Here is a 91,392-nt window from a genome sequence, read left to right as displayed (position 1 = left end):
ACGGCAATGGGGGTTCGACCATATCATGACCAAGAGGGGCCTTGAGAGTGCCTCGGCGGATTTTGGCCTGATTGCGCTGGCATACAACCTCAAACGAATGCTAAAGCTGGGGATAACGCTTGCAGGGTGGCCTGTTTTGCTGCTTTTATGGCTTCAAGGGGCGCTTTCCCTTCACAAACATGCCCTGAAAACGGTTTCTGGGGACAAAGGCCGATCTTTCAACTTTTACTCCATTTACTTGCCGAAAATGGAATTAAAAACTATTTTCAACAATTGAAGGGCGGTTTTGAGACAGACTGGCGTTATAAGCAAACACTCAAAGCAGTAAAATCTTCTGAAAATTCAAAGGCTGTCGTAAAAATTTAAAAGAAGTATTTTTAATAAATTATATAAGGTTGACGGGTAATTTTGTTAAATTATTCTGTCGTGGCAATATATTGAACGTTTTTCAGTTTTTGAGGATAACAAACCTCGCGAACAGTTGTATCCCCGTACAAATTGTTTGCATTAAACTCAATATCCCCAATGATTACAAAGCGTAACCTGCTTGCCTTATTTGTATTTGCCAGTTTTTCAACCGTTTCTTTTTCGCAATCAAAATCACACAAAACAGATGTCAATAAAGATATTGACGTAGTTCGTGTGTATGAGCAAGTTGTAGAGGAAGGCTACGGAACCCCCTTCATCTATAAAAAACTGGCCACTGCTTATTATTTCAAAAGTGAATATGATAAAGCCGTTTCTTGGTTTCAAAAACTATTTTCCGAAGAGAAAAATACAGATCCGGAATTGGCCACACAGTACAATCAGGCCTTAAAGGCAGTTGCTGCGGCCAATACTTTAAATTCTGAAAATAATATCTTTTAATAAAATCACACTTCGTGATATCGGAAGCAGCTCTCAATATGGTCATTCACCATTCCGGTGGCCTGCATATGAGCGTAAACCACGGTGCTGCCCACAAATTTAAAACCACGCTTTTTTAAATCTTTGCTCAAAGCATCGCTTTCGGAACTTGTGGCTGGTGCATCTTTGTGTGTCTGCCAAATATTTTTAATGGGTTCGTGGTTTACAAAACTCCAAATATATTCTGTAAAACTTCCAAATTCCTTTTGGATTTCCATAAAAGCCTTTGCGTTGGTAACCGCTGAATGCACTTTTAGTTTATTGCGAATTATCCCTTCATTTTGAAGTAGCAAATCTATTTTGGATTGGTCGTATTTGGCAATTTTTTTATAGTCGAAATCGTCAAACGCTTTTCTAAAATTTTCGCGTTTCCGAAGAATGGTAATCCAGCTCAACCCTGCCTGAAAGGTTTCCAAAAGTAAAAATTCAAACATCGTTTTATCATCCTTCACCGGCACGCCCCATTCCTCATCGTGATATTTTACATAGAGTGGATCGGTTCCGCACCATCCGCAGCGCACTTTTTCTGAATTCATATTTCATATTTTACAAATATTCCTACCCCAGTCCGCCCCGGTGAAAGCCAACCCCTGCACCCCTTTAAGGGTTGGGGGTTAAACTGTCAACTGCAACTGCCAACTGAAAAGTTTTTTCATTGTTGCCCAGGAAAATTAAAGGTAATGGTACCCAACTGTTTCGCCTTGGATGCATCCGTACTGAAACGGGCCTGCTCGGAATATTCCAGCGCAGCATCAATCAAACACTCGTTTGAAGTTGTAGAAGCGGTTTTGTTATATGAATTTTTCACAACTTTTCCCAGATTGTTCACCTCCACGTTTATTACCACTTTTCCCGAGCCATAGCAGGTATAGACGGGATTGGGCAGGTCAATATCTTTTCGGTTTACCAATTGGTAACTTATTGTTGTATTTCTGTTGCCTCCTTTTACAACCGCTTCGGCGTCTTTTGCGCTATTGCTATTGGATAATTTCTTCTTTTTTTCTTTTTCGGTTTTTGTTGTTACTGCAGCTCCGTTCCCGTTATCGCTTTTTGAATTTTCCAAAGCCTCGTTCATTTCTTGAAGTTTGCCCTCGGTGGTTTCGGTTATTTCTTCGTCTTCATTTTCAACCGAGGAAATAAATTTTTCGGCTTCGTTATAGGCGCGATTGGTTTCAATCTTTACTTTTTCAGGGGTGAGTTCTGCAATGGCGAGGTCTTCGGGCAGCAATTCCTCGGGCGCCATCACTACATCATAGGTTTCCTCGGTGCTTTCCTCGCGTTCTTTGGAAAGTTTCACGCTGAATAGGAATAGCACCAAACTGCCCGTGAGCAGGGAAGTGATAAGGAACGCTCTGTATGAATAATTAAAATTCATTATTGCAAGTACCGAAATTTTGTGCAAAATTCCACAAAACTGCTGAAAATTAAGACGGTATTAAAGATATTTTAACTTGGAAGCGAGGCCTCAAAAGTTTCAATGCCGACAGCATTTTCTACAGAAAATTCGCCTATTCTGGTTCTTCGTAATGCAGAAAGATGTGCGCCATTGTTTAAAACCTTTCCAAAATCATTCGCCAAAGAGCGGATGTAGGTGCCTTTACTGCATACCACACGAAAGTCTATTGTGGGAAGTTCGGTATTTGTTATTTCAAATTCTGAAATAGTGACGGTTCTGAATGGAATTTCCACTTCTTCGCCACTCCGGGCAAATTCATAAAGCCGCTTTCCTTCTTTTTTTAAAGCCGAAAATACGGGCGGTTGCTGCTGTATTTCACCCAAAAACTGCTTTGTGGCTTCCTTTATTTTTTCTGAAGTGATTTCTGAAATATCAAAAGTTTGATCAATCTCCGTTTCCAAATCGTAGCTGGGCGTAGTGGCGCCAAGTATAAAAGTACCCGTGTATTCCTTTTCCTGTGCTTGGAACGTGTCAATTTTTTTGGTGAATTTTCCTGTGCAAATAATTAAAAGCCCCGTGGCCAAAGGATCGAGCGTGCCGGCGTGGCCCACTTTAATTTTTTTTATTCCGAAGGATTTCCGGATGAGCCAACGCACTTTGTTTACCGCTTGGAAGGAAGTCCATTCCAAGGGTTTGTCTATTAAAATTACTTGGCCTTCTTTGTAATCCTCTGCAGTCATTACACGTAAAAACTTGAAATGATGGCAATAAGGCCAATGAGTACACAATAGATTGAAAAGTAGCGCAGCTTGCTTTTTTTAACGAGTGAAATCATCCAAGTGCAAGCAATAAGTCCAGAGATAAAGGCAGCCAAAAAACCTACGCCCATAACGCCCAAATGTGTGTTGTGGGTTGAAATTTCGCCACTTAAAAGGTCTTTTGCTATTTTTCCGAAGATTAAGGGAACGACCATTAAGAATGAAAACCGGGCGGCTTTGGTTTTATCATTTCCCAAAAGAACAGAAGTAGAAATTGTGGCGCCACTTCGGGAAATTCCGGGTAACATGGCCACAGCCTGCGCTACGCCTATAATAATCGAATCCTTGATGGTTACTGGCTTTCCAGTGTTTTTGGAACGATCTGCCAACCACAAAAGGACAGCGGTAATTATGAGCATAGCCCCTACGAAAGCAATGCTTCCGCCGAAAAATGATTCCAATTCCTCTTCAAAAAGCAAACCGATTATAACGGCCGGCAGCATGGAAAGAACGATTTTGAAAGCAAATTGCATTTCTTCATTCCATTGAAATTTCAGAATGCCTCCAAAAATCTGAATAATATCTTTTCTAAAAACCACGAGCGTACTGAGCGCCGTAGCAAAGTGGAGAATTACCGTAAAAAGCAAACTTTCCTCGGGCACGGAAGTATCTCCCAAAATTGCTTTTCCTATTTCGAGATGGCCGCTGGAGGAAACGGGCAGAAATTCCGTAAAACCTTGTATAATACCAAGAATAATGGCGTCTATATAATCCACTAATTTTCTTCTTTGCTATCGGGTTTCAACAAAATGGCATATACTTCAATCGCAAAGCCCAAAAGCACCATTGCGGGAGCCAAGCGTATTCTTCTCCAATTGTAAATTTCAGGATTGAAAACGTTGGGGTCGTCGCTTCCACCGCCGGTCATAAGTATAAAACCTAAGGCAATAAAAGCCACGCCAATAAGCATAAATTTGTAGTTTCTTTTATCAAAAACAAACTGCGGCTCGTAATTTTCTTTTCGTTTTTTCTCTCCCATTGTTTAAAAAGTTTCAGTTTTCAAGTTCAAAGTTACAGGTTTCACTGATTTGTAAAGAAACTATCAATAATACAAATCATCGGTTCGCAGGTTCAAAAAGCGTTGCGTAGCTATAAATGTACTTATCCAAGTTATCAAAACGCCCATTAAAAATATAAATATAAACAAAACCGCCAAGAGCAGCGGATCGCCCAATAATTGCAACTGTGGAAAACTTTCATTGAGGTAGTAAAGCACTACGCCCATTCCAATCATTGCTACAATGGCGCCAACTATTCCAAGGCGAACGCTTTTCCAAACGAAAGGTTTGCGAATAAACTTTTTTGTCGCGCCAACCATTTGCATTGTTTTAATTGTAAATCGTTTTGCGTAAATACTCAAGCGAATGCTACTGTTTATAAGTAACACCGCGATAAAAGTAAAAATTCCACTGACTACCAAAACCCAAAAACTGATGCGTTTCACGTTTTCGGTAAGCTGCGCAATCAAAGGTTTGTCGTAAATAACATCGTCCACAAAATCCTTGCTTTTCAGCTCGTTTGTTATTTCCTCCATTTTTGCCGGCGTAACGTAGTCTGCCAAAATGTAAACGTCAATGCTATTTTGAAGTGGATTTTCGCCCAGATATTCAATGAAATTTTCGCCCAAAGTTTCTTGGTGCTCCTTCGCGGCATCTTCCTTTGAAACGAAAGTGGCAGACTTTGTATATTCAGCCAGCGCCAAACTTTGCTTCAATTGGGTGATTTCAACTTCCTTCGCCGTGTCTTTCAAAAAAACGGTGATCGCAATTTGTTCCTTAAAATAATCGGCAACTTTTTTTGAATTCAAAACCAACAAGCCCAACAATCCCAGTAGAAAAAGCACCAGCGAAATACTGATGACCACTGAAAAATAGGAAGAAATCAATCTGCGTTTTTGATATTTTTCAAAAGAAGAACTCATAGGGTTTGCTGAATTTTGGCGTAAAAATACAAGTAATTTTGCATCTTGTGTTAAACAACGCCGAAAGTTTCCAATTTGTTATAATAAGATTATTTTTGGGGTGCCCTAAATTTTGGTATTATCATAAAAAATTTGCTAAAATCCCTAAAAATTTCCCGACCGGGACTCTGGTTTCCAACAATTTGGATTTATTTGGTTCCATTCCAACTAGCTTCAAACTTTTGGGAAAAACCACTTTTTTGGGTGGGACTCTTCTTTGTAACTTTTCCCTTAAATTTTCTGGTTTATGGATTGAATGACTTTACCGATGGAAAAGCAGATTCCTTAAACCCAAGAAAGGGGAACTACCTTTTCGGCGCTAAATTGAGTAAAGAAGAATTAAAAAACGTACCATGGCAAATCTGTTTCGTGATGGTTCCTTTTTTGGCATATTTTTCATACATCGGAGGGGGCGAACTTTTCATTCTTTTATTGTTTATGATTGTTATTAATATCATTTACAACTACAAACCCTTTCGACTAAAAGAACGCCCGCCGTTTGAGATTTTAATACAGGTTGGATATGTTTTCACGGCACTTTTCAGTATTCAGTTGAACAATTTGGAAATGCTTCCATGGCAAACAATGCTTTACCTTACACTCTTTGCTTTTCAAGCCCATATTGCTGGGGAAATTATGGATATTGAACCCGATAAGTTAGTCGGAAAGAAAACCACCGCAGTTTTAATAGGAAGAAAAAAAGCGAAACTTTTAATGCTTTTTCTATTATTATTTGAAGCGTATATCTTGAAATTCTGGTTTGATGATTGGGTGCTGTCGGGCTTTTTGGCGGTTTTTTCGCTTTGGCTGATTTTGGATATTTTCGTTTTCTTCAAAGACAGACCCTATTCGGTAACACAAATGAAAATCTTTGGAATTGCCATTAACGTTTCCGCAATTCTTTCCATGATTTGGGTGCTGTATTCCGGAAATCTGTTACATCCAAATTTTTAAAATATAGGGTTTTACTTCTTCCAATAAACCTTAAATTTGCGGCTCTTTCCACCAATGGAAATAACTTTCAAAAGAAATACAAGAAGATGGGCAAATATCACTTCAACGAGATAGAAGCAAAGTGGCAAAAACATTGGGCCGAAAAACAGACATTTAAGGCCGAGAACAAAAGCGACAAACCGAAATACTATGTTTTGGATATGTTTCCCTATCCGTCCGGCGCGGGCTTGCACGTTGGGCATCCGCTCGGGTACATTGCCAGTGATATTTATGCGCGCTACAAACGCCACCAAGGATATAATGTGTTGCATCCGCAAGGCTATGATTCTTTCGGACTTCCGGCCGAGCAATATGCCATCCAAACAGGGCAGCATCCCGCAAAAACTACTGAAGAAAATATTGCCCGTTACCGCGAACAGCTTGATAAAATAGGGTTTTCCTTCGATTGGAGCCGCGAGGTGCGTACTTCAAACCCAGAATATTACAAATGGACGCAGTGGATTTTCATACAGCTTTTTGAAAGTTGGTATGATAAAGATGCAGACAAAGCCCGATCCATTGAAGAACTGCGCGCTATTTTTTCTTCGGAAGGAAATGTACACGTAAATGCGGTCTGCGATGAGGGGACGGCACATTTCACCGCTTCGGAATGGCTGGATTTTTCTGAAACGAAAAAGCAGGAAATTCTTCTAAAATATAGATTGACATATTTAGCCGAAACTGAAGTAAACTGGTGCCCGCAACTGGGAACCGTTTTGGCGAATGATGAAATAGTAAACGGCGTTTCCGAACGCGGCGGCTATCCGGTGGTGCGAAAAAAGATGAAACAATGGAGTATGCGCATCACGGCCTATGCCCAGCGTTTGCTCGACAGACTCGATAAAATAGATTGGCCGCAACCTTTGAAGGATTCACAGACCAATTGGATTGGAAGAAGCAAAGGAGCGAGCGTAAAGTTTAGAGTTATAAGTTATGAGTTAGGAGTTGGCGAAACCTCATCCCACATCCCTCATCGCTCATCCCTCGAAATTGAAGTTTTCACAACCCGCCCCGACACCATCTTCGGAGTCAGTTTTATGGTTTTGGCGCCGGAGCACGATTTGGTTTCAAAAATCACCACTGCCGAACAGAAAGAAGCAGTTGGAAAGTATGTGGAAGCTACCGCAAAACGCAGTGAGCGCGAACGAATGGCCGATGTAAAATCCATTACCGGTGTGTTCACGGGCGCGTATGCTGAGCATCCATTTACAAAGAAACCCATCCCAATTTGGATTGGCGATTACGTTTTGGCGGGTTACGGCACGGGCGCGGTAATGAGCGTTCCCTGTGGCGACCAGCGCGATTATGATTTTGCGAAACATTTCAATCTGCCCATTCCGAATATTTTTAAGGATGCTGATATTTCTGAGGAAGCCTATTCCGATAAGGAAAATACGATTATTGCCAACAGTGATTTTCTCAACGGCTTAAACTATGCCGAAGCCACTGATAAAATAATCGCTGCCTTGGAGGAAAAAGGGATTGGCAAAGGCAAGATAAATTACCGTTTGCGCGATGCCGTTTTTAGCCGCCAGCGCTATTGGGGCGAGCCGTTCCCGATTTATTACAAAGATGGAATGCCGCAAATTATCCCTACGGAATGTTTGCCGTTGCGCCTCCCCGAGGTTGAAAAATACCTACCAACCGAAGAAGGCGAACCGCCGTTGGGCCGTGCCGATGTTTGGGCGTGGAATACCGAAACCAATGAAGTTGTAAGCAACGATTTGATTGACCACAAAACCGTTTTTCCATTGGAATTGAACACCATGCCGGGTTGGGCGGGAAGCAGTTGGTACTTTTTCCGATATATGGAAGATGCAAAACGCGACGAGGTTTTTGCCTCAAAGGAAGCGTTAAACTATTGGAAAAATGTGGATCTGTACATTGGGGGTAGCGAACACGCTACCGGCCATTTGTTGTACAGCCGTTTTTGGGTGAAATTTATGCACGACCGCGGTTTGGTACCCGTGGACGAACCTTTTAAGAAGCTGATAAATCAAGGGATGATTTTGGGGGAGAGTGCTTTTGTGAATAGAATTACGGCAGGTTATAATAAAGGCGATACTTATTATGTATTTCAAAGCTCAGTTCCGATTCTTATATCTGATTCTTTTATTGATAAAAGTTTAAAACATATTCATAACATTGATAAAGATTCTAATTCGAAAACATACAATATCATATTACAGAAATTTATTGAATTAAATCCTGATTTTAAAAACCAAGAAATTGAATTTAGTTATACTCCATTTCACGTTGATTTAGCTTTGATAAATGAGACAAAAAATGAATTAGACATTGAAACTTTCAAAAATTGGCGAGAAGAATATAAAAACGCAGAATTTATTACTGAAGAAGATGGGAGTTTCAAAGTTTCCCGCGAAGTAGAAAAAATGTCCAAAAGCAAATACAATGTGGTAAACCCCGATGATATTTGCGAGCAATACGGCGCCGACACTTTGAGAATGTACGAGATGTTCCTCGGCCCTCTGGAACAGGCAAAACCGTGGAACACCGCAGGAATTACGGGCGTACACGGGTTTCTTAAAAAACTTTGGAAATTGTATCATTCGGGTGAAAACGAAAGTTTTTATGTTTCTGAAGAAGCCGCTTCAAAAGACAGTTTGAAAACACTTCACAAAACCATTAAAAAAGTACAGGAAGATATTGAGAACTTTAGTTTCAATACTTCGGTTTCCTCTTTTATGATTGCGGTGAACGAGCTTTCGGCACAAAAATGTAATTCACACGAGGTTTTGGAGCCGTTGGCCATTCTTATTTCGCCCTATGCACCGCACATTGCGGAAGAGCTTTGGGAGAAATTGGGCCATTCGGAAAGTATTTCCACAGCGTCTTTCCCAAAATTTGAAGAGAAATATTTGGTGGAAAGCACTAAGGAATACCCAATCTCCTTTAACGGAAAAATGCGTTTTACGTTGGAATTGCCATTGGATATTTCAAAAGAAGAAATAGAATCTGCCGTAATGGCACATGAAAAGACAGCCCAGTATTTAGAGGGGCGCACGCCAAAAAAGGTAATTATCGTGCCCGGAAAAATCGTAAATATCGTGGGTTAAAAATTTGCACACTATTTGCTATATTGTAAAAAAATCTCTGTGACCTCTGTGTCTCTGTGGTTATTAAAATTTTTACCACAAAGACAAAGAACACAGAGAAAAACTATAAACAACAAACTTTAAACAATAAAACCTATGTTTGGATACTATATAATTGCAGGATTAATCTTTTTGGTGAGTTGGTACGTAAGCCACAAATTAAAGAGCAAGTTTAAGGAATACAGCAAAATCCACCTTCAAAATGGAATGAGCGGAAAGGAAATTGCCGAAAAAATGCTGGCCGACAACGGAATTACCGATGTGCAGGTTATTTCGGTTCCGGGTCAATTGACGGACCATTATGATCCTTCAAAGAAAACGGTGAATTTGAGCGAGCCAGTTTATATGCAGCGAAATGCTGCTGCGGCAGCGGTTGCGGCCCACGAATGTGGACACGCGGTGCAACACGCCACAGCTTACAGTTGGTTGAAATTGCGTTCCACTATCGTTCCCGCGGTAAGTGTTTCGAGCAAGCTTTCCAATTTTGTGATTATGGCTGGTCTTATTTTGTTTGCCACAGGTTCGGCAATTGGCAGCTGGGTTTTCGGGATCGGTATTTTACTTTTTGCGGTAACCACGGCTTTTGCCTTCATCACCCTGCCGGTGGAATTTGACGCCAGTAAGCGTGCGCTAGTCTGGTTGGAAACCAATAATATGGTAACCCCACAGGAACACGAAGGCGCAAAGGATGCGTTGAAATGGGCAGCCAGAACTTATGTGGTTGCGGCAATTGGTTCCTTGGCAACACTGCTATATTTTATTTCTATCTTCTTGGGAAGTCGCGATTAAAAAAAAATTAATGCAAAAACAAACCCGCCTATTTTTATGGGCGGGTTTGGTGTTTAAAGAAGATACTTTTAATGAAGGTTGTCTGGATTGTATCCCAAATAATCCACTTCTTTCTCGTGAAAGATAATTCCGTTTTCTTCCAGCTCCTTTAAGATAGGTTCGTAAACCTCTTTGGCAATTGGAAGCTGAACGCCGGGCGTGGTTATTTCTTCATTTAAAATTTTCAGTGCAGCAATGGCTACGGGAAGTCCTACGGTTTTTGCCATTGCCGTATGGGTCTGGTCTTCGCCAATAAGCGTCATGTGACTGTCTATTTGATATTTTTTGCCTTCAAGCTCGTACCCAAATTTGTGGTACATCACGATCATATCCTTATCGTGCGGTGCCAGTGTCCATTTGTCCTCCAATATTTTTTGAAGCCCCATTGCGGGTGTAGCATCTTTAATTTCCAACTTTTTTTCCTTGGTGAAAAGATCGAGCTCTTCCAGTTTTTCCCACATTAAATCGTCCTGGTCTATTTTCAAGGCGTGGCGAAGTTTCAATTCCACCGTATCTGAAGGCGAATAGGGAAGAAATAGGTTTACAAAGTCGCGATAGCTCATGGTTTCGGAATCGGGAATGGTGTAGCTGTCGTCGGTCATTCCCAATTGCACAAACATATTCCAAGCACGGCTGAAACCCACGCGACGAATGGTGCCGCGGTAAAGCGTTAAAATATTATCCAGCCCATAAATTGATTGGTATTGTAAGGAATTTCGGTTGGCATACACTTCAAATTTGCCATACCCTTCAATATTGATAAATTCTGTTCTTCGGAAAAGTCTGTGATATGGGATGTACTTGTATTTTCCTTCCTGTATAAATTCCGCAGCGCCTCCTTGGCCTGCCAAAACTACGTTTCGCGGATTCCAAGTGAATTTGTAATTCCAAAGGTTGTCGTCGCTTTCAGGCGCAATCAACCCGCCGCAAAAGGATTCAAACAACAACATTTTTCCGCCTTTGGCGCGTATTCTATCAATCACTTGCATGGCACTCATATGGTCCACTCCGGGGTCGAGACCGATTTCATTCATAAAAACCAGTCCTTTTGATTCGGCTTTGTGGTTCAGCGCCTGCATTTCTTTGCTCACGTAAGAGGCCGTAACCATATGCTTTCCGAATTCAATACAGTCGCGGGCTACTTCAATATGGTAGCGTGCGGGAAGCATGGAAATTACCAAATCGCTGTTTTCCACCGCTTCCTTTCTTTGCACATCGTTAAAAACGTCGAGCATAATCCCGCGGGCGTTTGGGTGGTTTGAGGTGAACTTCTGCGCAGATTGAATGGATATATCCCCAATGGTTATAAAAAGGTCTTCTTTTTCGCTTTTGTCCAGCAAATAACGGATTAAACTTGTGGCAGATCTTCCTGCGCCGATAATTAATATGTTTCTCATTGGGGGAGTTTTTTGTTAACTTTGGAGATAGATTTTGTAAAGGACGAAATTACTAATTCCAAATTTTAAAAATGACGGTTTTCGATAAAAATATGGTGGTCACGGCTTCATTTCTTGCCGCCGCTACAATAGCAATGGGGGCTTTCGGCGCCCACGGATTAAAGAATATGGTTGACGCTGCCGCACTCACTACCTTTGAAACCGGAATACGGTACCAAATGTACCATTGCCTCGCTATTTTGGCCGTGGGCTTGGCGCCATCCATTCCGGAAAAAATCAAAAAAACCGTATTTTGGTTTTTTATCCTTGGCATACTGCTCTTTTCGGGTTCTATCTATCTGCTTGCGCTGAATGCCATTTTGCCTTTCAATACGGCAAAAATTGGTTTTATAACCCCAATCGGCGGATTGTTATTTATAATTGGCTGGATTTGGTTTGCATTTAAAATGCTTTCGTTAAAGAAGCAATAAATGTTTTTCATATTTTCTTCAATCTCTCTAAGATTTGCTACTTTTGTACTCTACAAAATTTAAAAAAGGTATGGTCGATAAAAACCAAGCTACAAAAACGATTTCAGTTGAAAAATACGGAATCAAGAATGCAAAAGTTAAATATCAACTTTCTTCTGAAGAACTTCACAACGAAACATTGCAAAAAGGTCAAGGAAAAGAAGCTGCGAGCGGCGCCTTGGCGGTAAATACCGGAGAATTTACAGGAAGATCCCCCAAGGACAGATTTATTGTTAAGGACGATGTTACACGCGAAAAGGTGTGGTGGGGAAATATCAACATTCCATTTCCTCCCGATATGTTTGATAGACTTTATGATAAGGTTGTTGATTATCTTTCCGAAAAGGAAATTTATGTGCGCGACAGCTATGCCTGCGCCGACAAGGAATACAAATTGAACATACGTGTTATCAATGAAACGCCGTGGTCCAATATGTTTGCCCACAACATGTTTCTTCGCCCTACGGCAGAGGAATTGGTGTCTTTTGACCCAGAATGGCTTATTGTAAATGCCCCGGGATTTACAGCCGATCCTGAAGTTGACGGAACGCGCCAGCATAACTTCGCTATCCTAAACTTTACCCGAAAAATTGCCTTAATTGGCGGTACCGGTTATACTGGCGAAATTAAAAAAGGTATATTTTCTGCGCTTAATTTCATACTTCCGGTTGAAAAAAATACGATGCCAATGCACTGCTCTGCAAACGTTGGCGACGATGGCGAGACCGCTATTTTCTTCGGTCTTTCCGGAACGGGAAAGACAACGCTATCCGCAGATCCGGACCGTAAATTGATTGGCGATGACGAACACGGCTGGACTGAGGATAATAAAATCTTCAACTTTGAAGGCGGTTGCTACGCAAAGGTTATAAACTTGACCGAAGAACAGGAACCAGACATTTACAATGCAATAAAACCTGGAGCATTGTTGGAAAATGTAGTGATGGACGAAAATGGCGAAGTTGACTTTGCCGATACTTCCATCACGCAAAATACAAGGGTAAGTTATCCTATCTATCACATAAAGAACATCCAAGTGCCTTCCATTGGCTACAATCCGAAGAATATTTTCTTTTTGACGGCAGATGCCTTTGGCGTTTTGCCTCCCATTTCAAAACTTACTCCGGGGCAGGCTGCTTACCATTTCATAAGTGGTTATACGGCTAAAGTTGCGGGTACGGAAGAAGGAATCAACGAGCCGACCCCAAACTTTTCTGCGTGTTTTGGAGCGCCGTTTATGCCGCTTCACCCTACGGAATATGCTGAAATGTTGAGCAAAAAGATGAAAGATTCCGGCGTAAATGTTTGGTTAATCAATACCGGTTGGACCGGAGGGCCATACGGCGTAGGTAGCAGAATGAAACTGAAATACACAAGAGCAATGATTGCTGCTGCGTTGGAAGGAAAGTTGAAGGATGTGGAATTTGAAAAGCACCCTATTTTCAATTTGATGATGCCTAAATCTTGCCCCAACGTTCCTTCGGAAATATTAAACCCAAAGGAAACGTGGAAAAACAAAAAGGCCTACGACATTCAAGCCAAGGAATTGGCGAATTCGTTTAAAGAGAATTTCACCAAGTTTGAGTCCTATGCCAATGAAGAAATCCTTTCAGGGGCTCCCGCTTCGGCTTAGAATCAAAATAGCTTAAAACAAAAAGGCTTGCCAGTGCGGCAAGCCTTTTTTTATTGCAATTAAATCGAGCTTATTTTTTGTTGTTAACCTCTTTAATGTACTTTTCCAAAGCCATCGTCATAGAAGGCGTTTCGGGGGTTGGGGCTTGTATATCTACACGTAGGCCTACCTCGGTGGCGGCTTTTACGGTAGTATTTCCAAAAACCGCGATGCGCGTTTCGTTCTGTTTGAAATCTGGAAAGTTCTCCAAAAGCGACTGTATTCCGCTGGGGCTGAAAAACACCAAGATATCATAATACACATCGCGCAGATCTGAAAGATCGCTGATTACGGTCTTGTAAAAAGTGGCTTCTTTCCAATCCACCTTCAGTTCGTTGAGTACTTCGGGAACTTCAGGCTTCAATTTATCAGAAGAGGGAAGTAGGAATTTCTCGTTTTTATATTTTTTTATGAGTGGCGCAAGTTCAGAAAAAGTTCTTTTTCCCACATAAATCTTGCGCTTTCTGTAAACCACATATTTTTGGAGGTAGTAGGCTACGGCCTCGCTCAAGCAGAAATACTTCATCGTGTCCGGCACCTTAAAGCGTAGCTCTTCTGCGATTCTGAAATAATGGTCCACAGAGTTTCGGCTTGTAAGAATAATAGCAGTATATTTATTGAGATCAACCTTTTGGGCCCGGACATCTTTACCAGACACGCCTTCTACGTGTATGAAAGGCCGAAAATCTATTTTTACCTTTTGCTTTTCGATCAAATCGAAGTAAGGAGAGTTTTCAATTTTAGGCTCGGGCTGGGAAACCAAAATAGTTTTCACTTTCATAGATAGTCCTGATTTTTTTAGAATAATATACCTTATACAAAGCTTTTATAAAGAATAATATAAGGGGAAATTTCAAGTGCGCAAAGATACAAAATAAAATAGAAGAAATTGCCTAATATCAATTTTCCGTTTTTCTTGTAGCTGTAAAGCAGCGCAATAACGTTTAGGGCCAACAAACATCCGCCAAAAATGATCAAGCCTATTGCGGTGGGCGGATATACATAAAGGAAAAAAAGATTGCCCGCAAAGAACAAAATTCCCAAAAAGTTGCGATAACTCAATTTTTGGTACAGATAATTGTTGATAAGGGCATCCATCGAAAAAATATTTGCGACAATTTTTTCCAAAGAAAATTTTATGAGTACAAAAACACTGTAGGCCGTACAAATTTGAAGAAACAACCATTCATTGCCTTCTATTTCCGAAGGGTTAAAAACCTTAAAAAGCAAAAAGACAAAAATGGAAACGCATAGTATCTGTGCCGCGAACAGCATGATGTTAAAAGGATGGTTCAATTCGTCATTTTTGCCGTGAACAAAAAAGTACTGATTGGTAATCGGCAACATGGAAAATTCGTGGAAGCGTTTGGGGTAAAAATATTTGGCCAGGGCATAGAGAATGAAGCATGCTGCCAACAAATAGGTTGCAAAGTCAGTAGGCGCAATAAGTCTTTCGCTGAAATCCACCTTCAATTTTTCCGGTAAAGGTACTGTAAAATAATTTTCCTTTTTTAGGACTCAATTAGAATTTACTTCACATTTATTTCTTCAAAAAACGGTACATTTGCGCTAAAATTGCAGTATGTCCAAGGCGGTAGTGGTGGTGCCAACCTACAATGAAATTGAAAATATAGAGCGGCTGCTGCGTACGGTTTTTTCATTACAGCGTGAATTTCACGTTTTGGTGGTGGACGACAATTCGCCGGACGGCACGGCGACTGTGGTTGAGGAAAATTTCAAAACCTATCCCGAAAAACTTTTTTTGCTGAAAAGAGCCGAAAAAACCGGTCTGGGAACGGCCTATATAGCAGGATTTAAGTGGGCATTGCAGCACGGCTACGACTACATTTTTGAAATGGACGCCGATTTTTCACACAACCCCAACGACCTGATAAGGCTTTTCAACGCCTGCCACAAAGAAGGGAACGATGTAGCCATAGGCTCACGTTATGTAAAGGGCGTAAATGTGGTAAACTGGCCTATGAGCCGCGTGCTGATGTCGTGGTTGGCTTCAAAATATGTGCAGTTTGTGATGGGAATCGATATTTACGATACCACCGCCGGATTTATTTGTTACCGAAGACGCGTGCTGGAGAAAATAAACTTGGACAACATTCGTTTTGTGGGCTACGCATTTCAGATTGAAATGAAATTTAAGGCCTACTTGAGCGAATTCAAGATAAAGGAAGTGCCGGTAATTTTTACCGACCGTACCAAAGGCGAGTCAAAAATGAGTTCGGGTATTATTTCCGAAGCTATTTTTGGAGTAATTGCAATGAAATTTAAAAGTGTATTTAATAAGAAAAGATTTAATAAAACATCTTTTCACTAATTTTTTATAAAGCGGGGAATATTGAATAAAATATTCTGAATTGTCTTTAAAAGAAGTATATAAAAACCAAATGAAAGCAGTTTTAATTAAAAACGCAAATATTGTAAACGAAGGTAAAATCATAAAGGGCGATGTGCTGGTGCAGGATGGTCGTATTGCCGAAATTTCCGAAACCATTAGCGCAAAATCTGCCGATACCAAGGTGATTGATGCCGATGGAAGCTATCTGCTGCCGGGAATGATTGACGACCAAGTACATTTTCGCGAGCCGGGACTGACCCACAAAGCCACCATTGAAACCGAATCGAAAGCTGCCGTGGCGGGGGGGATTACTTCTTTTATCGAGATGCCAAATACCGTGCCGCAGGCCACGACCATTGAACTGCTGGAAGAAAAATTTGATATTGCCGCCAAAACTTCGTGGGCCAATTATTCCTTTATGTTTGGCGGGACCAATGATAATTTGGATGAAATTTTAAAAGTAGATCCCCAAAAAGTAGCCGGATTAAAATTGTTTTTGGGCTCTTCCACAGGAAATATGTTGGTGGACGACCCAAAAATTTTGGAAGAAATTTTCAGCAAAACCAAGTTGCTCATTTCCGCACACTGCGAGGATGAAACAACTATAAAAAATAATCTTGAAAAGTATAAAGCGGAATATGGCGAGGACATTCCAATAGAACTCCACCCAAAAATTCGGAGCGAGGAGGCATGTTATATTTCATCGTCAAATGCAATAAAACTGGCCCAAAAAACAGGGGCGCGACTCCACGTTTTTCACCTTTCCACGGAAAAGGAAACGCATCTTTTCAGCAATAAAAAACCGCTGGCGGAAAAGAAAATTACTGCCGAAGTGTGTATTCACCATTTGTGGTTTACTGAAGAAGATTACAAAACCAAGGGCTCCAAAATAAAATGGAACCCTGCGGTAAAAACCGAAAAAGACAGGGACGGGTTGCTAAAAGCATTGCTGGACGACCGAATAGACGTAATAGCTACCGACCACGCGCCGCATAGCCTGGAAGAGAAGAACAATAAATATCTAAATGCCCCCTCGGGCGGACCGCTGGTGCAACATGCGCTCGTGGCGCTTTTGGAAATGCACCACAGAGGGAAAATTTCATTGGAAAAAATAGTTGAAAAATTTGCACACAATCCTGCAATCCTCTTTCAGATAAAGGACCGTGGATATATTCGCAAAGGGTACAAGGCAGACTTGGTTTTGGTCGATCTCAATTCTCCCTGGACCGTTAAAAAGGAAAACCTGCTTTACAAATGCGGTTGGTCGCCATTTGAGGGAACAATCTTCAAATCGCGGGTTACGCATACCTTGGTGAACGGAGTAGTGGTTTATGAAAATTCAAAGTTCCCAAACAAAAGCAATCCCGAACGCCTTACCTTTAACAGATAATGAAACATTGGATTCTCATCTTTGTATTGATTTTAAGCATTTTAGGCTGCCAAAATGTAGAGCGGCCGGAGAAGCCAAAAAATCTTATTTCCAAAGAAAAGATGGTAGATGTGCTTACCGAGGCCTATCTGGCAAACGCCGCCCGCAGCGTAAACAATCAGGCTATTATTGACAAGGGAATCAAGGTAGATTCGTTGATTTTCAAAAAATTTGAAGTGGACAGCGTACAATTCGCAAAAAGCAATGATTATTATGCTGCAGATATAAATATGTATCTGGATATATTTCAAAAAGTCGAGGCCCGACTGGTTGCAATGGAGAAAAAATTGGATAGCATACGCAATATGGACAGAAAGCGTAAAGATAGCGTAGAATCACAGCAGAATAAAGAAAGGATAATTGCTGAACCTAAAAGGGATAGTTTAATCTAAGGTTTTTTGTTTTCTTTCGCAATGCGTTTCAAGGTTTGTTCCGTTGGGGTAAATTGAAAGCCAATTGCATTTTTTATTTTTTGGGAATCGTATCTGGATTTTATAAACATAGAACGTACCGTAGCCTTTACAAGTCTTCTTTTTGTGCCGAAAAGTTTGTTGGAGAGCCAATCCATACTGCTTAAAAAATACATCAGTTGCTTTGGCAGTTTTTTGGTTGGTGGCTTCTTTCCGAACAAGGGCGCCAATTTGGAAAGCAATTCCTTATAGCTCAAATTTTCTCCCACTAAAACAAATTGTTCGTTTTTTATATTAGAACGCATCAACTGTACCATAGCCTTTGCTACATCCACCACATCCACAATGCCCATGGCTCCCGAAGGATAAAAAGGAATACCGCTTTTGCCCAGTGAAATAATTATTCCACTGCCACCTCCATCCGGGGATGTGCCGAGAATGATGCCTGGATTTACGATTACGGCATCCAGTCCTTCCTGGGTGCCGCGCCAAACCTCCATTTCGGCGCCGTACTTTGTAATGGCGTAAACATTATTTTTTTCGTCGGCATTCCACGGCGTTTCTTCGGAAATTAATTCGCCCTTCAAATTGCTGCCCAAAGTGGCAACAGAACTCACATAACAGATTTTTTTTATGGAATTCGCCAAGCAGAGGTTCACCACATTTGCCGTGCCTTCCACATTGGCCTTTTTGAGTATTTTGTATTTTGAAGGGTCAAAATTTATAAATGCCGCACAGTGGTAAACTTCCGTAATGCCTTTAAAAGCTTCCGTAAGGGCGGGAATATCGGTAATATTTGCTTCTACCCATTCTATCTTGTTATAGAGTGAATCCACTTCCGCAGTATAAAGCGCAAAAACTTTCTTTACGGCAGCTACGTCGCTATCCTTTCTGTGAATAGCGCGCACATTCCCGTTTTCCTTCAACAGAAAATACAATAGGTGCGAACCTACCAAGCCTGTGCCGCCGGTTACTAATATCATACAGCGAAAATAATCTTTTTGAAATCGATTTCTATAGCTATCGTAACGAAATCGAAACTGAAAACGGGTAGAGACCCGATAAATAATATTGAATACTTGATAAACACCTAAAGAAGCCTCAATCCTAAACCTTGAATTTTGAATTTTGAATTCCTCAATCTGAAATGAGAACCCTATCTTTGCAGAAATTTTATAAAAATGAAGCTGAAAAATTTCGTTGAAGAACTACAATGGCGCGGCATGATACACGATGTGATGCCCGATACCGAAGCACACCTTATGGAAACCATGCGGTCGGCCTATGTGGGGTTTGACCCTACGGCAGATTCGCTTCACATCGGCAATTTGGTGCCTATAATGCTTTTGTCGTTCTATCAGCGCTGCGGCCACAAGCCGGTGGCATTGGTTGGCGGGGCCACGGGAATGATCGGCGATCCGTCCATGAAAAATAGTGAAAGAAACCTCCTGGACGAAGTCACCCTGCGCCACAATCAGGAATGTGTAAAAAACCAACTTTCCCAATTTTTGAATTTTTCCTCCGGCGCCGAAAACCAGGCCGTGCTGGTAAACAATTACGATTGGATCAAGGAATTTTCGTTTCTGGATTTTATTCGAAATGTAGGGAAGCACATAACCGTAAATTATATGATGGCCAAGGATTCCGTAAAAACTAGGTTGAGCGGCGAGAGTGCCGACGGGCTCTCATTCACGGAATTTACATACCAATTGATCCAAGGCTACGACTTTGTCCACTTAAACAGAAACCTAAACTGCACCCTCCAAATGGGCGGTAGCGATCAATGGGGAAATATTACTACCGGCACTGAACTTCTACGAAGAATGGACGGCACAAAGGGCTATGCTTTAACGTGCCCACTGATAACAAAAAGTGACGGCAGTAAGTTTGGAAAAAGTGAGGGAGGCAACGTATGGCTGGATGCGAGTAAAACTTCACCCTATAAATTTTACCAATACTGGCTGAACTCAACTGACGAGGATGCCGAAAAATACATCAAGATTTTTACGTTTTTGGATAAAGAAACCATCGACGATTTAATTATTGCGCATAGAGAGGCGCCGCACATGCGCCTGCTTCAAAAACGCTTGGCGCAGGAAGTAACCACCACGGTACACAGTGCCGAAGAATTTGAGAAAGCCGTAAAAGCATCCGAGATATTATTTGGAAATTCTACTTCCGAAGATTTAAAAACGCTGGACGAAAAAACCTTTCTCGATGTTTTTGAAGGCGTACCGCAAGCCGAAATTTCAAAAGAGGAACTTAAAAGTGGAATTGATATTATTGGCGCTTTATCTGAAAAGACTGGATTTTTAAAATCAAACAGTGAGGCCCGTCGTGCTTTGAAGGAAAATTCAATTTCGGTAAATAAGGAAAAAGTACAAGAGAACTTCACGGTTTCTGAAAGTGATTTGATTAACGGACAGTTCGTATTGTTGCAGCGCGGAAAGAAGAATTACTTTATTATAAAGGCCGTTTAGTTGAAAATCCTTTGAATAAAAAAATCCCCGGCAAAGCTTGCACGGGGATTTCTCAATTAACTAACCAACCAAATTATGAAAAATCATCAGTTTTTCACAATGGTTTGGTCGTGAGATTACACAAATACTTACACTGAATTTCAGCCAACTGTGTTAAATATTTGTTTAAAAAACCATGAGATTGCACCCTCTGATGTCGCTGCTGTCAAACCGCCCCAAAACCTCAAAGGAGCCATCGGGAAATGTTTTTCCCAAATCCTGCGTCGCAATGAAGGCGCAGGAATAAAGGTTGGCCAAATCGATAACGTTTATGCCGCCCGTCCTGCCCATCATATAGGCGAGCGCGTCTTCCGTATCGCGGGTCATGATTTTCATCCAGGGCGGGCAATTAAAGATTCCATCCCCATTGGAATAGGCTTGCGAAAGGAGTTCGGTCATTCCATATTCGCTGTGTATTTTGGCTACACCAAAACCTTCTTTTAAAATTCCGTGCAGTTCCTCCTTTATCATCTCCCTTCTTCGACCTTTCATGCCGCCGGTTTCCATCACAATGGTGTTTTTCAGCTGAAATTTTCTTTTTTCAATTAAATCGAGCAGGGCATAAGACACTCCTATAAGTAAGGTTTTTTGCCCGCTTTTTTCCAAAACGTCCAGCTTTTCAATGAGCGCGTTCATTTCATATAAATAAAAGCCACTGTGGGGGTTGTTGCTTTTTTCAATCAGCTTTTCAACCATATAAATAAGTGACGACCCTTCGCGCTCCAAATAAGAAGGGAGCAATGCGAGGATTGCAAAATTTTCGGTTTTGCCGTAGTTGCTTTCAAAAGCTTTCAAAAAACTGGTTTCGTATAACCCGAGGTCGGAAACGTAATGCCTGCTGTTTATACTGCCGGTTGTGCCACTACTGGTAAAGACCGTTTCCTCTACACTATTTTCGGCCAGTATCTTATGGCTTTTAAAAAATTGAATGGGTAAAAAGGGTATGTCCGCAATTGTTTTTACTTTGGAAATTTTCGTATTCAAAAGGTCGCAGAAATTGCGATAAACGCGAACATTTGCATACTGGAAACGGAACACTTCAATAGCAAGTCGCTGAAATTCCGCTTCGGATTTGATGTTAAAAATTTCCTTTTCGAGCATAATTACCAATCAATAAAATCTTTTCAAAAGTAGGTAAATAAAAAAGCTCCTGCCGAAACAGGAGCTCTAAAAAAAATTTTAAAATGGATTACTTAACAACCAATTTCTTGGTAGTTGAAGTTTTTCCTTGCTCAATTTTCACGATATAAACACCACTGTTCAATTTTGAAATGTCTAATCTATCACCAATAAGTGTAGTTTTAACAACCTGCTTACCTAGTACGTCAAAGATAGATACATTCTTAGCGCCGGCAACTTTTGAAGTAATGTTCACATAACCTTTGCTTGCAGGGTTTGGATAAACTGCAAATTGAGACTCAGATTGTGTGTTTGTCCCTAAAGTACCAGAAAAAATGATGTTGTCAAAAAAGAAAGCTTCTGCACTTGCATTTGTTCTAGCTTCTATAACCAACTGCACGGTTGTGTTTGAGGTTAAAACTGCATTTCCAGTAATCCAGGAACCTTCAATGCTTAGATCGTTTATATCGTTTCCTTCAGTATTCAAGATATCAATTTCGGTACTGTTGGTTAAATCCCTAACATAAATTCGTAATCTATCAGAACCTGACTCATTTAAAGTTCCGTCCCCTTCATATCCAGTTTCAGAAATAAAATAATCCAAGCTAATAGCTGGAGTTGCTACTCCTGTAAGGTCAACCGCATCAAAAGTTAAGGTATAGTTACCATCAACATCACTTATTTGATAGCCTTGATCTCCATCGGTATAAGGATCTGATCCAGTAGGAGCAAAATCTGTAACACCCACAAAATCGCCATCAGTAAGTCCAACATCTGGTGTGTCATAAGGAGCGTAAGTAGCATTATAGCCTAATTCGCCACCTGTACTTGTGTAATCTACTAATGGTTCATCTGTATTGTTTATTAAATCATGTGCTGTGTTTGGGTCGCCAGTATCTGTATATTGGCCAGGAAAAAGTGCTGGCTCTTCAAAACTGGTTCCCGCAACTTGGGCAAAAGAAACGGCACCTACAAAAAGAGCCGCAAGTAATGTAATTTTTTTCATTAGAGTTTTTTTAAAATTATTGTGCAAAGATAAATAAATGTTTTAGGTTTAAAAGATTGATTTTAAATGAAATTCTTATTTTAACGAAATGATAACCTCGGAATTATAATCGCATAACCTTTGATGTTACCGTAACGTTATATAATGGTTAACAATAAGCGTGCTAAACTTGAGCTCAGGTTAAATAATGGTATCTTTGAAACGTTAAAAAATGAAATACTCGCCAATCAGTGAAGCATTGTTAAAGATAAAAACAGCCGGTATTTTAATTTGATAAATAGTTTATACAGATGAAAAAAAGGGATATTACAATTTTGTTGGTTGATGATGAACCGGATATTCTTGAAATAATTAGGTACAATCTTACTTCCGAAGGTTATACAGTCGAAACAGCAGAAAATGGACTTGAAGCAATAGAACAAGCAAAAAATGTAAGGCCACAATTGATTATCATGGATGTAATGATGCCCAAAATGGATGGTATTGAAGCGTGTGAAAAAATCAGGAACATCCCCGAACTATCCGAAACAGTGATTACATTTTTAACTGCTAGGGGCGAAGACTACTCACAAATGGCAGGGTTTGAGGCTGGTGCAGATGATTACATCACAAAACCCATTAAGCCAAAAGTATTGGTAAGCAAAGTAAAGGCCCTGTTACGAAGATTCAAAGAAGAAGAGGAGGATGAAAAAATAAAGCTCGGAAACCTGACTATAAACCGTGAGGAATACAAAATTATATTGGGCAAAAAGGAAATGGTCCTGCCAAGAAAAGAATTTGAATTATTGACACTCTTAGCATCCAAACCCGGAAAAGTATTTAAGCGAGAAGATATTCTTGATTCAATCTGGGGCAATGAAGTAATCGTTGGTGGGCGTACCATTGATGTCCACATAAGAAAACTTCGTGAAAAAATAGGCGACGATAAATTTAAAACAGTAAAAGGAGTTGGTTATAAGTTTGTAGTTTAGCGGAAATGAAACATCTAAGTTTAACGTGTCAATAATTTATTTACAGGTGCAAGTAAGATGTTCCATCTGACCTTAAAAAAGTATTAAAGCAGATGAAATTTTCCAAAAAATATAATTTTGCGGCCTCTACATCTTTGTTAATTGCCGTTTTCTCTACCCTGGCAATGGCAATTTTTTTATACGCAGTTTTAGAGATTGTATTCTTTTGGTTGCTACTTTTTTTTCTTTTTTCCTTTATACTTTCGTTTTTCATACTTCAATATCGTGTAGAAAAATTTATTTACACCCGAATAAAGAAAATATACGAAGATGTTAGACTGCTAAATGAAGAAAGTTTACCCAAACCATCTGTCACGACAGATATGGAGGTGCTTACCCGGGAAGTGGAACGATTTGCCCAAGACAAAAAACTTGAGATAGAAACCTTAAATATTCGCGAAAACTACCGAAAGGAATTTATGGGGAATATATCGCACGAACTCAAAACCCCCCTCTTCACCGTTCAAGGATATATACTTACCCTCTTGGACGGTGCAATGAAAGACAAAAAAGTGCGTAAAAAATATCTGCAACGCGCCAATAAAGGTGTAGAAAGACTCATTTATATTATCAAGGATTTGGATATGATAACCAAATTGGAAGTAGGTGGCCTTATTCTTAACAAAGAAAACTTCAATATTCTCACTATGGTGCAGAATGTTTTTGATCTGCTTGAGATGAAAGCGGCAAAGAAGAACATTTCACTTGTTTTTGATAAAGAATATTTAGATGAAATAATTGTAAATGCCGACAAAGAGCGTATAGAACAGGTGCTAACAAACCTTGTTGTAAATTCCCTAAAATACGGCAAACAGGACGGAACTACAGAGGTGGGTGTTGAAAGCCTTGCAAAAAATAAATTTTTAATACGTGTAACAGACAACGGCGAAGGCATTTCAAAAGAAAACCTTCCGCGTATATTTGAACGTTTTTATCGCGTAGATAAAAGTGGTTCTCGAAAAGAAGGTGGGAGTGGGCTCGGCCTTTCCATAGTGAAGCATATTGTGGAAGCCCACAATGAAAAAATTTATGTGGAAAGCCAACTGGCTATTGGCTCCGAGTTTTCATTTACCCTCGAAAAGGGAAAATAATTCAGTGTAATTTACCGATTGTTGGGATAAAGTTTTCAATCCCTTATAAACTGCCACCTTATTTAGTTTTTTCAGTTTAAAATTTTCTTGTTTACATGAAGGGGCAATCCCTAAACTCTTTAGGCGCTTTGCCAGATATTCTTGCTCATATTGACCCGGTGTGGGCACTAAAAATACTTTTTTCTCAAGTAATGCCAAATCCATAATCGTTGTATATCCAGAGCGGGAAACAACTATTTCACTTTTATTAATGGTCTCTTCCAATTCTTTGCTTTGCATAAAATTTACCATGTCAATGTTTTCAAAACTATCCCATACCTGAGTTTTTTCAACCAAACCACGAACTAATAGAATTTTCTTTTCACTTCCTTTAAAAACATTTTTCAATTTTTTCTCAAATAAGGTGCGCTGAGGTTCTGGTCCAGAAAGTAATAACAAAACGTCTATCGCTTTGGGAAGTTCTTTTTTCTCCAGGCGGCTCAAAACCCCAATGTACTGAATGGGGAACGGTTCTTTTTTAAGGTGGCCTAATTTTCCGCTGAGGTTCATAACCACATCATCCACGTCCGGTACCCAGCAAGCATCAAACTTTTTTATAATTTTTTGATGCATTTTGCTAGTGAAAAAAGAAGTGCTTCCGGTTAAAACATTCAATTGATGTGTTATAAAAACCGAGGGAATATCACTACTTCTGACCCCAAATCGGTTATCGCTAATAATGCCTTGAATCTTTCCATCCTTTACAAGTTGATTGACCAATCTATTTTCTGCAGCCATGGTCTTTTTTATCTGCGGAAATTTTAAAAGAATTTTCCATTTAAAAAAGTTCCCCTTTTTGGGATATGTAATATTGTAAGAAGGGAGCACCACGGTTTCCAAATGGGGGAATTCTTTTTGCAACAATAACAACGCAGCCCCGTCTGAAGCCAATAAAACACTAAAGTTATGCTCCAGCAAAAGCCGAATTATGGGTATGCAGCGGGTGGCGTGGCCCAACCCCCAATGCAATGGAGCAACCAGTATTGTCTTTTTTTTCGGCATAAAAACAAAGGTAGCAATAATTGCTGCGGCATTATATTTCCTTAATTTTACCAAAAATTTAAAATTTTGGGAAGTAAAAATAAATTGAAACGCTTTAGGGACAATGAAACTTTTTCAAACGTTGTGCAACCCTCACGCGAGGAAGTATTGGGCAATAGCTTAAAACTGAAGGGAAATTGGCGAAAGGAATTTTTTAAAAACGAAAACCCATTGGTTTTGGAATTGGGATGCGGAAAGGGCGAATATTCAGTAAATCTTGCCAAAACAAATCCCGACGTAAACTTCTTGGGTATAGATATAAAAGGCGCCCGTTTTTGGAAAGGTGCAAAAACTGCATTGGAAAAAAGATTGCACAACGTTGGTTTTTTACGAACACAGATTGAATTGGTAGATCATGTTTTCGACGAAAACGAAGTAGACGAAATCTGGATTACCTTTCCAGACCCACAGATTAAATACAAGCGCACCAAACACCGATTGACCAATCAAGATTTTCTTCGGAAATATAAAAAAATATTGAAGCCCAGTGGCGTAGTCCATCTAAAGACCGATAGCGAATTTATGCACGGCTATACCCTCGGGCTACTTCATGGTTTGGAAGAAGAAATTGAATACGCACATCACGATGTGTATGGAAGCCAAGGAGCCCCAGAAGCTGTAACGAACATTAAAACTTTTTATGAACAGCAATATCTGGAAATAGGCAAAAAGATTACTTACATTCGGTTTAAGTTCCGTTAGTTATAAATTCAGTATATTCACAAAAACAACCGCCCTAAATGACAATATTTTACAACTTGCTTATTGGTTTTTTTGGGTCATTTATAGGCGTGCTTCCACCAGGCTTAATCAATATGTATGCAGCCAAGATAAGTATGAGGGAAGGCAGGAAGAGGGGTCTTCTTTTTTCAGTGGGTGTGTGTATTACGGTAATGTTACAAACGTATATAGCGCTTATTTTTGCTAGATATATTGGCAAACATCCCGAAATTGTAAGTATGCTACAAAAAGTAGCTCTAGGCATTTTTATAAGTCTTACAATCTATTTTATATTTATTGCAAAGGACACCCGCCGCGAAATTCGTAACCACGGTGAAAACTCCAAAAGAAACCGTTTCTTTCTAGGTATATTTATTGCAATGCTAAACCTGTTGCCATTACCTTATTGGATGTATCTCAGCATCACATTTTCGGCATTTGGGGCTTTTTCATTCTCCCAACCGCAACTCTTGTTGGCGGTAATCGCTTCGGGAGTTGGCACTTTTGCAAGTCTTGCGCTATATGTTCAGTTTTTTAGGGCAAAAGAGGATTCGCAAAAGCTGAAATTAAATATGAATTATGTTATAGGGCTGGTTACTGCGGTTATTTCCATAATTACATTCTTCAAAATTTTAAGACAGATTTAAAAATGGCTAATGAAGGTTTTTTTGAAAAAGTCTATCAAGTGGCTAAATTAATCCCTTACGGAAGGGTAACATCCTATGGTGCAATCGCAAACTATCTGGGAGCAGCCGGAAGTGCCAGAATGGTTGGTTGGGCAATGAACGGAAGTGTAAAAAAAGACGTTCCTGCACATCGCGTTGTAAATAGAAATGGACTGCTGACGGGAAAACATCATTTTCAAGGCACAAATTTGATGCAGCAACTTTTGGAAAGTGAAGGAATACAAGTGGTAGACAATAAAATCCAAAATTTTGAAAGACATTTTTGGGATCCTAATAAGGAGCTTTGACTATTTCCTAATTTTTATAAAATTTAAAAATAATAGGAAATAATTTCAATAAAACTTTACTGTAAACTGCCACTGAATACTGCCAACTTATTTTAGTATATTTGCACTTTAGAATGAATCTAAATATTACAAATAAAAAATGAGCATTTCAAAACAAGATATCCTTCAGGCCCTTGAAAATATTACTGTTTCTGGCGAAGGAAAAAATATGGTAGAGAGCGGTGCAGTGCAAAATGTAGTGACCTTTGCAGATGAAATTATCGTGGACCTAAAACTATCCACACCGGCACTTCACATAAAGAAACGTGCCGAGGCAGATATTATTAAGACCATTCACGAAAAAGTGGATGTAAATGCTAAGGTGCAAGTAAACATTAAGGTTGAGGCACCCGCAAAACCACAAAATCCTAACTTAATAAAAGGAAAACCAATTCCAGGAGTGCAAAATATAATTGCTGTGGCTTCGGGTAAAGGAGGCGTTGGCAAATCAACAGTAACGGCAAATTTGGCGGTTACACTTTCCAAAATGGGTTTCAAAGTCGGTATTTTGGACGCAGATATTTATGGGCCTTCCATTCCTATAATGTTCGATGTGGCAATGGAAAAACCACTTTCGGTAAACGTTGGCGGAAAGAGTAAGATGAAACCAGTTGAAAACTACGGAATAAAAGTACTTTCCATTGGCTTTTTCACCCAGCCAGACCAAGCCGTAATTTGGCGTGGACCAATGGCAGCCAAAGCCTTAAACCAACTTATTTTTGATGCCGCCTGGGGTGAGTTGGACTTTATGTTGATTGACCTTCCGCCCGGAACTGGAGATATTCATTTGAGCATTATGCAGTCATTGCCAATCACGGGTGCTGTTGTAGTAAGTACGCCACAAACCGTCGCTCTGGCCGATGCTCGAAAAGGAGTGGCGATGTTCCGTCAAGAAAATATTGACGTCCCTGTTTTGGGTATTATTGAAAACATGTCTTATTTCATTCCTGCCGAACTTCCTGAAAATAAATATTATATATTTGGAAAAGAGGGCGCTAAGCATTTGGCTGAAGATTTGGAAGTACCATTTTTAGGGGAAGTTCCTTTGGTGCAAAGCATCCGAGAAGCAGGTGATGCGGGCAGACCAGCGGCACTGCAAACCGCGACCCCAATTGAGGAAGCATTTGAAGCTATCACCAAAAACGTTGTTGAAGAAACCGTACGAAGAAACGAAAATCTTCCAGCAACCGAAGCAATAAAAATTACAACAATGGCAGGTTGCAGCGCCGTAAAAAAATAATATGACAACGCAAGAACTAACAACAAAAGTAGAAGAAGCACTAAACGAGATTCGTCCGTTTTTACAGAACGACGGCGGCGATATCTCATTGGTTTCTATAGAAGGCGATAAGATAGTAAATGTACAGTTGCAAGGGGCTTGTGTTGGTTGTTCCGTCAACCAAATGACGTTAAAAAGCGGTGTGGAAATGACCATTAAAAAGTATGCTCCACAAATTGAAAAGGTTGTTAGCGTTTCGCAATAATGACAACCGTCATTTTTTTAATCCAATTTCAAAACTATTTTTGAACTCATTAAGAAATAGTCTTTCATGATAAAAACAGATATTCTCATTATCGGTGCAGGACCTACGGGTCTTTTCGCTGTTTTTGAAGCAGGATTACTTAAACTTAAATGTCATTTAATTGATGCACTTCCACAAGCCGGTGGGCAGTGCACTGAAATATATCCTAAGAAACCTATTTATGATATTCCTGGTTTCCCGGAAGTACTTGCTGGTGATTTGGTAAAAAATCTGATGAAGCAGATTGAACCATTTCAGCCTGGTTTTACCCTCGGTGAACGTGCAGATACAATTGAAAAAATGGAAGATGGCACTTTCATAGTTACTACAGATAAAGGTACAAAACATCATGCCCCTATTGTTGCGATTGCAGGTGGATTGGGAAGTTTTGAGCCACGAAAACCTCCAATTACCAATCTTTCAGACTTTGAAGATAAAGGAGTGGAATACATCATCCGCGATCCTGAATTATATCGAAATAAAAATGTAGTTATTTCCGGAGGGGGTGATTCGGCCTTGGATTGGAGCATTTTCTTGACTGATGTTGCTAAAAGTGTAACGCTTGTTCACCGAAGAAATGAATTCCGCGGCGCTTTGGACAGTGTTGAAAAGGTACAGGAATTAAAAAACCTTGGAAAAATTGAACTCATAACTCCTGCTGAAGTTATCGGTTTGGTGGGAAATAATCGTTTGGAAGAAGTAGTTATTAAGCAAGGTGCTGAGGTTTTCAACCGTGAGTGCGACCATTTTGTTCCGTTGTTCGGCTTGTCGCCAAAACTCGGCCCAATAGCCGATTGGGGCCTTGAGATTGAAAAAAACGCAATTAAAGTAGATAACACTTTAGACTATCAAACAAACATTCCCGGCATCTATGCCATTGGTGATGTAAATACATATCCGGGAAAGTTGAAGTTGATTCTTTGCGGCTTCCACGAAGCAACATTGATGTGCCAAAGCGCCTACCAACGCATATTTCCAGACAAACGTTATGTAATGAAATATACTACCGTTGGCGGTGTGGAAGGTTTTGATGGAAGTAAAAAGGAAGCGCCAAAAGCTATTGTTAAATCAATTGATTAATTGATGACCGACGTAAAAATTACTATCATAGACCGTCAAGGTGTTAAGCATATGGTTGACGCGCCAACGGATATGAATATGAATCTAATGGAAATAATTCGTTCATACGAATTGGCTCCAGAGGGAACTATAGGCATTTGCGGTGGAATGGCGATGTGTGCGTCCTGCCAATGCTATGTGTTGAGCGATCACGAACTTCCCGAAATGAGTTATGATGAAGATTTAATGCTTTCTGAAGCTTTTAACGTAAAAGAAAACAGCCGTTTGGGTTGTCAGATTTTTATAAAAGAAGAACTCGACGGGTTGGAAGTGGAACTCGCACCTGAAGTTTAACGAAGTATTTTCAAAACTTCATCCATCATTATTTCCACAAATTTTTTATAAGTAACTTTCGATGGGTGTAAGCCGTCTGAAGCAACCAATGTTGGATTTCCCAATCCTTGCTGCGTAATCGGGGTGATATTTTTAAAATATACTCCTTTTTCATTCGCAGTCTCTTCCGCAAAAGCGTTATATTTTATCAATTCCGAAGTAATTTTTTCACTTTTCCCAGATTTCTGTCCAAAATGTGTAAAAGCATAATCAGGAATGGAAAGTACAATCACGTTTTCTTTTTTGCCTTTTGCGAAATCGATAGCCATATCCAGTAATTTTGGGAATTCCTCTTCGTAAAGCGAAAATGGTTTACCTTGGTATTGATTGTTTACACCAATAAGCAATGTTACCAAATCATGATCTTTGGAAGGATTTTCAGCAGCAATCGCGCTCAATAAATCTGTAGTTGTCCAGCCTGTTTTAGCAATTAATTTTACAGATGTTTTTTCTTTTAGAACACCATTTAAGCTATCCGTTAATTGCTTTGGATAATTGCAGTTTCTGCAAACACTCTCACCAATGGTATAACTATCGCCGAGCGCTAAATATTTATAGGAATCTTTCTCTGAAGAAATATCCTTTTTTGAAATAGCACAGGAAAATAATGAAAAAGAAGCGAGCAGAATTAGGAGTGATATGGATTTCATTCTGTAAGATTTTTTTTATTCAGTTTTGTAGTCGATCAATTTTTGCGGTCCTTCCAGCAATACGTGTTGAACTTTTAATGTGCCGTCTTCGGTGGTGGAAATTTGCCATTTCACCAAGGAAATCTCCCCGTTTTCTATTTCCAGTCCAGTTATACTTCGGGGGTGTACACAGCTTCCGTCATTAAAAAGAGCTATGTCACCAGGTTCGGGAAAGCGCGGTCTGTGGGTATGGCCAATAATGGTAAAAATATTTTTGTTTTCAACAATCCACCGCTTGGTTCGTCTTTCAACTTTAATGAGTTCCTTGTAATTTTTTGCTGGACTTGTGGGATCGCCAATACCGAAAATCTGCAATTGCCGCCATAGTGCCCGCACCATAAAACGGTTAAATTTCCAGCCTACGTAGTTCATCCAATCGGCTTGGTGACCGTGCATCATAAAAATTTCCTGTCCCGTTTTTTCGTGCTCCAAAATAAGGCCTTCGGTAAATTTAATACCCGGAAAGAGAGGTGCGTCCTTACCTGTAATTTTATCGAAATAGGTGTAAAGTGTTTTTTCAACAAATTTTTGGTTCATATAAACCATGTCGTGATTTCCAACCACTCGGTACAATCTATTTTCTGCATAAAATAGCTTCATCAACTCGTACACATTTTGATGGGCTTCAAAAATATCCTTAAAAAATAGGTTTTCCCACAACTCGTCACCATCTCCTATCTCACAATAGGTAAAACCGTTTTTGTAATAATCCTGTAATGCGTGAAAGTAAATGTTCCTGTTATTGGCAAAATCATCCGCAAAACTGTTGTCGCCCCGATGGCAGTCGCTAAAAACTATAAACTTTGAGTCGTCATTAAACTTTATGCGACGGGCAGTTCTGTAAGCTCGGGACATTCGGTTTCTAGAAGACATTTATCAATTGTTTTTTTAAAGATACAATTTGAAACAGTACGACAGTAATGGGAAATAAAAAAAGCTTCCCACGTGGAGAAGCTTTTCAAAGAATCAATTTTTTTATTGATTAACTAACTTTTTACCGTGGATGGGGCAAAAAATATATTTACCTGAATATAATTTACCGTCCTCATTACATTTTTTCTCAAGTAATAAACTATTTAATGGAAGATCCACCGTGCGCTCAAAATCACCTAGTTTTATGGTTAGTACGCCACTGCCTAAGGGATCTACTGGTAACACTTCGTTGCCTCGAATGCTTTTATAAAGAACAAAATGTATATTGTTGCCCATCTGCCCAAGCATATTGCCAAGCATAGGCTGAATTATCATAAAGAAATTTGAAAAATCTGCTGATATCTCCTCTTTTGGTACAATTATTAAATTTTCCCCTTTATAATTAATTACTAGTTCCTTTAAAATTGCTTCTTCAGGGTAATAGGTTATTCCCCCAAAATGACCAATCTCTCCCTTAACAACCCCAAAAAGTTCGTAATCTTCAAAAATTTCATTTAATTCCATAAAATCTTCTTTAGAAGAAGTGGGGTCCTGTGCATAAGAAACTTCCCAAAATTTTCTGGGCAACCACCAAATAAATTCAAACATCTGTGTATTGTCACTACTGAATTGGGTATCGTTCAGTAAAGCGTCTAAGCTTACTTGTTCATTCTCTTTTGCCTGCGAAAAGCCTAAAAGCGGCAAAAACAGAGATATAATAAAAAAAATAAAGTTTCTCATTTATTGAAACGCATTTAAACCAGTAATATCAAGCCCAGTAATTAATAAATGGATATCGTGCGTTCCTTCATACGTAATAACGCTTTCAAGGTTCATGGAGTGGCGCATAATACTGTACTCACCGGTAATGCCCATTCCGCCCAAAATCTGTCTTGCTTCTCTGGCTATGTTAATTGCCATATCAACATTATTTCTCTTTGCCATTGAAATTTGTGCGGAAGTTGCCTTGCCATCATTTCGCAAAACGCCCAAACGCCAAGCTAAAAGTTGGGCCTTGGTAATCTCGGTAATCATTTCCGCCAATTTTTTCTGCTGAAGTTGGAACTGGCCAATTGGCTTGCCAAATTGCATTCGCTCTTTGGAATAACGAAGCGCCGTGTCATAACAATCCATCGCAGCGCCAATGGCGCCCCAAGCGATTCCGTATCGTGCGGAATCAAGGCAGCCAAGTGGCGCCCCCAAGCCTGATTTATTCGGAAGTAAATTTTCCTTCGGCACTTTTACGTTGTCAAAAATTAGTTCGCCGGTTGCTGAAGCACGAAGTGACCATTTATTGTGCGTTTCAGGAGTTGAAAAACCTTCCATCCCGCGTTCCACAATTAAACCGTGGATTCTTCCTTCTTCGTTTTTTGCCCACACTATGGCAACCTGTGCGAAGGGAGCATTGCTGATCCACATTTTGGCGCCATTCAAAAGGTAGTGGTCGCCCTTGTCTTTAAAATTAGTGGTCATCCCGCCCGGATTGCTGCCGTGGTCCGGCTCGGTCAGGCCGAAACAGCCCATCCATTCACCCGAGGCAAGTTTTGGCAAATATTTTTTGCGTTGTTCCTCGGTCCCGTATTTGTAAATAGGATACATTACCAGCGAAGACTGCACGGAAGCTGTACTGCGAACGCCGCTATCACCGCGCTCAATTTCCTGCATAATCAAGCCGTAGCTAATTTGGTCAAGTCCGGCACCGCCATATTCCTCGGGAATGTACGGGCCAAAAGCACCAATTTCAGCAAGGCCGCTGATTATTTGTTCTGGGAATTCAGCTTTTTGGGCGTATTCCTCTATAATGGGCGATACGTCGCGCTTTACCCAATCACGGGCGGCTTGGCGTACCAATTTGTGTTCGTCTGAAAGTAATTCGTCAAGATTGTAATAATCGGGAGCTTCGAAAAGATCTGGTTTCATCTATAAGTATTTAAAAGGAATACAAATGTAGAAATCACAAGCTTAAAGACCTACATTTTCAGGTAAAAATCCTGCACCAGATTTTTGTAATCTTCGGTATAATTATGGCGTGAAGTTTCAATGGTAAGGTTTTCTATTTTTGGGGAAATCTTTTCAAAAGAAAACTCAAGCATACTTCTTTTTTCTTCGGAAGTTTCAGTGCCGCGAACCCTGCAAATCCTATTTGGAAACAGATTTACTTCTGAAGCCATTTTTATGAAATCTTCTTCTTCCTTCCGCGGAATGATAACCGCAAAAACCCCCTCGTCTGAAAGTAAAAGCGAAGCGCTTTCAATCAATTCATCAAAAGGAAGCGCATCGTTAAAACGCGCAATGTCACGAATTTCATTTGAAGTTTTGTAATCTTCGGAGTAAAACGGCGGATTGGAAATAATAAGGTCGTATTTGTCCTCAATTTCTTCAACAAATTCTTCCAAAGAAGCGTGGTAACAAAAAAGCCTATCGCCCCACTGGGAATTTTCAAAATTATCAACGCACTGTTCATAGGCGTTTTCATCAATTTCAAGAGCGTCAATCATTTCGGCATGGGAGCGTTGCGCTAATTGCAAAGCGATAATGCCAGTGCCAGCGCCAATATCCAAAATTGAAAACGGATTGTTTTTTAAGGAAACCCAAGCCCCGAGCAAAACACCGTCAGTGCCAATCTTCATCGCACAACGGTCTTGATCAACAGTGAATTGCTTGAATTTAAAAGGCTTCAATGGATTTTAGATTTTCGATTAACGATTGCTGATTGAAGATTTTGGAATTTGGGATTTACTTTTTGGAATTTATTTGGAATTTGGTGCTTGTAATTTGGAATTTCCTGTTAAAGGTACATTTCTATCAATCCTTCCGGCACATCCAAAAGAATGGTTTTCTTTTCGCGATCCACTTTTTTAATGAAATGGTCAATCATCGGAATCAATATTTGTTTTCCGCTGCGGTCAATTTCAAAAAGTGCTTGTGAAGTAGTATCGTTTACGCCAGTAATTTTCCCAATTATTCCAAAGGATTCATCTTCGGCGGTAAAACCAATGATTTCGTGAAAGTAAAATTTGTTTCCTGTAAGTTTTGGTAAAAATTCCAAGGGCAGATAAAGATGTGCGCCAATCAAAGCATCTGCTTCTGCTTCGTTTTTTACCTCTTCAAAGCGTACGCGAAGCAATTCACTTTTGTGAAGTGAACTTTCTTCAATAAAAAATGGAATCAGGTTTTTGCGTTGTTCCACAAAAACCGATTCCATTTCAGTAAAAAGTTCGGGTTCGTCCGTATCAAGTTTTATGAGCAGTTCCCCCTTAAAGCTGTATTTTCTAACGATTTTGCCCAAGTAGAAGCAATTCTCCTTTTGCATCGTTTTAAAATTTATGCTTCTTTTTCGTCTTCTTTGGCTTCTTCAGCAGCAGGATTTTCTTCCTTTGCTTCTTCAGTTTGAGCCTCAGTAGCTGGAGCTTCTTCAGTCGCAGTTTCAGCAGTTGCTTCTACTTCTTCAGTTGCTTCCTCTTCTGCAGCAGCAGCAGCGGCAGCGGCATCAGCAGCGCGCTTCTCACTTACGGCTTTTTCGGCAGCAAGTTTTTCAGCTTTAGCTTTTTCCTTGGCCTCAGAAAGACTCGCTTTCTTATGGTCGATTGATCCTTTTTTGGATTCTAACCACTCGTTGAATTTTGCTTCAGCTTGCTCTTCGGTCAAAGCGCCCTTACGAACACCACCAGCAAGGTGGTTTTTCATTAAAGCTCCTTTGTAAGAAAGAATAGCACGGGCAGTATCTGTAGGTTGTGCTCCATTTTGAAGCCATTTTACAGCGCTGTCCACATCAAGTTCAATCTGTGCAGGGTTTGTTGTTGGATTGTAAGATCCTATTTTTTCAAGGAATTTACCATCTCTTTTTGAACGGCTGTCTGCCGCGATGATCCAGAAATAAGGCTTACCTTTCTTTCCGTGTCTTTGTAGTCTGATTTTTACAGGCATGTTTAAATTAATTTTTGGGGTTCCCGACCCCGGTTATAATTAAGGACGGCAAAGATAGTATATTTTCTTTTTGAAATTCAACCAATTAAAGTTTTTATTTTACATTTGTCAAAATCCCTAAATACCCCTTAACCGATGAAAAAGTTTCTATTTGTTCTTTTAGCTACAGTGTCGCTTATTTCTTGCGAAGATACACAGACCAATGAAGTTGCCCTCCAAGCTAAAGTAGATGACAGGTTATATACATCAACAGACGCACGTGCCGCACTAAATGAAGATGGTACACTTACAATACAAGGCTTTAATGATGAAGAATCCATGACAATTCAACTTTCGCGTTTAGGCGAAGGTAATTTCACCATTGGAGAGGGAAGTCCTAATTATGCTGTTTATGAAGATATGGGTGGCAGCATATATACCACTAATCCAAACGGCGAAGGCGTAGTAACTATTTCAGAACTTAATGAAACGAATAAAACACTTTCGGGAACTTTTAATTTTAATGCCTTCTTGCCTGGTATAGATACTATATATGTTTCTCAAGGTACCTTATATAATGTTTCTTATACAGGCGGAGATATAGTAGATCCCACCAATGCAGGCTTATTTAGCGCAAAGGTTGACGGAAATCAATTTATACCTGTAACCGTTTCTTCCCGTAATACAGGAAATACCATCATAACTTCCGGAAGTACTGCCAATGCCACCATTGTAATTTCCGTTACAGCTAATGTTGAACCTGGTGATTACACCTTGCCAAGAGGAGGTTTTGCCGCCAAATACCAAGGCGTTACCGGACCCGAAGATACTGTGGAGGGGCTTGTCACTATTTTGGAACATAACATTTCTGAAAAATCAATTAAAGGTACTTTTTCCTTTATAACAAACCGCACAGATATCACCGAGGGTCAATTTGATGTTACTTATTAATTAACATTTTACCTTATATTTCACGGCAAAGGTTAAACCTTGTTAATTTACACTAAACTTAGGTTAATAATTCGTTGAAACCCCTTTATTCATGGTATATTAGGGTATATCCGAATGAAGTTGAACAGTTGTCTTTAGAGGAGTAATTATGATGAAGAAAAACAACTGTATAATTTAAAACGAAAGAGATTATGAAGTTTACTGAAAAAATGTCGAACAAATTAAATGAACTGTTAGAGAAGAATTATGACGCCGAGAAGGGTTATAAGAAAGCTGCGGAAAAAGTGGATAACACAAAACTGAAGCAATTCTTTAACGAACAGGCCCAAAAAAGATATGACTTCGGTCACGAAATTAAGACTGAAATCAAAAACTACGGTGAAACGCCAGACAAAGGCGGAAGTACCACCGGCGCTCTGCACCGAACTTGGATGGATATTGAAACCGCATTTTCTTCAAATAACGAAGAAACCATTTTAGAAGAAGTGCAAAAAGGTGAAAAAGCCGCTGTTGAAGAGTACAATGAAGTGATTAAAGACACTACATTGCCGCCCACCACACAGCAAATCCTGACCAAGCAGCGTGATACCATTCAAAACGCTTGGCAAAGTGCCAAAAACTTTGAAGCCGTAGTATCCTAATAATTTGAAAAAGAAGACCAAAAGACCGTTTTCGGAATTTCCGAAAGCGGTTTTTTTATTGTGAACAACTCGTGATAATTTAACTTCCCAAAAGCTGTTGGTTTTTCTATTTTTACTTCCTCTGTTAAGTGTTAAGTGTTAAGTGTTAAGTGTTAAGTGTTAAGTGTTAAGTGTTAAGTGTTAAGTGTTAAGTGTTAAGTGTTAAGTGTTAAGTGTTAAGTGTTAAGTGTTAAGTGTTAAGTGTTAAGTGTTAAGTGTTCACGCTCTTAACCCAAAATCCTGAAATCAACAATCGTTAATCGTTAATCGTCAATCTAAAATCTTCAATCCCAATGTATTTAATCTTCGATACAGAAACCACAGGTCTTCCCAAACGCTACAACGCGCCCGTAAGCGATAGCGACAATTGGCCACGCTGTATCCAGATTGCGTGGCAGTTGCACGATGCTATGGGGAATTTGATAGAGCATCAGGATTATTTGGTAAAACCAGATGGTTTCAACATCCCTTTTGATGCCGAAAAAATCCATGGAATTTCTACCGAATTGGCTACGACCGAAGGAATTTCCTTGGAAGAAGTCGCTGAAAAATTTCAAGATGCACTTTCAAAAACCAAGTTCATCGTCGGCCAAAATGTAGATTTTGACGTAAACATTATGGGTGCTGAATTTTTCCGATTGGGAATTGAAAACCCATTGCCCAAATTACCCGTTTTGGACACTTGTACCGAAACCACCGCCCAGCTTTGCCAAATTCCCGGCGGGCGTGGCGGAAAGTTTAAATTGCCCACTCTTACTGAGCTTCACGAGTTTTTGTTTAACGAGCCTTTCGCCGAGGCACACAACGCCACCGCCGACGTTGAAGCAACTACTCGCTGCTTTTTGGAATTGGTGCGCCGCCAGATTTTTACGAAGGAAGAACTCGACGTGCAGCCAGATTATTTCGAAAACTTTTCCGAAGCAAATCCGCAGCCAATTGAATTGATTGGGCTGGAGCATATAAATCTGAAAAAAGCTTCGGATAGTATCCGAAAGCAAATGCAGGCCGCTTCGGAGACGCAGGAAATCTCTTCAGAAGAAATAAAGGAGAACATCGCCACACTGGAGGATGCACCTTTTGTTCATCTTCATAATCATTCACAGTTTTCCATTCTGCAATCCACTTCCAGCACGATGGATTTGGTAAATGCCGCCGTTGAAAACAACATGCCCGCCGTCGCCCTCACCGATTCCGGCAATATGATGGGCGCTTTCCACTTTGTGCAGGCCGTTGCCAATTATAACAAATCGCTCGCCGATTTGCCGAAAAATGAAGAAGATGAAAATCCCCCACAACCCATAAAAGCAATTGTTGGCTGTGAATTCTTTGTCTGCGAGGACCATTTAAATAAAAATCATAAAGACAACGGCTACCAAATCGTGATGCTGGCCAAAAATAAAAACGGCTACCACAATTTGGCAAAAATGGCTTCCATCGCTTACACCGAGGGTTTTTATTACGTACCGCGAATCGATAAAAATATAGTTGAAAAATACAAAGAGGACATTATAGTTTTAACGGGAAGCCTATACGGCGAAGTGCCCGGAAAGATTTTGAACATCGGCGAAAACCAAGCTGAGGAAGCTTTGCTATGGTGGAAGGAACAGTTCGGCGAGGATTTATATGTTGAGATTATGCGCCACAATCAGGAAGATGAAAGGCGTGTAAACGACGTGCTAATCGAAATGGCAAAGCGCAACAATGTAAAAATCGTAGCCTGCAACAACACCTATTATATAAAGAAGGAAGACGCCAACGCCCACGACATTTTGCTGTGCGTAAAGGATGGCGAAAAGCAGGCAACGCCCATTGGTCGTGGCCGTGGCTATCGCTACGGTTTGCCAAACCAGGAATATTATTTCAAATCGCAGGATGAAATGAAGGCCTTGTTCAAGGACCTTCCCGAAGCCATTTTGAATATAGACGAAGTGGTTTCAAAAATCCAGCCCTTCTCTTTGCACCGCGATGTTTTGCTGCCCAATTTCGGCATACCGCAGGAATTTTTGAACCCCGAGGATATCGATGGCGGCAAGCGTGGCGAAAACGCGTATCTACGCCATTTAACTTACGAAGGTGCCAAGAAACGCTACCCAGAATTATTGGAGGTTTCCTACGAAGCCTTGACCGATTTTGAAATTCCCGAAAATGCATCGCAGCGCGTAAAGGAAATTAAGCAACGCCTCGATTTTGAGTTGGAAGTAATTGCGAACACGGGCTATCCCGGCTACTTTTTGATTGTGCAGGATTTTATTTCGGAAGCCCGAAAAATGGGCGTTTCCGTTGGGCCGGGCCGTGGTTCGGCGGCGGGAAGTGCGGTGGCGTATTGTTTGGGAATCACAAATATTTGCCCAATTAAATACGATCTTCTTTTTGAGCGTTTCCTAAACCCAGATCGTGTGAGTATGCCCGATATCGACATCGATTTTGACGATGAAGGCCGAAGCAAGGTTATGGATTACGTAATCAACAAATATGGCAGCAACCAAGTGGCGCAGATTATCACTTATGGTACCATGGCGGCAAAATCCTCCATTCGCGATACCGCGCGGGTTTTGGATTTGCCGTTGAATGAAGCCGATCGGATTTCGAAATTGATTCCAAATATGACCAAACTGAACAAAATTTTCGGTTTGAGCGATGCGGAATTGCGAAGCCGTTTCCGAAGTGATGAGCTTCCGAAGGTAAATGAACTTTTAAACCTTTCCGAAGGAAGTGATCTGGAAGCCCAAACCATAAACCAGGCAAAAATTCTTGAAGGTTCTGTCCGCAATACGGGAATCCACGCCTGTGGTGTAATCATTACGCCCAGCGATATTACCGATTTCGTACCCGTTGCCACGGCAAAGGATTCCGATCTGTACGTGACCCAATTCGACAACTCGGTGGTGGAAAGTGCGGGCCTTTTGAAAATGGATTTCCTCGGTCTGAAAACCTTGACGCTTATAAAGGACACGGTAAAACTTGTAAAACACAAACACAACGTTGATCTGGATCCGGATACCTTTCCGCTCGACGATGAAAAAACCTACGAGCTTTTCCAACGAGGGGATACCGTTGGGATTTTTCAGTATGAATCTGCCGGAATGCAGAAATATATGAAGGAACTAAAACCCACGGTCTTTGCGGATCTGATTGCAATGAACGCGCTGTACCGTCCGGGCCCGATGGAATACATTCCAAGTTTTGTTCGCAGGAAACACGGTGAGGAGGAAATTGAATACGACCTTCCCGCGATGGAGGAATATTTGAAGGAAACCTACGGAATCACGGTCTATCAGGAGCAGGTGATGCTTTTGTCACAAAAATTGGCAGGTTTTACCAAAGGTGAAGCCGATGTTCTGCGAAAGGCGATGGGGAAAAAACAAAAAGCGGTGCTGGACAAAATGAAGCCGCAGTTCGTAGCCCAGGCCGCCGAAAAAGGCCACGACCCCGAAAAACTTGAAAAAATCTGGAAGGATTGGGAAGCCTTTGCAAGTTACGCTTTTAATAAATCGCACTCTACTTGCTACGCTTGGATTGCCTATCAAACGGCCTATCTAAAAGCCCATTATCCCGCGGAATATATGGCAGCGGTGCTTTCCAATAATATGAGCGACATAAAACAGGTAACCTTTTTTATGGACGAATGCAAGCGGATGGGATTGACCGTTTTGGGTCCCGATGTAAACGAATCCTTCCACAAATTTACGGTAAACGACCAAGGCGCCATCCGTTTTGGAATGGGCGCCGTAAAAGGCGTGGGCAGCAGTGCCGTGGCAACGATTGTTGAAAACAGAAAGGATGGAAAATACAAATCGGTTTTTGATTTGGCGAAGCGGATTGACCTGCGTTCCGCAAATAAAAAAGCTTTTGAAAATTTAGCACTTGCAGGCGGTTTCGACAGTTTTGATACCCACCGCGCACAATACCTGCACGATGATGGCGATGGAGTGATGTTTATTGAAAAAGTACTTCGCTATGCAGCAAAATATCAGGAAACGCAGAATTCTTCACAGGTAAGCCTTTTTGGTGATGCCAGCGAAGTGCAAATTCCCGAACCCGAAGTTCCGCCCTGCGAGGAATGGGGCACCATGAAAAAGCTGAAGCAGGAAAAGGAAGTGGTGGGCGTTTATATTTCGGGCCATCCGCTGGACGATTTCAGAATAGAGATGGAAAGCTTTACAAATTGCAAGGTTTCGCATTTTAACCATTTGGAGGATTATCTCAATAAAGAACTGTGTTTCGGCGGCGTGGTGAGCGATGTGCAGCACAGGGAATCAAAGGCTGGAAAGGGCTGGGCCATTTTCACCGTCGAGGATTATGAGGACAGCTACGATTTCAAAATTTTTGGGGAAGAGTATCTAAAATGGCGCCATTTCTTGGTTCCGAATAGCTTTATTTATGGTCGCGTTTTTGTAAAGGAAGGTTGGACGAACCGTGATACTGGTAAAAAAGGCGAACCGCGACTTCAATACAACAGCATCCAATTGCTTCACGATGTAATGGAGACCCACGGAAAAAAATTAACCATTACCATGCCTTTAAATGACTTAAGGGAAGGAAAGATAGATTCGCTCAAAAACCTTGTAAAAACCCACAAAGGTGAAAAGCAATTGTTTTTTGTAGTATATGAAAACGAAGAAAAAATTCATCTCACTATGCCCAGTAGAAAACATAAAATAAACATATCAAAGGAATTGCTGGATGAACTGGACAGAGAGCAGTTGCATTATAAGTTGAATTAATAATAGAATTAACCAATACAATCATTTCCTAAACATATATTAACACTACGGCAAAACGAATAAAATTTAACTATTTTTGACAATCATTAAAAACAAAGATTATGGCATTAGAAATAACAGACGCAACATTTGAAGAAACGGTTTTAAAAAGTGACAAACCGGTATTGGTTGACTTTTGGGCAGCCTGGTGCGGACCTTGCCGAATGGTAGGGCCCATCATTGAAGAAATAAGCAAAGAATACGAAGGCAAGGCCGTAGTAGGAAAAGTAGATGTGGATGCAAACCAAGATTTTGCCGCAAAATATGGCGTGCGAAATATTCCGACCGTTTTGGTGTTCCAAAATGGCGAAGTAGTGGGCCGTCAAGTAGGCGTTGCTCCAAAGAATGTTTATGCGGAAGCGATTGATTCACTTTTGTAAAATATTTCAAAAAAGAAAAATTAAACAATAAAAGGCTTGGCGCATTGCTGGGCCTTTTTCTATATTAGTAAAAATCTCTGGTCGCGAGCGTGCTAAGTGCAGTAAAAGCACAATCGAGACTTCTTTTTGATATAACAGCCTAAAAATCTCTCGACTGCGCTCGAGAGGACAGATTGCAGACTATGGAAAAAACAAATAAAGTACAGGATAAAATTGACAGTAAATTACTGGAAGAACGCAAAGTTTTCCTCTGGGGAATGGTAGATGACAAAAGCGCACGCCATGTTGTGGACCGTTTAATGTATCTAGACGCGCTGAGCCACGACGAGATTAAATTTTACATAAATAGTCCCGGTGGATATGTTACTTCCGGGTTTTCTATTTACGATACCATGCGTGAAATTAAAAGTCCGGTTTCAACCATCTGTACCGGTCTGGCAGCTTCCATGGGAAGTATTTTGCTTTCCGCTGGCGAAAAAGGAAAAAGGTTTATCCAGCCGCACGCCCGTGTTATGATCCATCAGCCCAGTGGTGGTGCAAGAGGCGTTGCCAGTGATATAGAAATTACGGCGCAGGAAATTTTGAAGACAAAAGAAATTAGCGCACGTATTTTGGCCGAAAATTGCGGACAATCTTTCGAAAAAGTGATGAAGGATTTCAATCGCGATCATTGGATGAATGCCGAAGAATCTGTAGATTATGGAATTGTTGATGGCATTTTAAAATAGGGAGTATGAAAAAAATATTTTTGGCATTTGGAATTGCAACAACCATCTTTATTGGTTGCAAACACGTTGAAAACAAGGAGAATGTTTCCGATGAAACAATGGAAACAACGGACAACAATGTTGTAGATTCACACAATTCCGAAAACTCGCTGGATTGGGCGGGCGTGTATGAAGGAACAACGCCCTGCGCCGATTGCGAGGGAATTAAAACTGTATTGGAGTTGAGAGACGACAAAACCTACACCCTTTCCCAAACTTATTTAGGGAAGATGGAAGGCGAAAATGAATTTGTGCAGACTGGCAATTTTGTTTGGGACGAAAGTGGCTCCAAAGTACTTTTAAAATCCGAAAGCGACACCCTTCAGTATAAGGTAGGCGAAAACCAACTGTGGATGCTCGACAGTTCCGGCAATATGGTAGAAGGCGATTTAGCGGAATTTTATATTTTGAAAAAAACGCTTCAATAATAGGTTGGCCGTTGAATATAGAGAAAGAAATAAATGAGATAACAGGTTTTAAAAATCTGGAGCTGCTTGCAAAACAAGTGGTGGAGGGCTTTATTTCTGGACTTCATAAAAGCCCATTCCACGGGTTTTCTGCGGAATTTGCGGAGCATAAAATCTATAACAACGGCGAAAGCACAAAACATATAGACTGGAAACTTTTCGCCAAAACCGATAAACTTTATACCAAACGTTACGAAGAGGAAACGAACCTTCGGTGCCACTTGATCGTGGATAATAGTAGCTCGATGCATTACCCGAAACTGAAGGAATTCAATATCAATTCTCTCAATAAAATTGGGTTTTCGGTCTTGGCTTCGGCTGCAATTATGAATTTGATGAAGCGGCAGCGCGATGCTGTTGGGCTTAGTGTTTACAGTGGCGAATATGAATTTTACGCTTCGGAAAAAGGCAGTGAGCGCCACCATCAAATGTTGCTTCAAAAGTTGAATGAGGCCTTGCTTTCTTCCGAAGAAAAATCGCAGACCAGAACCTATGAGCACCTCCATTTAATTGCTGAAAAGCTAAAACGCCGATCCTTGGTCTTTCTGTTTACAGATATGTTCCAAAGCGATACAGAGGCGGAAAAACTTTTTGAAGCGCTTCAGCATTTAAAATACAACAAGCACGAGGTAATCCTTTTTCACACTTTCGATAAAAAACGCGAAGTAAATTTCGATTTCAGCAACCGCCCCAAGCGATTTGTGGATGTTGAAACAGGTGAACATATAAATCTGTATGCCGATAATATTAAGGAGCAATATGAAGAAGCTGTGCAGGAATACTTCCACGAGCTACAATTGCGATGTGCCCAATATAGAATAAAGTATGTTTTAACCGATATAAATGAAAGTTTCAACAAGATTTTGACTACATATCTAGTGGAACGTCAGAAGTTTGGATAAAATTTATTATTTTTTAAAAAAATAGTTTGCGAAAATGAAATGGAGTGGTATATTTGCCACCGCTTAATACAGCAAGGGAGCAATCCCAAAAAGTATGGTAACAATTTTTCACTTTGCCCAACTGTTGTTGGGGTCTTTCGCAAGAAAGGTTGAAAACTTGGTCTGGTAGTTCAGTTGGTTAGAATACCTGCCTGTCACGCAGGGGGTCGCGAGTTCGAGTCTCGTCCAGACCGCAACAAGATGTTGTGTTGAAGTATTAAATTTAGTTTAATACTTTGTGGTTTAAGTAATTAGACCGATGAGAAGCTTATCCATATGGATGGGCTTTTTTTGTTTAATATACATTTAATTGCTTTTCTGACGAATTTTGGGTGCCCCATAAGGTGCCCCAAAAAAAATCTCGGGTGCCCCACTTTTCAAAATCCAATACAATCATATTGCGCCACCTTTATGTCTCCCAAAGGTTTTCAAACCCTCCCAACCTCTATATCAGAGCCAACGGAAAAAAATCGTTCCAAGTACGGGCAATCTTGGGGCTTAGTCCTCTTCCCAGAACCTTTATTCTTCTTCTTCAAAGCCATTTCAGCTTAGCGGCAACAACTTGCCTAAAATAATAAACCGTTCTATCAAACGATAGAACGGCTTTGGGAAACTTCAATTTATTCTCCCCAGAATAATTATTCCCCACTTCAAAGAAAGGGAGTAATTTGTCCATTTCTTTGCGGGATTCCGTAAAACGTCAGTTTTTTTTAAATATAAAAGCTAAAAGTCTGTTCCCTGGGCCTATAGGCAGCTTAAATTATTCCCAAATCCTTTACCATTGCCACCAGATGAATGGCATTTTTCGCTTTAAAGTGAATACAAAGCTTCCCCACCCGCTTTTCTACGGAACTAAGACTATTGGGCAGCATATTGACAGCCTTAAAATGATCAGCGATTTCCTTTTGGGACAAACCTTTTGCCAGGTGCGTCATTAAAGCGATATCATAATCCGCTATAATAGGTGTTGTTTTTTTAGAGAGTGCGTTTTCCACTTGGGGAGAAAGATAGGTTTCTCCATTAAAGACCTTGTTTATTGCGGTCTTCAATTCCTCCAGCCCCTTTCGGCCCTTGCACACATAGCCGTTCAGTTTATGGTCCATTACCAGTCCGCGTACCAGTTGCAGCCTATCTTCCACGGAATAGGCAATAATTGGCAGTTCTGGATGCTTCTGTTTCAGGATGGCTATCAAGTCCGCTCCCGATGAAAATGTTTGCTCTCTGTAATCTGGAATATAGGATAAATCAGTTATTAACAAGTCGAAAGGGTCTTTCTCTAACTGCGCCTTTTCTATTTTCAAGAAGGCATCGTCGCAATACATAACCTCCGTAATCGACCCTATTCCCAAAGCCTGCAATACGGAAATAACCCCTTGGTTTATACAGTCAATATCGTCTGAAATAAGTACTTTTTTAAACATACTCAAATAATTATCGTTGCCTTAAATCCCTTATTTGGTTCTGTTTCAAAAGTAATCTTTCCGTTAATCGCTTTTATGCGGGATTCCGCATTCTGAAGCCCATTTTTATTTTTTAGGATACAACCCTTGCCATTATCGGCATATTTAATGACAATATTTTTTCCTTTCCTATCAAAATTTAGCACCACCGCAGTAGCCGCGCTGTGCTTGGCCATATTGGTCAACAATTCCTGCAATACCCGGTAGAGGTTGGTTTTTTTAATAGCCGCTACGGCATTCCAATCAATGGGAACCACATCTCTTCTAATCACGGAAATTGATTCACTTTCATAACTCATCAACAGATCGGAAAGTGCTTCCTCAAAATTTTCAATGGCCATGGCACTGTTTTCCTTGGAAATATCCCTGCTTTTGTGGTAAATAGATTCCAGATCGTCCAAAACCTCCTCCTTTCCTGCGGGCTTGCTCTGTATTTTTGCCATTAATCTATACACATCGTTTGCCACTTCATCGTGTACTTTTTTAGAAATACGTTTCTCCGTGGTTTGTACCTGCTTGATCTTTTCTTGCTTATGCTTGTTCCGTATTGTGAAATAAAGGGCAATGCTCAACAAAAATCCGACTATGGCCAAAGCCAAAATAAGGATAGTCCACGTTTTCTGCTTTTCTTTTTCCAACTGGGCGGCAAGCGTATTTTTACGTTCCTTTTCCACATTGTACTTCATAAAGGCATTCCTGTTCTCTGCCAGTTGCTTCTCCTTTGCAATGCTATCTGTTATTTCGTTAAACTGCACTATCCTTGGGTCTGGGCTCATCATGGCAAAAAGAGAAAGAACGTCTTCCAAATAAGACAGACTGTTCATTGTTTTCGCAACTACATACCCTTGGTTTGCAAATTCCAATGCCTGTACGGTATCGCCCTGCTGAAAATAATATAGGGCTAAACTTTTGTAGCTGGAGTATTTGCCTGGCATATCATTTTCGGCCTCCCGCAAGTCCAAAGCCTGCTCCATTATAGCTATGGCTTCAGCCTTATTTCCTAATTTGGTAAGCGCCACCCCCTTGTTGTTTAATAAGCGGGCATAGGCGGGTTTGTTTTTTGCCACTCCTTTTTTTTCCAATGCCCTATTAAATTGCTCCAGGGCTCTTTCAGGATGCCCCATGTCCACATATACGTTTCCTATATTGTTTAAAAGGGTAAGACTGTCATTTAGATTTGCAGAAAACCGTAATGCCTGCCCGTACGCATCAATGGTTTCTTTGTGTCTATAGGTAGCCCGGTAAATTCTTCCCAACTGATTGTAAAGTCCTTTTTTTGCATCAACGAGCGTATCCGCACCCGCAGTATTGTCAATTAATTGCAAGGCCTCCACGGTAGCTATCTCACTGTCATAGCTATTTCCCATTTCAAAATGGGCAATGGCTAGCATCCTCAGATCCTGTATTGCCTCATAGTCATTTTTCTGCGCCAGGTGCTTTTCCTTTAAACGAGTATAATATGAAATTGCCTTCGGAAAATCTGCGCTGTGTTGTGGATTCAAAATACGGTTGAAGTGGTAAGCGGTACTGTCAATTTTATATTGACCCATCATTTTACAGGGTAAAATACCCAATACAATAAATAAAATGAGGAATGAAAAGTAGGGCTTCTTCATTCCTCAAAAATAAAATTTATTTCCAGATTTTTTATTTAACCTCCACCAATTGGTGGTGTGGGCGGAAGATTTCCATCATCGCCACAACAGCTTTGTGGTTCTGCTTGGTCTATTCTAGCTTCTGGAGTACAAGAGCTGATCGCAATAATAAATAATAATATGCCGATTAAAAATGTTGCTTTTTTCATTTGAATGTGAATTTTTTGGATGAACAATAGGGTGTCTGTTCTAAAAAATCTGTTGTGATTTTTTAAAAGAAAATTTGAAAAGCTTAGGACTGGCCTTGCTCTGTAAAAAGGGAAGAAGGAAGTTCTGAAGTAATGCGGAAGACTTATTTCCCCACTTCATCTAATGGCATTACTCAGTGCCTCCTTACTGATATTGAAATCTTTAAAACTTTTAGATTCTCAATGATGTAGCAAATAAAGGGAGATGCTGAATAAAGGGTTGGAAAAGGATTGGAAACATATTGGAAATGATCTTCCAAAGAATTTCCAAGTGAATTTTGTAGTTTTAAGCATTGGATAAAATAGCTGAAGGTGCATAACAGATTAATTATAGAAAGCTTTGAAATGGCTTTAAGACAGGAAGAGGATTTAGGAAATATGAATCCTTCTAAATCCCGTTTGGCCACTGTTTTGTCAAATTATATTGATGAGAATCAACACTTTCAATTTGGTGAAAGAAGATTAAGAGATTATCACAATGAGGCAATGGCAGATGAACAAGTGGAGATAAAGCAACCTGCAGTCCTCGAAGGACTAGCTTCTTTTTTAGGATATGAAGATTACACTCAATTTGTTATAAGGATTAAAGAAATTAAAAAGGATACTTCCACACTTGAAGCAGAAAAGAAAACTGCTGGCGATTTTAGATTTAAGAATTTTATAAGGAGTCATAAAATATCATTAGCCATTATTTTAATCGCTTTAGTGGTAATATTTTCAGTAATGGCATCCAAACAACAGCGTTGGATGGAATGGGATGGCAATAATTATGTGGAAACTCCTTTCGATGCCGACAAATTGAGCAAAGGTGAACTCAAGGCATATAAAGAGGATAGAATAGCTAGTTTTAAACTGATAAAGCCAGATTGTAATACTGTATTCTTCAATCCTAACGGTAGCGTTCGGGTATGGTATAGTAAAAACAAAGATGGCAGTCTTGATTTCTTTTCAGACTATGGTCTTCATCCCATAACAGGAAAAACCCTAAAACCCATCACCAAGTATATTATTGATAAATATATCTGCTATCAATAATAAGCTAGGTTTTTATTTTTGAATATTGACTCTTCGTCCCCCCACCTCGTATTTCGTAGCTTCAGCGTAGGCAATCCAACAAAATCTGTCCCAAATGCGGAATCCCGTAAAAGGATTGATTTGCAATGTTATATTTTTAAAAAATTATAATTCAGTATCCGACAAAAGACAACTGATAACAGACAACCGAAAAATGACCCGGTACAATTTTGACCATTTGTTCGCTGATGAAAAGCTTGTATATGTAGAAAAACACTGTCCCAAGGTTGCAGATTTTCTGACTTGGACAGACCCTATAAAAAGTATTACTGTTTATGCCGTTGCAAATTTTTATGCTGAACTCATATTTGATTTAACTGAGCGCAAGTTAGAAGCCATTATTCCTTTTGATACTGTGGACTATCTGGCAAAATACCGCAGTTTTATGGCTCCAGTGGAAGGACAGATTAGAGGCTTGATACATAATCCTAACCCTTTTGGAAACTTATAATAATATGAAAGCAACACAACTAATACAAACCCTCGCCCAAACAGCAACATTAAAAACCAAACTTCAACAAACCCTTGCTGCTTATCAAAACCTGGATTATCATTTGCTGAATGAAGTACTTGATGATGACTGCCTATATCAAGATATGCGGAAAACCTCTTTTATTCTTGAGCAAAAGAAAATATTTGATTCCCTGCGGAAAAAGGGCGATACCCAAATGTTCCTCTCCACAAATATCTGTACTGGCTGCCTATGCGGCAAGCCTCTTTTTGTGCTTACGGGCAATAATTCTGGTTTTAAACATGCGCTCTATTTTGAGTTTACGGGCGATGTGATTACGGATATTTTTAGATGTTCGGAGCAATCGGATTGGTTGGATTGGATGGAGCCGTTTTAAATAATGTTGTTGCTTTATGGTTTTCCGTAAAGTAATTATAAAAAGGAAATTATAGTGAAAAAGTGGGTTCGGTTCCCCGACTTCTTCCCACTGAAGGATTTACAAAGGGAAGCAAGGAAAAAGGGATTGGTGCTGCCAAGCGTTTGTCTTTATCAAAAGCGCAATTTAACGGCATTGCGATTGGGATTTGCCCATTTAAACCCCCAGGAAATGGATACTGCCGTCAGATTGCTTAGCGGGGCTTACTATGAAGTGGTAGCGAATTTGGCTTAGGTTGCTGATAATATTTGGCAATTTGAATATCTGTTGGGTTTTGTCCTATAAGATTTTCAACCGAAACGTATAGGGCAGAATGATTAAGAATATTAGAAAACCAGGTAAGGTTAATAAATGAAAAACTTAAACATTTTGTATAGAGATTGGGCTTGGTGAGGGTTTAAATTCATCAACCTAGAGCCAATCTTTTTAAACCTTCCAAGCCCAAAATCCTGCTAGCTATTTCATCCTCATTTCTTAAGATATAAAAGAAGTCTAAAAAATCCTAGACTTTGTAGCTGTTACGCAACTATCTAAAACCGACAAAACTACTCTTTTATAATTTTAATTGTGTGGGTTTCCATATTGTCTTCCACTTGAAGTATGTATATCCCATTCTTTAGGAAGGAAAGGTCTAGCTGTGTTTGTAAAGCATTGATATTTTTACTCAAGAGTTGTTGCCCACCCGTACTGTATATTCTTACGTCTTTTATAGTCTTTTTATTTCTTAAATTAAGCGTATGGTTTACAGGGTTTGGATAAACTTGCACGGTAGTTTTCTCAGCGGGATTATTGCCCATACCCAAAGCCTGCAAGTCGATGGTATATTTTATTAATCCCAGATCTATACTCCCTATATAAACCTCGGCACTTTCTTCCTCGAATTTTACGGTGGCGTCAACAGCGGTAATCTGTAAGAGTTCTTCATTTGCAATAGCCTCCCATGTTTGTCCCCCATCCAGAGAATAAACAATCGTAAATTGTGAAACGTCAGAATCAAATACAATTCCCACTAGATGCGCATCTACAAACTCTGAATGGAATGTTTTATGGACCAGGCCATCATAAATTTTAGACCAGGTTGCTCCCCCATTTAAGGATGTGAAGATGCCTCGATTGGTAGAAAGTGTTACTTGGTCTTCGTTTAAAGGATTTGAAGCCAGATGGATAATTAAATCAGTTCCGGGGAGCAGTTCTTCCAAGCCCGTGCTGGAATTTGCCCAACTTAGCCCCCCGTCTTCAGTTTTATAAATATTTGTTCCTATAGAGATTAGTGCCTTATCCACATCATTTTCATAAAAATATATACCTTTTATCAAACCCGTTTCTGGAACTGTGATGGCCGTATTGGTAATATTGTTTGGATCGCTTATATCAGCTTTCCAAAATTCAATTTCTCCCATATTATTGGATAGGGAATACCAAACTTCATTTGGGGTATGTGGATCCACTTTTAAGGCATCCACATAGTTCATATAAGTATTGTAAATTTGAAATTTATTTTGTCCATGGTCATTACTAACTTCTAGGTCTGCTCCAAACCAACCGCTACTAAAGGTAAAGACTCGCCCCTCAGTGGTCGTATCTACAAACAAAGTAGGGGCATCGCCTTGGGTATAGGCATCCAAGGGAACAAGATCAAATGCTTCTTCGGTCTGGGTGGCTAGATTCCGATGTACAAAGCCATATTGCACTCCGTAATATAAGTGCATATCGCTCTGCGCAAATAGACCTATTGAGCCGGTTGATCTAAAATACTTATTTTTTTTCCACGTTATAGTAGCACCACCATCTTCAGAAAACATTGGAAAGTAATCACTATTGATAAAAACTTCCTCCTCATTAAATGGATTAAAGGAAAGATTCCATCCTGAATAGTAAGTATGAACATCGATAGGCTCGTAAACATAATGTTCCCAACTTGTTCCGTTATCATTCGAAACAACTATTTCATTCTCTTCCAGTACAATGATATGACCTTCTGTAATAGGATTAAACGCTATTACATTGATATTGTTTAAGCTTCCTTCCGTCCAGGTTAAAGGAATCGCATTCCAGGTTTCTCCCCCGTCGTATGAACGATATAGGTTTTCTGGGCTGTTGCCGAAGCTTATTCCTGTGGCTACATATATTTCGTCAATATTGAAGGGGTTGAAAGCTATGGGGTGTAAAATAATATTTTCCAACTTCAGGTTCCAAGTTTGACCGGCATCTGTGGAAGTCAATAAACCCCCTTCTACCCCATTTGGCCCAAACCCTCTGGTTAATATAAGATGTTGGGGATTCTGTGGATTAATTGCAATATTATTTAGAGAGACCCCATCATAGTCACTTTTAGAATAAACTTGATCCCAGGTTTGGCCACCATCCGTAGTATAATAGGTTATTTCATCGGTGCCAAATTCAAGAACGGCATTCATTAATATAATGTCGGAATTTTGGGGATAGATAGCGTATGACTGGATATATTTTACATTGGCACTATTGGGAATTTCTATTTCTTTGATTATAGCATTTGTGCTCAGATCTAAAATGAGGATACTGTTGTCAGCCGAGTCGCGATTGTATTTTACGAAACTCAATGCCATATTATTATTTGTCATTCTCAGGTTTTGAAATTCATTGGCGTCCTGATATCGCATCGAGAATAATACATGCCAAGTCTCTCCGTTATCTTCCGACCGTAAAATGTGGTTATTCATAGAGGTGGCAAATAGTCTATTTTCCACAGTAGGATGGTACGTAATATTAAATATCCTACCATAATCTTCAGACCCCACAAAATCCAATTGGGCATATATGGGGATAGTGGCATTAAAAAACAGCGGTAAAACTAAAAAGAGAGTAAAAAGATTTTTCATGGTGTACTGGTTATAAAATTAATTGCAGCGCTAAAGTGTAAAATCAAATTGAATTTCAGATAGAAGACCACACGAATTAATAGGACATGGGAAAATAAATAATGGGACAACCAGATATTTAGATATGGGAGAGATACGGAAATAGTTCGGCTGTTTCTTGAAGTCCCATTTTTTTTGCGATACGCTCTTTTCTTTTTCTGCAGGCATCTGGGGTAATATTCAACAGCGATGAAATTTCCTTGATGGATAGATTCATGTACAAATAGGATAAAAAACGTATATCATTCACATTGAGATTTTGGTGTTTTTCCCGCAGCGAGCTCAAAAAACCGTGATTGGTTTCTTCAAAATGTATGAGGAAATCATCTTTGGTTTTATCCTTTTTGATTTGTTTGTTTAAAATGGCCACATATTTTCTGACTTCAGGTTTGTTTGATAAATCTACTTGCTCTTTGATGTTCTGTACCACTTCCTGCAATACTTCATTTCTATTGGACATATTTAATGCCTTAACCGCCAATGTCCTGTTTTTTGCTTCCAGTTCACTTTCCAGTTCCAGCATTTTAATTTTTTGATTTCTTTCAGCAATTATCTTTTTTTGCTTATCTCTAATGTGGGCATTTCTCCAGGTCCAAACAATCACTAGAATTATAAATACAATTGCACTGAATGAAGCATAGAGCATTTTACGTTCTGCTTCATAATTTTTGGTTTTCTCTATCATTTCAATTTCATAATTCCTCATGGCGAACTTTACACGGTTTGCCTCAAACTGGCTACTGCTCTTTAGATGGTATAGACTATCCTTGAGAATTATGACCGTATCTTTGTATTTACTGGCCAATTCGTACTTTTTTTCCCTATAATTAAGATTTGAAAGATGTTGGAATATATTTATTTGCGTGTCCAAGCTATTATGGGGATTTTGGGCCAAGGCGGCAAACTCTTCTGCTTTTTTTATATTCGCTTCGCTTAACGCTATTTTGGATAGTAAAAGCAGTCCGGATGCTTTTTGTTCTATAAATTCCAAAGTGGTCAACTCAGGTATTAAACGCAATAATTCTTCCTTAGCGTTTTTTTGTTCATCACTTAAATAATAATTTTCGGCCAATGCATATCGCCCCTGCAATAATACATTTTGATGGTTTTGAAGAAGCGGCAGCGCCTTCTGCAAATACGCCCTTGCATCCTCGAGTCGGCCTGCGCTATTGAGTGCCAGTCCTAAATTGACGGCATAAAGACCCATCTTAAAACTGTCGGTGTTTTTATGGGCAAGGGTATAAGCTTTTAAAAAATACTTTTCTGCCTCTCCAAGATTGTTTTCTTGATAGAAGAGAATCCCAATATTATTGAGAACGACCATTTCCTGGGTTGTATCCAAATAACTAAGGGCAATATCATAGGCCAGAAGGTAATTTTCAAGGGCTTCCCCATAGTCGGAAAGTTTATAATAGTTTGCTCCAATATTGTTTAACGTCAAGAATAATTCTTTGTGCCAACCTTTTTCCTGGGCGATTTTCTGAACCTTGGTAAGTATTTCCAGAGATTTGGCATGCTTATTTTGATGCATCGCTTCAATAGCTTGCTGTATAAGTATATCACATTCGGGTCGTGTTTCCTCTTGTGCATTTATAATTAGAAATAAAAAAATTAGTAGCGACTTCATTGGGGAAACTTTTAATAGTGGATCACATATATTAATTAGGGCACAAATTATTATAAAAATGTGAATAGTATAAAAAAGTGCTTGGAAATAAATATGCTATAATCACTTACGTAAACCTTGCATTAATTCCATAATATAAATCGTTCCTGATTTATTCAGTCTAAGGATTACGGCATCCTCTCCGTGCCGCTGGGCACTCCTGGAGGGCTTCCAAGACCTGCGCACTACATTCCCTCTTCCTTTCATTTTTATGGAAACTTAGCATTTTAAACGGGATTGTTGTCATGGAATTCTTATATTTTCACCTCTCAAAAAAAACCTTGCTTTCTCCAATGGATATTACTAAAAAATGCTTTCTTATTTTCATTTTATTTTGTGCTGCTGGCTATGGCCAAGTTGAAAGTAAATCGGAATGCAATGCAATGATAGAAAAGGGGATTGCGCTGATGTTTGAGAAAAAACATGTACAGTCGCTCGAGATTTTGTTGGAAGCAACCGCAATTGCCCAAAAGAATGATTGGAGCCAGCAGGAGTTTCGCGCCGTTCTCAATACGGGTTCCAACTACTACCTTATGTCCGATTTTGGAGAGGCCCTTGAATTCTATTTAAAAGCATATGAAATAGCTATAGAACATCTCCAAACTAAAGACGAATTAACTGTCTTGAATAATATTGGCATTCTCTATTTTCAAGAGTCAAATTTACCCAAGGCTAGAGATTATTTTTTAAAGGCATATGAGCTTAGTAGCACTGATATAAACAGCAATAAGCATGGGTATTACGCCATAAATCTCGCGCTGGTTTCCAATAAAATGAATAAGGCGGAGGATGCGAGTAGATATATTCAGGAAGCGCTTCCTCTGGTTAGGGACCAGCCCGAAATAGAAATTATGGCCAAAATGGCCTTGGCGGAAAATCTTTTTATTAAATCGAATTACGACCAGGCTCGGGAAAGGGCTTTAACCCTCCTCCCCCAGTTGGTGGGTGATGCCCACGCCGATAATAGGGTATTCGTTCTCCTGCTTATCGCCCAAATTTATGAGAGGCAACAAAATTATCAACTTGCCCTGCAATATGCAAGGCGAGCAAGAGCTGCCTCCAAATCGTTGGAAAATAGGGAAGATGTCTATGAGGCGCTTTCCAAGGCCTATATATCGTTACGGGACTATGACAGTGCCTTGCGTTATAAGGACAGTGTAATTATGGCCCGAGACACACTGCAGAAAATACGCAACATTACGCTCTATGAAAACAATAAAATAAAGTTTGAAATTCAGAATTACGCCCATCAATTAAGTGAAAGCCAACTGCTTTTGCAAAAGGAAAGGCGCTTTTTCTACAGCGTTGTGGTTTTCGGACTTCTGCTTTTTGTTTTGGCCCTTTGGATATTTCGAAACCATATTACAAAACAAAAGCAAAGAAAAAAAATTACCGAACTTGAACTGGAGCAGGAAAAGTCGAAACGTCTGCTGGCGGAAAAGCAAATACGGGAACGGGAAATCGGGATAAAACTGGAGCAGCAGCGATTAAAAAATGAATTGGACTTAAAAAACAGAAAGCTTACTTCAAAGGCGGTCTATCTTTCCAGCCGCAACGAATTGATTGAGGAAATAGTAGAAACCCTCTCCGCCAATGCCCAGGTAAAGGCACAACCCGAATTGCTCTCACAGCTAAAGGCCCTGAGCAAACATCTTAAAAACAATCCCCAATTCGACAGTTTTTTCAGTCATTTTGAAGAGGTAAATCCTGGATTTTCTACTCGGCTTTTGGCCTTGCATCCCAACCTCACCCAACAGGATGTGCGGTTTATAATGTATCTCTACATGAATTTGGGAAATAACGAAATAGCATCTCTTTTAAACATTACGCCCCAATCCTGTAGAAAAAGAAAGGAGCGTATTTCCAAAAAGCTTGACCTTGGTGAAGGAAAGTCATTAGCCGTTTATATTACCACAATCTAGGGGGCTGTCACAAATTTATACGGTCCCTGTCACAAAATGTCACGCCTGTTTCCTGCCTGTCCTTCTCGCAACTTTCTATTTTTACGGGTATAACCAAAATACATTTTTATGAAAAAGACCATTATTCTTTTTGTGTTCCTTCTTATCGCCGTAGGACCTTCGGCTATGTCGCAGCTTAGTTTTGAGGCCCATGACGATTACGGACAGCTTTACGACATTTTATTTGATTCAAATCAGGAAAACACCCTATATGCCAGAACAGTGGGAAACCATATTGTTAAATCGAGCGATAGTGGCGATACTTGGCAGATTCTTTATAGCGATCCTATGGTGCAGTATTGCACCTTAAAGGACCTTCGCCTTATCAATAACTCAGAAAGCCTGAGTTTTATAGTAAAGGCTGAAGGTACGGCCTATAATAAAGTTGTAGTATTGAACCTTACCGATGGAACGGTGCAAAAGGAATATAATGTTCCAAATCCACAGGAATCCGATATTTTAATTGCGAGTTACGATATCTATAGTCCTAACAACGATATTGCTCTTCTACATACTACTTATACTATAAATTTCGGGTTTACGAATGAAGTGTTTTTAACTCTCGATGGCGGCGCCACTTGGAGAAGTATTTATTTTAGTCCCGATTACAGGGATATATCAATAAACAATGTGGCTATTTCTCCCAATAACCCTGACAAACTATTTCTTATGAGAGGGGTTTCGCCGGGGAGCGACATGGGGGGTCTGTTTGTCAGTGAGGATGGCGGTACCACCTGGGACGAAAAAATTCCAGGAAATACCTATAGTGCTATAGCATTCAACCCAGACAACAGCAATGATATTCTGTTAGGGACTTTTTATGGCTATGGTACCCACCAGGAGAATCTTTATCGCTCACAAGATGGTGGGGACACTTGGAATGTGGTCCCGTTAACCTATACTAGTATGTCCAACGACAACATCAATTTTATTAAATTTAATCCTACAAACCCTGCCAATATTGTGGTATTGGAAGAAAATGAAATAATTGTAACGCAGGACGATGGCCTTACCTGGGAGCATCAAGTTTATACTGCTATCGATCCTGAGGATTACTATTATGGATTGTCTGTTTCCTTCAATCCTTTTGAGGCCAACGATGTAATAATAACGACCGATTTTTACCCCTTCCGTTCGCTGGACGGGGGTATTACCCTTTCTAAACTTTCCAATCGTTTTGTAAATAGTACGGGTAGGATTGACGCCCATTTTGAGTCGGGTGGAAATCATTTGTACTATGGTCTCAGAAATGGGTTTATCCATAAGGACTTGGATAGCAACTCCGAAACTGGATACCGCATGCGGCCCCTCAACAATACCTTTGGGGCAACCACCTTCCCGTATGCCGATGTGGAAGTGGAAGGAAGAATCTTTAACAGCAGTCGCTTTGGAATGAATTCAGTATTGGAAATGAGTACGGACCATGGCGCCAATTATATATCCCTTTACAGTAGTATGATGTTCTTGAACATTTATACTCTGGCTACCGATCCTAGCAATACCGACCTAATTTGGTTTTCATTTGGAGAAATGGCCTATAAAGTTGACGTTACGGATGTTTCCATGCCGATTATAACCGAAGTAAACCTGCCGTCAACCAATCTGTTATATGGAATCATAATTGATCCAATGGATTCGGATAGGATAACCATTACCCAAGGAACCGCGGTCTATAGTTCTACGGATGGAGGGGCTACGTGGGAAAACACCTCCTCCGGCCTGGAAACCTTGGTTGAGGGGCAGGATATGATTTTAGATGCCAAAAGAAATCCGTTAGACCCAAACGAATATCTCTTAGCTACCACCAAGGGGATTTATCTTTCAACAAATAAAGGACAAAATTGGGTGCGGACTTTTGAGGAGTTTGTGGACAAAGTAGATTTTTCCAATATTACCTCGGGTCATATAGTAGCTCGTAACCATTACTCCGATGGCTTTTTATATCCGCGGGCCAATTCTAGAATTATTTATTCAACCGATGCGGGTCAAAACTGGGAAGTTATTTCCGGGGAGGCGTTGGAGTATATCAATTCAAGTAGTTCCATAGTACGTTTTTATGAAGATAATGCCGATGTGTTTTATGGAACTTTTGATACGGGGTTGGTGCGCTACAATATTGATTTGAGCACCCTTGATGTGGCCCAATCCCAATTAAAGGATGCTATTGCAATCTACCCAAACCCTGTCAGCACTAACTTATGGATTAGCGCTGCAGACCTACAAATCGAGGATGTGAAAATTTATACCATCAAAGGACAGCTAGTAATTCAAGTATCGGAGAATATGGAACAAATTGACATCTCCTCATTGACTAGTGGTGTTTATTTAATAAAAATAGAGACCGCCAAGCAGACATTTTTCAAGCGATTATTAAAAAAATAAGAACCTAAAAATAAGAACATATGAAAGATTTAATCAAATCCATTCCCTTAACCATCATTGTATTGATGTGTATGGGAAACGTAGGCTTTGCCCAATTTACGCAAGAAGCTAAAATAGTAAGTGAAAATCGTGAGTCGCGTGCAGAATACGGCACTTCGGTGGCTATCCTCGACAGTTATGCTGTAGTTGGAACGTCCAGGGAGAATGTTGCTTCGGGGGCGGCATATATTTATCAAAAAGATACAAATGGCGAATGGTCCTACCTTCAAAGTTTTACTGCCCCGGATCCCAATATGGGGGCCGAATACGGAGGAGGGGCGAAACTGACCGACGATCTCATGGTTATTGCCGCGGGCAGGGCGGACGTTGGCGGCTTGGAACGGGCTGGGGCCTTATATGTTTATCAACGCAATGGCTCTTCCTGGGAATATGACACTAAACTTATAGCCAGCGATTTTAGCGCAGATGCAAAGATGGGTATGAACCCTACTTCGCTCGATATGGAGGGTGCTACCATTGTAGTAGGGGCGCCAGGAGAAACCTCATGGACAGGTAGCGTGTATGTATTTGAAAAATCTGGCGGAAATTGGAGCGAGGTCCAGAAAATATTGAGTCCAAATCCACAGCAAAATGATATTTTTGGAATAGGGGTATCCCTCGATGGGGATTATATGGTGATAGGCGCCAGTGAGGAAGACAATACCAAGGGAGCAGCCCATATATACCTAAGGAATAGCAGTGGGGTGTGGGAGCACCAGCAGCGAATAACTGCCTCTGACGCCATGGGGCAAGCTTATTTCGGCACTTCGGTAGCTATATCCAATTCAAGTATCGCCATAGGTGCCTACGGGCACGCCGGGGGCGCGGGCGCAACCTATATTTTTGAGGATGACGGGTCGGGCAACTGGATAGAGACCCAGAAAATCACCGCTTCTACGCCCTCCATTGAGGCTAATTTTGGGTGGAATTGTTTGCTTCAGGACAATCATCTAATTGTTAGCGCTCCTCACCCTTATGGTGTGGAAAAAGGAGAGGTTTATGTATATGAAAGGGTTGGGGGTTCATTTACCGAAATTCAAAAGGTGGAAAGTCTAGACCTCGCCCCAGAGGATTTTTATGGATGGAATATCGAGATGGATTCAAATCAATTGATTGTAGGCGCGCCGTGGGAAGATGAGGATGCAAATGGAGGAGACCCTGTGGATCGTGCAGGCTCCGCATATATTTTTAAAAACCCCTTATTGGCCCTTAATGACTTTCAGGACAATACGGAATTCCGCATATATCCCGTTCCAACCAGTAGGAACTTGACTATAGAAGCAAGTGGTACTATAAATAACCTAAGCCTTGTAAACCAATTGGGAGCTGTACTTATGGAAAAAAAGGTTATAGCCGCAACGCAGCATACACTTGATCTTTCCCAATATGCACGAGGAATCTATTTCTTGAACATTGGAATGGACAACGGTCAAACGGTAGTGAAAAAGATTGTTGTAGAATAAATTGAAATTTTTTCCTAGGATTGTTACCCCTTAAGAATTTTCTTGAGGGGTTTTGTTTTCCACCCTTTATTGGCGCATTTTCATTTCATCTAAGGAGGGCCAGTTGTCCTTAATTGGATTATGAGCAACTGTATGTAGCAAATATTACCACTTTTTTACCTGCAAAAAAAGGAAACAATCCGGAACCACATTCCATACTTCGGCATCGTTTTTTTGCTAATTCCCATTCAATAATTATGTCTTTTTTCGGATATAAGTTAACTTCACAACCTTTTTAGGTTTATGAAAGTAATCTCTATATTCTTATTTCTCCTTTTCGGCCCTTTTTTGCTGGCCCAGAGTACAGCAGAATTGGACAGTCTTTTGCTGCAGGGAATAAATGCGAGAAGTAATAAGGAATATTCCCGATCATTGGAATTATTGACCAAAGTACGCACGGTTGCCGAAGAAAACCAATGGCATAAGCAGCAGTTTTTGGCCATCAACAACATAGGGGCCAATTATTATTCCATGTTGGATTACGGGGAGGCGCTGGACAACTATCTGGAGGCATATACCATAGCCTTAAAATACTTGGATGGAAATGAAGAGATGATTGTGCTTAACAACATTGCAATTCTCTATAGTAAGGAAGGCGACTTCCAAAAGGCAGAAGAGTATTTCTCCAAGGCCTATGTATTGGCCAAAGCGCATAAGGAAAAAGTGAAAATTGGGTTATATGCCGTGAATCTTGGGATCGTATCCAATCAACAGGATAAAATAGAGCAGGCCGCTACCTATTTGGCAGAGGCAAAGGAAATGCTGAAAAAGGAGCCTTCCCTGGCTATTTTGGTAGAAATAGCCTTGGCCGAGAACCATTACAAACGGGGAGAGCTCCCCGCTGCAAAAGCCCTGGCAGAAAAAATACTGCCAGAATTGGATGCCATTGCCTTTAGTGAAGAGCTGATTTCCATATTGGTATTGCTTTCCAATATTGCGGCAGATATGGGAGACATAAGTCAGGCCATTGAATATGCACAGGCTGCCCAAAAGGCTGCTGTAAATCCTGAACATCAAATAAGCGCTTATGGGCAATTGGCTGAGGTATATATTAAAAATGGAGCATACGATAAGGCCCTAACAGCAAAGGATTCCATTATTTCCCTCACCGAATCGCTAAACCAACTGAAAAATGGCCGATTGTTTGAAACCAACCGGGTAAAGTTTGAAATTGCCGATTATAGAAGAGAATTGCAACAGAGCAGGGAACTGCGGCAAAAGGAACGCACAACCCTATACAGCCTTTTGGGCATTTCCTTTTTGTGTATTTTGCTAATTGCCTGGGCCTTGTACAACAGCTATATAAAAAATAAGCAGCGAAAAAGATTGCATCAACAGAATAGGGAATTTATAGAATTGGAACTTCAGAAAAAAGAAAGTGACAACCTCCTGCTCGAAAAACAATTGCACGCCAAGGAGGCGGTAGCTATGCTGGAGCAGGAACGCCTAAAGAATGAAATAGAAAATAGAAATAGGAAGTTAGCGGCAAAGGCCCTTCAAATTTCGGGGCGCAATGAATTGATAAAGGAGGTTATCAACAGTTTGACCCACCAATCTGAAGTTGCGCGCAATGCATTTTTATCCACTAAAATAAAGGAACTTAAAAAACTGCTCAAAAACGACTCGGAATGGGCAAGCTTTCTCACCCATTTTGAAGAGGTGAACCATGGGTGGCTTACAAAGCTTCGCAATAACCACCCCGAATTGACGGCCAATGATATTCGATATCTAAGTTATCTATATATGGATCTTACTACCAAGGAAATAGCCTCCCTCTTTAATATAACCGTCGAGGCCACCCGCAAGCGGAAAGAGCGAATTAGCAATAAAATTGGACTGGAAGATAGCGCTGCCTTATATCCTTATATTACAGCACTTTAATAGGGGATGTCACGCTTTTTCCAAAAGCCGTCGCACTAATTAGGATGAATTTTTAGGGCTATTGAAGATAATTCCTGAATATTGGGTTCCACTAAAAATTTTTAAATATGAAAAAATTTACCCTTCTCTTTGTTGTAATATTTATTTTTCAATCTGCCGTATACGCCCAGTTTGAGGTGACGGGTTCGGATGATTTCGGGCGGCTGTTTGATGTTACCTATGATGCCAACGTGCCCAATAAGGTGTATGCCGTAACTCTTGGAAACCACATAGTAGTTTCTGAGGATAATGGCGCCAGCTGGGATATTTTATATTCCCTTTTCATTGGACAGGGAGCGAGCATCCGCGATTTAAAACTCTCGCCAGATGGTACGGCCCTCACCTTTTCGGCATATTTGCCGAATAGCAGTTTAAATGAAATAAGAATATACGATATTGCCACCGCGGCCATTGTAAAATCCTTCCCATTGCCAAACCGGATGGATAGCGCCTATGTTACTTCATACGATTTTTACGACGGCGATACCGATATCTTATTGGTCGATACCAACTTTCCAGTAGGAATGAGTACTGAGGGAAAGACTTTTTACACGGCCGATGGAGGCAATAATTGGAATATGATCTACTACACCAATGACCATGACACCGTATTCTTAAACGACGTAGCCATAAGCCCAAACAATCCCGATAAATTTTTTCTCACCCGTGGCAATGGCAGTACCGGGGTGGACGGGGGTCTCTTTGTGTCTGAGGATGCGGGGCAAACATGGGAAGAGAAACTTCCTGGAATCATTTTGGATCCCATAAGTTTTGACCCCGCAAACCATCAACATGTTCTGATGGGTACGGGCATCAGTTTTGGAGGTACCGTTGAAAACCTGTATAAATCCATTGATGGGGGCGAAAATTTTAATATTGTTCCTATCACTTGGACAGCTGGAATTTTGGATTGCATCAACGTAATACGTTTTAATGAGAACAACCCTTCACAAATCATAGTATTGGAAGAAAATGAAATTGCAATTTCGGAAGATGGAGGCAATACTTGGGAGAACTTTGTTTATCCGGATGATGACCCGCAGAGTTACTATTATGGGCTGCAGGCGAGTTACAATCCGCAAAATTCTGAGGAAATTTTTATCAGTGCCAACTATGTTCCCTTATTTTCTTCCGATGGCGGCGAAACCCTGAGTTGGTCCAAAAGCCCCTATTTTGTTAGTACGGGAAATATAGATATGTATTTAAATGGTGCGAATGCCAATCTATATTACGGCGTTCAATTCGGCTACGTGCATCGCGACCTTAATACCGGTACCGATACGCCTTATGATATTGTACCCTTGAATATTTTCTCAAACACTCCTGGCCAAACGCAATATGCAGATAAGATTACGCCAAATCGTGTTTACACTTTTTCCTCCAGTTTTATGGGGTCCAGCCTTAGAATGAGCAACGATAATGGTGCTACCGAAAGCGAATTGTTGATGATTTTCGCCAATAGACTGACTGCCGTAGCAACCTTCCCAAATGCTCCCCAGACCATTTTGGCAGCCTTCGGAGGCTTCGAACGGAGTGAAACCCAGTTAAAGAGAATAGATTTTAGCGACATTAACAATATTTCGGTAACCGATATCACTTTACCCAGTCTTGATTACATCCATGAAATACTTATTGATACTACAGGAAAAATTATAATGCCGGTTGGTATAGAAGTGTATTCCTCGATGGATGGTGGCACCACTTGGACCAACAATAGCAGTGGGCTAGATGTTTTGGGTGCCAATGACCTCATTTTTGACCTGCAAAGAGATGCCTTGGATAATAACCGAATGGCCTTGGCAAGCTCAAAAGGCATTTTTATGTCAGAGGATGGAGGTGAAAACTGGATGCGAAAAACCACTTCCCTGGTTTTTAATGTAGCCTTTTCAACCGAAACGGAAGGGGCGATGATGGCTTCCACATACAGTTCGGAATTCTCTGAATTTACACTCCATTACTCTACCGATGGAGGAGAAACGTGGGCGTCCATCAATAATGAACAATTGTTGGGTATAGGCTCGGGTTCCTCCTCCTATCTGTTTGGCGAAAATTCCGTGACGGCCTTCATCGGTTCCTTTGACCTTGGCCTGGTAGAATATACAGTAGATTTGAATGTTGCCGGAATCCCAGATTTTGGAAATGGCGATAAGGAAATAGCCATTTATCCCAACCCTGCCTCTGAGGTATTGAATATCAGTCTAAAAAACTCAAGGGTGAACCGAGTAACCCTTTATACGCTATTGGGTGCCAAGGTATTGGATAGGGAAGATACTTCCAGGGTAGATATTTCAAACTTGGCTGTGGGCACTTATTTGGTGCGCGTATTGGATAGCAACAGAAAATTATTCTTTAAAAAAATCGTGAAACAATAGGCATTAAAATTTAATGATGTGGTGAAGGAGCTCCCGGGAATTTATATTTGGGAGCTTTTGGCGCACTCAAAATCCTCCTTATGCCGAAGCCATAGCAAAGCCATAGCGAAGTCATTAAATTGTAAGAATAATGGTATATTTTCCTACAAAATTAAATGTATTACATATTTACTTGGGAACAGCTTGGGAAAAATGGCAATAATCCATTCCGCCATATTTCCGTCTAAACCTTGCTTTATTAAGGTTTTACCTCTTTTATAAGAATTTAAAAATTATATAAATAAAACCACACTTCTTCTTTCCTTTCACTCTTTCCCAATCTCCATCACCCATAAAAAATCACTGCTCATAAAAAAATGGGGAAATATCTTATCTGGTATCCCCTTATATAAAGGGCTTTTGGAAATTTCGCAAAATAAATCGCGCCCATCTTGTTCCGTCCTTGTGAACAATCACCTGCCTCCAAAGCCATCTTTGCAGTTCACTTTAAATTATTTTATTATGGCTAAACAAACTGGAATTATCAAGTTAAAAGGCACTATCGATGATATTGCCTTCTACAAAACCACAGACGGTCACCTTGCCCGAGCTAAGGGAGGAGTTGACCGCGACAAGATCCTTCACAGTGCTGCATTTGCACGCACCTGTGAAAACAACTCCGAATTCGGTCGGGCAGGCCAGGGCGGTAAATTAATTCGCACCGCCCTCCGATCCCTGATGCAAAAGGCTAAGGACCGCCGTGTGGTAAGTAGGCTCACCACCCTCTTACTGGCTATCATTAAAACCGATGCCGTAAACTCCCGTGGCAATCGTACCCTTTCGGAAGGCAACCTGGCAATGCTTGAGGACTTCGACTTTAACATTAATGGAAAACTGGGCACCACCTTCTTCGGCCAGTTCATCCCAAGTTTTGATCGGGTTACGGGCGATGCCACCATTGCCATCGAAGCCTTTACCGCCACTGAGCAAATTGGCGCTCCATCGGGTACTAGCCACTTTAAATTGGCAATGGGCGTCGCTGAGTTGGATTTCCCAAACAAAACCTTTTCCTTCAGCGAGATGCATATGGGTATCCTGCCATACGACAACTCGGCTGTAGCAGCGGCAAACCTTACCGCTTCGGTAAACCCCAATTCAACCCTGCCGGTAGTAGTCGTTATGGGTATCGAGTTTTACCAAGAGGTAAATGGCGAGTACTATTCCCTAAAGAATGGTGCCTTCAACGCCCTGAATGTGGTAAATGTTGACGATGTGTAAATGGAACTTGTCCTAACAAGGGTTTATAAGCGTGGGGGTACCAATGGTACCCTCACCTTAAACGGACACTTCGTCTGCTTTACCATTGAGCTTCCTTGGAAAGAGAACAAACAAAATAGTTCCTGCATCCCGGAAGGCAACTACGAACTGAGGTCCCGAACCTCCACCAAATTCCACAACCACTTGGAAATCTTGGACGTGCAAAACAGAAGTTATATCCTAATCCATCCCGCAAACAATGCCATCACCCAACTGCGTGGCTGTATTGCCCCGGTCAACCTGTTAACGGGTATTGGTACGGGTATCAACTCTAAACTGGCCCTACAGAAACTCCTCTCCCTATACCATCAGGCTAGGGATAAAAATGAAAAAGTAATCCTTAACATTAATTCAAATCGGTATGAATATCTTAAACAGATACAAAAGTCCTACTCCTAAGTTCTTTCGAACCCTGCGCAATGTGGGCCTCGGCTTGGCAACGGCCGGCGGCACCCTGCTCGCGGCGCCTGTAGCCCTTCCGGCCTGGCTGCTTTCCGCCGCTACCTACGTAGTGGTCGCTGGCACAGTGGCCACGGCTATAAGTCAGGCAACGGTTCAGGGTGAGGATCCTGAGCCCCCACAAGCGCCTAATGGTGGTCTCTAAGGAGATTCCCTTTATAGCCGGCACCATTGGAGGTTTTTTGGCTTCTACGCTCCCCAATATAGGTTCCCAACAACTTATCACAACCTGTATCTTGGCGATTATAGGCGCAATAATTAGTTTCTTTACAACCCTCCTCTTACGTAAAATTGTAGCTGTGTCAACCACATATTTCTCCACAATTAGAAGATGGTTTAAGAAATTATAACCCTCCTAAATATCAAAACCGTTAGGAATCTTACATCCTAACGGTTTTTTTTAGTATGTCCTTGCACTTTGTAGCCTTAGTTACCCTAGCTTTTTGGGCTGTGGTTAAATCCCAGATCGGGATTACCGAAGAAAAGCTTCCTAAAACCTGAACAGCGTCTTTCGATAAACTTTAAACTACGCTGAAGTGGATGGGCTTTTTTTGTTTATGGACGTTTTGTAATGTGGCTGCACCAAAATATTTGTTTAAAGGAATGGATGCTTTATATAAATAGATAATTTAAAAAAACTATAAGAAGTAAGAACTCCCCCACAATAATTGTTTTTTTATAAAATCTGGTTTTGGTGAACTTGACTGAATTGAGAATAATTTTATTTTTGACATATTAAAAACCAGTCGATTAATGAAGCGAATACTTCCCTTAATCTTTATCCTTTTTCTCCTTTCCTGTTCAAAAAAGGACGACTACAAGAACAGTTCGCGGGCCACGGGATGGAAAATGATTGGCCGGATGGGCGGTTTTGCCAAAAATTATAATAAAAAGACCAAAGAACAGGAAACGGGTCCGGGCCTGGTTTTTATTGAAGGTGGAACATTCACCATGGGCCGCGTGCAGGATGACCCTATGGGCGACTGGAACAATATTCCCAACCAGCAGCATGTAATGTCGTTTTATATGGACGAGACAGAGGTTACCAACCTGATGTACTTGGAGTATTTGGACTGGCTAAAACGTGTATTTCCACCCGATGATGAAAATTATGGAAATATCTATGCCAGTGCGCTTCCCGATACCTTGGCCTGGCGCAATCCTCTGGGTTTTAATGAAGCTATGGTGAAGAATTACCTGCGCCATCCCGCGTTTTCAGAATATCCGGTGGTGGGCGTAAGTTGGTTGCAGGCAGTAAATTTTTGCAAATGGCGAACCGATAGGGTGAATGAAAAATTATTGGAAGATGCCGATTTTACAGCACTTAATGCTAGATACAATATCAAAGCAAACGAAATATTTTCAACAGAAACCTATATCAAAGCACCTACTTTAGCATATGGAGGTAATGATTCCATCTTAAATGGTGGTAAACGTTCCAGTCGTCTTGTAGAACTTAAAAAAGATAGTACAATTCTGGGTGCTAAACATACCGACTTATATATGCAGCGCCGTGATGGGATCTTCCTTCCAGAGTACCGCCTACCCACTGAAGCTGAATGGGAATATGCTGCCTTGGGGCTCGACGGAATTAGAGAATATAATATTCATAAAGGACGAAAAAAGTATCCTTGGAACGGACAATACACCCGCTCCGGAAAACGTAAGTCGCGCGGCGACCAATTGGCAAACTTTAAACAATCGTATGGAGATTACGGTGGAATAGCCGGTTGGAGCGATGACAATGCCGATATTACCGCCCAAGTAAAAAGCTATCCCCCAAACGACTACGGTCTATATGATATGGCTGGAAATGTGGCAGAATGGGTAGCCGATGTATACAGACCAATTGTGGAAGACGATTATAACGACTTCAATTATTATCGAGGAAATGTTTATACCAAAGACTCCCGAAATTCTGATGGTACTTTTAACGTTGTGACTATAGATTCTATAATTTATGACACCCTGCCCACCGGCAAACTCATTCCAAGGCAACTTCCGGGAGAACTGATTCAAGTTCCTGTAGATGAATGGGAAACCTACCTTCGTATAAATTTTTCAACAAGTGACAACAGAAATTTTAAGGACGGCGATCAAAGATCAAAACTGTATAATGCCAAAAACCAATCTTCCAGCGATTATCCGATGTACAACGCGCCGATCCATAAAGTCTTTGTCGATAGCACGGGCAAAATTCATCGTGAATATGATAAAAGTTCCAATAGAACCACATTGATAAATGATGAGGTTCGCGTTTATAAAGGCGGTTCGTGGCGCGATAGGGATTATTGGCTGGACCCGGCCCAAAGACGGTTTTTGCCACAATATATGGCTACAGACTATATTGGTTTTAGGTGCGCTATGTCCAGGGTGGGTTCTAAGACCAATAAGAAAAAACGACCGCGCCGATAATTTTTTTCAAAAAAGGGTAGGGTATTTTTTAAGATAATTGTTCAATATATGAATACCACAAAAGAAGCAATCAATTTTTTTTTGCTATATTTATAACAGCCACTAAAACAATTGTTTATGAAACGCAGAAACTTTATAAAGAAATCAGGCCAGGCCTTGCTTGCCGTTTCAACCATCTCAATTACAGGAGCTATTATTTCTTCTTGTTCTTCGGATGATTCAGATGACTTTTTTGATGATGGCTACTATGATAATGGTTATTACGGTGACGGCTATTACGATGATGGCTATTACGATGATGGCTATTACGATGATGGTTATTATGACGACGGTTATTATGATGATGGTTACTATGACGACGGCTACTATGGCGATGCCCAAGTAATTCGTGATATTTTAATTGCCACAAACTGGAAAGTTGCCAGTTATATAGATAGTGGCGTTGATGAAACCGGAGACTATAACGGTTATACGGTTGATTTTAAAGTAAATGACCAAGTTACTGCCACAAATGGAAGCAATACCAATAATGGAAGCTGGTTGGTGAATGGTTCCGGGAATGAATTGACCCTAAACTTTACGGGAGTTCCTTTTAACGAATTTAATGACGATTGGGATATTGTAAGTGTCCTGCCTACCAGAATAGAACTGCGCGATGTGAGCGGAGGCGGCGGTGGAACCGATATTCTTATATTTGAGAAAATATAGTCTGTTTGTTGTCTTTTGTATTTGATTGGACATTTCTCTAAAAACTTTTCAGAAATGTCCAATTTTATTTAATCCCTTCTTTTATTTTGAAAAAAATTCTATTCCTCCACGATACATTTTTGGAAACTCCCCGCGGTGCTGAGCTGACCATTAAAGAATTAATGGCGCTTGGCGAAACTAAAAACCATTCCGTTTCCGTAGATTTTCTGAGGAATTTTGAGGAAACAAAAAGTAAAATTTCAGAAGCAGATTTAATAGTTTTAAACAGTACTTCCCGATGTCATTTTGAGTTGGACTTGGTGGAGTATCTCCTTTCGCAGAACGTTCCGTATATTAAAGTGGAATATGATTATAATTTCTGCATACGCCGAAATATTTTATGCACCGTAGATTATAACGTACGCAATTGTTGCAACCCCGATAAATTTCATCTTTTCAGAAATTTGTTTTCCGGCGCGGCCCTAAATGTTTTTCAATCGCCGAAACATTACCAATCACATTTCGAATTTTATGGAGAAGCCGTAACAAAACATTTAATCATGCCGCCCACAGTAGATGTTGCCAATTTGAAACCTTCCGAAGAAAAAGACGAAGAAACAATTCCTTTTTTTGGGGATCTCAACTTTTTAAAGGGCGGGCACGACTATGTAACCTATGCCGAAGAACATCCTGAATTAAAATTTAAGGTTTTCGGAAAAAACCGATTGCGTCGTGAAATGCCAACGAACATAACTTTTCATGAGCCCGTTTCAAACGCGGAAGTACTTGAAATTCTTGGAAAGACAAAACAATTTATATGTAAGCCAGTTTGGCCAGAACCCTCGGGAAGGCTTGCTGCAGAAGCATTTCTCTCGGGCTGCGAAATACTCTCAAATGATAGAATAGGCACGTTTTCATTTGACTTTTACCCTGATAATTTTGAAAAGGCCAAAGCCGAAATGCTGCAGGCCCCGGAAAATTTTTGGAATGCAGTTTCTAGCATATTAACCAATTCAGGAAAGACCAAAGCGCCCAAATTGAAGAAGGTTTTAGTCTATAAAAGCTATGGCGGCCTGGGCGATATTTTCTTCGCCATTCCAGCTATCTATAAATTGGCGGCAGTTTCTGAAGAGCTTCATTTTGCTGTGGCGCCGAGACTTGTGGATTTTTTCCGTAGACATTTAAAAGGGGTCAAGGTAGTGGGTGAACCCGAAGCGCGCAATCAGGAATCCAATTACAGCAACATCTACGAACTGGGCAATTATCCAGCTTTTCGAGGCTATGATTTGCCGCACGCCCTGAAATATCCAACCCATAAAAAAGTAAAGCAGCACGCCATTCAGCATTATATAGACACGGTTTCAAAACTGCATATTGATATAGACAATCATTTGGAAAGCTACCCCTATTTTGAAAATAATATAAAGGCTTCAAATTCTTATTTCGTCGTACATCATGGAGCTGGTTTTTTACTTAAAATTTGGCCAACTGAAAAATATGCGGCTTTAATTGAAAGGCTGCGCGTAATCTTCCCAAATTTAGATTGCAAAGTTATTATGGGGCCGGACGACCCTGACCTTGCCAAATATTTCTCCAAACCAATGCCGCACGTTGAGTTCATTACTGGTGGAATGGAAGATGTGGGCGAGGCGATGGCAGGCGCATTGTTCCATATTGGTAATGATGCCGGAATAACCCATGTGGCTGGAGCGTTTAATGTGCCCACTGTGGGAATCTATGGGCCCACCGGTCCGGGAAGTTGGGGCAGCTTTGCGGAGCACAACGAGCTTATCTGGGGAAAAAAAGGCGTTTGCAACCTTAAATGTAATTATGACGTAATCTTGAACTGTGCCCACAGAATCTGCTTAACATCTGTAACGTTAGAGAGGGTTCTGGAGGCACTTTACAAGGTCTTGCAGCGTGCTTATTATCCCCAAAATAATTCGCAACTTCGGTTAAATCCACAAGTATCTATAGAATTTGGCAAAAAAGATTGTTTGGTGAAGTTGGGCGAAAACGAATTATTGTTGGAATACCACAGCAATGCAATGAAAACCGAGGTTGAGAAATTGCTTTCGAGTGAAATTTCAAAAGAACCAAACGCAGGAGATTTGAAAATGGTTACCGACGTTTTAGTGCAACAAAATATTATTTTTAATGTTCCCACATTCGCCTAAAATTGTTTTTTTTGAAATACACTTTTAGTATCTTCACGAGCCAAATTAAAAAAAATGATTTCAGAAACCATAAAGAACCGTCGTGCGGTTTTTCCTGCCCAGTATAACGACCAGCCCATTTCCAAAGAAGAAGTTTTAACCATCCTTGAAAGCGCAAATTGGGCGCCAACCCACAAGCGCACCGAACCGTGGCGTTTTAAAGTTTTTCATGGCGTGTCACAAATTGCCTTGGGGAAATTCATATCCGAAACCTACAAACAAACTACAGAAAACTTCTCAGAGTTTACGTACAATAAATTCATGGACAATCCTGTAAAAGCGGGATGCGTAATAGCAATCTGTATGCAGCGAGATCCAAAGGAGAGTATTCCGGAGTGGGAAGAAATTGCCGCCACAGCAATGGCCGTGCAGAACATGTGGCTAACAGCGCACGATATGGGCATCGGTGCCTATTGGGCATCTCCAGGGGTTTTAAAATATATGGATAAATTTATTCAGATGGAGGAGGGCGAGCAGTGCTTGGGCTTTTTCTATTTGGGAAAATATGACGACGAGCTTCCCGAAGGCACCCGCAAGACTTCCATTGAGGCAAAAACTGTCTGGGTGTAAATATTCAAGATTTAAGATTCAAGATTCCTAAAAAAACTCACAGGTTTTTATAAAAGCTGTGGGTTTTTTTATATCCCATCATAACTTTAACAACTAAAGAATTAGTTTAAACTAAAAAATTAGTTATATTTGAAATGTTAAGCACAAGAGATATGAAACAATTAACAAAAGCAGAAGAAGACATTATGCAAATCCTGTGGGATTTGGAAGAGGCAAACGTGGCCGCAATTATAGAGCAACTGCCTGGGCCAAAACCGGCATATAACACGGTTTCCACCATTGTCCGTATTCTGGAAAGCAAGGATTTTGTGGATTATAGAAAGGAAGGTCGCGGGCACGTATATTTTCCAAAAGTGAAGAAAACCGAATATAGCAATCAATCCCTGCACAAATTAATGGAGGGTTATTTCCAAGGTTCCTTTAAAAGTATGGTTTCTTTTTTTATGAAGAAAAACGATATCAGCATTCAGGAAATGGAGACAATTATGGAAGAAATCAATTCTGAAAAAAACGGGAAATGATACATACACTATTTCAAATATTCGTTTTTCAAGTACTGTTTTTGGCGGTATATGATCTCTTTTTGAAAAAGGAGACGTTCTTCAACCTAAACAGATTGTATTTATTGATAGCACCTATTTTAGGCTTTATTTTACCGTTTGTAAGCCTTGGGTTTATTCAACAGCGCATTCCACAAGAGTATATAATTCAATTGCCAGCAGTAGTAATTGGCGGTGGGGTTTCTGAAATGGTTTCAAGTGGAAATAATTGGTGGATCCCCAATTTTACGGCACTTTGGATTTTTGGTATGGTTTTAAGCGCATTGCTTTTGTGCGTTAAATTTTATAAAATCATAAAGCTGAAATTTACGGCAAATACCCAAAAATTCCCAAAGTTTAAATTAGTGACGCTTCCAAAGACTGATATAGCCTTTTCCTTTTTCAACAGTATTTTTTTAGGCGAAAACATTTCCGAAGAAAACAAAGCCAGCATTATTGCCCATGAAAAAATTCACATTGAGCAAAAACATTCGTTGGACCTTCTCTTTTTTGAAATGCTCCGTATCGTCTTTTGGTTCAACCCAATGATTTATTTGTTTCAAAATAGAATTGCCACACTGCACGAATATATTGCGGATGCTAAAGTGACCATCCAAAAAGATAAAAAACAATATTATCAGAGCCTGCTTTCGGAAGTATTCCAAACCGAAAAAATATCATTCATCAATACATTTTTCAATCAATCATTAATCAAAAAACGAATCATTATGTTACAAAAATCAAAATCCACAAAAACCGCCCAATTCAAGTATTTACTGCTACTGCCAATAATTTGCGGCATGCTGGTTTATACTGCTTGCAGTAACGACCCCAAAGCAGAGGAGCAAAAAAATGTCTCTCAGTCAGACTCTGAAGTAATGAACAAGATCAACGAGCTGGCCGAAGCCATAATGAAAAAGGGCGAAATGACCCCCGAGGAGGAGAAGGCACTGAAATTGCTCACTACCGAAGCACAACCGGGCGATAAGGTTTATACTTCCGTCCAGGAATATTTGAATGAAACCGAAGACACCCTAAGAATAAATAAAAATCAAGACTATCTGATTGCAGAGATAGAAAAGGTACCAACCTACCCCGGTTGTTCGGGCGATAATGAAACCTTGAAGAAATGTTTCACAAAACGAATCAGTGCCTTTATTGGAGAAAATTTCAACACAAAACTTGGGAAGGATTTGGGTCTCACGGGCAGACAACGCATTGTTGTTCAATTTAAAATCGACAAATCGGGAAGCATCGCTGACGTAAAAGCAAAAGCTCCAAAACCAGAGCTTGAAGCAGAAGCAATACGTATTGTGCAAAAACTGCCGCAAATGCAGCCCGGCGAGCAGGATGGTAAAAAAGTAAGTGTTATTTATTCCTTGCCAATTGTATTTGAAGTAAAATAGATTTCAACTTAAATATCTAAAAAGCCGAAGAAAAATCTTCGGCTTTTTTATGGAACTTACTTTCGTTTTCAATCCATTAAGTTTCAATAAATTTGTACTTTTCAAGTAGAATTTATTTCTGAAATGATAAAGCGCTTCCATTTGGTTTTTATACTGCTACTGGCAACTTCCTGTCAGTTTTTTGAGACCGAAAAAGTTTCTTCAGAAAAAATTTACAAAGAAGAAATTGGAGCTATAGACTGGAAAGAGGTAGATCGGTATCCATCGTTTTCAAACTGTGAGAACATATTGGAAAAGCCAGAGCAAAAAGATTGCTTTATAAATACGATAAATTCCCATCTTTATAAATCGATAAGCCATGAAGATATGGTTGCCGTGCGCGAGGTTTATGACACGGTAAAAGTAAATTTTGAAGTAAGCAGCAGTGGTCAACTTTCCATATTAGAGATAAAAATGGACAGTTTGTTGCAGAAGGAATTTCCAGATCTGGAAATGTGGATTTTGCAGAGTATCGATTCGCTAAAGCCTGTGGCCCCAGCTTATAAACGTGGTATTCCCGTCACAACACAATTCACCTTACCCGTTATTATCAAAACAAATTGATTACAGGTTGAATTTATAACCGAGTGTGAAATCTACAGGAAACTCATCATTGCTTTCCACATTTAACCCCACAATATCGTTGTAGTTAAAAGTGATGTAACCATTGCCCACTTTATAATCTGCACCCAAACCAAAAGTAATTGGAGCGCTGAAATCGCTGCCGGAAGTCTTTTCAGTATATGTTATATTAGGAAAAACATGGGGTGCCAAAATATAGGTTTGTTCCCTTTTTGAAAAAGTAAGTGCAGCAAATTTGGTATTTATAAAAGCATCAAACTTTGGTGTTTTTACAAATTTGAAACGGTAATTCAATGACAATTGAGAAGCTGAATACTTGTATTCACTGCTTTCAAAAGTCTGTTTAAAACGAAACACAAGTGCGTGTCTTTTTAGTTTCACAACATCTATCAATTCAAAATCTATTCCCGCGACGGCTTGCAATTCATTGGTTGGATTTTCTGTATAAACACTGTTGCTAACCCCTGCAAAAGCTCCTATGCGAAACTGTAGATCTATGGATTTTTCTTTTTCATTGAAGTTGGGATCCTTCTTTTTGTTGTATTTCACAAAAAATGCGCGAAGACTCGGTAGGGTTAGGTTTACTTTTTCAGTGGAGACCGCTGCATCCCTCGTTTGCTGCCGTAGGGTTTCCTTGTATTCCTCTTGGTAATCGCCGTTTTGTTTTGTGTTTTTCAATTCAACAATATCATTTCCTTTTTTTGAAAAATAGCGGTATTCGCCATCAATAGTATTCCACAGCAAGGTTAGGGCGCCTTCCACTTCAGTTTTCAGAGTGTAGGTTTCACCGTTAACGGTATATTGCTGCTGGGCCTGCAGCGTGCCTGTGGAAAGAATAAGGAGCAACAAGACGAAAATGGGGAAAAACGATTTCATAAGGGCAAGTTTTAAAGTATGGCTAAGGTAAAAAATTTAATCAATTTATCACTGTTTTTCAAAGCTTCGCCCTTTCCAGGAATAGTTTCCACCAAAGCTCCCGAAAACTACCACCAAAACAATCGTCGCATACAGAAACGGCAGCCACAAAAATTTCCACAGTACAATTTTCTCTGAAAAGAATACTGCCACTTGCCGAATTACAAGATAATCTGCAATTATTTTTGCGGAAAGAAGCAATATGTAAACGAAAAGGTTTTGAGGATTGAAAGCCATTAAAAACGGAATTGCGAGCAATGAAACATTCACCAAAAACACCAAAATGCCCAAAAACATGGAAGCTGTATTTTTTTGCTTCGAAGTTTTTGAAGCCCAACGGATACGCTGGTTTATAACATCTTTCCATTTTTTTTGCGGTTTTGTGGAAACAATTGCTTCCTTGGATTTCAAAAAGTGAACTTGCTTCGGAAATGCTTTTTTCATCTTTTCCAAAAGAAAAATATCGTCGCCACTTGCAATATGGTCATTTCCCGAAAAACCGTTCACTTTTAGAAAAGCCTCCTTTTTATAAGCCAAATTTGCCCCATTACTGAGCAACGGATTGTTAAGTCCAAAACTGCCGATGGTCACGGCCTGCAGACTCATACCGTCGAGTTGCTGAAAGCTTTCAATAAAACTTCCGCTTGATTTGTAGATTACCGGGCCGCAAACCATTACCGCATTGTTTTTTTGAATAAAGGCATCAAGGGTTTTTAGCCAGTTTTCTGGGACCTCGCAGTCGGCATCGGTAGTTACGACCCATTCAAAGGTTGAATTTTTTATCGCTTTAGTGACAGCATCTTTTTTTGGTGAATTTGAAATCCGCTTATTTTGAATAAGTTTTATTGAAAACTTGCTTTTTTCAATCGCTTCGAAAATGATCGTTTCTGAATTATCTTCGGAAGCGTCGTTCACAAAAATGATTTCAAGCAATTCAGAGTCATACTTTAATTTTTTGATGGATTCCAAAAGCGCCTGAAGGTTTTCGGCCTCGTTTCTAAAAGGAATGATTAGACTGAAACGGGTTTTGGACTTTTCTGTTTCCGAAGAAAAAGGAGCTATTTTTTTAAAACCATAAACTATGGCCGCCATCGAAATAAAATAAGCGGCAAATACTATAAGAACCGCCCAAATCATCGGGTTGCGGGTTGGTAAGTGAGCACAAAAAAACTGCCCAGTAGCGAAGGCAATACAAAATTGAAAAGCCACATAGCGAGCACGGTTGATAGCACAACCAACTCCACAACTTCTGCAAACGAAAACAGCCAAACCGCCACGCCCCCGCGGATTACAACGTCAAAAATAAAAAGCGTGGGCAGGATGGAAACCAAAAAATACATCGCAAAAATGAGCGGGATAGCTTTCCAAAAGGCAATGCTTGCACCAAAAAAGAGCAACAAGCCGTAAAACATCCCGCTGAAAATGGCATAGCGAAATGTTGAGAATAAAACGGTTTTAAATTGTATCTGCAACGGAATCTTTTTGAAAAATTGAATCACTTTGGCAATCGAAAACCCCTTTAATAAAAGTTCTTTTTCCTTGAAATAATAACCGACCGCAAAAAGCAAAATAATGCCAATTCCAAAGTAACAGAGCGTCGCGACCGAATAGCTTATATTAAAATTTCGCAATAGATATAACAGTCCAAAAAAGCCAAAAAAACTTGTGACAAACATTTGTGCCGCACTTGAAAAGAAGTTTAGCAACAGTATTTTTTTTCGTTTTTTACTTTCAAAAAAGAGTGCTTTTGCACCGTATTCACCAATTCGGTTAGGCGTTGCCAATGAAACGGTAAGCGACGCCAAGCTCTGTTTTAGCGCAGTTTTGAAATTTATTTTTTCAAAAGTTGAAACCAAGGTTTGCCATTTCAGAATTTCAAAAAACCAATTGGCAGTTGCTAAAAAAGCAAAGAACAACAATGAATATGCGGCAATGCTTCCTTTGGAAAAAACAGTGGCCGTAAACTCACTAAAACCCAATGTGGAATTGTTTTTCAGCTTAAAAAAAATATACCCAAACGTTAAGCCAATCACCAAAACTTTGGCGGCGGCAAGCAGATATTGTTTAGCTTTGTGGGGTACGGCAATCATAGTGCTAAAATACTAATTCCCACGAAAGCGGGAATATTCTGTTAATGAAGGACAAAATAGAAAAAATTATATTGGGAATAGACCCCGGAACCACCATTATGGGATTCGGCTTAATAAAAGTGGTGGGCAAACAAATGCAGTTTATGCAACTGAACGAGCTGCAACTAAAAAAATATGACGACCATTACCTAAAACTGAAGCTGATTTTTGAGCGTACCATTGAGTTGATTGACTCGCACAATCCTGATGAAATTGCTATTGAGGCACCGTTTTTTGGAAAAAACGTGCAATCGATGCTCAAGCTGGGAAGGGCGCAGGGAGTGGCAATGGCGGCGGGACTTTCACGGCAGATTCCCATTACCGAGTATTCTCCCAAAAAAATAAAAATGGCCATTACGGGCAACGGAAACGCCAGTAAGGAGCAGGTGGCAAAAATGCTTCAAAGTCTTTTGAATTTAAAGGAATTACCAAAGAATTTGGACAGTACCGATGGTCTCGCGGCGGCCGTCTGTCACTTTTACAATTCCGGGAAGGTTGAAATTGGGAAAAGCTACACAGGTTGGGCAGCTTTTGTGAAACAGAACGAAGAGCGAATAGATAAATAATATGTCGGGCATTTACATCCACATTCCTTTTTGCAAGCAGGCGTGTCATTACTGCGATTTTCATTTTTCCACTTCGCTGAAGAAAAAAGAGGAATTGGTAAATGCGTTGTGCACGGAATTGGTGCTGCGGAAAAATGAGCTCGACGGAAATGTGGAGACCATTTATTTTGGTGGCGGTACACCAAGTTTGCTTTCTTCCGAGGAATTGCAACAGATTTTTGAAACTATTTATTCAAATTTTAAGGTTTCAGAAAATCCCGAAATCACCCTCGAAGCCAATCCCGATGATCTTTCAAAAGAACAAATTCACAAATTCACAAATTCACAGATTAACCGTTTGAGCATCGGCATCCAATCTTTTTTCGAAGAAGATTTAAAGCTGATGAACCGCGCCCACAAAGCTTCCGAAGCTTTGGAGTCTATAAAAGAGGCGAAGCAATATTTTGAAAATATCAGCATCGATTTAATTTACGGCATCCCGGGAATGAGCCACGAACGCTGGAAAAAAAATCTTGAAATTGCATTAAATCTAGATGTTCCCCATCTTTCGTGTTATGCCTTGACAGTGGAGCCAAAAACCGCTTTAAAAAAATTCATCGAAAAGGGAATCGTGCCGCCTGTGGATGAAGAAGCCGCAAAACAGCACTACGAAATATTACTTTCGGAAACCGAAAAAGCTGGGTTGGAGAACTATGAGTTTTCAAATTTTGGCAAACCTGGTTTCCATTCCCGAAACAACACTGCCTATTGGGAAGGAAAACCCTATCTGGGCATCGGGCCCTCGGCGCACAGTTACGATGGAAAATTCCGCAGTTGGAATATTGCCAACAATACAAAATACATAAAAAGCATTGAGGCAGGCGAGCTTCCATCTGAAAAAGAATTGCTGTCAAAACAAGACAAGTACAACGAATATATCATGACGGGATTGCGTACCAAAAAGGGCGTTTTCTTGGGAAAGGTTGAAAGCGAATTTGGAAAAAAATATTCAGAATATTTATTAAAACAAGCTGAGAATCTATTAAAAAATAACCTTTTGATCCTTGAAAACGAAACACTAAAAATTTCAAAAAAAGGAAAGTTTTTGAGTGATGGTATTGCGGCAGACTTATTCTTAGTAAATTTAGATTGATGAAAGCAACCCTTGAAATTAAAAACAAAACCATTATTGCAGATTTCTCCAAGCCTTTGGATATTTCAATCCCTTTGCGGTCTTCCGAAGAGAACCCGTTGGCGTGGTACCAAAACAAACCAACGATAGCACCTGTAAAAATGGGCGATTGGACGGGAAAGGTTTCGGAAGGCGCTTCGGTAAATTTCAACAATGTGTTTTTCAATCCACACGCCCACGGCACGCATACCGAGTGTTTCGGACATATTTCAAAAGAATTTCATTCGGTAAACGAAGCCTTAAAAACCTTTTTCTTTTTGGCAGAAGTAATTTCAATAAAACCCGAAGCTTCTTCTCCTTTGGAGAGGGCGGGGGGAGCAGACGAAAATATTTCCGAAGAAAGCATTTCCAAAGCCTTAAAAGGAAAAACGCCCGAAGCCATAGTAATCAGGACACTCCCGAATACTTCAGATAAAAAATCAAAACATTGGTCCGATACCAATTGGCCCTTCCTTCACGAAAAAGCGGCCTTGTTTTTACGGGAAATAGGGGTGAAACATTTGTTGATTGATTTACCTTCGGTTGACAAGGAAAAAGACGATGGCAAGCTGTTGGCACACAAGGCTTTTTGGAATTTTCCTCAAAACCCGCGAGCTGATTGTACAATTACGGAATTGATTTACGTTCCCGATTCCGTTGATGACGGCAGCTATTTGCTGAATTTGCAAATTGCATCCTTCCATAACGACGCAGCACCGAGCAAACCTGTTCTCTATAAAATTTTATAACGTGAAGACAACTTTAAAAATTGAGGAATTGGCCCAATTTATCCTTGGGATTTTCCTCTTTTCACAATTGGATTATGCGTGGTGGTGGTTTCCTGCATTGCTGCTCACACCCGATATTGGCATGGTGGGGTATTTGGTTAACACTAGGGTTGGCGCTTTTACCTATAATCTTTTTCACCATAAAGCTATTGCAATTGCTATTGGCTTGTCAGGATTTTATCTCAACAATTCCATGTTAATTTTAATAGGTGTAATTTTGTTCTCACACGCTTCCTTCGACAGAATTTTTGGATACGGTTTAAAATATCCAGACAGTTTTAAGAATACTCATTTGGGAAGCATTGGAAAATAATATCATGGAATATCTCTTTATTGGCTTGGCCGTTGGTGCTGTTGTGGCTTATTTTCTTTTTGCGCGTTTCAGTGGTGACCGAAAACGTGAGAAGGTAAACACCCAGTCGGTTATTTTGATGGAAAAAATACGCAGTGTGTGCAAATTCATTACCGTGGAAGGCGATTTTTCTGAAATTTTCTATTACGAAAATGTGAAGGATAAATGGCTGAATTTACTTTTGGGAAAAAAGAAAGCCTTGGTTTTGATTGAAGCCAAAGCACACATTGGCTTTGACCTTACGAAGGTAAAAATGCACGCCGACACCCAAAATAGAACTATAATTCTCACCAATTTTCCACAGCCACAATTGCTTACCATTGAAACCGATTTTAAATATTACGACAAGCGCGAGGGCTGGGCAAATCCCTTTACCGCAAGCGATCTTACTGAAATAAACCAAGAAGCCAAAAAACACATAGTCGATAAAATCCCAGAAAGCGGTTTGTTGAATGAAGCTTCAAAACAAGCCTTGGAAACCATTCAGCTTATGGAAAAACTGGTAGAGACCATCAATTGGAAACTGGATTATTCGGCATTGTATTCGGCAGAAGAAAAACCAAAATTAAAGCAATGAACATAGAACAATTTCGTGAATATTGCATCTCTAAAAAGGGCGTTACCGAATCTTTTCCTTTTGATGAAAAAACGTTGGTTTTTAAAGTGATGGGCAAAATGTTTGCTCTCACTGGTTTAGAATACAATCCTGCGCAGGCCAATTTAAAATGCGACCCCGAGCGGGCCATCGAGCTGCGTGAAGAATATGACGGCCTAATCCGTCCGGGCTACCACATGAGCAAAGTACATTGGAACACGGTGGAACTAGAGAGAAACATCCCCCATGAATTGCTTTTGGAACTGATTGACCATTCCTATGATTTGGTGGTAAAAAGCCTCACCAAAAAATTGCAAGCAGAACTCGCTTCACTTTAAATTTTCTAAAAAAATAGATGAACCATCCCGCCGATTTTTACAAACTTCAGATTGAAATTCACACTGAGGTGTTACAAAAAGTAAGACGAAAACTTGTTGTTTCCAGTTCCATTCGGCTTGTGGTTTTTTTGATTGCGTGTTTTGGAGTTTATTTTTTCTTCGGAAACACAAAAGTTGTTATTGCTATAATCGTTCTGACCATTACCGCATTTGTTTATTTAGTTTCAAAACACAGCGCTCTGCAATACCAGCGTGATTTAGAAAACGCTTTAATAGCACAAAATGAAACCGAACTGGAAGTGCTGAACCGGGCGTTTCACCATTTGCCTTCCGGCGAAAAATATAAAGACCCGCTTCATTGCTACAGTCAGGATATCGATCTTTTTGGGCGTGGTTCTTTTTTTCAATACTTAAATAGAACTGCTTTGGAAAGCGGCTCCGATTTTTTGGCGAAAATTTTCACTGAAAACAAAATTGATGCAATTCCAAAAAAGCAACAGGCAATAACCGAATTGGCTGAAATGCCCAAATGGCGCCAACAATTCTCTGCAATTGCTTCATTGGTGAAAATAGAAGTTTCTGCCACCGAAGTAACCGATTGGCTTAAAAACTATAAAGCTTTTGTCCCAAAGTGGATAAAGACCGTGTCGCTTGTATTTTCGGTTATTTCAGTAACATTGATTGTGTTGAATTTTCTCGATTTGGTTTCGGGCTACGCTGTGGCTGGCTGGTTCTTTTTGGGATTGGCAATTTCGGGCAGCTATTTAAAAAAGGTAAACGACCTTTCCTCGCATACTTCAAAAATTCAAAGCACTTTTGAACAATTTTATAAATTAATAAAGGAAATAGAACACGAGGAATTTTCTTCAGAATTACTTTCGAAAAAACGAAATCTGGTGGTTAATTCAGAAAAGAAAGCTTCATCTGTCCTGAAGAAATTTGCAAAACACTTAGATGCATTAGATCAACGTAGCAATATGCTTATTGGGGTTATTGCCAATGGTTTTATGCTTCGCGATCTGCTGCAAAGCTACAATATTGAACAATGGATTTTAGAGCACAATGCGAGTGTCTCGGTGTGGTTTGATGCGATTACTTTTTTTGATGCCTATAACAGTTTGGGCAATTTCGCCTTTAACCATCCCGACTATGTGTTTCCAAAAATCAATGATGATATTCCCGTTTTAAAAGTGAAGGGAGCCGGACATCCATTGTTGAAGGAAGCAACGATGGTGCGGAATGATTTTCAGATAAATTCCGAAGAATTTTTTATTGTTACAGGTGCGAATATGGCAGGGAAAAGTACTTTTTTAAGAACTGTTTCCCTGCAAATCGTCATGGGAAATCTCGGCCTGCCCGTTTGTGCCGAAAAAGCCCAGTATAACCCAATAAAGCTCATTACGAGTATGCGGACTACGGATAGTTTGACAGACGACGAGTCGTATTTCTTCAGTGAATTGAAACGTTTGAAATTTATTGTTGACGAAATAAAGTCTGACCGTTATTTTATCATACTTGATGAAATTCTGAAAGGAACAAACAGCACCGACAAAGCCATCGGCTCCCGAAAGTTTGTTGAAAAACTTGTTGCCAGCAATTCCACCGGCATCATCGCAACGCACGATTTAAGTCTATGCGCTGCCGCAGATGAATTGCCCGAAGTAAAGAACTATTTCTTCGACGCGCGAATTGAAAACGACGAACTTATTTTTGACTACACTTTCAAACCGGGAATCTGCCAAAATATGAATGCTTCATTTCTTCTGAAAAAAATGCAAATTGTAGATTGATTTTTTATAATTATCAGAAAAACAGTCAATTATAATTATTTTTTCTTTACTTTTATAAAAGCTTTATTCCTTATGGATTCTTCACTTTAGCTTTTTTACTTTCCTCACTTGCCCCAAAATTTAAAATAGTAATCAATTTTAATATTTATACTAATTTAATTTTATGGGATTATGAAAACAACCACCAACCTTAAGTTTATTGCAATAACATCAATAATGTTGTTATTGAATTTTAGTGTTTTTGCTCAAAGTGAAGCAAATCGACCAAAGTATCTTTCCGTTACAACCATGCATTGGAATATGGATAAAGAAGATTTCAATATGGACGATTGGAAAGCTGTAGAGAAGGAATATTTGCAAAAAGTAGTTGCCAAGAATGAACACATTACCTCGGCCTCCTATTACACCCATCTTTTTTCCCCAGACAATACCGAAGTGCTTTATGTACAGACTTACCCATCGTGGGAAGCAATGGAAAAAGCAGCGGAACGTTCTGAGGAGCTCGCAATGCAAGCTTGGCCTGACGAAAAAGCACGCGGAAATTTTTTCAAAAATCGAGATAGTTATTTTTCCGTAAACCATTCTGACGAAATTTACGCTCCTCTGGATGGCGCTAAATTGATTCCACAGAATAATTCGAAAGATTTGGTACTATATATTCGCCGAACCTACTTTACATTCCCTGAAGATGGTTCCCAAAAGGAATTCAATGAAATGCGTGCCGAAAATATGTCGAAGGTTCTTTCTAAAAACGATTATATAAAAGGCTATTATCCAAATGTTCACGCTTGGGGAAGCGACAAAACTGAGTTTGTGGAAGCTTTTTTTGTAGATTCAATGTGCGACATGGAAAAAATGTTTGATAAAAATAGTGAATTAATTGGCCAAGCGTGGCCGGGAGATATAGGAAAACAAAGAGGTAAAAAATGGAACAAATATTTTACTGGAGTCCACGGTGATTCGGCTTATACTTTAGTGGCTGAACTTTCGAAATAGAAATTCAGAATTGAAATATTTAGAAAAGGATGTTTTAAAAAGCATCCTTTTTTTATTTTGAAGAAGTACGTATTTTCACGGTTTTTCAAATGAAAGGTATTTCCGAATGGATTCAGTAACGCAGATTGTTTTGGGTGCTGCCGTGGGCGAAGCGGTTCTAGGTAAAAAGATTGGTAACAAAGCCATGGCCTTGGGCGCTATTGCGGGGACAATTCCAGATTTGGACGTGCTTTCAAGCCATTTCACCGATACCGTAACCGCTTTGGAAATCCACCGTGGGTTTACCCATTCCATTGTTTTTGCAGTAGTTTTCGGATTGCTTTTTGGGTGGCTGCTTTCCCTTTGGGATAAACGGGCGAGTTTAAAGGAATGGTCGTGGTTTTGGTTTCTGTGTTTCGTCACGCATCCGTTGCTCGACGCGCATACTACTTGGGGCACACAGCTCTTTTGGCCGTCGGATCTTCGCTTGGCTTACAAAAATATTTTTGTAATCGATCCGCTTTATACGCTGCCATTTTTGGTGTTTCTGATATTGGCGATGCTTCAAAAAAGGGGAAGCATTAAAAGGAGAAGATTCAATAACCTCGGTTTGATCATCAGCAGTGCCTATATGTTGCTTACAATAATTCTGAAGGGAATAACATATTCCAAATTTGAAGCTGCATTGAAAAAGCAAAACATTCCCTATTCCGCATTGGAAACAAAACCCAGTCCGCTGAACTCGATTTTATGGACCGCAAATGTGGAAACCGACGATGCTTTTTTGATAGGCGATTGTTCTTTTTTCGATACAAAACCGATTCGGTTTTATCGGCATCCGAAGAATCACGAAGCCCTTGGCGATTTAAAGGAATACGACAAAGTGCAACGCCTGATAAAAATTACACAGGGTTGGTACACGGTTTCTGAAAAGGAAGAGGGAATTTATTTAAACGATCTGCGTTTCGGGATGATGAGCGTTGATCCGCAAGCGAAAAAGTATGCGTTCAGTTTTCGAATCGAAAAAACTGGAAATGAAGTGACCGTTACCGAAGAGGAAAAAGATACCCGCGATGCTAAAAAAATATTGGCCGATCTTTGGACGCGAATCAAAGGAAATTGACCCATGAAAAAGAAAGCCGATCTTCCGCAGAAAATTTGCCCTATTTGTAGGCGCCCTTTTACCTGGCGGAAAAAATGGGAGCGGGATTGGGAAAACGTGGTATATTGCAGTAAAAAATGCCAGAAAAACAAAAGCAATCCACAGCCTTAGTTTGGTTCACCAAAGACCTTCGCCTGCGCGACAATCATTCGCTGCTGCAGACTTTAGCTGAAAATGAAAGAACGGTTGCGGCTTATTGTTTTGATCCACGGCATTTCGCGGAAACTAAGTACGGTTTTAAAAAAACTGAAAAATTCCGCGCCAAATTTTTGATTGAAACCGTTGAAAATCTTCGGAAGAATCTTCAAAGCTACAATATTACGCTGTTGGTCTTTCACGAAAAACCGGAAGTTATTTTTTCGAAAATTGTCAAAAAATATAAAATCGATACTATTTATTGTCAGCGGGAATGGACCAGTGAGGAAGTTTCGGTTTCACAAAAAATAAAGGCAGCTTTGCCCGATTGCAATTTCATAGAAACCTATGACCAATTTCTCTTTCATCCTGCGGAAATTCCCTTTTCACATTTTTCGGAAATCCCTGAAGTTTTTACCGATTTCAGAAAAAGAGTGGAAGCCAAAGCCGAAGTCAGAAAATATGCGGAGTATCCTAAAGTTCAGCCAGAAAGCAATCTTGTGGAACACAGCACGGAAATTCCGGGTTTAACCGATTTGGGATTGGCGGATTTTGAGATTGATGCACGCTCGGCATTTCCCTTCCAAGGTGGCGAGGAAGCCGCGGAAGAACGTTTGCAGCACTATTTTTGGAAAACGCAGAACCTAAAAAACTATAAGGAAACCAGAAATGGAATGTTGGGCACTGAGTACAGTTCCAAATTCTCCGCTTGGCTTGCCAATGGCAGTATTTCCCCGACGTTTATTTATGCTGAAGTGAAAAAGTTCGAGCGTGAAGTTGTCGCAAACCAAAGCACATATTGGCTGATCTTTGAACTGCTGTGGCGCGATTATTTTAAATATATTTCCCTGAAGCACGGTTCCAAAATTTTTCAGTTAAATGGAATTTCAAAAAGGAATTTGGATTGGAAAAACGAACCCGAAGTTTTTAAAAAATGGACTGAAGGCGAAACGGATGAACCTTTCGTAAACGCAAATATGAATGAAATTGCTGCCACAGGTTTTATGAGCAACCGCGGCCGCCAAAACGTGAACAGTTTTTGGGCCAAGGAATTGTTGCAGGACTGGCGCATCGGCGCGGCGTATTTTGAAAGTATGCTCATAGATTATGATGTGCACAGCAATTGGGGCAACTGGATGTATAACAGCGGCGTGGGCAACGATCCGCGCGACCGGAAGTTCAACATTCAAAAACAGGCGGAGCGGTATGACCCGGGCGGGGAATATCAAAAAACATGGCTAAAGGATTTTTAATATAAAAATGCAATGAAAAAACTACGGCTTATCCTCGGCGATCAATTAAACCATAAACATTCCTGGTATTCAAAAACTGAAAAGGACACCTTGTATTTTATGGCTGAAATGCGGCAGGAAACCGATTATGCATATCATCATATCCAAAAGGTAATCGGCTTTTTTGCTGCGATGCGGAATTTCTACGAACACCTCAAAAGCAACGGTCACCAAATAATTTATTATGAAATTGATTCCGAGGGAAATAAGCAGCATTTGGTTGAAAACCTGCGGGATTTAATTGAAAAGCACAGCATTGAAAAATTTGAATACCAGCTTCCCGACGAGTACCGATTGGACGAACAATTGAAGGATTTCTGTAAAAATATTGAAATTGAAACCGAAGCTTTCGACACTGAACATTTCTACACTACCCGAACTGAAATGGCCGAGTTTTACGAGGGAAAGAAGGAATTGACGATGGAATATTTTTATCGAAATATGCGGAAAAAACACGAAATATTGATGCAGAACGATTCGCAACCCGAAGGCGGCAAATGGAATTTCGACAAAAGCAACCGAAAAAAATGGACCGAAAAACCTGAAATTCCGCACGAAAAAGGCTTCCGAAAGGATGTTTCAAAAATTTTGGAACAGATTGAAAAGCAGGAGATAAAAACCATCGGCACCTTAGATGCCACCGCCTTTAATTGGCCCACTTCCCGGCCGGATAGTTTAAAAGTGCTCAACTATTTCTGCGAAAACCTTTTGATGCATTTCGGCGATTACCAAGATGCGCTGCATACAGACGAGCCGTATCTGTTCCACTCGCGGCTTTCCTTTTCAATGAATACCAAGATGCTTTCGCCCCAAGAAGTGATCGATAAGGTTTTGGAAACCTATTACGATAGAAAATCTGAAATTGACATTTCGCAAGTGGAGGGTTTTGTGCGACAGATTTTAGGCTGGCGTGAGTATATGCGCGGTATTTATTGGATGAAAATGCCCGGCTATCGCCGCTCCAATAAATTGGACAACCAAAACAAACTGCCGGATTTTTATTGGACGGCCCAAACAAAAATGAACTGCCTGCACCACGCCATATCCCAGAGTTTGGAGCACGCCTATGCCCATCATATCCAGCGATTAATGGTAACGGGTAATTTTGCACTGCTCGCCCAAGTGCATCCCAATGACGTAGATGCGTGGTATCTGGGAATCTATATTGATGCCATTGAATGGGTCGAAATGCCCAACACACGCGGGATGAGCCAATATGCCGATGGCGGAATAGTGGCGACCAAACCCTACATTTCCAGTGGAAGTTACATCAACAAAATGGGCAATTACTGCAAGAGCTGTAAATATGACGTAAACAAAAAAACGGGCGAAGAAAGCTGTCCGTTCAACTCGCTGTACTGGAATTTTTTAAGTGAGAAACGGGAACACTTTAAAAATAACCAACGGATGAATATGATGATGAGCTTATTGGAGAAAATGAAACCAGAAACGCTGGAAGCACATTTAAACAGAGCAAAAAAAATAATTGCGAACCCTGATGCTTTCTAAAACTAACAACTCAAATCTGCAATAATCTTCCACTCTCCGTCAATTTTTCTGAAAATAATAAGGAAAACTCCGTTCGCATTGCCCGCATCACGAACCAAGTGAAATTGGCCCATTACGTAATACGAATTGTCTTCAATTTTGGTAATCGCGTCGATAGTGAAAGTTAAGGTCCCGGTATATTCTTTTGAAGGATATCCTTTTTTATAGTTGTCCAACGTTTTTTGCCACCCGTTTGTAACCCCTTTGCTACCGTAAAATTTCAGGGAATCACTTTTCCAATAGCCTTGCATAAAGCCTTCAAGGTCATTTTGGTTCCAGGCGTTTTCCTGTGATTTCAAAACGGAAAGAATAGCCTTTTTATCAGCGGTTTCAGTTTGGGAAAAAGCTTGAAGCGTTAAGATTAAAAATAGTAAAGGAAGAAGTTTTTTCATAATCGGAAAGTTTCACTAAAGATAAATCTATTTTTAAAGTGAATTGTTTAAAATAGCTCGCAATCAAATCATTTTTAAAAATTTCAGCTAACTTTATTTCAACACAAACCCACATCAAACCAAAACTGAATCTCTTGAGCACTTCCAAAATAGAAATTTCCGGCACATATCTTATAATAGCCTTCTTGATTGTGGGCGGTATTTTAGCGATATTGTATATAGGCTCCGGTCTTTTGCTGCCTTTGCTCGTGGCGGCCATAATAGCTATTTTATTGGACGGGCCCACCGAAAAACTAAAGAAATGGGGCGTTCCAAATTGGTTGGCAATCTCCCTTTCCGTTTTGTTGATGGTCGTAATTTTTAGCCTGCTTGCGTGGCTTATCACTTCACAAATAAATACAATGGCTAATGACTGGCCTACCATTAAGGAAAAGGCAACCGAAAAACTCAATACTCTTTCTGAATGGGCAAACCAAACCCTAAATTGGGACTATAAAGATTACTTTGAAAACAACAAAAGATTGATTCAAAAAGCCGAGAGTTTTGGCACTGCCTTCCTTTCGTCGGTAATGAATTTATTGTCACAGTCGCTTATCATTTTTGTGTATATCATTCTCTTGTTGATGCAGCGGAATATGTTTATCAAATTCTTTAAAAAACTGGTTTCAAATTCCTCGGCGATGGGTTTGGTTTTAAGCGATTCAAAAAAAATCATCAATAATTATCTATTGGGAAAAGGGAAGATTATGGTTTTCCTTTTCGGAATATATTACCTCGGATTTACCTTGGGATCGGTGCCATACGCACTTTTCTTGGCATTGTTTGCGGCACTTTTTTCCATCATTCCTTATGTGGGAAATATTATCGGTGGCGGTATTGCGGTAATCCTTTCCTATTTGTACGCCGGCACTACGCCAGCGTTAATCGTGATTGGCGTGATTTCCGCGGCGCAATTGGTGGAGAACTATATTTTAACGCCGTGGATTATTGGCGATGAAATTGAATTAAACCCGTTCGTCACGGTGTTCGGCGTTATTCTTTTCTCCGTGCTTTGGGGGATGGTGGGTGCCATCATCGCCCTTCCGCTCATCGGGGTTTTAAAGGTCATTTTCCAGCATACCAAAGGAATGGAGCCGTATGCTTTTTTGATAAAGAAGAAAGACTCGTAACCCCTTTGCGTTCTCCGCGCCTCTGCGGTGATAATTTACCGCAAAGTCGCAGAGTTCGCAAAGAGCTGGTTGAAATTAAAAAGAAGGAACCATAAAATCCTCCCCAAAAACGGTATGTAATCTGTAAAGAAGTTCCTCCGCATTCTCTTTGCTGAAAACCATCGGCGGTTTTATTTTCAGAACGTTGTGTTCCGGGCCGTCAATGCTCATCAAAATACCGAGCTGTTTCATTCTGTTTGCCAGATAGGAAGCGTGTTCGGGCAATGGATTTTTTTCTGAATCATTCAGTTCAAATCCCAAAAACAACCCTTCGCCGCGTACGTCGCCGATAATTGGGAATTGCTTTTGAAGCTTTTTCAATTCGGCAATTAAGAAACTGCCAACTTCCAAAGCATTTTGCTGCAGGTCTTCTTCTTCAATAACCTCCAAAACCGTTCGGCCGATGGCGCAGGAAACAGGATTGCCGCCAAAGGTGTTGAAATACTCCATTCCTGTATTGAATTTTTCTGCAACTTCTTTTGTGCAAGCAACTACAGCCAACGGATGCCCATTTCCGGCAGGTTTGCCCATCGTTACAATATCCGGCTGTACGTCGTAAAGCTCAAAGGCCCAAAAGGTTTTCCCCATTCTGCCAAAACCTGTTTGTACTTCATCGGCAATGCAGATGCCGCCGGCTTCGCGAACGTGTTTGTAAATTTCTTTGAAATAGTTTTTCGGGGGAACAATCTGTCCGCCACAACTAATCATAGTTTCTCCGATAAACCCTGCAATTTCTTTTCCTTCGACTTCTAAATTCTGAATGATTTCCGCGGCGTGATTTGCGTAATCAATCCCGCAATTTTCTCCGATATATTTCCCACGGAAGGAATCCGGCAAAGGTAAAATGTGTGTTGTTTCGGGTTTTGGGAAACCGCCTTTCCCTTCAAATTTATAGGAGCTCACGTCCATCACGGCATTCGTGTTGCCGTGGTAGCCCACTTCTATTGCCAAAACATCCTTCTTGCCCGTTACGGTTTTTGCCATTCGCAGGGCGAGTTCATTGGCCTCGCTGCCCGAATTTACAATGTGGATTACGGACAAATGCGGCGGTAATTTTTTCAGCAATGCTT

The 91,392-nt window shown here is 40.2% G+C and carries 86 protein-coding genes, 1 tRNA gene and 1 pseudogene (1 of these 88 only partly in view); 58 read left to right on the top strand and 30 right to left on the bottom strand.

Annotated elements, in window-relative coordinates; translation table 11 throughout:
• A pseudogene (locus LS48_RS08850) lies at positions 1-277 on the top strand (hypothetical protein); the annotation flags it as partial.
• 248 nt (positions 278-525) lie between these two features.
• A complete protein-coding gene (locus LS48_RS08845) occupies positions 526-867 on the top strand; it encodes a hypothetical protein (RefSeq protein WP_062622083.1) in 342 nt (113 codons plus the stop codon).
• A gap of 5 nt (positions 868-872) precedes the next feature.
• Here LS48_RS08845 and LS48_RS08840 read toward each other — a convergent pair whose 3' ends face one another.
• The 6 genes from LS48_RS08840 to LS48_RS08815 all read right to left on the bottom strand — a co-directional run bounded on the left by LS48_RS08840 (position 873) and on the right by LS48_RS08815 (position 5,041).
• Entirely contained in the window at positions 873-1,442 is a 570-nt protein-coding gene (locus LS48_RS08840) for a DNA-3-methyladenine glycosylase I (RefSeq protein ID WP_062622081.1), read from the bottom strand.
• A gap of 116 nt (positions 1,443-1,558) precedes the next feature.
• A complete protein-coding gene (locus tag LS48_RS08835; protein ID WP_062622079.1) occupies positions 1,559-2,281 on the bottom strand; it encodes a hypothetical protein in 723 nt (240 codons plus the stop codon).
• Positions 2,282-2,352: 71 nt separating this feature from the next.
• Positions 2,353-3,042, bottom strand: coding sequence for a tRNA pseudouridine(55) synthase TruB (gene truB / locus LS48_RS08830; RefSeq protein ID WP_062622076.1), 690 nt, complete (start codon positions 3,040-3,042; stop codon positions 2,353-2,355).
• Positions 3,042-3,836: an undecaprenyl-diphosphate phosphatase gene (locus LS48_RS08825; RefSeq protein ID WP_062622075.1), complete on the bottom strand. Its 795-nt coding sequence runs from the start codon at positions 3,834-3,836 to the stop codon at positions 3,042-3,044. Before LS48_RS08825 ends, truB begins: the two co-directional genes overlap by 1 nt.
• Positions 3,836-4,099, bottom strand: a complete 264-nt coding sequence (locus tag LS48_RS08820) for a DUF3098 domain-containing protein (protein WP_062622073.1) — start codon at positions 4,097-4,099, stop codon at positions 3,836-3,838. The genes LS48_RS08825 and LS48_RS08820 overlap by 1 nt, the downstream gene beginning before the upstream one ends.
• A gap of 63 nt (positions 4,100-4,162) precedes the next feature.
• Positions 4,163-5,041, bottom strand: a complete 879-nt coding sequence (locus LS48_RS08815) for a cell division protein FtsX (RefSeq protein WP_062622072.1) — start codon at positions 5,039-5,041, stop codon at positions 4,163-4,165.
• 132 nt (positions 5,042-5,173) lie between these two features.
• Here LS48_RS08815 and LS48_RS08805 point away from each other — a divergent pair, with 132 nt between their 5' ends.
• The 3 genes from LS48_RS08805 to LS48_RS08795 all read left to right on the top strand — a co-directional run bounded on the left by LS48_RS08805 (position 5,174) and on the right by LS48_RS08795 (position 9,978).
• The gene (locus tag LS48_RS08805) at positions 5,174-6,034 is read left to right on the top strand and encodes a UbiA family prenyltransferase (RefSeq protein ID WP_076692436.1); all 861 of its coding nucleotides are present in this window, start codon (positions 5,174-5,176) and stop codon (positions 6,032-6,034) included.
• Between the two features lie 86 nt (positions 6,035-6,120).
• Positions 6,121-9,150, top strand: coding sequence for a leucine--tRNA ligase (locus LS48_RS08800; protein WP_062622138.1), 3,030 nt, complete (start codon positions 6,121-6,123; stop codon positions 9,148-9,150).
• Between the two features lie 135 nt (positions 9,151-9,285).
• A complete protein-coding gene (locus LS48_RS08795; protein ID WP_045081334.1) occupies positions 9,286-9,978 on the top strand; it encodes a zinc metallopeptidase in 693 nt (230 codons plus the stop codon).
• Positions 9,979-10,046: 68 nt separating this feature from the next.
• Here LS48_RS08795 and LS48_RS08790 read toward each other — a convergent pair whose 3' ends face one another.
• Entirely contained in the window at positions 10,047-11,414 is a 1,368-nt protein-coding gene (locus tag LS48_RS08790) for a saccharopine dehydrogenase family protein (RefSeq protein WP_062622067.1), read from the bottom strand.
• A 71-nt stretch (positions 11,415-11,485) separates the two neighbouring features.
• On the opposite strand from LS48_RS08790, the gene LS48_RS08785 reads away from it, so the two are divergent.
• Together LS48_RS08785 and pckA are read left to right on the top strand one after the other, a co-directional pair.
• The gene (locus LS48_RS08785; protein ID WP_062622066.1) at positions 11,486-11,884 is read left to right on the top strand and encodes a DUF423 domain-containing protein; all 399 of its coding nucleotides are present in this window, start codon (positions 11,486-11,488) and stop codon (positions 11,882-11,884) included.
• Between the two features lie 70 nt (positions 11,885-11,954).
• Complete coding sequence (gene pckA / locus LS48_RS08780) at positions 11,955-13,556, top strand: phosphoenolpyruvate carboxykinase (ATP) (RefSeq protein WP_062622064.1); 1,602 nt, start codon at positions 11,955-11,957, stop codon at positions 13,554-13,556.
• A gap of 70 nt (positions 13,557-13,626) precedes the next feature.
• Here the strand turns inward: pckA and LS48_RS08775 are convergent, their stop codons facing one another.
• Complete coding sequence (locus LS48_RS08775) at positions 13,627-14,376, bottom strand: uroporphyrinogen-III synthase (RefSeq protein ID WP_045081330.1); 750 nt, start codon at positions 14,374-14,376, stop codon at positions 13,627-13,629.
• A gap of 32 nt (positions 14,377-14,408) precedes the next feature.
• A complete protein-coding gene (locus tag LS48_RS08770) occupies positions 14,409-15,062 on the bottom strand; it encodes a DUF4271 domain-containing protein (RefSeq protein ID WP_076692448.1) in 654 nt (217 codons plus the stop codon).
• Between the two features lie 115 nt (positions 15,063-15,177).
• Here LS48_RS08770 and LS48_RS08765 point away from each other — a divergent pair, with 115 nt between their 5' ends.
• From LS48_RS08765 to LS48_RS08755, 3 genes are all read left to right on the top strand, one after another.
• Positions 15,178-15,927, top strand: coding sequence for a polyprenol monophosphomannose synthase (locus LS48_RS08765; protein ID WP_062622060.1), 750 nt, complete (start codon positions 15,178-15,180; stop codon positions 15,925-15,927).
• 70 nt (positions 15,928-15,997) lie between these two features.
• Positions 15,998-17,338, top strand: a complete 1,341-nt coding sequence (locus LS48_RS08760; RefSeq protein WP_062622137.1) for a dihydroorotase — start codon at positions 15,998-16,000, stop codon at positions 17,336-17,338.
• Complete coding sequence (locus tag LS48_RS08755) at positions 17,338-17,769, top strand: DUF4296 domain-containing protein (RefSeq protein ID WP_062622058.1); 432 nt, start codon at positions 17,338-17,340, stop codon at positions 17,767-17,769. The genes LS48_RS08760 and LS48_RS08755 overlap by 1 nt, the downstream gene beginning before the upstream one ends.
• On the opposite strand, the gene LS48_RS08750 is transcribed toward LS48_RS08755, so the two are convergent.
• On the bottom strand, positions 17,766-18,770 hold the full coding sequence (locus LS48_RS08750) for an NAD-dependent epimerase/dehydratase family protein (protein ID WP_062622056.1): 1,005 nt from the start codon (positions 18,768-18,770) through the stop codon (positions 17,766-17,768). The genes LS48_RS08755 and LS48_RS08750 overlap by 4 nt on opposite strands.
• Before the next feature lie 198 nt (positions 18,771-18,968).
• Between LS48_RS08750 and tyrS the strand changes: the two genes are divergently transcribed.
• The gene (tyrS, locus tag LS48_RS08745; protein WP_062622054.1) at positions 18,969-20,267 is read left to right on the top strand and encodes a tyrosine--tRNA ligase; all 1,299 of its coding nucleotides are present in this window, start codon (positions 18,969-18,971) and stop codon (positions 20,265-20,267) included.
• Positions 20,268-20,432: 165 nt separating this feature from the next.
• Here the strand turns inward: tyrS and LS48_RS08740 are convergent, their stop codons facing one another.
• Both LS48_RS08740 and LS48_RS15105 read right to left on the bottom strand, forming a co-directional pair.
• Positions 20,433-21,410 carry a LuxE/PaaK family acyltransferase gene (locus LS48_RS08740; protein WP_062622135.1) on the bottom strand — a complete coding sequence of 326 codons (978 nt, stop codon included), beginning with the start codon at positions 21,408-21,410 and terminating at the stop codon, positions 20,433-20,435.
• An 85-nt stretch (positions 21,411-21,495) separates the two neighbouring features.
• Positions 21,496-22,431, bottom strand: a complete 936-nt coding sequence (locus tag LS48_RS15105; protein WP_062622051.1) for a T9SS type A sorting domain-containing protein — start codon at positions 22,429-22,431, stop codon at positions 21,496-21,498.
• Between the two features lie 290 nt (positions 22,432-22,721).
• On the opposite strand from LS48_RS15105, the gene LS48_RS08730 reads away from it, so the two are divergent.
• Positions 22,722-23,402 (top strand): response regulator transcription factor, encoded by a 681-nt coding sequence (locus LS48_RS08730; protein WP_062622049.1) that lies wholly within the window; start codon positions 22,722-22,724, stop codon positions 23,400-23,402.
• Positions 23,403-23,494: 92 nt separating this feature from the next.
• Positions 23,495-24,532, top strand: coding sequence for a sensor histidine kinase (locus LS48_RS08725; RefSeq protein WP_062622047.1), 1,038 nt, complete (start codon positions 23,495-23,497; stop codon positions 24,530-24,532).
• On the opposite strand, the gene LS48_RS08720 is transcribed toward LS48_RS08725, so the two are convergent.
• A complete protein-coding gene (locus LS48_RS08720; RefSeq protein ID WP_317038837.1) occupies positions 24,506-25,627 on the bottom strand; it encodes a glycosyltransferase in 1,122 nt (373 codons plus the stop codon). The genes LS48_RS08725 and LS48_RS08720 overlap by 27 nt on opposite strands.
• A 12-nt stretch (positions 25,628-25,639) precedes the next feature.
• Between LS48_RS08720 and trmB the strand changes: the two genes are divergently transcribed.
• The 7 genes from trmB (at position 25,640) to LS48_RS08685 (ending at position 30,280) form a co-directional block, all read left to right on the top strand.
• Positions 25,640-26,314 carry a tRNA (guanosine(46)-N7)-methyltransferase TrmB gene (gene trmB / locus LS48_RS08715; RefSeq protein ID WP_062622045.1) on the top strand — a complete coding sequence of 225 codons (675 nt, stop codon included), beginning with the start codon at positions 25,640-25,642 and terminating at the stop codon, positions 26,312-26,314.
• A 38-nt stretch (positions 26,315-26,352) separates the two neighbouring features.
• On the top strand, positions 26,353-26,979 hold the full coding sequence (locus tag LS48_RS08710) for a LysE family translocator (protein ID WP_062622043.1): 627 nt from the start codon (positions 26,353-26,355) through the stop codon (positions 26,977-26,979).
• A 2-nt stretch (positions 26,980-26,981) separates the two neighbouring features.
• On the top strand, positions 26,982-27,305 hold the full coding sequence (locus tag LS48_RS08705) for an MGMT family protein (RefSeq protein ID WP_062622041.1): 324 nt from the start codon (positions 26,982-26,984) through the stop codon (positions 27,303-27,305).
• Between the two features lie 139 nt (positions 27,306-27,444).
• Entirely contained in the window at positions 27,445-28,584 is a 1,140-nt protein-coding gene (locus LS48_RS08700) for an Mrp/NBP35 family ATP-binding protein (protein ID WP_062622039.1), read from the top strand.
• Position 28,585: 1 nt separating this feature from the next.
• Positions 28,586-28,828: a NifU family protein gene (locus LS48_RS08695; RefSeq protein ID WP_062622037.1), complete on the top strand. Its 243-nt coding sequence runs from the start codon at positions 28,586-28,588 to the stop codon at positions 28,826-28,828.
• 66 nt (positions 28,829-28,894) lie between these two features.
• Positions 28,895-29,947: an NAD(P)/FAD-dependent oxidoreductase gene (locus LS48_RS08690; protein WP_062622035.1), complete on the top strand. Its 1,053-nt coding sequence runs from the start codon at positions 28,895-28,897 to the stop codon at positions 29,945-29,947.
• Positions 29,948-29,950: 3 nt separating this feature from the next.
• Positions 29,951-30,280: a 2Fe-2S iron-sulfur cluster-binding family protein gene (locus LS48_RS08685; protein WP_062622033.1), complete on the top strand. Its 330-nt coding sequence runs from the start codon at positions 29,951-29,953 to the stop codon at positions 30,278-30,280.
• Here the strand turns inward: LS48_RS08685 and LS48_RS08680 are convergent.
• From LS48_RS08680 to LS48_RS08650, 7 genes are all read right to left on the bottom strand, one after another.
• The gene (locus LS48_RS08680) at positions 30,277-30,969 is read right to left on the bottom strand and encodes an SGNH/GDSL hydrolase family protein (protein WP_062622031.1); all 693 of its coding nucleotides are present in this window, start codon (positions 30,967-30,969) and stop codon (positions 30,277-30,279) included. The genes LS48_RS08685 and LS48_RS08680 overlap by 4 nt on opposite strands.
• A gap of 15 nt (positions 30,970-30,984) precedes the next feature.
• On the bottom strand, positions 30,985-31,881 hold the full coding sequence (locus tag LS48_RS08675) for a metallophosphoesterase (RefSeq protein WP_062622029.1): 897 nt from the start codon (positions 31,879-31,881) through the stop codon (positions 30,985-30,987).
• Positions 31,882-31,983: 102 nt separating this feature from the next.
• Complete coding sequence (locus LS48_RS08670; RefSeq protein ID WP_062622027.1) at positions 31,984-32,661, bottom strand: cysteine peptidase family C39 domain-containing protein; 678 nt, start codon at positions 32,659-32,661, stop codon at positions 31,984-31,986.
• Positions 32,662-33,840: an acyl-CoA dehydrogenase family protein gene (locus LS48_RS08665; protein WP_062622025.1), complete on the bottom strand. Its 1,179-nt coding sequence runs from the start codon at positions 33,838-33,840 to the stop codon at positions 32,662-32,664. It abuts the gene before it with no gap.
• Between the two features lie 50 nt (positions 33,841-33,890).
• Positions 33,891-34,601 (bottom strand): tRNA1(Val) (adenine(37)-N6)-methyltransferase, encoded by a 711-nt coding sequence (locus LS48_RS08660; RefSeq protein ID WP_235811021.1) that lies wholly within the window; start codon positions 34,599-34,601, stop codon positions 33,891-33,893.
• A 107-nt stretch (positions 34,602-34,708) separates the two neighbouring features.
• On the bottom strand, positions 34,709-35,233 hold the full coding sequence (gene rimM / locus LS48_RS08655) for a ribosome maturation factor RimM (protein ID WP_062622021.1): 525 nt from the start codon (positions 35,231-35,233) through the stop codon (positions 34,709-34,711).
• Between the two features lie 11 nt (positions 35,234-35,244).
• Positions 35,245-35,847 carry a 30S ribosomal protein S16 gene (locus tag LS48_RS08650; RefSeq protein ID WP_062622019.1) on the bottom strand — a complete coding sequence of 201 codons (603 nt, stop codon included), beginning with the start codon at positions 35,845-35,847 and terminating at the stop codon, positions 35,245-35,247.
• A gap of 135 nt (positions 35,848-35,982) precedes the next feature.
• On the opposite strand from LS48_RS08650, the gene LS48_RS08645 reads away from it, so the two are divergent.
• The 8 genes from LS48_RS08645 to LS48_RS08610 all read left to right on the top strand — a co-directional run bounded on the left by LS48_RS08645 (position 35,983) and on the right by LS48_RS08610 (position 44,969).
• Positions 35,983-36,777 (top strand): DUF6252 domain-containing protein, encoded by a 795-nt coding sequence (locus LS48_RS08645; protein WP_062622018.1) that lies wholly within the window; start codon positions 35,983-35,985, stop codon positions 36,775-36,777.
• A 191-nt stretch (positions 36,778-36,968) separates the two neighbouring features.
• Positions 36,969-37,418 carry a ferritin-like domain-containing protein gene (locus LS48_RS08640; protein WP_045081307.1) on the top strand — a complete coding sequence of 150 codons (450 nt, stop codon included), beginning with the start codon at positions 36,969-36,971 and terminating at the stop codon, positions 37,416-37,418.
• Positions 37,419-37,750: 332 nt separating this feature from the next.
• The gene (dnaE, locus tag LS48_RS08635) at positions 37,751-42,181 is read left to right on the top strand and encodes a DNA polymerase III subunit alpha (RefSeq protein ID WP_062622017.1); all 4,431 of its coding nucleotides are present in this window, start codon (positions 37,751-37,753) and stop codon (positions 42,179-42,181) included.
• A 101-nt stretch (positions 42,182-42,282) separates the two neighbouring features.
• Entirely contained in the window at positions 42,283-42,600 is a 318-nt protein-coding gene (trxA, locus tag LS48_RS08630) for a thioredoxin (protein WP_062622016.1), read from the top strand.
• 182 nt (positions 42,601-42,782) lie between these two features.
• Positions 42,783-43,328, top strand: coding sequence for a ClpP family protease (locus tag LS48_RS08625; protein WP_062622015.1), 546 nt, complete (start codon positions 42,783-42,785; stop codon positions 43,326-43,328).
• Positions 43,329-43,333: 5 nt separating this feature from the next.
• A complete protein-coding gene (locus LS48_RS08620) occupies positions 43,334-43,795 on the top strand; it encodes a copper resistance protein NlpE (protein ID WP_062622014.1) in 462 nt (153 codons plus the stop codon).
• Positions 43,796-43,806: 11 nt separating this feature from the next.
• Positions 43,807-44,736: a DUF58 domain-containing protein gene (locus LS48_RS08615; RefSeq protein WP_062622012.1), complete on the top strand. Its 930-nt coding sequence runs from the start codon at positions 43,807-43,809 to the stop codon at positions 44,734-44,736.
• 159 nt (positions 44,737-44,895) lie between these two features.
• Positions 44,896-44,969 (top strand) — tRNA-Asp (locus LS48_RS08610).
• A 561-nt stretch (positions 44,970-45,530) separates the two neighbouring features.
• On the opposite strand, the gene LS48_RS08605 is transcribed toward LS48_RS08610, so the two are convergent.
• Genes LS48_RS08605 through LS48_RS15510 form a run of 3 tightly spaced genes read right to left on the bottom strand, consistent with a single transcriptional unit; the run spans position 45,531 to position 48,039 of the window.
• Entirely contained in the window at positions 45,531-46,196 is a 666-nt protein-coding gene (locus tag LS48_RS08605; protein WP_062622010.1) for a DNA-binding response regulator, read from the bottom strand.
• 2 nt (positions 46,197-46,198) lie between these two features.
• Positions 46,199-47,851, bottom strand: coding sequence for a tetratricopeptide repeat-containing sensor histidine kinase (locus LS48_RS08600; RefSeq protein WP_062622008.1), 1,653 nt, complete (start codon positions 47,849-47,851; stop codon positions 46,199-46,201).
• 35 nt (positions 47,852-47,886) lie between these two features.
• On the bottom strand, positions 47,887-48,039 hold the full coding sequence (locus tag LS48_RS15510) for a hypothetical protein (RefSeq protein WP_193392794.1): 153 nt from the start codon (positions 48,037-48,039) through the stop codon (positions 47,887-47,889).
• 384 nt (positions 48,040-48,423) lie between these two features.
• Here LS48_RS15510 and LS48_RS08595 point away from each other — a divergent pair, with 384 nt between their 5' ends.
• From LS48_RS08595 to LS48_RS08585, 3 genes are all read left to right on the top strand, one after another.
• Positions 48,424-49,113, top strand: a complete 690-nt coding sequence (locus tag LS48_RS08595; protein ID WP_062622005.1) for a hypothetical protein — start codon at positions 48,424-48,426, stop codon at positions 49,111-49,113.
• A 94-nt stretch (positions 49,114-49,207) separates the two neighbouring features.
• Positions 49,208-49,603 carry a hypothetical protein gene (locus tag LS48_RS08590; protein WP_062622003.1) on the top strand — a complete coding sequence of 132 codons (396 nt, stop codon included), beginning with the start codon at positions 49,208-49,210 and terminating at the stop codon, positions 49,601-49,603.
• A 4-nt stretch (positions 49,604-49,607) separates the two neighbouring features.
• Positions 49,608-50,000 carry a hypothetical protein gene (locus LS48_RS08585; protein WP_062622001.1) on the top strand — a complete coding sequence of 131 codons (393 nt, stop codon included), beginning with the start codon at positions 49,608-49,610 and terminating at the stop codon, positions 49,998-50,000.
• 584 nt (positions 50,001-50,584) lie between these two features.
• On the opposite strand, the gene LS48_RS08575 is transcribed toward LS48_RS08585, so the two are convergent.
• Positions 50,585-52,897: a T9SS type A sorting domain-containing protein gene (locus LS48_RS08575; protein ID WP_062621996.1), complete on the bottom strand. Its 2,313-nt coding sequence runs from the start codon at positions 52,895-52,897 to the stop codon at positions 50,585-50,587.
• A gap of 118 nt (positions 52,898-53,015) precedes the next feature.
• Positions 53,016-54,563 carry a tetratricopeptide repeat protein gene (locus LS48_RS08570; protein ID WP_062621994.1) on the bottom strand — a complete coding sequence of 516 codons (1,548 nt, stop codon included), beginning with the start codon at positions 54,561-54,563 and terminating at the stop codon, positions 53,016-53,018.
• Between the two features lie 332 nt (positions 54,564-54,895).
• Between LS48_RS08570 and LS48_RS08565 the strand changes: the two genes are divergently transcribed.
• The 14 genes from LS48_RS08565 (at position 54,896) to LS48_RS08495 (ending at position 74,969) form a co-directional block, all read left to right on the top strand.
• Positions 54,896-56,524: a tetratricopeptide repeat protein gene (locus LS48_RS08565; protein ID WP_157881727.1), complete on the top strand. Its 1,629-nt coding sequence runs from the start codon at positions 54,896-54,898 to the stop codon at positions 56,522-56,524.
• Between the two features lie 108 nt (positions 56,525-56,632).
• Positions 56,633-58,945, top strand: a complete 2,313-nt coding sequence (locus LS48_RS08560) for a T9SS type A sorting domain-containing protein (protein ID WP_062621990.1) — start codon at positions 56,633-56,635, stop codon at positions 58,943-58,945.
• Between the two features lie 20 nt (positions 58,946-58,965).
• Positions 58,966-60,447, top strand: coding sequence for a T9SS type A sorting domain-containing protein (locus LS48_RS08555; RefSeq protein WP_062621987.1), 1,482 nt, complete (start codon positions 58,966-58,968; stop codon positions 60,445-60,447).
• Between the two features lie 282 nt (positions 60,448-60,729).
• Positions 60,730-62,367, top strand: a complete 1,638-nt coding sequence (locus tag LS48_RS08550) for a tetratricopeptide repeat protein (protein ID WP_062621986.1) — start codon at positions 60,730-60,732, stop codon at positions 62,365-62,367.
• A 107-nt stretch (positions 62,368-62,474) separates the two neighbouring features.
• Positions 62,475-64,778 carry a T9SS type A sorting domain-containing protein gene (locus LS48_RS08545; RefSeq protein WP_062621984.1) on the top strand — a complete coding sequence of 768 codons (2,304 nt, stop codon included), beginning with the start codon at positions 62,475-62,477 and terminating at the stop codon, positions 64,776-64,778.
• A gap of 501 nt (positions 64,779-65,279) precedes the next feature.
• Positions 65,280-66,035 (top strand): hypothetical protein, encoded by a 756-nt coding sequence (locus LS48_RS08540; RefSeq protein WP_062621982.1) that lies wholly within the window; start codon positions 65,280-65,282, stop codon positions 66,033-66,035.
• Positions 66,036-66,473 (top strand): DUF5675 family protein, encoded by a 438-nt coding sequence (locus tag LS48_RS08535; protein WP_062621980.1) that lies wholly within the window; start codon positions 66,036-66,038, stop codon positions 66,471-66,473. It begins immediately after the preceding gene.
• A gap of 813 nt (positions 66,474-67,286) precedes the next feature.
• Positions 67,287-68,948 carry a gliding motility lipoprotein GldJ gene (gene gldJ / locus LS48_RS08525; RefSeq protein ID WP_062621976.1) on the top strand — a complete coding sequence of 554 codons (1,662 nt, stop codon included), beginning with the start codon at positions 67,287-67,289 and terminating at the stop codon, positions 68,946-68,948.
• A gap of 117 nt (positions 68,949-69,065) precedes the next feature.
• A complete protein-coding gene (locus tag LS48_RS15590) occupies positions 69,066-69,656 on the top strand; it encodes a hypothetical protein (RefSeq protein WP_062621974.1) in 591 nt (196 codons plus the stop codon).
• An 86-nt stretch (positions 69,657-69,742) separates the two neighbouring features.
• Positions 69,743-71,812, top strand: a complete 2,070-nt coding sequence (locus LS48_RS08515) for a glycosyltransferase family 9 protein (RefSeq protein ID WP_062621972.1) — start codon at positions 69,743-69,745, stop codon at positions 71,810-71,812.
• Between the two features lie 54 nt (positions 71,813-71,866).
• On the top strand, positions 71,867-72,421 hold the full coding sequence (locus LS48_RS08510; RefSeq protein ID WP_062621971.1) for a nitroreductase family protein: 555 nt from the start codon (positions 71,867-71,869) through the stop codon (positions 72,419-72,421).
• A gap of 152 nt (positions 72,422-72,573) precedes the next feature.
• Positions 72,574-72,942 carry a BlaI/MecI/CopY family transcriptional regulator gene (locus LS48_RS08505; protein ID WP_062621969.1) on the top strand — a complete coding sequence of 123 codons (369 nt, stop codon included), beginning with the start codon at positions 72,574-72,576 and terminating at the stop codon, positions 72,940-72,942.
• Positions 72,939-74,366, top strand: a complete 1,428-nt coding sequence (locus tag LS48_RS08500; protein ID WP_076692434.1) for a M56 family metallopeptidase — start codon at positions 72,939-72,941, stop codon at positions 74,364-74,366. The genes LS48_RS08505 and LS48_RS08500 overlap by 4 nt, the downstream gene beginning before the upstream one ends.
• Positions 74,367-74,489: 123 nt before the next feature.
• A complete protein-coding gene (locus LS48_RS08495; RefSeq protein ID WP_062621964.1) occupies positions 74,490-74,969 on the top strand; it encodes a hypothetical protein in 480 nt (159 codons plus the stop codon).
• On the opposite strand, the gene LS48_RS08490 is transcribed toward LS48_RS08495, so the two are convergent.
• Genes LS48_RS08490 through LS48_RS08480 form a run of 3 tightly spaced genes read right to left on the bottom strand, consistent with a single transcriptional unit; the run spans position 74,970 to position 77,992 of the window.
• A complete protein-coding gene (locus tag LS48_RS08490) occupies positions 74,970-75,863 on the bottom strand; it encodes a hypothetical protein (RefSeq protein ID WP_062621962.1) in 894 nt (297 codons plus the stop codon).
• Positions 75,864-75,911: 48 nt separating this feature from the next.
• A complete protein-coding gene (locus LS48_RS08485; RefSeq protein ID WP_157881726.1) occupies positions 75,912-76,994 on the bottom strand; it encodes a glycosyltransferase family 2 protein in 1,083 nt (360 codons plus the stop codon).
• Between the two features lie 41 nt (positions 76,995-77,035).
• Positions 77,036-77,992, bottom strand: a complete 957-nt coding sequence (locus LS48_RS08480; RefSeq protein ID WP_062621958.1) for a hypothetical protein — start codon at positions 77,990-77,992, stop codon at positions 77,036-77,038.
• A 44-nt stretch (positions 77,993-78,036) separates the two neighbouring features.
• On the opposite strand from LS48_RS08480, the gene ruvC reads away from it, so the two are divergent.
• The 12 genes from ruvC to LS48_RS08425 all read left to right on the top strand — a co-directional run bounded on the left by ruvC (position 78,037) and on the right by LS48_RS08425 (position 88,683).
• Positions 78,037-78,597, top strand: a complete 561-nt coding sequence (gene ruvC, locus LS48_RS08475; protein ID WP_062621956.1) for a crossover junction endodeoxyribonuclease RuvC — start codon at positions 78,037-78,039, stop codon at positions 78,595-78,597.
• A 1-nt stretch (position 78,598) separates the two neighbouring features.
• The gene (hemW, locus tag LS48_RS08470) at positions 78,599-79,729 is read left to right on the top strand and encodes a radical SAM family heme chaperone HemW (RefSeq protein WP_062621954.1); all 1,131 of its coding nucleotides are present in this window, start codon (positions 78,599-78,601) and stop codon (positions 79,727-79,729) included.
• A complete protein-coding gene (locus LS48_RS08465; RefSeq protein ID WP_062621952.1) occupies positions 79,729-80,496 on the top strand; it encodes a cyclase family protein in 768 nt (255 codons plus the stop codon). Before hemW ends, LS48_RS08465 begins: the two co-directional genes overlap by 1 nt.
• 1 nt (position 80,497) lies before the next feature.
• Entirely contained in the window at positions 80,498-80,848 is a 351-nt protein-coding gene (locus LS48_RS08460) for a DUF4260 domain-containing protein (protein WP_062621949.1), read from the top strand.
• 4 nt (positions 80,849-80,852) lie between these two features.
• On the top strand, positions 80,853-81,464 hold the full coding sequence (locus LS48_RS08455) for a DUF4230 domain-containing protein (RefSeq protein ID WP_062622129.1): 612 nt from the start codon (positions 80,853-80,855) through the stop codon (positions 81,462-81,464).
• Positions 81,461-81,820, top strand: a complete 360-nt coding sequence (locus LS48_RS08450) for an MmcQ/YjbR family DNA-binding protein (RefSeq protein WP_062621948.1) — start codon at positions 81,461-81,463, stop codon at positions 81,818-81,820. The genes LS48_RS08455 and LS48_RS08450 overlap by 4 nt, the downstream gene beginning before the upstream one ends.
• A gap of 17 nt (positions 81,821-81,837) precedes the next feature.
• On the top strand, positions 81,838-83,610 hold the full coding sequence (locus LS48_RS08445) for a MutS-related protein (protein WP_062621945.1): 1,773 nt from the start codon (positions 81,838-81,840) through the stop codon (positions 83,608-83,610).
• A gap of 171 nt (positions 83,611-83,781) precedes the next feature.
• The gene (locus LS48_RS08440) at positions 83,782-84,606 is read left to right on the top strand and encodes a hypothetical protein (RefSeq protein ID WP_062621943.1); all 825 of its coding nucleotides are present in this window, start codon (positions 83,782-83,784) and stop codon (positions 84,604-84,606) included.
• A gap of 106 nt (positions 84,607-84,712) precedes the next feature.
• A complete protein-coding gene (locus LS48_RS08435; RefSeq protein WP_062621941.1) occupies positions 84,713-85,708 on the top strand; it encodes a metal-dependent hydrolase in 996 nt (331 codons plus the stop codon).
• Between the two features lie 3 nt (positions 85,709-85,711).
• Complete coding sequence (locus tag LS48_RS14900) at positions 85,712-85,858, top strand: DUF2256 domain-containing protein (protein ID WP_076692433.1); 147 nt, start codon at positions 85,712-85,714, stop codon at positions 85,856-85,858.
• Positions 85,825-87,135: a DASH family cryptochrome gene (locus LS48_RS08430; protein WP_062621939.1), complete on the top strand. Its 1,311-nt coding sequence runs from the start codon at positions 85,825-85,827 to the stop codon at positions 87,133-87,135. The genes LS48_RS14900 and LS48_RS08430 overlap by 34 nt, the downstream gene beginning before the upstream one ends.
• 12 nt (positions 87,136-87,147) lie before the next feature.
• The gene (locus LS48_RS08425; RefSeq protein ID WP_062621937.1) at positions 87,148-88,683 is read left to right on the top strand and encodes a cryptochrome/photolyase family protein; all 1,536 of its coding nucleotides are present in this window, start codon (positions 87,148-87,150) and stop codon (positions 88,681-88,683) included.
• 2 nt (positions 88,684-88,685) lie between these two features.
• Here the strand turns inward: LS48_RS08425 and LS48_RS08420 are convergent, their stop codons facing one another.
• On the bottom strand, positions 88,686-89,114 hold the full coding sequence (locus LS48_RS08420) for a YybH family protein (protein ID WP_062621935.1): 429 nt from the start codon (positions 89,112-89,114) through the stop codon (positions 88,686-88,688).
• Between the two features lie 134 nt (positions 89,115-89,248).
• On the opposite strand from LS48_RS08420, the gene LS48_RS08415 reads away from it, so the two are divergent.
• Positions 89,249-90,283 (top strand): AI-2E family transporter, encoded by a 1,035-nt coding sequence (locus LS48_RS08415; RefSeq protein WP_062621932.1) that lies wholly within the window; start codon positions 89,249-89,251, stop codon positions 90,281-90,283.
• A 75-nt stretch (positions 90,284-90,358) separates the two neighbouring features.
• Here the strand turns inward: LS48_RS08415 and LS48_RS08410 are convergent, their stop codons facing one another.
• A protein-coding gene (locus LS48_RS08410; RefSeq protein WP_062621931.1) for an aminotransferase class III-fold pyridoxal phosphate-dependent enzyme crosses the window boundary here: on the bottom strand, positions 90,359-91,392 show its 3' portion. It continues 1,972 nt past the right edge of the window; 1,034 of the gene's 3,006 nt are visible here — the last part of the coding sequence; its start codon lies off the right edge, out of view — the gene reads right to left on this strand; it ends in the stop codon at positions 90,359-90,361.

This window comes from Aequorivita aquimaris, from assembly GCF_001573155.1.
In the GTDB taxonomy this organism is placed as follows: Bacteria; Bacteroidota; Bacteroidia; order Flavobacteriales; family Flavobacteriaceae; genus Aequorivita; species Aequorivita aquimaris.
This window is presented reverse-complemented; position numbering and strand designations above follow the sequence as displayed.

Coding starts and splice junctions, on each gene's coding strand:
- LS48_RS08845 (WP_062622083.1), top strand. CDS start 526: ATGATTACAAAGCGTAACCTGCTTGCCTTATTTGTATTTGCCAGTTTT.
- LS48_RS08840 (WP_062622081.1), bottom strand. CDS start 1,442: ATGAATTCAGAAAAAGTGCGCTGCGGATGGTGCGGAACCGATCCACTC.
- LS48_RS08835 (WP_062622079.1), bottom strand. CDS start 2,281: ATGAATTTTAATTATTCATACAGAGCGTTCCTTATCACTTCCCTGCTC.
- truB (WP_062622076.1), bottom strand. CDS start 3,042: ATGACTGCAGAGGATTACAAAGAAGGCCAAGTAATTTTAATAGACAAA.
- LS48_RS08820 (WP_062622073.1), bottom strand. CDS start 4,099: ATGGGAGAGAAAAAACGAAAAGAAAATTACGAGCCGCAGTTTGTTTTT.
- LS48_RS08815 (WP_062622072.1), bottom strand. CDS start 5,041: ATGAGTTCTTCTTTTGAAAAATATCAAAAACGCAGATTGATTTCTTCC.
- LS48_RS08800 (WP_062622138.1), top strand. CDS start 6,121: ATGGGCAAATATCACTTCAACGAGATAGAAGCAAAGTGGCAAAAACAT.
- LS48_RS08795 (WP_045081334.1), top strand. CDS start 9,286: ATGTTTGGATACTATATAATTGCAGGATTAATCTTTTTGGTGAGTTGG.
- LS48_RS08790 (WP_062622067.1), bottom strand. CDS start 11,414: ATGAGAAACATATTAATTATCGGCGCAGGAAGATCTGCCACAAGTTTA.
- LS48_RS08785 (WP_062622066.1), top strand. CDS start 11,486: ATGACGGTTTTCGATAAAAATATGGTGGTCACGGCTTCATTTCTTGCC.
- pckA (WP_062622064.1), top strand. CDS start 11,955: ATGGTCGATAAAAACCAAGCTACAAAAACGATTTCAGTTGAAAAATAC.
- LS48_RS08775 (WP_045081330.1), bottom strand. CDS start 14,376: ATGAAAGTGAAAACTATTTTGGTTTCCCAGCCCGAGCCTAAAATTGAA.
- LS48_RS08765 (WP_062622060.1), top strand. CDS start 15,178: ATGTCCAAGGCGGTAGTGGTGGTGCCAACCTACAATGAAATTGAAAAT.
- LS48_RS08760 (WP_062622137.1), top strand. CDS start 15,998: ATGAAAGCAGTTTTAATTAAAAACGCAAATATTGTAAACGAAGGTAAA.
- LS48_RS08755 (WP_062622058.1), top strand. CDS start 17,338: ATGAAACATTGGATTCTCATCTTTGTATTGATTTTAAGCATTTTAGGC.
- LS48_RS08750 (WP_062622056.1), bottom strand. CDS start 18,770: ATGATATTAGTAACCGGCGGCACAGGCTTGGTAGGTTCGCACCTATTG.
- tyrS (WP_062622054.1), top strand. CDS start 18,969: ATGAAGCTGAAAAATTTCGTTGAAGAACTACAATGGCGCGGCATGATA.
- LS48_RS15105 (WP_062622051.1), bottom strand. CDS start 22,431: ATGAAAAAAATTACATTACTTGCGGCTCTTTTTGTAGGTGCCGTTTCT.
- LS48_RS08730 (WP_062622049.1), top strand. CDS start 22,722: ATGAAAAAAAGGGATATTACAATTTTGTTGGTTGATGATGAACCGGAT.
- LS48_RS08725 (WP_062622047.1), top strand. CDS start 23,495: ATGAAATTTTCCAAAAAATATAATTTTGCGGCCTCTACATCTTTGTTA.
- LS48_RS08710 (WP_062622043.1), top strand. CDS start 26,353: ATGACAATATTTTACAACTTGCTTATTGGTTTTTTTGGGTCATTTATA.
- LS48_RS08705 (WP_062622041.1), top strand. CDS start 26,982: ATGGCTAATGAAGGTTTTTTTGAAAAAGTCTATCAAGTGGCTAAATTA.
- LS48_RS08700 (WP_062622039.1), top strand. CDS start 27,445: ATGAGCATTTCAAAACAAGATATCCTTCAGGCCCTTGAAAATATTACT.
- LS48_RS08695 (WP_062622037.1), top strand. CDS start 28,586: ATGACAACGCAAGAACTAACAACAAAAGTAGAAGAAGCACTAAACGAG.
- LS48_RS08690 (WP_062622035.1), top strand. CDS start 28,895: ATGATAAAAACAGATATTCTCATTATCGGTGCAGGACCTACGGGTCTT.
- LS48_RS08685 (WP_062622033.1), top strand. CDS start 29,951: ATGACCGACGTAAAAATTACTATCATAGACCGTCAAGGTGTTAAGCAT.
- LS48_RS08680 (WP_062622031.1), bottom strand. CDS start 30,969: ATGAAATCCATATCACTCCTAATTCTGCTCGCTTCTTTTTCATTATTT.
- LS48_RS08675 (WP_062622029.1), bottom strand. CDS start 31,881: ATGTCTTCTAGAAACCGAATGTCCCGAGCTTACAGAACTGCCCGTCGC.
- LS48_RS08670 (WP_062622027.1), bottom strand. CDS start 32,661: ATGAGAAACTTTATTTTTTTTATTATATCTCTGTTTTTGCCGCTTTTA.
- LS48_RS08665 (WP_062622025.1), bottom strand. CDS start 33,840: ATGAAACCAGATCTTTTCGAAGCTCCCGATTATTACAATCTTGACGAA.
- rimM (WP_062622021.1), bottom strand. CDS start 35,233: ATGCAAAAGGAGAATTGCTTCTACTTGGGCAAAATCGTTAGAAAATAC.
- LS48_RS08650 (WP_062622019.1), bottom strand. CDS start 35,847: ATGCCTGTAAAAATCAGACTACAAAGACACGGAAAGAAAGGTAAGCCT.
- LS48_RS08645 (WP_062622018.1), top strand. CDS start 35,983: ATGAAAAAGTTTCTATTTGTTCTTTTAGCTACAGTGTCGCTTATTTCT.
- LS48_RS08640 (WP_045081307.1), top strand. CDS start 36,969: ATGAAGTTTACTGAAAAAATGTCGAACAAATTAAATGAACTGTTAGAG.
- dnaE (WP_062622017.1), top strand. CDS start 37,751: ATGTATTTAATCTTCGATACAGAAACCACAGGTCTTCCCAAACGCTAC.
- trxA (WP_062622016.1), top strand. CDS start 42,283: ATGGCATTAGAAATAACAGACGCAACATTTGAAGAAACGGTTTTAAAA.
- LS48_RS08625 (WP_062622015.1), top strand. CDS start 42,783: ATGGAAAAAACAAATAAAGTACAGGATAAAATTGACAGTAAATTACTG.
- LS48_RS08620 (WP_062622014.1), top strand. CDS start 43,334: ATGAAAAAAATATTTTTGGCATTTGGAATTGCAACAACCATCTTTATT.
- LS48_RS08605 (WP_062622010.1), bottom strand. CDS start 46,196: ATGTTTAAAAAAGTACTTATTTCAGACGATATTGACTGTATAAACCAA.
- LS48_RS08600 (WP_062622008.1), bottom strand. CDS start 47,851: ATGAAGAAGCCCTACTTTTCATTCCTCATTTTATTTATTGTATTGGGT.
- LS48_RS15510 (WP_193392794.1), bottom strand. CDS start 48,039: ATGAAAAAAGCAACATTTTTAATCGGCATATTATTATTTATTATTGCG.
- LS48_RS08595 (WP_062622005.1), top strand. CDS start 48,424: ATGGCTTTAAGACAGGAAGAGGATTTAGGAAATATGAATCCTTCTAAA.
- LS48_RS08590 (WP_062622003.1), top strand. CDS start 49,208: ATGCGGAATCCCGTAAAAGGATTGATTTGCAATGTTATATTTTTAAAA.
- LS48_RS08585 (WP_062622001.1), top strand. CDS start 49,608: ATGAAAGCAACACAACTAATACAAACCCTCGCCCAAACAGCAACATTA.
- LS48_RS08575 (WP_062621996.1), bottom strand. CDS start 52,897: ATGAAAAATCTTTTTACTCTCTTTTTAGTTTTACCGCTGTTTTTTAAT.
- LS48_RS08570 (WP_062621994.1), bottom strand. CDS start 54,563: ATGAAGTCGCTACTAATTTTTTTATTTCTAATTATAAATGCACAAGAG.
- LS48_RS08565 (WP_157881727.1), top strand. CDS start 54,896: ATGGATATTACTAAAAAATGCTTTCTTATTTTCATTTTATTTTGTGCT.
- LS48_RS08560 (WP_062621990.1), top strand. CDS start 56,633: ATGAAAAAGACCATTATTCTTTTTGTGTTCCTTCTTATCGCCGTAGGA.
- LS48_RS08555 (WP_062621987.1), top strand. CDS start 58,966: ATGAAAGATTTAATCAAATCCATTCCCTTAACCATCATTGTATTGATG.
- LS48_RS08550 (WP_062621986.1), top strand. CDS start 60,730: ATGAAAGTAATCTCTATATTCTTATTTCTCCTTTTCGGCCCTTTTTTG.
- LS48_RS08545 (WP_062621984.1), top strand. CDS start 62,475: ATGAAAAAATTTACCCTTCTCTTTGTTGTAATATTTATTTTTCAATCT.
- LS48_RS08540 (WP_062621982.1), top strand. CDS start 65,280: ATGGCTAAACAAACTGGAATTATCAAGTTAAAAGGCACTATCGATGAT.
- LS48_RS08535 (WP_062621980.1), top strand. CDS start 66,036: ATGGAACTTGTCCTAACAAGGGTTTATAAGCGTGGGGGTACCAATGGT.
- gldJ (WP_062621976.1), top strand. CDS start 67,287: ATGAAGCGAATACTTCCCTTAATCTTTATCCTTTTTCTCCTTTCCTGT.
- LS48_RS15590 (WP_062621974.1), top strand. CDS start 69,066: ATGAAACGCAGAAACTTTATAAAGAAATCAGGCCAGGCCTTGCTTGCC.
- LS48_RS08510 (WP_062621971.1), top strand. CDS start 71,867: ATGATTTCAGAAACCATAAAGAACCGTCGTGCGGTTTTTCCTGCCCAG.
- LS48_RS08505 (WP_062621969.1), top strand. CDS start 72,574: ATGAAACAATTAACAAAAGCAGAAGAAGACATTATGCAAATCCTGTGG.
- LS48_RS08500 (WP_076692434.1), top strand. CDS start 72,939: ATGATACATACACTATTTCAAATATTCGTTTTTCAAGTACTGTTTTTG.
- LS48_RS08495 (WP_062621964.1), top strand. CDS start 74,490: ATGATAAAGCGCTTCCATTTGGTTTTTATACTGCTACTGGCAACTTCC.
- LS48_RS08490 (WP_062621962.1), bottom strand. CDS start 75,863: ATGAAATCGTTTTTCCCCATTTTCGTCTTGTTGCTCCTTATTCTTTCC.
- LS48_RS08485 (WP_157881726.1), bottom strand. CDS start 76,994: ATGGCGGCCATAGTTTATGGTTTTAAAAAAATAGCTCCTTTTTCTTCG.
- LS48_RS08480 (WP_062621958.1), bottom strand. CDS start 77,992: ATGATTGCCGTACCCCACAAAGCTAAACAATATCTGCTTGCCGCCGCC.
- ruvC (WP_062621956.1), top strand. CDS start 78,037: ATGAAGGACAAAATAGAAAAAATTATATTGGGAATAGACCCCGGAACC.
- hemW (WP_062621954.1), top strand. CDS start 78,599: ATGTCGGGCATTTACATCCACATTCCTTTTTGCAAGCAGGCGTGTCAT.
- LS48_RS08465 (WP_062621952.1), top strand. CDS start 79,729: ATGAAAGCAACCCTTGAAATTAAAAACAAAACCATTATTGCAGATTTC.
- LS48_RS08455 (WP_062622129.1), top strand. CDS start 80,853: ATGGAATATCTCTTTATTGGCTTGGCCGTTGGTGCTGTTGTGGCTTAT.
- LS48_RS08450 (WP_062621948.1), top strand. CDS start 81,461: ATGAACATAGAACAATTTCGTGAATATTGCATCTCTAAAAAGGGCGTT.
- LS48_RS08445 (WP_062621945.1), top strand. CDS start 81,838: ATGAACCATCCCGCCGATTTTTACAAACTTCAGATTGAAATTCACACT.
- LS48_RS08440 (WP_062621943.1), top strand. CDS start 83,782: ATGAAAACAACCACCAACCTTAAGTTTATTGCAATAACATCAATAATG.
- LS48_RS08435 (WP_062621941.1), top strand. CDS start 84,713: ATGGATTCAGTAACGCAGATTGTTTTGGGTGCTGCCGTGGGCGAAGCG.
- LS48_RS14900 (WP_076692433.1), top strand. CDS start 85,712: ATGAAAAAGAAAGCCGATCTTCCGCAGAAAATTTGCCCTATTTGTAGG.
- LS48_RS08430 (WP_062621939.1), top strand. CDS start 85,825: ATGCCAGAAAAACAAAAGCAATCCACAGCCTTAGTTTGGTTCACCAAA.
- LS48_RS08425 (WP_062621937.1), top strand. CDS start 87,148: ATGAAAAAACTACGGCTTATCCTCGGCGATCAATTAAACCATAAACAT.
- LS48_RS08420 (WP_062621935.1), bottom strand. CDS start 89,114: ATGAAAAAACTTCTTCCTTTACTATTTTTAATCTTAACGCTTCAAGCT.